At 72.8% G+C, this 112626-nt stretch carries 108 protein-coding genes (2 of these 108 running past the window's edge); 54 read left to right on the top strand and 54 right to left on the bottom strand.

Annotated features, from left to right (window positions below):
• Together N912_RS0105205 and N912_RS49625 are read left to right on the top strand one after the other, a co-directional pair.
• Positions 1-1331, top strand: the 3' portion of a protein-coding gene (locus N912_RS0105205; RefSeq protein WP_028921602.1) for an ABC transporter substrate-binding protein. It extends 256 nt beyond the left edge of the window; the window shows 1331 of its 1587 coding nt (coding positions 257-1587); its start codon lies beyond the left edge, outside the window; it ends in the stop codon at positions 1329-1331.
• A gap of 60 nt (positions 1332-1391) precedes the next feature.
• On the top strand, positions 1392-2126 hold the full coding sequence (locus N912_RS49625) for an IclR family transcriptional regulator (protein WP_051579678.1): 735 nt from the start codon (positions 1392-1394) through the stop codon (positions 2124-2126).
• Between the two features lies 1 nt (position 2127).
• Here N912_RS49625 and N912_RS0105195 read toward each other — a convergent pair whose 3' ends face one another.
• The 4 genes from N912_RS0105195 to pucD all read right to left on the bottom strand — a co-directional run bounded on the left by N912_RS0105195 (position 2128) and on the right by pucD (position 6950).
• Complete coding sequence (locus N912_RS0105195) at positions 2128-2907, bottom strand: GntR family transcriptional regulator (protein WP_156993168.1); 780 nt, start codon at positions 2905-2907, stop codon at positions 2128-2130.
• Positions 2904-4247 (bottom strand): homogentisate 1,2-dioxygenase, encoded by a 1344-nt coding sequence (gene hmgA, locus N912_RS0105190; RefSeq protein ID WP_051579676.1) that lies wholly within the window; start codon positions 4245-4247, stop codon positions 2904-2906. The genes N912_RS0105195 and hmgA overlap by 4 nt, the downstream gene beginning before the upstream one ends.
• An 86-nt stretch (positions 4248-4333) precedes the next feature.
• Entirely contained in the window at positions 4334-4609 is a 276-nt protein-coding gene (locus N912_RS49620; protein ID WP_037063558.1) for an ArsR/SmtB family transcription factor, read from the bottom strand.
• 19 nt (positions 4610-4628) lie between these two features.
• Entirely contained in the window at positions 4629-6950 is a 2322-nt protein-coding gene (gene pucD, locus N912_RS0105180; RefSeq protein ID WP_028921599.1) for a xanthine dehydrogenase subunit D, read from the bottom strand.
• Between the two features lie 102 nt (positions 6951-7052).
• On the opposite strand from pucD, the gene N912_RS0105175 reads away from it, so the two are divergent.
• Together N912_RS0105175 and N912_RS49615 are read left to right on the top strand one after the other, a co-directional pair.
• Positions 7053-8051 (top strand): LacI family DNA-binding transcriptional regulator, encoded by a 999-nt coding sequence (locus tag N912_RS0105175; protein WP_028921598.1) that lies wholly within the window; start codon positions 7053-7055, stop codon positions 8049-8051.
• A 55-nt stretch (positions 8052-8106) separates the two neighbouring features.
• Positions 8107-8865 (top strand): GntR family transcriptional regulator, encoded by a 759-nt coding sequence (locus N912_RS49615; protein WP_051579674.1) that lies wholly within the window; start codon positions 8107-8109, stop codon positions 8863-8865.
• 103 nt (positions 8866-8968) lie between these two features.
• Here N912_RS49615 and N912_RS0105165 read toward each other — a convergent pair whose 3' ends face one another.
• Entirely contained in the window at positions 8969-9961 is a 993-nt protein-coding gene (locus N912_RS0105165; protein ID WP_028921597.1) for an amidohydrolase family protein, read from the bottom strand.
• Between the two features lie 354 nt (positions 9962-10315).
• On the opposite strand from N912_RS0105165, the gene N912_RS0105160 reads away from it, so the two are divergent.
• The 6 genes from N912_RS0105160 (at position 10316) to N912_RS0105135 (ending at position 17450) form a co-directional block, all read left to right on the top strand.
• Positions 10316-11713, top strand: a complete 1398-nt coding sequence (locus N912_RS0105160) for an amidohydrolase family protein (RefSeq protein WP_037062823.1) — start codon at positions 10316-10318, stop codon at positions 11711-11713.
• 20 nt (positions 11714-11733) lie between these two features.
• On the top strand, positions 11734-13080 hold the full coding sequence (locus N912_RS49610) for a nucleobase:cation symporter-2 family protein (protein WP_037062822.1): 1347 nt from the start codon (positions 11734-11736) through the stop codon (positions 13078-13080).
• Between the two features lie 134 nt (positions 13081-13214).
• On the top strand, positions 13215-14552 hold the full coding sequence (locus N912_RS0105150; protein WP_028921595.1) for a nucleobase:cation symporter-2 family protein: 1338 nt from the start codon (positions 13215-13217) through the stop codon (positions 14550-14552).
• The gene (locus N912_RS0105145; protein ID WP_037062819.1) at positions 14549-15115 is read left to right on the top strand and encodes a UbiX family flavin prenyltransferase; all 567 of its coding nucleotides are present in this window, start codon (positions 14549-14551) and stop codon (positions 15113-15115) included. The genes N912_RS0105150 and N912_RS0105145 overlap by 4 nt, the downstream gene beginning before the upstream one ends.
• Positions 15115-16488, top strand: coding sequence for a UbiD family decarboxylase (locus tag N912_RS0105140; protein WP_037062818.1), 1374 nt, complete (start codon positions 15115-15117; stop codon positions 16486-16488). The genes N912_RS0105145 and N912_RS0105140 overlap by 1 nt, the downstream gene beginning before the upstream one ends.
• Positions 16485-17450, top strand: a complete 966-nt coding sequence (locus tag N912_RS0105135; RefSeq protein ID WP_211261130.1) for a CobW family GTP-binding protein — start codon at positions 16485-16487, stop codon at positions 17448-17450. Before N912_RS0105140 ends, N912_RS0105135 begins: the two co-directional genes overlap by 4 nt.
• 100 nt (positions 17451-17550) lie before the next feature.
• On the opposite strand, the gene N912_RS0105130 is transcribed toward N912_RS0105135, so the two are convergent.
• Genes N912_RS0105130 through N912_RS49585 form a run of 12 tightly spaced genes read right to left on the bottom strand, consistent with a single transcriptional unit; the run spans position 17551 to position 31843 of the window.
• A complete protein-coding gene (locus N912_RS0105130) occupies positions 17551-18969 on the bottom strand; it encodes an MFS transporter (protein WP_028921591.1) in 1419 nt (472 codons plus the stop codon).
• On the bottom strand, positions 18966-19934 hold the full coding sequence (locus tag N912_RS49605) for an agmatinase family protein (protein ID WP_084210595.1): 969 nt from the start codon (positions 19932-19934) through the stop codon (positions 18966-18968). The genes N912_RS0105130 and N912_RS49605 overlap by 4 nt, the downstream gene beginning before the upstream one ends.
• Positions 19931-21211: a purine-cytosine permease family protein gene (locus N912_RS0105120; protein WP_281176230.1), complete on the bottom strand. Its 1281-nt coding sequence runs from the start codon at positions 21209-21211 to the stop codon at positions 19931-19933. The genes N912_RS49605 and N912_RS0105120 overlap by 4 nt, the downstream gene beginning before the upstream one ends.
• A gap of 38 nt (positions 21212-21249) precedes the next feature.
• Positions 21250-21783 carry a YybH family protein gene (locus N912_RS49600; protein WP_051579669.1) on the bottom strand — a complete coding sequence of 178 codons (534 nt, stop codon included), beginning with the start codon at positions 21781-21783 and terminating at the stop codon, positions 21250-21252.
• On the bottom strand, positions 21773-22615 hold the full coding sequence (locus tag N912_RS0105110) for a DUF1028 domain-containing protein (protein WP_028921589.1): 843 nt from the start codon (positions 22613-22615) through the stop codon (positions 21773-21775). The genes N912_RS49600 and N912_RS0105110 overlap by 11 nt, the downstream gene beginning before the upstream one ends.
• 2 nt (positions 22616-22617) lie before the next feature.
• A complete protein-coding gene (locus tag N912_RS0105105) occupies positions 22618-22911 on the bottom strand; it encodes a DUF6506 family protein (protein ID WP_028921588.1) in 294 nt (97 codons plus the stop codon).
• A gap of 22 nt (positions 22912-22933) precedes the next feature.
• Positions 22934-24649 carry a gamma-glutamyltransferase family protein gene (locus tag N912_RS0105100; protein WP_051579668.1) on the bottom strand — a complete coding sequence of 572 codons (1716 nt, stop codon included), beginning with the start codon at positions 24647-24649 and terminating at the stop codon, positions 22934-22936.
• The gene (locus tag N912_RS0105095) at positions 24646-25878 is read right to left on the bottom strand and encodes an amidohydrolase family protein (protein WP_028921586.1); all 1233 of its coding nucleotides are present in this window, start codon (positions 25876-25878) and stop codon (positions 24646-24648) included. The genes N912_RS0105100 and N912_RS0105095 overlap by 4 nt, the downstream gene beginning before the upstream one ends.
• A complete protein-coding gene (locus tag N912_RS49595) occupies positions 25871-26884 on the bottom strand; it encodes an LLM class flavin-dependent oxidoreductase (RefSeq protein WP_051579667.1) in 1014 nt (337 codons plus the stop codon). Before N912_RS49595 ends, N912_RS0105095 begins: the two co-directional genes overlap by 8 nt.
• Positions 26881-28983: a hydantoinase/oxoprolinase family protein gene (locus N912_RS0105085; protein ID WP_028921585.1), complete on the bottom strand. Its 2103-nt coding sequence runs from the start codon at positions 28981-28983 to the stop codon at positions 26881-26883. The genes N912_RS49595 and N912_RS0105085 overlap by 4 nt, the downstream gene beginning before the upstream one ends.
• Positions 28980-31157 (bottom strand): hydantoinase B/oxoprolinase family protein, encoded by a 2178-nt coding sequence (locus tag N912_RS49590; RefSeq protein ID WP_051579665.1) that lies wholly within the window; start codon positions 31155-31157, stop codon positions 28980-28982. The genes N912_RS0105085 and N912_RS49590 overlap by 4 nt, the downstream gene beginning before the upstream one ends.
• Positions 31154-31843: a cysteine hydrolase family protein gene (locus tag N912_RS49585; protein WP_051579663.1), complete on the bottom strand. Its 690-nt coding sequence runs from the start codon at positions 31841-31843 to the stop codon at positions 31154-31156. Before N912_RS49585 ends, N912_RS49590 begins: the two co-directional genes overlap by 4 nt.
• A 187-nt stretch (positions 31844-32030) precedes the next feature.
• Here N912_RS49585 and N912_RS0105070 point away from each other — a divergent pair, with 187 nt between their 5' ends.
• From N912_RS0105070 to N912_RS0105055, 4 genes are all read left to right on the top strand, one after another.
• Positions 32031-32774: a FadR/GntR family transcriptional regulator gene (locus N912_RS0105070; RefSeq protein WP_028921584.1), complete on the top strand. Its 744-nt coding sequence runs from the start codon at positions 32031-32033 to the stop codon at positions 32772-32774.
• 305 nt (positions 32775-33079) lie between these two features.
• Positions 33080-33310, top strand: coding sequence for a hypothetical protein (locus N912_RS49580; RefSeq protein ID WP_051579661.1), 231 nt, complete (start codon positions 33080-33082; stop codon positions 33308-33310).
• Positions 33307-34827, top strand: coding sequence for a sodium:solute symporter family protein (locus N912_RS49575; protein ID WP_051579659.1), 1521 nt, complete (start codon positions 33307-33309; stop codon positions 34825-34827). Before N912_RS49580 ends, N912_RS49575 begins: the two co-directional genes overlap by 4 nt.
• A gap of 3 nt (positions 34828-34830) precedes the next feature.
• Complete coding sequence (locus N912_RS0105055; protein WP_028921583.1) at positions 34831-35556, top strand: sulfite exporter TauE/SafE family protein; 726 nt, start codon at positions 34831-34833, stop codon at positions 35554-35556.
• Here N912_RS0105055 and N912_RS49570 read toward each other — a convergent pair.
• Genes N912_RS49570 through N912_RS0105035 form a run of 5 tightly spaced genes read right to left on the bottom strand, consistent with a single transcriptional unit; the run spans position 35527 to position 38954 of the window.
• On the bottom strand, positions 35527-36555 hold the full coding sequence (locus N912_RS49570) for an Ldh family oxidoreductase (RefSeq protein WP_037062816.1): 1029 nt from the start codon (positions 36553-36555) through the stop codon (positions 35527-35529). The two genes, N912_RS0105055 and N912_RS49570, sit on opposite strands and share 30 nt — an antisense overlap.
• Complete coding sequence (locus N912_RS66400; protein WP_281176229.1) at positions 36552-36674, bottom strand: hypothetical protein; 123 nt, start codon at positions 36672-36674, stop codon at positions 36552-36554. The genes N912_RS49570 and N912_RS66400 overlap by 4 nt, the downstream gene beginning before the upstream one ends.
• Complete coding sequence (locus tag N912_RS49565) at positions 36671-37504, bottom strand: NAD(P)-dependent oxidoreductase (RefSeq protein ID WP_211261129.1); 834 nt, start codon at positions 37502-37504, stop codon at positions 36671-36673. The genes N912_RS66400 and N912_RS49565 overlap by 4 nt, the downstream gene beginning before the upstream one ends.
• A complete protein-coding gene (locus tag N912_RS0105040) occupies positions 37504-38667 on the bottom strand; it encodes a UxaA family hydrolase (protein WP_028921582.1) in 1164 nt (387 codons plus the stop codon). The genes N912_RS49565 and N912_RS0105040 overlap by 1 nt, the downstream gene beginning before the upstream one ends.
• The gene (locus N912_RS0105035) at positions 38646-38954 is read right to left on the bottom strand and encodes a UxaA family hydrolase (protein ID WP_028921581.1); all 309 of its coding nucleotides are present in this window, start codon (positions 38952-38954) and stop codon (positions 38646-38648) included. Before N912_RS0105035 ends, N912_RS0105040 begins: the two co-directional genes overlap by 22 nt.
• Positions 38955-39082: 128 nt before the next feature.
• Here N912_RS0105035 and N912_RS0105030 point away from each other — a divergent pair, with 128 nt between their 5' ends.
• Positions 39083-39814 (top strand): FadR/GntR family transcriptional regulator, encoded by a 732-nt coding sequence (locus N912_RS0105030; RefSeq protein WP_028921580.1) that lies wholly within the window; start codon positions 39083-39085, stop codon positions 39812-39814.
• Here N912_RS0105030 and N912_RS0105025 read toward each other — a convergent pair whose 3' ends face one another.
• On the bottom strand, positions 39815-43120 hold the full coding sequence (locus N912_RS0105025; protein WP_028921579.1) for a molybdopterin-dependent oxidoreductase: 3306 nt from the start codon (positions 43118-43120) through the stop codon (positions 39815-39817).
• 83 nt (positions 43121-43203) lie between these two features.
• Here N912_RS0105025 and N912_RS0105020 point away from each other — a divergent pair, with 83 nt between their 5' ends.
• Positions 43204-44151 carry a cyclase family protein gene (locus N912_RS0105020; protein ID WP_028921578.1) on the top strand — a complete coding sequence of 316 codons (948 nt, stop codon included), beginning with the start codon at positions 43204-43206 and terminating at the stop codon, positions 44149-44151.
• 8 nt (positions 44152-44159) lie between these two features.
• On the opposite strand, the gene N912_RS0105015 is transcribed toward N912_RS0105020, so the two are convergent.
• Positions 44160-44924, bottom strand: coding sequence for an SDR family NAD(P)-dependent oxidoreductase (locus tag N912_RS0105015; RefSeq protein ID WP_037063537.1), 765 nt, complete (start codon positions 44922-44924; stop codon positions 44160-44162).
• Between the two features lie 342 nt (positions 44925-45266).
• Here N912_RS0105015 and N912_RS0105010 point away from each other — a divergent pair, with 342 nt between their 5' ends.
• Complete coding sequence (locus tag N912_RS0105010) at positions 45267-45566, top strand: hypothetical protein (RefSeq protein ID WP_156993166.1); 300 nt, start codon at positions 45267-45269, stop codon at positions 45564-45566.
• Between the two features lie 5 nt (positions 45567-45571).
• On the opposite strand, the gene N912_RS49560 is transcribed toward N912_RS0105010, so the two are convergent.
• The 6 genes from N912_RS49560 to N912_RS0104980 are packed head-to-tail and all read right to left on the bottom strand — an operon-like array spanning position 45572 to position 51940.
• On the bottom strand, positions 45572-46819 hold the full coding sequence (locus N912_RS49560) for an MFS transporter (protein WP_211261128.1): 1248 nt from the start codon (positions 46817-46819) through the stop codon (positions 45572-45574).
• A 60-nt stretch (positions 46820-46879) separates the two neighbouring features.
• Entirely contained in the window at positions 46880-48301 is a 1422-nt protein-coding gene (locus N912_RS49555; RefSeq protein WP_051579654.1) for an MmgE/PrpD family protein, read from the bottom strand.
• Positions 48298-49086 (bottom strand): cyclase family protein, encoded by a 789-nt coding sequence (locus tag N912_RS0104995; RefSeq protein WP_245645182.1) that lies wholly within the window; start codon positions 49084-49086, stop codon positions 48298-48300. Before N912_RS0104995 ends, N912_RS49555 begins: the two co-directional genes overlap by 4 nt.
• 20 nt (positions 49087-49106) lie before the next feature.
• Complete coding sequence (locus N912_RS0104990) at positions 49107-49949, bottom strand: HpcH/HpaI aldolase/citrate lyase family protein (RefSeq protein ID WP_028921574.1); 843 nt, start codon at positions 49947-49949, stop codon at positions 49107-49109.
• A complete protein-coding gene (locus N912_RS0104985; RefSeq protein WP_028921573.1) occupies positions 49946-51142 on the bottom strand; it encodes a CaiB/BaiF CoA transferase family protein in 1197 nt (398 codons plus the stop codon). Before N912_RS0104985 ends, N912_RS0104990 begins: the two co-directional genes overlap by 4 nt.
• Positions 51143-51169: 27 nt before the next feature.
• The gene (locus N912_RS0104980; RefSeq protein ID WP_028921572.1) at positions 51170-51940 is read right to left on the bottom strand and encodes an IclR family transcriptional regulator; all 771 of its coding nucleotides are present in this window, start codon (positions 51938-51940) and stop codon (positions 51170-51172) included.
• Between the two features lie 161 nt (positions 51941-52101).
• Between N912_RS0104980 and N912_RS49550 the strand changes: the two genes are divergently transcribed.
• The 6 genes from N912_RS49550 to N912_RS0104950 are packed head-to-tail and all read left to right on the top strand — an operon-like array spanning position 52102 to position 59018.
• The gene (locus N912_RS49550; protein WP_051579653.1) at positions 52102-53445 is read left to right on the top strand and encodes an MmgE/PrpD family protein; all 1344 of its coding nucleotides are present in this window, start codon (positions 52102-52104) and stop codon (positions 53443-53445) included.
• A complete protein-coding gene (locus N912_RS0104970) occupies positions 53442-54056 on the top strand; it encodes an aspartate/glutamate racemase family protein (protein WP_245645181.1) in 615 nt (204 codons plus the stop codon). Before N912_RS49550 ends, N912_RS0104970 begins: the two co-directional genes overlap by 4 nt.
• On the top strand, positions 54053-55429 hold the full coding sequence (locus N912_RS0104965; protein WP_028921570.1) for an FAD-dependent oxidoreductase: 1377 nt from the start codon (positions 54053-54055) through the stop codon (positions 55427-55429). Before N912_RS0104970 ends, N912_RS0104965 begins: the two co-directional genes overlap by 4 nt.
• A complete protein-coding gene (locus N912_RS0104960) occupies positions 55426-56892 on the top strand; it encodes a dihydroorotase (RefSeq protein ID WP_028921569.1) in 1467 nt (488 codons plus the stop codon). The genes N912_RS0104965 and N912_RS0104960 overlap by 4 nt, the downstream gene beginning before the upstream one ends.
• Positions 56889-57734 carry a nitrilase-related carbon-nitrogen hydrolase gene (locus N912_RS0104955; protein WP_028921568.1) on the top strand — a complete coding sequence of 282 codons (846 nt, stop codon included), beginning with the start codon at positions 56889-56891 and terminating at the stop codon, positions 57732-57734. Before N912_RS0104960 ends, N912_RS0104955 begins: the two co-directional genes overlap by 4 nt.
• Before the next feature lie 15 nt (positions 57735-57749).
• Positions 57750-59018 carry an MFS transporter gene (locus tag N912_RS0104950; RefSeq protein ID WP_028921567.1) on the top strand — a complete coding sequence of 423 codons (1269 nt, stop codon included), beginning with the start codon at positions 57750-57752 and terminating at the stop codon, positions 59016-59018.
• A 16-nt stretch (positions 59019-59034) separates the two neighbouring features.
• Here N912_RS0104950 and N912_RS0104945 read toward each other — a convergent pair whose 3' ends face one another.
• Positions 59035-59991, bottom strand: coding sequence for a cyclase family protein (locus N912_RS0104945; protein WP_245645180.1), 957 nt, complete (start codon positions 59989-59991; stop codon positions 59035-59037).
• A gap of 166 nt (positions 59992-60157) precedes the next feature.
• Here N912_RS0104945 and N912_RS0104940 point away from each other — a divergent pair, with 166 nt between their 5' ends.
• Positions 60158-61612, top strand: coding sequence for a carboxylesterase/lipase family protein (locus N912_RS0104940; protein ID WP_028921565.1), 1455 nt, complete (start codon positions 60158-60160; stop codon positions 61610-61612).
• Here the strand turns inward: N912_RS0104940 and N912_RS49545 are convergent.
• Positions 61559-62275, bottom strand: coding sequence for a class I SAM-dependent methyltransferase (locus N912_RS49545; RefSeq protein WP_084210593.1), 717 nt, complete (start codon positions 62273-62275; stop codon positions 61559-61561). The genes N912_RS0104940 and N912_RS49545 overlap by 54 nt on opposite strands.
• A 38-nt stretch (positions 62276-62313) precedes the next feature.
• Here N912_RS49545 and N912_RS0104930 point away from each other — a divergent pair, with 38 nt between their 5' ends.
• The 6 genes from N912_RS0104930 to N912_RS49540 all read left to right on the top strand — a co-directional run bounded on the left by N912_RS0104930 (position 62314) and on the right by N912_RS49540 (position 70744).
• Entirely contained in the window at positions 62314-62730 is a 417-nt protein-coding gene (locus N912_RS0104930; RefSeq protein WP_037062814.1) for a MerR family transcriptional regulator, read from the top strand.
• 161 nt (positions 62731-62891) lie between these two features.
• Positions 62892-64310 (top strand): ABC transporter substrate-binding protein, encoded by a 1419-nt coding sequence (locus tag N912_RS0104925; protein WP_028921563.1) that lies wholly within the window; start codon positions 62892-62894, stop codon positions 64308-64310.
• Complete coding sequence (locus tag N912_RS0104920) at positions 64307-66304, top strand: ABC transporter permease (RefSeq protein WP_028921562.1); 1998 nt, start codon at positions 64307-64309, stop codon at positions 66302-66304. The genes N912_RS0104925 and N912_RS0104920 overlap by 4 nt, the downstream gene beginning before the upstream one ends.
• A gap of 5 nt (positions 66305-66309) precedes the next feature.
• Positions 66310-67125, top strand: a complete 816-nt coding sequence (locus tag N912_RS0104915; protein ID WP_028921561.1) for an RraA family protein — start codon at positions 66310-66312, stop codon at positions 67123-67125.
• Positions 67122-68393 (top strand): mandelate racemase/muconate lactonizing enzyme family protein, encoded by a 1272-nt coding sequence (locus tag N912_RS0104910; RefSeq protein ID WP_028921560.1) that lies wholly within the window; start codon positions 67122-67124, stop codon positions 68391-68393. The genes N912_RS0104915 and N912_RS0104910 overlap by 4 nt, the downstream gene beginning before the upstream one ends.
• A gap of 2 nt (positions 68394-68395) precedes the next feature.
• Positions 68396-70744, top strand: coding sequence for a penicillin acylase family protein (locus N912_RS49540; RefSeq protein ID WP_051579649.1), 2349 nt, complete (start codon positions 68396-68398; stop codon positions 70742-70744).
• Here N912_RS49540 and N912_RS0104900 read toward each other — a convergent pair.
• The 3 genes from N912_RS0104900 to N912_RS0104890 are packed head-to-tail and all read right to left on the bottom strand — an operon-like array spanning position 70689 to position 74138.
• Positions 70689-72233, bottom strand: coding sequence for an AbgT family transporter (locus tag N912_RS0104900; RefSeq protein WP_028921559.1), 1545 nt, complete (start codon positions 72231-72233; stop codon positions 70689-70691). The two genes, N912_RS49540 and N912_RS0104900, sit on opposite strands and share 56 nt — an antisense overlap.
• An 18-nt stretch (positions 72234-72251) precedes the next feature.
• A complete protein-coding gene (locus N912_RS0104895; RefSeq protein ID WP_028921558.1) occupies positions 72252-73415 on the bottom strand; it encodes an NAD(P)/FAD-dependent oxidoreductase in 1164 nt (387 codons plus the stop codon).
• A 9-nt stretch (positions 73416-73424) separates the two neighbouring features.
• Positions 73425-74138, bottom strand: a complete 714-nt coding sequence (locus N912_RS0104890) for a GntR family transcriptional regulator (RefSeq protein ID WP_037062812.1) — start codon at positions 74136-74138, stop codon at positions 73425-73427.
• Between the two features lie 193 nt (positions 74139-74331).
• Between N912_RS0104890 and N912_RS0104885 the strand changes: the two genes are divergently transcribed.
• A complete protein-coding gene (locus tag N912_RS0104885; RefSeq protein WP_028921556.1) occupies positions 74332-74847 on the top strand; it encodes a hypothetical protein in 516 nt (171 codons plus the stop codon).
• Here N912_RS0104885 and N912_RS49535 read toward each other — a convergent pair.
• Genes N912_RS49535 through N912_RS0104870 form a run of 3 tightly spaced genes read right to left on the bottom strand, consistent with a single transcriptional unit; the run spans position 74844 to position 77813 of the window.
• Positions 74844-75800: a C-terminal binding protein gene (locus N912_RS49535; RefSeq protein ID WP_051579647.1), complete on the bottom strand. Its 957-nt coding sequence runs from the start codon at positions 75798-75800 to the stop codon at positions 74844-74846. The genes N912_RS0104885 and N912_RS49535 overlap by 4 nt on opposite strands.
• A gap of 16 nt (positions 75801-75816) precedes the next feature.
• Positions 75817-76572, bottom strand: a complete 756-nt coding sequence (locus tag N912_RS0104875; protein WP_028921555.1) for an HpcH/HpaI aldolase family protein — start codon at positions 76570-76572, stop codon at positions 75817-75819.
• Positions 76572-77813, bottom strand: coding sequence for an MFS transporter (locus N912_RS0104870; RefSeq protein WP_169747808.1), 1242 nt, complete (start codon positions 77811-77813; stop codon positions 76572-76574). The genes N912_RS0104875 and N912_RS0104870 overlap by 1 nt, the downstream gene beginning before the upstream one ends.
• 44 nt (positions 77814-77857) lie before the next feature.
• Here N912_RS0104870 and N912_RS49530 point away from each other — a divergent pair, with 44 nt between their 5' ends.
• A complete protein-coding gene (locus N912_RS49530; protein ID WP_084210591.1) occupies positions 77858-78535 on the top strand; it encodes a GntR family transcriptional regulator in 678 nt (225 codons plus the stop codon).
• A gap of 94 nt (positions 78536-78629) precedes the next feature.
• On the opposite strand, the gene N912_RS0104860 is transcribed toward N912_RS49530, so the two are convergent.
• A complete protein-coding gene (locus tag N912_RS0104860) occupies positions 78630-79088 on the bottom strand; it encodes a nuclear transport factor 2 family protein (protein ID WP_028921553.1) in 459 nt (152 codons plus the stop codon).
• A gap of 81 nt (positions 79089-79169) precedes the next feature.
• On the opposite strand from N912_RS0104860, the gene N912_RS0104855 reads away from it, so the two are divergent.
• The 3 genes from N912_RS0104855 (at position 79170) to N912_RS49520 (ending at position 82300) form a co-directional block, all read left to right on the top strand.
• Positions 79170-79745: a TetR/AcrR family transcriptional regulator gene (locus tag N912_RS0104855; protein ID WP_028921552.1), complete on the top strand. Its 576-nt coding sequence runs from the start codon at positions 79170-79172 to the stop codon at positions 79743-79745.
• A 202-nt stretch (positions 79746-79947) separates the two neighbouring features.
• Positions 79948-80988, top strand: coding sequence for a carbon-nitrogen hydrolase family protein (locus N912_RS49525; RefSeq protein WP_064745202.1), 1041 nt, complete (start codon positions 79948-79950; stop codon positions 80986-80988).
• A complete protein-coding gene (locus N912_RS49520; protein WP_037062810.1) occupies positions 80981-82300 on the top strand; it encodes an MFS transporter in 1320 nt (439 codons plus the stop codon). The genes N912_RS49525 and N912_RS49520 overlap by 8 nt, the downstream gene beginning before the upstream one ends.
• Positions 82301-82304: 4 nt before the next feature.
• Here N912_RS49520 and N912_RS0104840 read toward each other — a convergent pair whose 3' ends face one another.
• A complete protein-coding gene (locus N912_RS0104840) occupies positions 82305-83486 on the bottom strand; it encodes a mandelate racemase/muconate lactonizing enzyme family protein (protein WP_028921551.1) in 1182 nt (393 codons plus the stop codon).
• A gap of 1 nt (position 83487) precedes the next feature.
• A complete protein-coding gene (locus N912_RS0104835; RefSeq protein ID WP_051579643.1) occupies positions 83488-84651 on the bottom strand; it encodes a M24 family metallopeptidase in 1164 nt (387 codons plus the stop codon).
• A 72-nt stretch (positions 84652-84723) separates the two neighbouring features.
• Here N912_RS0104835 and N912_RS0104830 point away from each other — a divergent pair, with 72 nt between their 5' ends.
• Positions 84724-85629 carry a LysR family transcriptional regulator gene (locus tag N912_RS0104830; RefSeq protein ID WP_028921549.1) on the top strand — a complete coding sequence of 302 codons (906 nt, stop codon included), beginning with the start codon at positions 84724-84726 and terminating at the stop codon, positions 85627-85629.
• A 73-nt stretch (positions 85630-85702) separates the two neighbouring features.
• Complete coding sequence (locus tag N912_RS49515; protein ID WP_156993164.1) at positions 85703-87001, top strand: MFS transporter; 1299 nt, start codon at positions 85703-85705, stop codon at positions 86999-87001.
• Here the strand turns inward: N912_RS49515 and N912_RS0104820 are convergent.
• Positions 86980-87171, bottom strand: a complete 192-nt coding sequence (locus N912_RS0104820; RefSeq protein ID WP_028921548.1) for a ferredoxin — start codon at positions 87169-87171, stop codon at positions 86980-86982. The two genes, N912_RS49515 and N912_RS0104820, sit on opposite strands and share 22 nt — an antisense overlap.
• 52 nt (positions 87172-87223) lie before the next feature.
• Here N912_RS0104820 and N912_RS0104815 point away from each other — a divergent pair, with 52 nt between their 5' ends.
• Genes N912_RS0104815 through N912_RS65550 form a run of 3 tightly spaced genes read left to right on the top strand, consistent with a single transcriptional unit; the run spans position 87224 to position 89422 of the window.
• Positions 87224-88114, top strand: a complete 891-nt coding sequence (locus N912_RS0104815) for an alpha/beta fold hydrolase (protein WP_028921547.1) — start codon at positions 87224-87226, stop codon at positions 88112-88114.
• 34 nt (positions 88115-88148) lie between these two features.
• Positions 88149-88625 carry a nuclear transport factor 2 family protein gene (locus N912_RS0104810; protein ID WP_028921546.1) on the top strand — a complete coding sequence of 159 codons (477 nt, stop codon included), beginning with the start codon at positions 88149-88151 and terminating at the stop codon, positions 88623-88625.
• On the top strand, positions 88622-89422 hold the full coding sequence (locus tag N912_RS65550) for a MerR family transcriptional regulator (protein ID WP_028921545.1): 801 nt from the start codon (positions 88622-88624) through the stop codon (positions 89420-89422). Before N912_RS0104810 ends, N912_RS65550 begins: the two co-directional genes overlap by 4 nt.
• Here N912_RS65550 and N912_RS0104800 read toward each other — a convergent pair.
• Together N912_RS0104800 and N912_RS0104795 are read right to left on the bottom strand one after the other, a co-directional pair.
• Positions 89419-90252, bottom strand: coding sequence for an urea carboxylase-associated family protein (locus tag N912_RS0104800; protein WP_028921544.1), 834 nt, complete (start codon positions 90250-90252; stop codon positions 89419-89421). The two genes, N912_RS65550 and N912_RS0104800, sit on opposite strands and share 4 nt — an antisense overlap.
• A complete protein-coding gene (locus tag N912_RS0104795) occupies positions 90252-90944 on the bottom strand; it encodes a GntR family transcriptional regulator (protein WP_028921543.1) in 693 nt (230 codons plus the stop codon). Before N912_RS0104795 ends, N912_RS0104800 begins: the two co-directional genes overlap by 1 nt.
• Before the next feature lie 121 nt (positions 90945-91065).
• On the opposite strand from N912_RS0104795, the gene N912_RS0104790 reads away from it, so the two are divergent.
• Together N912_RS0104790 and N912_RS0104785 are read left to right on the top strand one after the other, a co-directional pair.
• Positions 91066-92430, top strand: coding sequence for an MFS transporter (locus N912_RS0104790; RefSeq protein ID WP_245645179.1), 1365 nt, complete (start codon positions 91066-91068; stop codon positions 92428-92430).
• A complete protein-coding gene (locus tag N912_RS0104785; RefSeq protein ID WP_028921541.1) occupies positions 92427-93581 on the top strand; it encodes a M24 family metallopeptidase in 1155 nt (384 codons plus the stop codon). The genes N912_RS0104790 and N912_RS0104785 overlap by 4 nt, the downstream gene beginning before the upstream one ends.
• Positions 93582-93591: 10 nt before the next feature.
• Here the strand turns inward: N912_RS0104785 and N912_RS0104780 are convergent, their stop codons facing one another.
• Entirely contained in the window at positions 93592-94329 is a 738-nt protein-coding gene (locus N912_RS0104780) for a DUF4097 family beta strand repeat-containing protein (protein ID WP_064745152.1), read from the bottom strand.
• Between the two features lie 142 nt (positions 94330-94471).
• On the opposite strand from N912_RS0104780, the gene N912_RS59950 reads away from it, so the two are divergent.
• The 3 genes from N912_RS59950 to N912_RS49495 are packed head-to-tail and all read left to right on the top strand — an operon-like array spanning position 94472 to position 98364.
• Positions 94472-95674 carry a sensor histidine kinase gene (locus N912_RS59950; RefSeq protein ID WP_051579637.1) on the top strand — a complete coding sequence of 401 codons (1203 nt, stop codon included), beginning with the start codon at positions 94472-94474 and terminating at the stop codon, positions 95672-95674.
• Positions 95671-96372 (top strand): response regulator, encoded by a 702-nt coding sequence (locus N912_RS49500; RefSeq protein WP_245645178.1) that lies wholly within the window; start codon positions 95671-95673, stop codon positions 96370-96372. The genes N912_RS59950 and N912_RS49500 overlap by 4 nt, the downstream gene beginning before the upstream one ends.
• A gap of 30 nt (positions 96373-96402) precedes the next feature.
• Positions 96403-98364 (top strand): MFS transporter, encoded by a 1962-nt coding sequence (locus N912_RS49495; protein ID WP_084210587.1) that lies wholly within the window; start codon positions 96403-96405, stop codon positions 98362-98364.
• Between the two features lie 2 nt (positions 98365-98366).
• Here N912_RS49495 and N912_RS0104760 read toward each other — a convergent pair whose 3' ends face one another.
• The 4 genes from N912_RS0104760 to N912_RS49490 all read right to left on the bottom strand — a co-directional run bounded on the left by N912_RS0104760 (position 98367) and on the right by N912_RS49490 (position 101300).
• Positions 98367-99107, bottom strand: a complete 741-nt coding sequence (locus tag N912_RS0104760) for an SDR family NAD(P)-dependent oxidoreductase (protein WP_028921539.1) — start codon at positions 99105-99107, stop codon at positions 98367-98369.
• A 2-nt stretch (positions 99108-99109) separates the two neighbouring features.
• Positions 99110-99586 (bottom strand): cupin domain-containing protein, encoded by a 477-nt coding sequence (locus tag N912_RS0104755; RefSeq protein ID WP_028921538.1) that lies wholly within the window; start codon positions 99584-99586, stop codon positions 99110-99112.
• An 84-nt stretch (positions 99587-99670) separates the two neighbouring features.
• Complete coding sequence (locus tag N912_RS0104750; RefSeq protein ID WP_028921537.1) at positions 99671-100594, bottom strand: SDR family NAD(P)-dependent oxidoreductase; 924 nt, start codon at positions 100592-100594, stop codon at positions 99671-99673.
• A gap of 7 nt (positions 100595-100601) precedes the next feature.
• The gene (locus N912_RS49490; protein ID WP_084210585.1) at positions 100602-101300 is read right to left on the bottom strand and encodes a L,D-transpeptidase; all 699 of its coding nucleotides are present in this window, start codon (positions 101298-101300) and stop codon (positions 100602-100604) included.
• Positions 101301-101584: 284 nt separating this feature from the next.
• On the opposite strand from N912_RS49490, the gene N912_RS0104740 reads away from it, so the two are divergent.
• A complete protein-coding gene (locus tag N912_RS0104740) occupies positions 101585-101992 on the top strand; it encodes a VOC family protein (protein WP_028921536.1) in 408 nt (135 codons plus the stop codon).
• Between the two features lie 7 nt (positions 101993-101999).
• Here N912_RS0104740 and N912_RS0104735 read toward each other — a convergent pair whose 3' ends face one another.
• Positions 102000-102587, bottom strand: coding sequence for a TetR/AcrR family transcriptional regulator (locus N912_RS0104735; protein ID WP_028921535.1), 588 nt, complete (start codon positions 102585-102587; stop codon positions 102000-102002).
• 243 nt (positions 102588-102830) lie between these two features.
• Between N912_RS0104735 and N912_RS0104730 the strand changes: the two genes are divergently transcribed.
• From N912_RS0104730 to N912_RS49475, 8 genes are all read left to right on the top strand, one after another.
• Positions 102831-103376 carry a DUF4242 domain-containing protein gene (locus N912_RS0104730; protein ID WP_028921534.1) on the top strand — a complete coding sequence of 182 codons (546 nt, stop codon included), beginning with the start codon at positions 102831-102833 and terminating at the stop codon, positions 103374-103376.
• Between the two features lie 17 nt (positions 103377-103393).
• Positions 103394-104413 (top strand): acyl-CoA dehydrogenase family protein, encoded by a 1020-nt coding sequence (locus N912_RS0104725; RefSeq protein WP_028921533.1) that lies wholly within the window; start codon positions 103394-103396, stop codon positions 104411-104413.
• A complete protein-coding gene (locus N912_RS0104720; protein ID WP_028921532.1) occupies positions 104389-105129 on the top strand; it encodes an ABC transporter ATP-binding protein in 741 nt (246 codons plus the stop codon). The genes N912_RS0104725 and N912_RS0104720 overlap by 25 nt, the downstream gene beginning before the upstream one ends.
• Entirely contained in the window at positions 105129-106292 is a 1164-nt protein-coding gene (locus tag N912_RS0104715; protein ID WP_028921531.1) for an ABC transporter substrate-binding protein, read from the top strand. The genes N912_RS0104720 and N912_RS0104715 overlap by 1 nt, the downstream gene beginning before the upstream one ends.
• Positions 106289-107077, top strand: coding sequence for an ABC transporter permease (locus N912_RS49485; protein WP_037062808.1), 789 nt, complete (start codon positions 106289-106291; stop codon positions 107075-107077). Before N912_RS0104715 ends, N912_RS49485 begins: the two co-directional genes overlap by 4 nt.
• 86 nt (positions 107078-107163) lie before the next feature.
• The gene (locus N912_RS0104705) at positions 107164-107628 is read left to right on the top strand and encodes an SRPBCC domain-containing protein (protein WP_028921530.1); all 465 of its coding nucleotides are present in this window, start codon (positions 107164-107166) and stop codon (positions 107626-107628) included.
• Between the two features lie 8 nt (positions 107629-107636).
• Positions 107637-107999, top strand: a complete 363-nt coding sequence (locus tag N912_RS49480) for an ArsR/SmtB family transcription factor (protein WP_156993162.1) — start codon at positions 107637-107639, stop codon at positions 107997-107999.
• Between the two features lie 129 nt (positions 108000-108128).
• Positions 108129-108470 (top strand): SRPBCC family protein, encoded by a 342-nt coding sequence (locus tag N912_RS49475; RefSeq protein ID WP_084210584.1) that lies wholly within the window; start codon positions 108129-108131, stop codon positions 108468-108470.
• 20 nt (positions 108471-108490) lie between these two features.
• On the opposite strand, the gene N912_RS49470 is transcribed toward N912_RS49475, so the two are convergent.
• The 4 genes in view from N912_RS49470 to N912_RS0104675 are tightly spaced (at most 41 nt apart) and all read right to left on the bottom strand, a layout consistent with a single transcriptional unit that may run on beyond the window.
• Positions 108491-109546: a dihydroorotate dehydrogenase gene (locus tag N912_RS49470; RefSeq protein ID WP_051579628.1), complete on the bottom strand. Its 1056-nt coding sequence runs from the start codon at positions 109544-109546 to the stop codon at positions 108491-108493.
• Positions 109543-110856, bottom strand: coding sequence for an MFS transporter (locus N912_RS49465; protein ID WP_037062806.1), 1314 nt, complete (start codon positions 110854-110856; stop codon positions 109543-109545). Before N912_RS49465 ends, N912_RS49470 begins: the two co-directional genes overlap by 4 nt.
• 10 nt (positions 110857-110866) lie before the next feature.
• The gene (locus tag N912_RS49460) at positions 110867-112204 is read right to left on the bottom strand and encodes an MFS transporter (protein WP_037062804.1); all 1338 of its coding nucleotides are present in this window, start codon (positions 112202-112204) and stop codon (positions 110867-110869) included.
• Positions 112205-112245: 41 nt separating this feature from the next.
• Positions 112246-112626, bottom strand: the 3' portion of a protein-coding gene (locus N912_RS0104675) for an IclR family transcriptional regulator (RefSeq protein ID WP_028921529.1). 381 nt of this gene lie beyond the right edge of the window; only the last 381 of its 762 coding nucleotides appear in the window; its start codon lies off the right edge, out of view — the gene reads right to left on this strand; the stop codon is at positions 112246-112248.

Genomic DNA, 112626 nt, shown 5'->3' with positions numbered 1-112626 from the left:
ACGTCCTGGTCGGCTTCAACCCGGACATGACCGAGTCGGTCCCCGTGCTCGCCGAGGAGTTCACCCCGGACAAGGACCTCAAGGTCTGGACGGCCAGGCTGCGCCGGGGCGTGACCTTCCACAACGGAAAGGACTTCACCGCCGACGACGTGCTCCACACCATCCGGGGCTGGACCGACCGGGCGAACGACGCGTACGCCCAGATCGGCAAGTTCATCGACCTGCCCCGGCTGCGCAAGCGCGACAGCCACACCGTGGAGCTGCCGTTCACCATCCCGTTCGCCGAGCCGCACGGCGCGCTGGCCTCGCCGCCGTGCATGGTCTACCAGGACGGCGAGAAGGACTTCACGAAGCCGGCCGGGACGGGGCCGTTCAAGCTCACCGCGTTCACCCCCGGCCAGAGCAGCACCATGGTCCGCAACGAGAACTACTGGGCGCAGGGCAAGCCGTACGTCGACGAGCTGCGCATCATCTCCTTCTCCGACGCCACCGCCGCGTTCAACGCGCTGCAGGGCGGCCAGACCGACCTGATGCCGGCGATACCGTTCGCGCAGGCCCGCGCGCTCAAGCAGGGCGGCGGGCGGCTCAAGCTAATGGTCACCCCGCAGCCCAGCTCGACGATGTTCAGCATGGCCACGAACCAGCCGCCGTTCGACGACGTCCGGGTGCGCCAGGCCATGCGGCTGATCGTGGACCGCCAGGCCCTGGTCGACACCGTCTTCTTCGGGTTCGGCGAGATCGGCAACGACCTGCCCGGCCCCGGCCTGCCGCACTACGACACCTCGGTACCGCAGCGGACCCGGGACATCGAGCGCGCCAAGGCCCTGCTCAAGGAGGCCGGCAAGGAGAACCTGACCGTCACGCTGCACACCAACCAGGCCTCGCCCGGCCTGGTCGAGGCGGCGCAGCTGTTCGCCGAGCAGGCGAAGGCGGCGGGCGTGACGGTCACCGTCAAGCAGGAGAACCCGAGCGCCTACTACGACCCGTCCCAGCTGTACCTGAAGATGCCCTTCTACCAGGAGAACAACTCGCCGATCTCCTCGCTGGCGAGCATCTGCATGCTGGACATCACCCAGGACGGGCCGTTCAACGGCACGCACTGGAAGAACCCCGCCTCGGACGCCGTACTGTTCGAGGCGATCGGGTCCACCGGCCCCAGGGCGCAGGAGCTGTGGAGCCAGGTCCAGCGCCAGCAGCACGCCGAGGGCGGCTACATCATGTGGGGCCAGGCGAACTTCGTGGACGCGATGGCGAAGAACGTGCACGGCCTGCCTCGGGACAAGTTCGCCAACGCGGGCAACTGGGCGTTCAAGGACGTCTGGCTCGGATAACCCGTTCGATATACGGATACCGTGCACCGTCTCCGGCACCGCCCGGTCTATCATGGGTCGGTGGCCGAGATCTCGAAGACCGCCGACCAGGCGCTGGCCGCGCTGATCATGCTCAGTGACCGCGGTCCGATGAACCCCGCCGAGCTGGCGCGCGCGCTCGAGCTGAACCGCACGGTGGTGCACCGGCTGCTCTCGACGTTGTTGCGGCGCGGTTTCGTCAGCCGCCACGCCGACCGCTACTCGCCCGGCGCGATCCTGGTGCGGATGGCCGAACGCGTGCAGCCGGGGCTGCGGGTCGCCGCGACGCCGGTGATGAAGGACCTGGCGCGGGACATCGGCGAGACAGTCGTGCTGCACGTGGCCGAGGGGGAGGACGCGGTGGTCCTGCACCAGGTGGTGGCCACCGACAACGTCGTGCGGGTCGAGCACCAGATCGGGTCGCGGCACTCGCTGCGGCTGGGGGCCAGCGGCCGCGCGCTGCTCGCCTTCCTCGACGCCCCAGTCGCGACCCGCGTCACGGAGAAGGCCGACGCGCCCGAGGCGTTGCGCCGCCAGCTCGAGTCCGTCCGGGAGCTGGGCTACTCGCTGTCCCACGACGAGCTGCAGGACGGCGTCTACGGCCTGGCCGTCCCGGTCCTCGCCGAGCCGGCCGGCCAGGCCATCGCCAGCATCGCCGCGCTGGCCCCGATGAGCCGGGGCACCGTGCTCACCCAGCACACCGAGGCGCTGCGCGCGGCGGCCGAGCGCATCGCGCGGGCCTGCTCCGAGCTGCGCACGCCGGTCGACGCGGCCTGAGTCAGCCCAGGTCGACGCTCACCGCGAACCGGAACCTGTCGCCCCGGTAGTGGATGTAGGCGGCGTCGACCACCCGCCCCTCGGCGTCGTAGGTCAGGTTCGCCGAGAGCAGGATCGGGCTCCCCGGGTCGACCGACAGCAACGCGGCCAGCCGGGGGGTGGCGCACTGGGCCTCGACGGAGTTCTCGATGCGGCCCAGCGGAACCCGCAGCCGGTCCCGCAGGATCATCGTCACCGGCATCGTGGCCAGGTCCTCGTCCGTGATCAGGTTGCTGTAGCGGACCGGGACGAAGTTCTCCGCGTAGCTGGTGGCTTCCGGCCCGTCGAAGCGCAGCCGGCGCAGCACCGCCAGCTTGGTCTCCTCGGGGAAGTGCTCGCGCAGCGGCACGGGCACCTCCTCCACGCCTCGGCCGAGCAGCCGAACCTCGTCGGCGGCCTGCTGGGCCAGCACGGTGTCCACCGAGCCGAGCACCCGCAGCGCCCGCGAGCCGGGCGAACCGGGCTTGATGAACGTGCCCCGGCGCCGGTGCCGCATGATCAGCCCGTCCGCCTCCAGCGAGGCCAGCGCCTGGCGAACCGTGGCCACGCTCACCCCGTAGTGCCGGGCGAGCATGGCCTCGGTGGGCAGCCGGATCAGCTCGCTGGTGCGCTGGTACGCCACGAACGCGCGCAGGCTCTGGCTGACCTGGTACCACAGCGGCAGCCGCCCGGACACGTCGGACGGCAGCGGGCCGAGCGTGGTCAGCACGCTGGCGGAGTCGGTCCCGGCCGGGTCCGTCATGGCCGGGGGAACTCCCGGCGGACGTCGGCCCAGACCGCGTCGTAGTCCGGCTGGCGGAAGTCGGCGTCCAGCGCCTGCCGGCTCGGGTCGATCGGCCACCGGGCCTCGAACATGAACGCCATCGTGTCGGCGACCTTCTGCGGCGCCAGGTCGACGGTGCTGGCCTTCTGGTACGTGGCGGCGTCCGGCCCGTGCGAGGTGAACCGGTTGTGCAGGCTGGCCCCGCCCGGCACGAACCCCTCGGCCTTGGCGTCGTACACGCCCCGCACCAGGCCCATGAACTCGCTCATGATGTTGCGGTGGTACCACGGCGGGCGGAAGGTGTCCTCGCCGACCAGCCAGCGCGGCGGGAAGATCACGAAGTCCGCGTTGGCCAGGCCGGGTGACTCGGTCGGCGAGGTCAGCACGGTGAAGATGGACGGGTCCGGGTGGTCGAAGCTGATCGTCCCGATCACCATGAACCGGTCCAGGTCGTACTTGTAGGGCACATACGTGCCGTGCCAGCCGACCACGTCCAGCGGCGAGTGGTCGTACCCGGCCGCCCACAGCCGCCCGCCGAACTTCTGCACCAGCTCGACCGGCCGGTCGTCGTCCTCGTAGGCCGCGACCGGGGCCAGGAAGTCGCGCTCGTTGGCCAGCCCGTTCGCGCCGATCGGGCCGCGCTCGGGCAGCGTGAACGGGTTGCCGTAGTTCTCGCAGACGTAGCCGCGAGCCCGCTCGGTGGTCAGCTCGACGCGGAACCGGATGCCCCGGGGGATCACGACGATCTCCCCGGGCGCGACGCCGAGCCGGCCCATCTCGGTGTGCACCAGCAGCGGCCCCTGCTCGGGCACCACCAGCAGCTCGCCGTCGGCGTTGACGAAGTAGCGGTCGGTCATGCTCGCGGTGGCGCGGTAGACGTGCACGCCGATGCCCGCGTGCGTCCGCGCGTCGCCGTTGCAGCCCAGCGTGAACAGCCCGTCGACGAAGTCCGTTGGCCGCTCCGGGAACGGGACCGGGTTCCAGCGCAGCCGGTTCGGGTTGGGCTCGCAGTCGGCGGCCGGGGCGGTGCGCAGCGTCGGGTGCTCGATCGGGCGGAACGGCGGGTGCACCGCGGACGGGCGGATCCGGTAGACCCAGGTGCGCCGGTTCACCGCGTGCGGCTGGGTGAACGCGCTGCCGCTGATCTGCTCGGCGTACAGGCCCAGCGGCGCCCGCTGCGGCGAGTTCCGCCCGTGTGGGACGGCGCCGGGCACGGCCTCGGAGACGTGGTGGTTGCCGAACCCGGGCAGGTAGTCCAGGCCGGATGACAGACCGTTGGTGTGGATGGCCACCTGGTCGGTGGCGGAGGTGGAACTCACGTCAGATCCCCTGCCTGCTGAGCCGTCTGGAAGTCTCGCGGTGAATACTATGATTCATCGAATCATTCGTAGGGTCAACCGCCGGCTCAGAACCCGTCGAGGTAGTCGCGGACCACGTCCAGCCCGTCGGGGCGGACCAGGAACAGGTGGCGGGTGGACTCCCGGTACTCGGTGACCAGGCCGGCCTCGCGCAGCACCTTCAGGTGGTGTGAGACGGCCTGCTGGGTCAGCGGGACCCGGTCGGCGATCTCGCCCACCGCGCGGGCCTGGTCGCGGACCAGCGCCAGGATGCCGCGCCGGCTGCGGTCGGCCAGCGCCCGCAGCACCGTGTCCAGATGGGCGGCCGGCTCGGCGATGTCCATAGCCGAGACCGTAGCCCGATCAGGCGAAGTCGTCGGGCCGAATGGGCGTTCTGGCCAGCTCCAGGCCGGACGCGTCGCGCAGCGCGTTGAGGATCGCCGGGGTGGCGGACAGGGTGGGCGGTTCGCCGACGCCGTTGAGGCCGTAGGGCGAGTCAGGGTGGGGGAACTCGAACAGCTCGATCGGCATCGGGGGCACGTCGAGGATGGTCGGGATCAGGTAGTCGGTGAACGACGGGTTGCGGATCCGCGCGCGGCCGTCGACCACGATCTCCTCCATCAGCGCCAGGCCGAGCCCCTGGGCGTTGCCGCCCTCGATCTGGCCGAGCACGGCGACCGGGTTCATCGCCTTGCCGACGTCCTGGGCGGTGGCCAGTTCGACCACCTTGACCAGGCCCAGCTCGGGGTCCAGGTCCACCACCGCGCGGTGGGCGGCGAACGCGAACGCGATGTGCGCGTCGCCCTGGCCGGTCTCCGGGTCGATGCCCTGGGTGGGGCGGTGGTGGTACTCGTACACGTGCTCGATGACGTCCGCGCCGATCACCTCGGCCACGGTGGCCTGGCGCGCGCCGGTCATGGTGTCGACCACCGCGTCGTCGCGTAGGGCCAGGGTGGCGGCGGGGCGGGACAGGTGGGCGGCGGCGCGGGCCAGGACGTCCCGGGCCACCCGCCGGCAGGCGCCCTGGACCGCGCCGCCGGACATCCAGGTCATCCTGGACGCGGACGCCGAGCCGGCGTCGCCGATGCGGGTGTCCGCCGGGAGCACCACGATCCGGGACACGCCCAGCTCGGTGTGCGCGATCTGGGCCTGCACGGTGGTGATGCCCTGGCCGCACTCGGCCGCGGCGGTGTGTACCGACACGGTGGCCTCGCCGCCGGCTGGCGCCGCGCTCAGCGTGACCCGGGCGGTGGAGATGTCGTCGACCCCGCCGGAGTAGCCGATGGCCTTGACCCCGACCGCGTACCCGACGCCTCGGCGCACGTCCTCGCTCCGGGTCGTGTTGCCCACGCCGCCGGGCAGCTCGCGTGGGTCCCGCCGGCCGTCCGCGTCGCCCGGAGGGAGGGGACGGTCGCGCAGGCTCAGCAGCAGCTCGCGCACCGGTGCCGGGCCGTCCACCGCCTGCCCGGTCGGCAGCACCGTGCCGGTGCTCATCGCGTTGCGCAGCCGCAGCTCCAGCGGGTCCAGGCCCAGCTCGCGGGCGAGCTTGTCCATGTTGGACTCGCAGCCGTAGGTGGACTGCACGGCGCCGAACCCGCGCATCGCGCCGCACGGCGGGTTGTTGGTGAGCACCGCGATGCCGTCGATCTCGGCGTGCGGGACGGCGTAGGCGCCGGCGACGAAGTACGACGCGTTGGCGATGACCACGGGGGAGGTGGAGGTGTAGGCGCCGCCGTCGAGCAGCAGCCGCGCCTTGACGTAGACCAGGGTGCCGTCGCGGCGCGCGCCGTGCTCGAACCGCATCCGCGCCGGGTGCCGGTGCACGTGGCCGAAGAACGACTCGTACCGGTTGTAGACCATCCGCACCGGCCGGCCCAGCCGCAGCGCCAGCATGCAGGCGTGCACGTGCACCGACAGGTCCTCGCGCCCGCCGAAGGCGCCGCCGACCCCGGCGAGGGTCAGCCTGACCTTCTCCGGCGGCAGGTCCAGGCAGGGCGCGATCTGTTCGAGGTCCTTGTGCAGCCACTGCGAGGACACGTACAGCTCGACGCCGCCGTCCTCGGACGGGACGGCCAGCCCGGACTCCGGACCGAGGAACGCCTGGTCCTGCATGCCGACCTGGTAGTCGCCGGTCACCACGACCTCGGCGAGCTCCCGCGCCAGCGCCATGTCGCCGTGGCGGATCTTGACGTGGCGGACCAGGTTGCCGCCCTCGGCGAGCGCGCGGGTGCCGGGGTCCAGCGCCGCTTCGGGGTCGGCCACCGGGTCGAGCTCGCGGTACTCGACGCGTACCAGCGCGGCGGCCCGGCGCGCGGTCTCCACGTCCTCGGCCGCTACCAGCGCGACCGGTTCGCCCTGGTAGCGCACCTCGTCGATGGCCAGCACGGGCTGGTCGGCGACCTTCATGCCGTAGCGGGCCGCGCCGGGCACGTCCTCGTGGGTCAGCACCGCGTGCACGCCGGGGTGGGCGAGGGCCTCCCTGGTGTCGATCGAGACGATGCGCGCGGCGGCGTGCGGGCTGCGCACGGTGGTGCCGAACAGCGCGCCGTCGATCCACAGGTCCGAGGAGTAGGCGAACTGGCCGGTGACCTTGAGCGTGCCGTCCGGGCGGGTGACGTCTTCGCCGACGGCGCCGGCCTGGCGGGTCTCGGCACCGTGCGCGAGGCGGTTCACCGGTGTGGGCATGGCGTCAGCTCCCGAGACGTTGTCAACTCGTGTAGATGAGGACGGATTCAACACGTGTAGCTCCGCCGAGGTCAAGGGTCGGTCACCGGCTACGCTGGGCCGATGCAGCGGGTGACCCGCGACGACGTCGCGCGCCGGGCGGGCACCTCGCCCGCCGTGGTCAGCTATGTGCTCAACAACGGCCCGCGCCCGGTGGCCGCCGCGACCCGGGCCCGGGTCCAGACCGCGATGGCGGAGCTGGGCTACCGGCCGAACCTGGTCGCCCGCGCCCTGCGCTCCGCGCGCAGCCACACCATCGGCCTGGTGGTGCCGGACAGCACCGAGCCGTTCTTCACCGAGCTGGTGCACGCGGTGGAGCGGGCTGCCTATGCCGAGGGAATGCTCCTGCTGCTGGGCAACTCCGGGTTCTCCCGCGCCCAGGAGAACCGGTACGCGACCACGCTGGCCGGCATGCGGGTCGACGGCCTGCTGCTGGTGCGGGCCGAGGTCTCGGGGGCCGAGCCGGAGCCGGCCGGGTTCGACGTGCCGGTGGTGTACCTCAACCACCGGGCTCCGCGCGGCGTCGACGCCACCTCGGTGCTGCTGGCCAACCGGCGGGGCGCGCGGCTGGCCACCGAGCACCTGATCGGCCACGGCCACCGCCGGATCGGCTGCCTGACCGGCGACGCCCGGACCGGCCCGGTCGCCGACCGGGCGCACGGGTGGGCCTCGGCGCTGCGCCGCGCCGGGCTGGACGCCTCGATGGTGCTGCGCACCGGGCTGACCCGGTCCGACACCCGGGACCGGGTCCGCGACTGGCTCGGCTCTCCCGGGCGGCCGGAGGCGATCATGGCGACCGCCGACGGCCTCGCGCTGGACGTGCTGAGCGTGGCGCAGGAGCTGGGGCTGCGGGTGCCGGAGGAGCTCGCGGTGATGGGCTTCGGCGCCACCGCCCCGTCCGCGCATAGCTGGCCGCCGCTGAGCACCGCGGGGCTACCCTTCGACGACATCGGGACCGCGGCCGTGGCCACCCTGAACGCGGTGCGCCGCACCGGGCGGCGACAGCGGGACCGGGTGCTGGATGTCCGCCGGGTGCCACGCCGGAGCTGCGGCTGCCGCTGAGCCCCGCCGACGGCCAGCGGTATCGTCGCGGGGTCCATCGATCGGGGGTGACGCCGTGCGGTTGCCGTATGCCCTCGACCGCGTCGCGCCGGGCGCGCGGCTGGCCGAGCGCACCTACGAGACGATCAAGTCCGCGATCCTGACCAACCGCCTGCCGCCGGGCACCGCGCTGAGCGTGCCGGAGCTGGCCCGCCAGCTCGGGGTGAGCCGCAGCCCGGTCCGCGAGGCCGTGCAGCGGCTGATCTACGACGGCCTCGCCACCCACGCGCCGAACCGGGGCGCCGAGGTCAGCACCGTCGACATCGAGGACCTGCGCCAGCTCTACGTCGTCCGCGAGCAGCTCGAGGGCCTCGCCGCCCAACTGGCCACCGCCCACCTCGACCCGGACAGCCTGGACGAGCTGCGCGCCATCCTGGCCGAGCACGAGCGCGTGCTCGCCGAGGGCGCCGGCGGCGCTGACGGTGCTGACGGTGCGAATGGCGCCGACATCGAGGCCCACATCGACCTGGACCGCCGCTTCCACCGAACCCTGCGCGAGCTGGCCCGCAACCCGCACCTGAACGCCGCCCTGGAGCCGATCGCCGGCCGCTCGCACTTCGCCCTGCACTCGCTGTGGCGCAGCGCCGACGCCCCGAGGCTCGCGCTGGACGAACACCAGCACATCCTGGACGCCATGATCGCCGGCGACCCCGAAGCCGCCGGCGAGGCCGCGCGGCGCCACATCGCGCGGCTGCGGGTCCGGCTGTCACAGGCCAGGCCGCGCAGCCCGGACCCGGCACGGCCCCGCCGCCGCTCCCGCGCGTCCGCCGGCTGACCGAGGCCAGCCGGCGGACCGCATATCTACCTGGGACGCCGCACACCCCGCACCATGCGCGACACCCCAACAAGCCGAGCGACGCGCTCAGCCGTAGCGGCGGTCAGGCGCGGGCGGCGGTGGCCTCCTCGGCCCAGGCGGACGGGGTGTAGTCCGCGTAGTGGTCGGCGTGCGTGTTCGCCGCGGAGGCCTGGACGAGGTCGCCGCGCAGGTAGGCCTCGGCCTCGGCGACGTCCTTGGGCGGCGGGGTGGGCTGCAGGCCGAGCAGCTTGGCCATGTTGTTGCCGAGGTAGCCCTCCAGGTCGTCCTCGGACAGGCTCAGGCCCTGCGGCGGCTCGTGGCAGAGCACCTCCAGCTCGCGGGCCCACATGCCGGGCTCGTTCGGCGGGGAGTCGGTGCCGAACACGAGCTTGCTCTTCTTCATCTCCTTGGCGAACTCGACGATGCGCGACTGCAGCAGCCAGCCGGACTCGCCGATCACGTTCTGCGAGTCCTGGATCATCCAGAACGCCTCGAAGCAGTACACCCCGCCGGTCTGGATCCCGAAGTGTCCCAGGATGAAGGTGACCATGGGGAACTCGCGGATGATCGGGTAGAACTGGGTCGGGATGGAGTACGGGCCGTCGCCGGTGTGGATCAGCACGATCACGCCGAGGTCGGCGCACACCCGCAGCGCCGGCCGCAGCCAGTCCAGCGCGCGGTCCGGCCGGTAGGAATGCATGTTGGCGTGCAGCTTCATCATCTTGTAGCCGTATTCCTTGACGTGGAACGCCAGCTCGGCCGCGCCGTTCTCGGGGCCGAAGCGCGGGTTGTACATGAAGTTGCCGACGAACCGGTCGGGGTAGCGCTGCACCAGCTCGGTGACGTACGCCTGGTAGTCGCGGATGCCCTCGCGGCCCGAGCGGTTGCCGTCGCGCCAGGCCGTGTTGCCTGGTGGGGGCATGATGCAGGAGACGTCCACCCGGCGGGGCTTGCCGTTGATGGGGAACGGCCCGTCCATCATGGCGAGGGTCCGCTCGCCGGTGAAGGGCGTGCCGGTGTGACGCCACGCCTCGTCGACCAGGTTGGTCGGGTGCACGTGCGTATCGATGATCACGAGAGCCTCCTCGAGGATCAGGTCATGGGACTCCCCGGCCGCGAACCATCGCACCTACGGGCCGCCGCATCCTGCGGGCGCCTCGATTCTGGGCACCGCTTGGAGCCGCTGTCAATTAATTGCATGTAATTCTTCGGCCAGACGGCACGCAGAGCCCGACTCGGGCCAACCGCGGACCCTGAGCCGAGGTCTTGACAGGCGCGCGGTGATCTGCGTTACATGTAGTCCTCGCCGGTGACCTCCCTTCCCGGGTTAAACCGTTCGGCGCAACGACGCCCCGCCAGCCGGGGCCGATCGGCTCGACAACCCACGGGATGAGGGCGGCCCCGACCGCCCGGGAAGCTGGGCGCGCGAATGTCCGATGTGAGCTGTACGCAACCCGTCGAACGCTGCGACCTGCTGCTCACCGGCGGCGCGGTGGTCACCGTCGACGACGACCGCGCCGTGCACGAGCGTGGCGCCGTCGCGGTCCGGGGCGACCGGATAGCGGCGGTGGGCACCGAGCGGGAGCTGGCCGGCTGGCGGGCCGACACGGTGCTGGACTGCCGGGGCAAGGCGGTGCTGCCGGGCTTCGTGGACGGCCACTCGCACCTGTTCCAGGCGCTGGCCAGGGGCCTCGGCGAGGGCATGTCCATCGTGCCCTGGCTGTGCGAGTTCATGTGGCCGTACTCGATAGCCCTGACCGGCGAGGAGGCGGTCGCCGGCGCCCGCCTCGGCGTCGTGGAAGCACTCCGCGCCGGCATCACCACCGTGGTGGACAACCACTACGCGCCCAGCGACCTGGCCACCACGCTGGCCGTCGCCGACGTCATCGAGCACGCCGGCCTGCGCGGCGCGGTCGCCAGGGGGATGGCGGGGGAGCGCACCGAGATCGCCGCCCGCCGGGGCCAGCCCGACGGCCTGTTCCGCTACTCGAACGCCGACGAGCTGGTCCTCACCCGCGACGCCATCGGGCACCGCCCGCCGGGGTCGAAAGTCGAGGTCTGGCCGGCGCCGCTGAACCTCACCTACGTCGGCCAGCGCCTGGTGCGGTCCGCCGTCGAGATGGCCCGCGAGCTGGGCACCCGCTGGCACACGCACTGCTGCGAGGGCGCCTCCGACCCGTCCGGCTACCTGGAGGCCTACCGCACCCGGCCGGTGCAATGGCTCGCCGACGAGGGCCTGCTCGATCATCACGCGACGCTGGCGCACGCCGTGTGGCTGGACGACAAGGACATCGAGTCGATCGCCGAGGCGGGCGCCGGCGTCGCGCACAACCCGACGTCCAACGCCTACCTCGCGTCCGGGACCATCCGGCTGGCCGAGCTGCGCGGCCGTGGCGTCCCGGTCGCGCTCGGCACCGACGGCCCCAGCTGCGGGCATCGGCAGGACCCGTTCGAGTGCATGAAGCAGTCGGTGTTCGCGCAGCGGCTCGCCACCCTGGACCCGACGGCGATGCGCGCCGAGGACGCCCTGGAGCTGGCCACCCGCGAGGGCGCCCGCTACGCCGGGGTGGACGCCGGCGTCCTGGCCCCGGGACGGCTGGCGGACATCGTCGTGGTGGACCTGGACCGCCCGCACCTGCGCCCGCTCAACCGCCTGGTCAGCCAGCTCGTCTACGCCGCGCGGGGCGCCGACGTGGACATGACCATCGTCGGCGGCCGGATCGTCTACGCGGACGGCCGCTGCCGCCTGGTCGACCAGGACGAGGCCATGGCCGACGCGCAGCACCACGCCGACCGGCTGCTCGCCCGCACCGGCCTGGGCCGCTGATTCCCTCCTGGAGGAGCACCATGCGAATCCGCGCACGCGACAACCACGACCCCGTCGACGCCATCCCGCGAGTACGACAACTCGTCCCGCTCGGCCTGCAGCACGTGCTCGTCGCCTACTCCGGCATGGTCACCGTCCCGCTGCTGATCGGGCTGGGGGTCGGGCTGTCCAGCGCCCAGATCGCCACCCTGGTCACGGCGAACGTGCTGGTCAGCGGGGTGGCGACGGTGCTGCAGACGCTGGGCATCGGCAACGTCGGGGTCCGGATGCCGATCGTGATGGGCTCGACGTTCACCGGCATCACGCCGGCCATCATCGTCGGCAAGGACGCCGGCCTGCCGGCGGTGTTCGGCGCGACCATCGTGGCCGGCGTGCTCACCTGGCTGGCCGCGCCGTGGTTCAGCCGGCTGCTGCGGTTCTTCCCGCCGATCGTCACCGGCACGATCATCGCCATCATCGGCTTCTCGTTGCTGCCGTCCACCGCCACGTTGATCGCCGGCCCCAACCCGGCGGCGCCCGGGTACGCCGCGCCGGCCAAGCTGGCGTTGGCGCTGGGCACGATCGTGCTGGTGGTGGTGTTGGAGCGGTTCCTGCCGCCGGCGGTCGGGCGGTTCGCGATCCTGATCGCGCTGGTGGTGGGCACGCTGGTGGCCTGGCCGCTGGGGATGACGGACTTCACGGCGGCGGCGTCGGTGCCGCTGTTCGGCATCGTGCAGCCGTTCCAGTTCGGCTGGCCCACGTTCACCGTGGCCGCGATCCTGCCCATGCTGGTGGTGCAGCTGGTGAACATGGTGGAGTCCACGGGCGACACGCTGGCGATCGGGCAGATCGTCGAGCGACCGACCGGGCCCCGCGAGGTGGCCCGCGCGCTGCGCGCCGACGGCGCCGGGACCGCGCTGGCCGGCGTGTTCAACTCGTTCACCATCGTGACCTTCGGCGAGAACGTCGGGCTGGTCAGCATCACGCGGGTGATGAGCCGGTTCGTGGTGGCGGTGGCCGGGCTGATCCTGGTGGTCATGGGCCTGATGCCCAAGCTCGGCGCGGTGGTCGCGGCGTTGCCGGGCCCGGTGCTCGGCGGTATCGGGGTGGTCATGTTCGGCACCGTCGGCGCGGTCGGGGTGCGCATCGCCATGCAGGCGGACCTGAGCCGGGCGCGCAACATGCTGATCGTCGCGGTGTCGTTCGGGTTCGGGCTGATGCCGGTGGGCGCGCCTGGGTTCTATGCGAACCTGCCCGGTGCCGCGCAGACCGTGCTGTCCAGCGGCATCGCCGCCGGCGGCATCGCGGCGTTCCTGCTCAACCTGCTGCTCAACCACCGCGCGGGCGGTGACAGGACGCCGGAATCGGCGGCCACCCTTGACGACTGAACGACATTACATGCAATATCTCCGCACGCTGCGGCTCTGAATCCACCCATCGCCCCGTAGGTGCATCGGTCAACGAACCGAGCGGCCGGGGGCCGCCGGCAACGGCGCACGGCCTTCCGACGAGGTGAGGGAACATGGTTCAGCATCGGGAAACATCCGTCGACCAGCGGCTGCCGCTCGGCGCCACCTTCCTGTTGGGCTTCCAGCACGTGCTGGTCATGTACGCCGGGGTCGTGGTGGTGCCGATCGTGGTCGGGGCCGGGCTCGGGCTGGGCTCCGAGCAGGTCGCCGCCCTGGTCAGCATCGACCTGGTGCTGGCCGGCATCGGCACCCTGCTGCAGGCGCTGGGGCTGTGGAAGTTCGGGATCCGGATGCCGCTGGTGGTCGGGGCGGCGTCCAACGGCATCGTGCCGATGGTCCTGGTCGGCCAGAGCCAGGGGATGGGCACCGTCTACGGCTCGCTGCTGGTCGCGGGCGTGGTGTGGATGCTGGTGGCGCCGCTGTTCAGCCGGCTGCTGCGGCTGTTCCCGGCGGTGGTCACCGGCACGGTGATCACCTTGATCGGGTTGACGCTGATCCCGGTCGGGCTGCGGCTGATCGCCGGGCCGGACCCGGCGGCGCCCGGCTACGGCGACCTGGGCAAGCTCGGTTTGGCCACCTTCACGATCGCGCTGATGGCGCTGTTCTACCGGGTGTTCAGGGGCCTGCTCGGCCAGCTGTCGATCCTGCTGGCGATCGTGCTCGGCGCGATCGCCGGTTGGGTGTTGGGGCTGGGCAGCCTGGCGCAGGTGGGCTCCGGCCCTATCGTGGCGATGATCTCGCCGCTGCACCTGGGCGAGCTTCGGTTCCACGTCCCGTCCATCCTGCTGTTCCTGATCATCGTGTTCGTGCTGATGGTCGAGGGCTCCGGGCAGGGGCTGGCGGTCGGCGAGGTGGTCGGCAAGCCGGCCGGGCCCCGGGACATCGCCGGGTTGCTGCGGGTGGACGGGCTGCTGACCGCCCTGAGCGGGGTGTTCGGCGGGTTCGCCTACACCACGTTCGGGCAGAACATCGGGCTGATCGCGCTGACCGGGGTGCGCAGCCGGTACCCGGTGGCCGTCGGCGGCGGGATCCTGATCGTGCTCGGGGTCGTCCAGCCGGTCGGCCGGGTGGTCGCGGCCATCCCGCAGCCCGTGGTCGGCGCGGCCGCCGTGGCCACCTTCTCCGCGCTCGCCGTGTCCGGCATGCACCTGCTGTCCAAGGTCGACTTCACCCGGCCGGGGAACCTGCTCATCGTCATGCTCTCGCTGGGCGTCGGCCTCATCCCGGCCGTGGCGCCGAACTTCTACGCCCAGATGCCGGCGGTGACGCAGACGTTCTTCAAGAGCGGCGTCGCGACCGGGACGATCGTCGCCGTCGTGCTCAACCTGGTCTTCCACGTGGCGGTGCGGGACCGCCCGGAGAGCCCCGCCGTCGCCGGGAGCCACGGATGAACCGGCTGGTGGTCGGCATCACCGGGGCCAGCGCGCCGCAGCTGGGCATCCACCTGTTGCGCTCGCTGCGCGCGCTGGGCGGCGTCGAGACCCACCTGGTGATCTCGCGGGCGGCGCACCGGACGATCGAGCTGGAGACCGGGCTGACGCCGTCACAGGTCGCCGAGCTCGCCGACGTGCACCACCGGCGCGGCGACATCGCGGCCAGCATCGCGTCCGGGTCGTTCCCGACGATCGGCATGGTCGTGGTGCCGTGCTCGATGAAGACCCTGGCCGGGATCGCGCACGGCTACGGCGACGACCTGTTGAACCGCGCCGCCGACGTCACCCTCAAGGAGCGCCGGCGGCTGGTGCTGGTCACCCGGGAGACGCCGCTGAGCCTGGTGCACCTGCGCAACATGGTGGCCGTGACCGAGGCCGGGGCCACCGTGCTGCCGCCCACGCCCGCGTTCTACCAGCGGCCGACCGAGATCGACGACCTGCTCGGGCACCTGAGCGGGAAGGTGCTCGACCAGTTCGGCATCGCCCACGACCTGTACCGCCGCTGGCGAGGAGCCGCCTGATGTCCGCACGGCAGGACCCGCACGCCTTCCTTCGCGACTACCTCGCCGAACATTCCGACGACGTGCTGGTCGTGGACGGCCCGGTCGCGGCGGACGAGGGCATCACCGGCCTGATCTACGAGCTGGCCGAGCGCGGGCGCCACGACATGCTGTGGTGCCGGAAGGTGGCCGGACTGGACGTCCCGGTGCTGAGCAACGTGTTCGCCTCCCGCGAGCGGGTCGCCCGGCTGTTCGGGGTGGACGCGAGCCGGCTGCACGAGGCCTACCAGCAACGGGCCGAGCGCCCGCTGCCGCCGGCGGTCGTCGACGACGGCCCCGCGTGCGAGGTGGTGGTCTCGGGCGCGGACGTCGACCTGGGCGCGGTGCCGATGTTGCGCCACTTCGCCGGCGACCGCGCGCCGTACATCACCAGCGGCATCATCGTCGCCGAGGACCCGGACAGCGGCGTCGGCAACCTGAGCTACCACCGCGCGATGGCGCACTCCCGCACCGAGCTGGCTACCAGCCTGCACTCGCGCGGCGACCTGTGGCGGATGCTCGGGCGCTACGCCGAGCGCGACCGGCCGATGCCGGTGGCCATGGTCGTCGGCGGGCACCCGCTGTTCATGCTCGCCGCCTCCGCCCGGGTCGGCTACCAGGTCGACGAGCGGGCCATCGCGGGCGGCCTGTTCGGCGAGCCGCTGGAGGTGGTGCGCACCCCCGCGCACGGGATCGCGGTGCCGGCCTGGTCGGACTTCGTGCTGGAAGGCACCATCGACCCGGCCGCGCGCGCCGAGGAGGGGCCGTTCGGGGAGTTCTCCGGCTACTCCTCCGACCGCTCCACCAACAACGTCCTCCGGGTGGAGACGATCATGCGCCGCCGCGAGCCGATGCTCGTCGACGTGGTGGGCGGCAACACCGCCGAGCACCTGAACCTGGCCCGGATCCCCCGGGAGGCGGAGCTGGCGGAGAAGATCAAGGCCCGGTTCCCGGACGTGACGGCGCTGCACTACCCGACGTCCGGGACCCACTTCCACGCGTACGTGGCGCTGCGCCAACAACGCCAGGGGCAGGCCCGCCAGGTGCTGCTGGCGCTGCTCGGCTGGGACCCGTACGTGAAGACGGCGGTCGCGGTGGACCACGACGTGGACCTCACCCGCGACGCGGACGTGCTGTGGGCGCTGGCCACGCACTTCCAGCCGCACCGAGACCTGTTCACCGTGGACGGCCTGCCCGGCTCCCCGCTGGACCCGTCCTCCGGCGGCGACGGCACCACCTCGCGGATGGGCCTGGACGCCACCCGGGGCCCGGACTTCCACGGCACCCGCATCGTCGTCTCCACCGCCGCGCGAGCCGCCGCCCGCGTCCTACTCTCCGAAGGAGAATCAGCGTGACCGCGACCGCCGAAAAGATCCCGGTGACCGTCCTGACCGGCTTCCTGGGCTCGGGCAAGACCACCCTGGTCAACCACATCCTCACCGCCCGGCACGGCCACCGGATCGCCGTCATCGAGAACGAGTTCGGCGACATCCCGATCGACAACGACCTGGTGCTCGGCGGCGACGAGAAGATCATCGAGATGAGCAACGGCTGCTGCCTGTGCTGCACCGCCCGCACCGACCTCATCGAGATCCTGCGGTCCCTGCTGGAACGCCCCGAGCCGGTGGACAGAATCCTCATCGAGACCAGCGGCATGGCCGACCCGAACCCGGTCGCGCAGACGTTCTTCGTCGACGACGAGATCGCCGCCCGCTTCGAGCTGGACGCGATCGTCACCCTGGTGGACGCCAAGCACGTCGACGCCCACCTCGACGAGGTGGACCACAACGGCGTCGGCCGGCAGGTGTTCGACCAGATCGCCTTCGCCGACCGCATAGTGGTCAACAAGGTGGACCTGGTCGGGGCGGGCGAGGCGCGCGCGGTCACCGACCGGATGCGCGGCATCAACGCCACCGCGGAGATGCTGACCTCCAGCTACGCCCGGATCGACCTGTCCCGGATCCTCGGCGTCGGCGCGTTCCAGAACTCCAGCGAACCCGAGTTCGAGCACCCGCACGACCCGACGCTCGCCTCGGTCGCCGTCGAGCTTGACGGCGAGCTGGACAGGTCCGCGTTCGACGCATGGCTGGCCGGATTCGTCCACGCCCGAGGCGACGACCTGTACCGGCTCAAGGGCGTGATCGCCGTAGCCGGCGACGACCGACGCCTCGTCCTCCAGGGCATCCACCACATCGTCGACGTCCACCCAGGCACGGCCTGGAGCTCGACCCCCCGCCGCACCAAGGTGGTGGCCATCGGCCGCGACCTGAACCAGTCCGCCCTACAGGCCGGCCTCCGCACCTGCCTCGCGCGCTAACCCCTCCGCGAGTCGGGGATTCCGTCAGGGTGAGTCGCGGATTTTGGCAGGCCGGGACGTGGTCGTGACTCACCCGATCGGCCCTGTCAGAACTCCCGACTCACCCTGACAAAAGCCCCGACTCGCGGGCGGTGGGGGCGGTGGTCTGGGCGCCCGTGGTGGCCAGGATTAGGGCGGCGGTGAGGGCGGCGGCTAGGGCGCAGGTGGCCCAGATGAGTTGGTATGCGGTTACGGACGGCAGGTGCGGACCGCCGGTGATCAGGACGTTGCTGAGGATCACGGCGAACAGGCCGCCGGCGAAACCGCCGCCGACGGTGCGCAGGGTGTTGTACATGCCGGTGGTGATGCCGACGTGCCCGGCGGGGGAGCGCTCGGCGACGAGGGTGGGCAGGCCGCTGGAGAGCAAGCCGTTGCCGACCCCGTAGACGCCGCTGATCACGGCGAACTGCCAGGGCTGGGTCGGGACCAGGCAGAGCAGGCCGTAGCCGCCGGCCAGGAACAGCGCGCCGCCGCTGACCGTCCAGCGCAGGCCGATCCGCCGGGCGATCCGCGCGGTGCACACGGCGGCGACGATGGCCACGAGCGTGTCCGGCAACAGGGTCAGGCCGACCTGGGCGGGGGTGAGCTTCATGCCGTAGCCGGTCACGCCCGGGTCGCCGGCCAGGAACAGCGCGTGCGCGGTGTGGCCGTTGAACAGGGAGGCGGCGAACAGCATGCCGGCCAGTTGCAGCGGCCACATCGCGCGGCGGCCCAGCATCCGCAGGTCGACCGCCGGCTCCGGGGTGCGCAGCTCCCACCAGCCCCACAGCGGCAGCACCAGCACCACCGCCGCGATGATCGGCGCCAGCACGATCACCGACGCCCAACCGGCCGCCTTGATCTGCGAGAGGCCCAGCTCCAGCAGGAGCAGCGCGGCGGCCAGCCCGGCGAAGCCCAGCCCGTCGATGCGGCGGGCGGCGCGCTCGGTGGTCTCCGGGACGAGCACGAACACCGCGGCCAGGCTGAGCAGCACCAGCAGCGGCAGGACCAGCAGGGTGAGCTGGACGCTGCCGGTCAGGCCCTGGATGTAGCCGGCGAGCACCCGGCCCAGCGCGAGCCCGCCCATCAGGGACCCGGCGAGCAGCCCGATGCCCCGGCGCACGTCCTCGCCGCGCGGCAGGCCCCGGGTGATCGCGATCTCCAGCGGCAGGCAGGCCTGCATCGGGGCCATCAGCACCCTGGCCAGCAGCAGCACACCGAAGCTCGGGGCGAGCGCCATCAACAGCGTGCCGAGCACGTCGACGGCCACGCAGACCCGCAGCAGCCGCCGGTGGCCGTAGATGTCGCCGAGCTTGGTCAGGATCGGTACGAACACCGCGGAGGCGAGCAGCGCGGTGGTGACCACCCAGGCGAGCGGGCCGGGTCCGATCTGGTGCAGCCGGCCGAGGGCAGGCAGCAGCGGCGGCAGGAAGCCCTCGATGACGCCGACGGCCAGCTCGACGAACGCCATCGCCCAGACCCAGGGCGGGAGCCGGTTCACGATCGGTCCTCGCCGGCCAGGCGGCGGGCGCGGGCGGCCAGGATGTCCACGACCAGCCGGGCGCCGACCCGGGCGGTGTTGCCGGTCGGGTCGTAGATCGGCGCCACCTCCACGCACTCGGCGGCGGCCACCGGCCCGGACGCGACGATCTCCAGCGCGCGCACCAGCTCGCGGCCGGTGAGCCCGCCGATCTCGGGGCCGCAGGTGCCCTGGGCGAAGGCGCCGTCGAGCACGTCGATGTCGATGGACAGGTAGATGCCGTCGGTGCCGTCGGCGGCGGCCGCCAGCGCGCGGCGGGCCACCTCGTCGATGCCGAGGCGGTCCACGTCGCGCACGGTGAACACCCGCACGCCGTGCTCGTCGGCGATGTCCTTCTCGTACTTCGGGTTGGCCGCGCCGTGGATGCCGATGAGCACCACGTTGTGGCCGGCCACGCTCGGCAGGTCCAGCACCCGGTGCACCGGCGAGCAGTGCGAGAGCGGCTCACCGTCGATGTCCGGCGCGGTGTCCAGGTGGGTGTCGAACATGACGAAACCCATCCGGCCGTCCAGGTGCCTGGCCAGCGCCCGCGCGCCCGGGATCGTGGTCATGTTGTCGCCGCCGAGCAGCACCGGGAAGCAGCCGGCGGCGTACAGCTCGTCCAGCGCGCGCTCGGTGCGCTCCACCGTCTCCTGGGCTCGCCCGGCGGCCCCGTCCACGTCGCCGCAGTCCACCAGGGTGAGGTGCTCGGGCAGGTGCACGTCGTAGTCGAAGTGGTAGCCGCCGCCGAAGGAGAAGTGCGCGGAGGCGTCCCGCATCGCCCTCGGGCCGTGGCTGGCGCCGGGGCGGGTCACGGTGGTGCTGTCGTAGGGCAGGCCGAGGATCGCGGTGTCCGCGCCGGCACGTCGCAGCGCGTCCCGGTTCGGAGGCACGTGCGGGGCCTGCAGGAAGGTGGAAATGCCGGCGTGCAGGATTGCCATGGTCATCCTCTCAACTGGCGTATGGACAACAGCAGGTAGACGCCGATCCCGATCAGCGGCAGCGAATGCCACAGCGAGTCGTCGAAGTAGACCCCGAGAATGACGTTCAGGATCACCGTGATGACGAACGCGGCGATCGCCCGCCAGTTCACGGCGGGAAGGCCGTCGAGCCCTCCGGGGTAGTGCATCCGCTGCACCACGAAGTAGTCGGCCAGGATAATCGCCGGAATCGCGGGCAGCGCGTATCCGAGGTAGTTGATGAACGACAGGAAACTGTGCAGGATTCCCTGTTCGAGGCCGAGGTAGGCGATGGCGATGCCGAGGACGCCCACGGCGACGTTCGTGACGGTGCGCCGGATGTTCGCGATGTTGCTGACCGTGAGGCTGGCCGCGTAGAGCAGGTTGACCTGCCCGGCGATGCTCTGCGCGAGGAAGGCGAGCACCGCCAGCCAGGCCAGGTTGATGACCGCGAACGCCGCGCCGAGGTCGGTGGTGCCCAGGCCGAGCCCCAGCACCAGGCCGAGCACGTTGAACACGAAGTTGCCGCCCAGGAACTCCGCCAGCGTGGTCACCACCGCGGCCCTGCCGTCCTTGCCGAACCGCAGCAGGTCGGGGGTGATGGCGGCGCCGGCCAGCCACTTCGCCGTGCCTAGGCCGATCATCGCGGCGACGGTCATCTCGCCGGCGTGCTGGGGCCGCGCCGAGGCGATCGCGCCGATGCCGCCGACCTTCACCAGCACCACGATGTTGGCCAGCAGCACCAGAACGATCATCAGGGGAATGCCGATCCGGCCGATCCAGCGCAGCCCCCGGTGCAGCCCCAGCCCCGAGATGACCAGGAAGACCACGCCGAGCCCGATGCCGTAGCCCAGCCGCCCGAGGGAGCCGTCGGAGTGCGGCAGGATCGAGATGATCAGGCCGAGGACGTATCCGTAGAAGCCGGTGAGAATGGCGGCCATTATCAGCGAGGGGAGCTTGCTCCCCAGGGTGCCGAAGGCGAACCGCGAGCTGAGCGCGAACGAGACCCGTTCCCGGACGCCGATGATTCCCATCGGGATCGACACCAGGGAGACGATTGCCGAGTAGACGAACGAGATGACGATGGCGGTGGTGAACGAGAAGTAGGTGCCGAGCGTGTAGCCGAACACGAGATCGGTGATGGAGACCGTGAACCCCATTCGTACCAGGGCGATGTCACGCGTCGGTTTTATCTCGCTCTCGGGCAGAACCCGTAACGAATAGTCGTCCGAGAAGCCCGTTTTTTGGGCAGGGGGTATCGCCATGGTCATCCTCTCCGTTGAAGGACCGAAAGGCGGGGTCGTCAGGTCATGGGTTCGGCCGGGTCGTGTGGGCGTTGGTCGGCGGCGTCGCCGAAGCCGGGGCGGGGCTCGTCGGCCGGGGCGAGCGGCGAGCAGTGGAAGTGCCAGATCTTCCAGCGGCGGTTGCCGGCGCCGTCGTCGCGGCGGAACACCGTGGTCTCCCGGAACCTGACGTGCACCGTGTCGCCGTCGCGGGGGTAGAGCGGGGCGACGGCGTCGAGGGTGGCCGAGCCGGTGCCCTCGCCGGCGGCCACCACCGCGAGCACGCCTTCCGAGGTCAGGTACGCCATGTCGTGGTCGACGCTGACCCGGACGTCCCACAGGCTCGGCGGCTCGGTGGGGGTCAGCCGCCCTTGGTAGTGGCGGAACAGCGCCTCTTTCTCGGCCAGCCCGAAGTACGGGTGGCCGTTGAGGTTCCACATCAGGTAGTCGGGGGCGAAGCAGGCCCGCATCCGGTCCACGTCCAGGCCCCGGTTGGAGGCCCACCACTCGCGGTGCAGGCGGCGGATCTCCTGGATGTCGTCGTCAGTGGGCATCGGTGGCCTCCCGGAGTGAGGCGAGCACCACCGGGTCGATGCGGTCGGTTCCGTGCACGCGTTCCTCCAGGTTCTCGATGCCCGCCCAGGTGGCGAGGTCGGTGTCCAGGTCGCCGGTGCGGTGGCCGGCGCGCGCCAGCCGTTCGGCCAGCTCGGCGCGCAGGACGTCGTCCACCTGGAGCCACTCGGAGTCCGGGGTGGTGCCGAAGTAGAGCCCGTGCAGGCCGTACAGCCGGCGCAGCTCGGCGACCGGGGTCGGGTGGTCGTCCACCCGCAGGTCGACGGCGACGTCCGCGCCGCCGTAGCCGCCGCCACCGCGCGCCACCAGCAGCGCCGCCGCCTGCTGTCCGCGCCGGTCCCCGCCGGCCGCCTGGCCGGCCTCGAGGGCGGCGAGCAGCCGGTCCGCGAGCTGGCCTTCCTCGGCCTCGAATGTGGTGGCCAGCGCGTCCACGGTGGCCTCGGAGACGAGCATGTTGCCCTGCGCGGCGTAGCACGGGCCGACCCTGCCGCCGGCCCAGTCCAGGCAGCCCGCGCCGGTGAAGGTGGCCGCTCGGCCGCGTGCGTCGACCAGGCCGAGCTGGCGCTGCTCGGGGGCCTCGTCGCCGGCCAGCAGCAGGTCGCGGGCGCGCTCGGCGTCCGTGCCCTCGGCGAGGAGGCGCAGCCCGTGCGGGCCGTGCGCGGCCCGGATGAACGACTGGGTGGCCACCGCGCCCACCTCGGCCTGCACCCAGGCGCACAGCGCGCCGACGGCCAGGAACTTCGAGGCGATCGCCACGCCCCATTCCCGCCGGTCCAGGTCGCAGCCGACGATCGAGAAGGTGCTCGCGCGCATCGTCACCCCCCGAAGATCTCGTGGAGCCGGTCGGTGGCCTCCGGGCCGTACGAGACGGCGCCGACCGGGACCGCGTCGTCGATGGCCTCGATGACCCGGGCGGTGTGGACGGGTCCGAACCCGCCGCACAGCTCGACCAGCTGCGCCCCCTCGGTGACCAGTGCGCGCGCCGCCGCCGGGGCGTCCTCGACGGTCGGGACCCCGACCAGCACGGCGACGCGATCGCCGGAGTCCGCGACGGTCCGCGTCGGGTCCGTGCCGGGGGAGAGGTAGACGAACCCCCAACGGTGGAGCATGCGTGCCTCCTGGTTACTCGTGCTACCAACCGACGGCGGCGCCGTCCTTGCGGTGGTCGGCGGCGGCCCGGTACACGCCATGCACCGGGGTGAAGTGGATGGCCTGGTAGCCGCCCATGGCCGCGCCGTTGGCCGGGTGCACGTCGTGGCCCATGGTGGCCAGCTCGCGCCCGACCAGCCGGTACAGCTCGGACTCCAGCTCGACCCGGTTGGTGGCCTGGTCGTGCAGGAACCGGGCGGCGTCGCCGGCGGCCTGCGGGTTCATCCCCAGGTCGATCATGTTGACCAGCTCGGTGACCTGGGCCTGCGGCTGCATGTGCCCGCCCATGTTGCCGAACGCCAGCACCGGGAGCCCGTCGCGGAGCACGAACCCCGGGATGATCGTGGTGAACGGGCGCTTGCCCGGCGCGACCCGGTTGGGGTGGCCGGGCCGCAGGGAGAACAGCATGCCCCGGCTGTGCAGGGCGAACCCGTGGCCGGGCACCGTCAGCCCGGAGCCGAACGTGCCGTTGGCGGCGCTGGCGATGAACGACACCATGGCGCCCCGGCGGTCGGCCGCCGCGAGGTAGACAGTGCCGCCGTCGTGGCTGGTCCGGGTGGCCGGTGAGGCGGCGCGGTCGGGGTCGATGCGGTGGCACAGGCGGGTGGCGTGCTCGTCGGAGAGCAGCTCGGGCACGGGGACGTCGGTGAGGTCGGGGTCGGCGCCGTGGGCATGCAGGTCGGCGAACGCGAGCTTCTTGGTCTCGATGAGCAGGTGCCAGAACCGGGGGTCGCGGGGGCCGAGCGCGGCCAGGTCGAAGCCCCGCTCCCGGGCGCCGGCCCGCAGGATGGCGAGCATCTCCAGCACCGCGAACCCCTGCGTGCTCGGCGGGGCCTGACACACCTGGTAGCCGCGGTAGTCGACGGACAGCGGCTCGGCCCAGCGGGCGCGGTAGCCGCCGAGGTCGTCCAGGGTCAGGGCGCCGCCTGCCGCGCGCACCTTGTCCGCCAGCGCCCGGCCGATCGGGCCGGAGTAGAACGCGTCGGGTCCGTCACCTTGCAGCAGGCGCAGCGCGCGGGCCAGGCCGGGGTTGCGGACCACCGAGTACAGCTCCGGCGCCTGGCCGTCCACCAGGAAGGTCGCCGCCGAGTCCGGGTCGGCGCGCAGGATGTCGGCGCTGGCCTGCCAGTCGCGGTGCACCAGCTCGCTGACGCCGAACCCGTCCAGGGCCAGCTCGATCGCGGGTTCGAGCAGCCGGGCAAAGTCCAGCCGGCCGAACCGCCCGTGCAGCTCGGCCCAGCCCCGCACCGCCCCGGGCACCGTCACCGAGTCCGGCCCGGTCCGGGGCATCTCGGTGTGGTTGGCACGGGCGAAGTACTCCGGTGTCCATGCCGCCGGCGCGGGGCCGGTGGCGTCCAGCGTGACCAGCCCGGCCGCCGGGTCGTGGTAGAGCGCTACCAGGTCGGAGCCGAGGCCGGCGCTCTCCGGTTCGAGCACGCCGAGCGCGGCGCAGGTGGCGATGGCCGCGTCCGCGGCGGTGCCGCCGAGCTGGAGCATGCGCAGGCCGGCCTGCGAGGCGATCGGGTGGCTGCTGGTCACCACGCCGTGCCGGGCGACCAGCTCGGAGCGGGACTGGGCCGGCCACTGCGCGTCGCCCCGGTCGCCGCGCACGGCGGTGATGTGCTCGCCGGGGTTGGGGCAGGTCGGCGTCGGCGCGCCGAACGGGGCCAGCCGGGGCGGTGACACGACGCGCGTCACGGCTCGTCCCCCGGTAGTGGCGCGAGCTGGCGCAGAACCCTGGTGCTGGCCACGACCCGGCCGCGGTGGATCGCGATGCGGTCCTCGGTGCAGGTTGCGATCGCCTCGCGGACCGAACCCGCCGCGATGGCGAGCAGCTCGGCCGGCGCGCCCGGACGCAGCGCCACCGCCTCCAGGCCCATCGCGGCACGGGCCCGGTTGCTGACGTAGTCGTAGGCCGGATCGGGGGCGAGGTGTCCGGCGGCGACCAGCAGCGCCGCCGTTTCCAGCGGGTCGCCCCGGCCGATCGGGTTGAACGGGTCCTGGGTGTTGTCCCCGCCGGCCGCGACCAGCACGCCGGCCCGCTCCAGCACCCGCAGCGCGGTCAGCGCCCGGGGCATCCCCACCGGGTGCTCGCGGCCCTGCAGGTACAGGTTGGTCTGCGGGCAGCAGATCACCGCGACGCCGGCGGCCGCGGTCTCACCGGCCACCTCGCGCTGCACCTGCTCGGGCAGCCCGCCCAGGCTGACGCAGTGGCTGGCCGTCACCGGGTGTGGGAAGCCGTGCGCCAGCCGGGCCAGGATGCGCAGGTCGCAGGTGGTGCGCAGGTGCTCGTCGGTGTGCAGGTCGACGCCTCGGCCGGCGGCGCGGGCCAGTTCCAGGCACGCCTGGGTCTCCGCGTGCGGGTCGTCGCCACCGATGTGCGGGGCGCCGCCGACCAGGTCGACGCCCCGGTCCAGGGCGGCCGCCACCAGCCGGCGGTTGGCGGCGCCCGCCGGGCCGGCCAGCGGGTAGGCCATCGCGCAGAGCTGCAGGTCCAGCGCGTCGGACAGCTCGGCGCGCAGGGCCAGCAGCGCGTCCACCGCGGCCAGCCCGATGTCGGGATGGACGTCCACGTGGCTGCGGATCGCGGTGGCGCCCCTGGCCAGCCCGGCGTGCGCGGCGGCCCTGGCCCGCTCGGCCAGCACGTCCGGGCGCAGGGTGCGCCGGTGCTCCCGCCAGGCGGCCACCGCGCCGGGCAGGTCGCCCGTCGGGTTGGGCACCTCGGCGGCGCTGAACGCCTTGTCCAGGTGGGCGTGCGGCTCGGCGGGCGCGGGCAGCAGCAGCCGGCCGGCGAGATCGGTAACCTCCTCGCCGTCGCGTGGGGCCAGGTGGGCGGCCAGCTCCGCGATCCGGCCGGCGGCGAGGCGCACGTCCACCTTCTCGCCCTGGGCGGAGCGTGCCTCGGTGAGCAGCAGCGACTCAGCCAACGCCGGTCACCTCCATCACGTCCTCACTGAACCGGCGCAGCAGCTCCACCGGGGACCGGCCGGGCACCGGGAACGGCAGCAGCACCAGCTCGCCGATGGCCGGCACCTCCGCGAGCAGCGCGGCCGCCCGCTCGCGGCACTCGGCAGGGGTGCCGGCGATGGCGAACTCCGCGATGGTCTCCGCCGGCAGGTCCGCGCCGGCCGCGCGCACCGCGTCCCGCTCCGTCGACCAGCCGTGCCGGTCCATCGCCCGGACGAACGCCGACGGCGCCGTGATGCCCAGCTCGGGCAGCACCGCGCGGCTGGTGACCAGCGAGGTGGCCACCATCGGCCGCACCGCGTCCCGCGCCGCCGCGCCGTCCGGGTCGACCGCGCAGGCCACCCAGGCGGTGAGCGCCGGCGCCGGCCCGACACATCCGGCCTGGACGTGGGCCAGCGCCCGCCGCCAGCCCGCCGGCGAGGCCAGGTTCCCGATGATCACGCCGTCGGCCAGCTCGCCGGCCGTGCGCAGCATCTTCGGGCCTCGGGCGCCCACGTAGATCGGTACGGACGCCCGCGCCGGGGTGAAGTCCAGCCGGGCGTGACGGGCGCTGACCACGGTGCCGTCGAGCGTCACCTCGTCACCGGCGAGCAGCCCGCGGACCACGGTGATCGCCTCGCGCAGCGCGGTGGCCGGGGCACGGCGCTCGATGCCCAGCGCGCGGTGGTTGGTGCCGCCGGCGCCCAGCCCGAGCACGGCCCGCCCGCCGGACAGCTCGTCCAGGGTGGCGATGGCGGCGGCCAGCAGCGCGGGGTGGCGGCTGTACGGGTTGGTCACGCCGGGGCCGAGGCGGACCGTCGAGGTGGCGCCGGCCATCGCGGCGAGCACCCCGAACAGGTCCTTCTGCAGCCTGTCGTCGTTCACCCAGACGCTGTCGTACCCGAGCCGCTCGGCGGCGGCCGCGGTGGCCACCAGCTCGTCCAGCGGCCCCTCCGGCGCGAGGGCCACACCCAGGCGCGGGCTCATCCGCCGGCCCCCGTGAGGTCGATGCGCAGGTTGAGCAGCCCGTCGACCCACAGCTCGTGACCCGCGCGGACCAGCACGGTGGTGTCCTCCGACTCCACGAGCAGCGGGCCGTCCACCCGGTGTCCGGGACGCAGCAGGTCCGCCGCATAGACCGGCACCGACTCGGGCGTGACGTCACCGAGGTACACCGGCCGCTCGCGCACCCGCGCCGCCGCCGGGTCGCCGCCCTCGTCGTCCAGATGGTCCAGCGCCGGCACCGGCAGCGCCGCCGTCGCCTCCACGCTGAACACCATGGCCTCCACGCCGGCCGCCCGGTACGCGGTGCCGGCGCCGTAGCGCGCCTCGTACAGCTCGGTGAACCGGTCGATCACCGCCTCGCCGCCGTCCGCCCGCGACAGGTCCTCCGGCTCGACCGGCACCCGCACCGCGTGCACCTGCCCCCGGAACTGCAGGTCCACGGCCCGGCGGAGGTGCATCGACGCGACCGGCAGCCCCTCCGAAGCCATCCCGTCCCGCAGCCGGGCCGACAACCTGTCGAAGTGCCCCCGCCAGCGGTCCAGGTCGAACGGGGCCGGCGCCGGGTCCGACACCAGCTCCACCCGCTTGACGTCGCTGGACGCGATCCCCAACGCCGAGAACACCGCCGCCGCGCGCGGGATGACGACCTCCCGGCAGCCCAGCCGGCTGGCGTAGGCGTCCGCGTGCAGCCCGGCCGCCCCGCCGTAGGCGAACACCGCGAACCCGGACGGATCCAGGCCCCTGGCCACCGTGACCCGCCGGACCAGGTCGGCCATCTGCGCGTCCACGATGTCAATCATGGCCGCCGCCGCCTGCTCGACGGCCATGCCGAGCGGCTTGGCCAGCGCCTCGGCCACCGCCGCGTGCGCCCGCGCCGCGTCCAGCGGCATCCGCCCGCCGAGGAACCGCTCGGGGTCGATCCGCCCGAGCACCACGTTCGCGTCGGTGACCGTCGGCTCGGTGCCGCCCGCGCCGTAGCAGGCCGGCCCGGGGCGAGCCCCCGCGCTGCGCGGCCCCACCCGCAGCACCCCGGTGTCCGGCTCCACCCAGCCGATCGAGCCGCCGCCCGCGCCGACCGACGGGACGTCGATGGTGGGCAGCGTGACCGGGTACTTGTCGTACACCGGCGTCTCGGCGTACGACGGCTCGCCGCCGATCACCAGCCCGACGTCGAAGCTGGTGCCGCCGACGTCGGTGGCCAGCACCGGGTCCAGCCCGAGCCGGCGCGCCAGCATCCGGGTGGCCAGCATCCCGCCGGCCGGCCCGGACGACAGCAGCGACACCCCGCGCCGCCCGGCCTCGTCCACGGAGGACACCCCGCCCGCCGAGTGCATCACGGTGACCGCGCCGCGATGCCCGGCCGCGCGCAGCCCGTCGCGCATCCGGCCCAGGTAGCGGCTCACCGCCGGGGTGAGGTACGCGTTGAGCACCGTGGTCGACGTCCGCTCGTACTCCCGCAGCACGGGGGCCAGCTCGCTGGACAGCGTGACGAACGGCCCGTCCTCGGCTTCGAGCAGCGAGCGGACCAGCCGTTCGTGCGCCGGGTTGAGGAACGACCAGAGCAGGCTGACCGCCACCGACTCGACACCCTCGGCGCGCAGCCGCTCGGCCAGCCCGTCCAGCCGCTCCGGGCGCAGCGGCACCACGACCTCGCCGGCCCGGTCCACCCGCTCGGCCAGTCCGAGGATGCGGCGGCGGGGGACCAGCGGGTCGGCCTTGCTCAGCCGGGCCACGTCGATGATCTCGTCCTCGCTCAGCCCGGCCACCTTCTGCACGGTCCGGCCGATGATGATCGCGTCCTCGTGGCCCTTGGTGGTGAGCAGCGCCGTCTTCGCCCCGGTGCGGGTGATCAGCACGTTGGTGGCCACCGTGGTGCCGTGCGCGAACACCTCAGTGGAAGCGAGCAGCTCCTCCCGGGCCAGCCCCAACTTCGCGGCGACCTCGGCGACCGCGTCCAGCACGCCACGCTCGAAGTCCGGCGGCGTCGACGGGGCCTTGGCCCTGGTCAGCACGCCGGTGTCGCTCAGCGCCACGCAGTCGCTGAACGTCCCGCCGCTGTCCACCGCGACCGTGTAGCTCATCGGGTCCCCTCCAGGATGCGGGCGGCGCCGTCCAACAGCGGGTCGCCGACCCGGGCGATCTCCACGTCCAGCAGCGCGAAGGTGCCCGGGCAGTACAGCTCGCGCAGCTCGAACCGCTCCCCGTTGACCCGGTGCGGGTTCACCTCGGGCCCGATCCGTTGCACCGGGAACCGGCCGATCGCGGCCAGCCGGTGCCACGGCCGGTCGGCCGGCCCCAGGATGTAGCCGGCGGCCGTGCGGTACACCGGGCCGTCGTAGAACAGCGTTTCGGACAGCCGCAGCCCGTCGCGGGCCCCGTCCCAGGCCCCACCGTCGCGGCCGTGCCCCGGATCCATCGGGCCGGCGGCGGCCGCCGCGCGTTCGGCGCGGATCTCCGCCCGGCGGGCGGCGGTGGCCTCGGCGTCCACCCGGCCATCGCGCACCACCACGCCGTACACCCGCGCCGCCCACTCGACGCTGACCAGCATCCGGTCGATGTCGTCGAGCACCCGCTCCGGGTCGCGCCCGATCGGGTCGCCGTACCCGCCGCCGCCCATGGACACCGCCCGGTACACGTCCCTGTCGCTCATCGAGGTGGCCGCGTAGGCGCCGTGCACCTCCAGCGCACCGCCGACCTCGTCCAGCTCGCCGGGCAGCTCGCCGGCGGCGAACCGCTCCCGCAGGTCGGTGTCGCGGCGCAGCGCGAACTGGTTGGTGGTCGACGGGTAGCCGCCGCACAGCCCCGGCGACTCGGGCTGCTCCACGCCGAACGTGTGCAGGATCTTGGTGTCGATGCGGCGCGCGCCGTGCGCGGTGTACATCAGGCTGACCCCGGCGCCGCCCCGGAACGTGCCGGGCCCGCCCGAGTCCACCGTCTGGCGCCGGTACAGGTACAGGATCGGGTAGCGGAACTCGTAGCTCTCGACGTTGGCGATGGTGGCCCGCAGCGAGCTGGTGTGCCCGCCGGTGTCGATGCCGTCCCGGTCCGGCAGCGCGCCCCCGCCGCCGGCCATGCCGTCCAGCAGCGGGCCGCCGAACGCCCGCCCGGCGTCGTCGGTGCCGAACAGCTCCTCCAGCGCCTTGACGCCCTGCCAGCCGGCCATCGCCCGGCCCCGGTGCCGCTCGCTGCCGGCCAGCATCTTGGCGATCGCCGCGCTGGCCAGGTTGCGCACCTCCCAGATGCCGGTGGTGGTCGCCTTGGACACCCCGGCCGGCCACCGGGCGTGCACCACGGTGCCCGGCCTGGACCTGATCTCGACGACCCGCCGCACCGCGCCCGGCGACCACGGGATGTCCCAGCACAGCGACACCAGCACGCTGGCCAGCACCCCACCGGCCAGCCCGTGCTCGGTGCAGTTGATCACTGCGGGCGCCTGCTCGGACGTGTCCCCGAAGTCGAAGACCAGCCGCTCGCCGCGCTTGGCCAGCTCCACCTGGCACCGGTAGACCTCGTCACCGAACTCGATGTAGCCGCGATGCCGCCACACCCCGTCCGGCAGTTCCCGCAGTCGGGAACGCAGCCGCCGCTCGGAGTGGTCGATCATGTCGGCCATCGCGTCCAGCACCGTGCGCGCGCCGAACTCCGCGAACGTCTCGGCCAGCCGCCGCCGGATCACCTCCACCGCCGCCACCTTGGCGCGCAGGTCCAGCGCGAGCAGGTCGGGCAGCCGGGAGTTCTTCAGGTACGTCCGCTCCACGTCGTGTCGGAACCGCCCGCCATCCACCACCTTCACCGGCCCGAACAGCGGCTGTTCGCCGTGGATGTCCGCCGCGTCCAGCTGAACCTGCCCGGCGGTCGGCCCGCCGGTGTCGATGGCGTGCAGCGAGGCGCCGGTCCAGGCCACCAGCTCGCCGTCGTAAAAGATCGGCGCCGCGACCTGCACGCACGTCTGGTGGCAGACCGAGACGTACGGGTCGTTGCACAGGAACACGTCGCCCGGAGCGAACCCGGGGTTGTCCGCGTACTCCGCGCGCAGGTGGGCGACCAGCGAGGCCAGCGTGGTGGCCTGCGCGCAGATGAAGTTGTCGATGTAGACCAGCTCGCCCTCGGCGGTCATCAGCCCGGTGTTCATGTCGAACACCTCGGTGGCCACCGGCGAGCCGGACACCCGGCTGATGGTCAGCGCGCCCTCGTCGTTGATGTACCACAGCCGGTGGCGCAGGATCTCGAACGTGCGCGGGTCGACCCTGGTCATGCCGGCTGGGCCTCGGCCAGCACGTCGTCCAGCACCGGCGCCTCGGCCGCGCCGCTCACCCCCGGAACGATCAGCTTCGGCAGCTCGGCCACGGTGGTGACCACCCCGAAGAAGGTCTCCACCTTGGCCATGGTGTCCGCGTGGAAGGCCGGGCGGGGGTCGGCGATGGCGTCCTCGACGGCGATCACGTCGAAGTCCCGGTAGTAGGCGTCGCGGATCGTGGTCTCCACGCAGAACGCCGTGGTGGTGCCGCTGACCAGCACCTGTTCGATGCCGAGCATGCGCAGCTCGGCGTCCAGGGTGGTCTCGAAGAACATCGAGGCGCGGTGCTTGGTCACCACGAAGTCCTGGTCGTGGATGTGCGGGCGCACCTCGTCGATGAAGTCCACCTCCCAGCTGCCGCGCAGGCACGGCGTCCAGCGCTGCTTGGACTGGTGGGAGGGGATCCGGCGGCGCCGGCGGGTGACGTCGCTGGGCAGGTGCACCTGCTGGGACCAGAGCACGGGGATGCGCCGTTCGTGCGCCAGGGCGACCAGCTCCAGCACCCTGGGGACGATGGCCCGCTGGTGGATGACCCCGACGCCGGAGCGCTCCATCCGGCTGTCCGGATGACAGAAACCGTTCTGCATGTCGATCACCAGCAGGGCGGTGACCCGAGGGTCGATGAAGGGCTCGGCGTCGGACATCGACGCTCCTTCCGTCGGCGTAACTGGCAACTGGTTCAACCAGTTGAGGCGAGAAGATTCGTACAGTCCGCGCGGTGGAGCTGTCAATAGTCGCTGGTGAATTGCCTTGCGGCCGGCCGAGTCGGACGGATAGGCTCCCGCACTGGTCGAACCAGTAGCGGGGGAGAGGCAGCTGAACACGAACGACGTGCCGATCGAGCCGGTGCGGCGCCAGCCGCTCAAGGAGCAGACCAAGCGCCGGCTGCTGGAGCTGATCGAGAAGGGGGACCTGCGCCCGGGCGACCCGCTGCCCTCCGAACGCGTGCTCAGCGAGCGGCTCGGCGTCAGCCGGGGCACCGTGCGCTCGGCCGTGCAGTTCCTCCAGGCCCTCGGCGTGCTGGAGGTGCGCCACGGGGCCAGCACCGTGATCGCGCGCCGGCACGACGACCGGGACGCCCTGCAGGCCGAGTGGCGGAACTGGACGGCACGCAACGTGGGCCGGGTCCGCGAGCTGCTCGAGGTGCGGCGCGGCCTGGACGCGTTCGCCGCCGAGTTGGCCAGCCAGCGCCGGCTGCCCGCCGCCATGCAGGAGATGGCCGCCGCCGTGCGCCAGATGCACGCCGCGATGCGGGACAACGACGCCACCGCCGCGGTGCACGCCGACGTGCTGTTCCACCGGACGATCGGCGAGGCCACCGGCAACCTCGCGCTGGTCGAGCTGATCGACCTGATCGGCAACGAGGTCATGCGGGAGCGCGCCGCCCTGTGGACCACCCCCGACCGCCCGAAGCTGTCCCTCGACGAGCACACCGCCATCTACCAGGCGATCGCCGACGGGGACGCGCGGCGCGCCCGCGCGGCGGCGCTGGCCCACCTGGAGAGCGTGGAACGCGACATCGCCACCATGACCGAGGAGCAGGCCGCCGGAACCGAGGCCACGCGCGGCTCGTAAACCTCCGTGGCCCGTGAACGGCGTGGCCCGTGCCGTCGCCCTCCCCGCTTGATAGATCGTTCTAGCGGTTGATAGATCGTTCTAGCGGGACGGACGCGCGCCGCACTCAGAGATCGGCCGGTTCGCGGCTGATGAACTCCGCGACTCACCCTGACAGAATCCCCGACTCGCGGGCGCGGGGTACGGGCGCGAGCGGGTGACCGGGGGATCGCGCCGGCCTTGACCCGAACGTTTCGGAGCCGATAGCGTCCCGGTGACAAGAGGTCTGACCTCCGTCCACCTGACGTCACAGACTGGGGTAACCGATGGCTCACCGGAGAGTCCTGCTGGCCTGGCTGGCGCTCGTCGTCGCCATGATCGTCCTGTACACGTGCGTGCCGCCGGTGTTCTTCAACGACGGGGCCGGACGGATCGCCGGGATGCCCGAGATGCTGTTCTGGTTCACCCTGATGCCGTTCCTGGCGCCGGCGCTGATCGGGGTCGTCTACCTCTACGACAAGTGGGTCCTGTTGCGGACGACCGAGGACGACGCATGAGCGCGCTGGTGGTGCTGCTGGTCGGGCTCGGGCTGACCTTCGTGATCCTGGTGCTCGGCGGGCTGGCCGGGCGGACCAAGAACGACAGCCTGGAGGGCTGGCTGGTCCATCACCGGGGGATGGGGTCGGTGCTGCTGTGGTTCCTGCTCGGCAGCGAGATCTACACGGCGTTCACCTTCCAGGGGCTGGCCGGCTACTCCTACACGAAGGGCGCGGCCGGCTTCTACAACGTGGCCCAGAACGACGTCGCCTACGCCGTCGGTTTCCTGGTGCTGCCGTGCATCTGGGTGCTGGGCAAGAAGTACGGCCACGTCACGCAGGCGGACTTCGTGGCGCACCGCTACGACAGCAGGTGGCTGGGCATCTTCGTGGCGGCGAGCACCGCGCTGATCATGATCGCGTACATCGACCTCAACATCGTGGGGCTGTCCGCGATCTTCAAGGTGATCGGCGGCGACGCGATCTCGCCGGTGATGGGCAATATCCTGGGGTTCGTGGTGCTGGCGGCGGCGGTGTTCATCGGCGGGATCCGGGGCAACGCGATCCAGTCGGTGGTCAAGGACCTGCTGATGTTCGCGGCGGTGGCGGCGGTGTTCGTCACGGTGCCGCTGCACTACTTCGGCGGGTTCGGTGAGATGTATGCGGCGTTCACCGCGAAGATCCCGCACTACTTCGAGCTGCCCTCGCAGACCGCGCGCGACATGGGGCCGACCTGGATGATCACCACGGTGGTCATGACCGGGCTGGGGCAGTGGATGTGGCCGCAGTGGTTCGGCACCGCGTTCACCGCGACCAGCCCGCGAGCGCTCAAGCGCCAGGCCGTGTTCATGCCGTTCTACCAGTTGGTGAAGGTGGCGGTGCTGGTCGTCGGGTTCGCCGCGGTGATCGCGCTGGGCACCGGGCTGGCCGGCAACGACGTGGTCATGCACATCATGAAGTCGATCTTCCCGGACTGGGCGCTGGTGCTGTTCGTGGTGGCCGGCATGCTCTCGGCTATCGTGCCGGCCGGGCCGATCGTGATGACCTCGGCCAGCCTGCTGTCCCGCAACGTGGTGCAGGCGATCCGCCCGGCCACCACCGACCGGACGGTGTTCTGGCTGACCAGGGCGCTGGTGTTTCCGCTGACCGGGGTCGCGCTGGCGCTCACGCTGGCCGCGCCCGCGTTGATCGTGAGCGTGCTGCTGGTGGCGTACGCGTTCATCGCCCAACTGTTCCCCGGGATCGTGGTCGGCGGGCTGTTCTGGACCCGGGCCACCAAGCAGGGCATGCTCGCCGGGCTGCTCACCGGCTGGGTGGTGTGCGGCGCGCTGATGCTGACCGGGCACGACCCGGTGGGCGGGGTGAACGCCGGGCTGATCGCGCTGGGCCTCAACGCGGTGGTGTTCGTGGTGGTCAGCTTGGTGACGGCGCCCTCGGGCACGACGCAGCCGTTGTCGCGGACGGTGGCCGAGATCGCGGCGGAGACGGCGCGGGCCGAGCGGCGGCCGGCCGAGGCCTCGATGGCCCGGGCCTCGTAGGGAGTGGTCCTCGGCCTTGCCGTCGCCGCCGTCGGGTTCGCCGCGATCCTCGGTGGCGCCACCGGGTTCGGCGCGGCGCTGCTGACCACCCCGCTGCTGTTGCTGGTGGGCCTGCCGGTGCCCGAGGTCGTGGTGGTCAACCTGGCCGCGACGCTGGTCACCAGGACGGGCGTGCTCTGCCGGTCTCACCGGCACGTGGACGTCCGCCGGGTGGCGCTGCTGGTGGCGGGCAGCGTGCCCGGGGCCTGGCTCGGCGCCGTCACCGTGGGCATGATCCCGCCGCACGTGCTCAAGCCCGCTGCCGGCGTGCTGGTCGCGCTGGCCGGGATCCGGCTGGCGTTCATCGACGGTGGCCGGCCGAAGCGGCCCGGGCCCGCGCTGATCGCGGTGACCGGGCTGACCGGCGGCTACCTGTCCACCACCACCTCGCTCAACGGGCCGCCGGCCGCCGTGCTGCTGGCGCGCGCCCGCGTCCCGCCGGCCACGTTCATCGCGGACCTGGCCGGCTACTTCGTGGTGACCTGCGCGCTGTCGCTGGCGATCCTGGGGGTGCGTGGGCAGATCCCGCTCGGGGTGCTCTGGCCGGCGCTGCCGATGTTCCTGGTGGCGGCGGTGGCGGGGAACCTGGTCGGCGGTCAGATCGCGCGGCGGCTGTCCGGGCGGGCGTTCCGGCTCACTGTCGTGGTGCTCGTGGTCGTATCAGGCCTCGCCACCGCGCTGGGTTCCTGACGCGACACCCAGGCGCCGTGACCAGTCTGCCAGCTCGCGCAGTGTTCCTTCATCGACGGGCAGCGCCGCCGATTCGTCCACCTCGGACGGCAGCGGGCGACGGGCTCCGGGCAGCCGGCCGCCGCTGTCGGTGACCGAGCGCGCGAGCCTGTCCAGGCGGTCCCGAGCGTCGAGCCGGCCGGCGTCGAGCGCGACCAGCAGGTGCCCGATCCGCTGCGGGCGCCGTTCGTCCGACTCGGCGAACATGTCCGCCACGTCCGCCGACAGGTGCGGCCCGGCCAGCCCACCGGCGAGCGCCTCCACCAGCAGGGCCAGCGCGAACCCCTTGGCGCCGCCCAGCGGGGCCAGCAGCCCGCGCAGGGCCTCCTGCGGATCCACCGTGGGACGGCCGTCGCGGTCCAGCGCCCAGCCCGGCGGCAGCTCCGTCCCGTTCTTCGCGTGTGCCGCGATCTTGCCCCGGGCCACCGTGCTGGTGGCCATGTCCACGATGGCCGGGCGCGGCCGGGCCGGGATCCCGGCGGCCAGCGGCGAGGTGGACAGCAGCGGGCCGGCCGCGCCCCAGGCCGGCATCACGGCAGGGCCGTTGGAGAACGCCAGCGTGAGCTGACCGGCCTCGATGCCGGGAACCGTGTACAGGCCCAGCGCGCCGCAGTGACCCGAGTTGGCCACGCTCACCGCCGCGACCCCGTACCGCTCGCACCGCGCCGAGGCCAGCTCGGCGGCCCGCCACAGCTGCCAGTGCCCGAGCCCGCCGCCGCCGTCCAGCGCGACCAGCGGCCCGGTGTCGTCGACGGTGGTCAGGTCGGCGTCCGGCGGGTAGCCGCCGGCCAGGGTGCGCCGCAGGTAGTACGGCAGCCGCAGCAGGCCGTGCGAGGCGATGCCCCACACGTCGGCCATCACGATGCAGCGGGCGCTGCTGGCGGCGCGGTCGGCCGGCATGCCGGCGGCGGCGAGCAGCTCGGCGGCGAGGGTTCGCGCCCGCGAGACGGTGAGCTTCACGTGACGGCGCTCGCGGGCGGGCGGCCGTCCAGCACGGCGTCGATGTCGTCGGCGAGCACCCGCAGGATGCGCCGCTGGCTCTCCTCCGTGATGCCCGCGACATGCGGGGTGAGGATCACGTTCGGGAGCCCTTCCAGCCGCCGGGGCGGGGTGGTTCGTCGACACGCACGTCCAGCGCCGCGCCGGCCAGCGCGCCCGACTCCAGGGCATCGGCGAGCGCGTCCTCGTCGACCACCTCGCCGCGGCCGACGTTGATCAGCAGCGCGGACGGGCGCATCCGCGCCAACAGCAGGGCGTCGACCATGCCCGCGGTCTGCTCGGTCGCGGGCAGGTGGCAGGACAGCACGTCCGCCCGCGCCGCCACCTCCACCAGCGGTGCCAGCTCGATGCCGGCCGCCACCAGGTCCGGGTGCGCCGGGTCGAGGTACGGGTCGTACGCCAGCACGGACATGCCGAGCGCCCCGCCCAGCCGCCCGCAGGCACGCGCGGTCGCGCCCGCCCCGAGCAGCCCCCAGGTGCGGCCGGCCAGCTCGGTGCCCGGCTCGCGGTCCCACCGTCCGGAACGACACCCCGCGTCCAGCGCGAGCGTCTTACGGGCCAGCGCCAGCGCCAGGCCCACCGTGTGCTCGGCGACGCTGACCGCGTTCGCGCCCAGCGGGGCGGTCACCACCACCCGGCGCGCGGCCGCCTCGGCGAGGTCGATGTTGTCCAGCCCGACCCCGGCCCGAGCCACGATGCGCAGCTCGGGCGCGGCGGCCAGCAGCTCGCGGTCCACCCGGGTGCGGTTGCGCACCACCAAAGCGCGAGCACGGGAGACGAGCGCGGCGAGGTCGTCGCGGGAGGACCAGGCGGCCGGCCGGCGCAGCACCGACCGCCTGGTGGCCAGCTCCTCGAACGGCTCGCCCCACACCTCCTCGGTGACGATCACGTCCACCGGGTCGAGCCGCATCAGGCGCTCTGGTAAAGCCGGGTGAGCACGAACTCCCGGTGTCCCAGCACCTCGGCGCAGGTCAGCCGGCCGTTGACGGTCCTGTCGATGACGTCCATCAGCAGGTCACCCGCGGCGGTCAGGTCGTAGTCGCGGCGCAGCAGCCCCGAGCAGTCCAGGTCCATGTGCTCGGACATGGTCTCGGCGGTCATCGGGTTGGCGGTCAGCTTCACCACCGGCTCGATGGGGTTGCCGATGACGTTGCCCTGGCCGGTCGGGAACAGGTGGATCGCGGCGCCGGCGGCGGCCATCAGCGTGACGCACTCGGCGGCGGCCGACGAGGTGTCCATGAAGTACAGGCCCGGACCCGAGCTGGGCGCCTCGGCGGCCTCCAGCGCGGCGATCACCGGCTTGGTGCCGGTCTTGGCGATGTTGCCCATCGCCTTCTCCTCGATGGTGGTCAGCCCGCCCCGGATGTTGCCCTGCGTGGGCTGCGAGCCGAGCAGGTTCGCGCCGGTGCGCTCGATCATCTCGATGTAGTCGTCGTACATCCGCTGGAAGCGCTGCCGGACGGTGTCGTTGACGCACCGCTGCGCGATCAGGTGCTCGCCGCCGGTCAGCTCGCTGGTCTCGCCGAACAGCACCGTCCCGCCGGCATCCACCCAGCGGTCCACCGCCTCGGCGGTCGTGGGGCAGGAGCCGAGCCCGCTGGTGGTGTCCGACTCGCCGCACTTGATCGAGAGCATCACCTCGTGGCGCTCCACCGGCTCGCGCTGGCGCTCCGAGTCGTCCTGCAGGTGACGCGCCGCGACCCGGGCCGCCCGCTCGATCGTCCTCAGGTCGCCGTTGCGCTCGATGGAGAAGCCGGCGACCTTCTTGCCGGACTTGGCGATGCCCTCCACGACCCGGTCGGTCCAGTTCGGCTCGATGCCGATCACGACCACGGACGCCACGTTCGGGTTCGCGCCGGTGCCGATCAGGGTGCGGAAGGTCAGGTCCAGGTCCGGGCCGAACTGCAGCCGGCCGTAGGCGTGCGGCAGCGCCAGCGTGCCCGGCACCACCTTCGCGACGGCCTCGGCGGCGGCGTTGGACAGGTCGTCCACCGGCAGGATCACCGTGTGGTTGCGGATGCCGACGGTGCCGTTCTCCCGGCGGTACCCGGTCAGGCGACGCTGTTCTGCCACCGTGCGCTCCTTACGTTGTGGACGTGGACGTAGCCGCCGCGCGGGATGTCCTTGAGCGCGACGCCCACCCGCTGGCCGTACTCGACGACGTCCTGGCCTTCGGCGATGTCGACCAGCGCGAGCTTGTGGCCCAGCGGGACCTCGTCACGCAGCTCGACGGTCACCGACAGCGGCCCGCGCAGGTAGCCGCCGTGCACGGTGCCGGGGGTCAGATCCCGGACCGCCACCGCGACCAGGTCGCCGTCGTGGTGGGCGAGAAATCCGGGCTGGTCGGGCGACTCCGCCATCCGATCCCTCCTTGGATAGAGGTCTTACCAATTCAACGGCCCGACAGTAACCCCGATCGGGCGGCGAGACAAGGGTCGATCGGCGCCAGAGGTAAACTGCTCTGACCAATACCGGTACGGAGGTCACGGTGAGCTCGGACCCGCAACTCTGGGCGCCGCTACGGCAGGGCAGCGTCTCCGACCTCATCGCGCGCCGCATCCTCGAGGTCATCGCCAGCGACCGGCTGCGCCCCGGCGACCGGCTGCCGCCCGAGCGGGAGCTGGCCGCCATGCTGGGCACCAGCCGCCCGTCGCTGCGTGAGGCGCTGCGCTCGCTGAAGGCGCAGGGGCACGTCGAGATCCGGCACGGCTCCGGGGTGTTCGTGGCCGACCCGGCCACCACCCGCACCCTGCGCCAGGCGCTGCTGGCCGAGGAGATGAGCCTGACCGAGCTGTTCGACATGCGCGAGGTGCTGGAGCTGCCGGCCGCGGCGTGGGCCGCCTCGCACCAGGACGCCGACCGGCTGGCCCGGGTGCGCGAGGCCTACGACACCCTGATGGCCGCCAGCGCCGAGGACGACGTGGACTGGAGGCGGCTGCAGGAGCTGGACGCCGCGTTCCACATGCGGATCGTGGAGGCCGCCGGCAACCGGTTCCTCACCCGCACGCTCGGGGTGCTGCAGGAGATCCTGGCCAGGGGCATGGAGACGACGCTGCAGATCCCCGGCCGGCTCCAGCACTCCCGCAGGGAGCACGAGCGGATCCTCGACGCGCTCGTCTCCGGCGACCCGGCCGCGGCAAGGCGGGCCGCGAGCGCGCACATCCAGGGCGCCCGCAAGGCCGCCCTCAAGCGGGTCCAGGACTCCAGCGGCGGCGCGTGATCAGGCCTCCAGCACCAGGTCGGTGAGCGGGATGGCCTGGCAGGTCAGGCAGCTGCCGGGCTCGTTCTCCACGGTCGAGAGGTGCGCGACCTCGCCGGCGCGCACCCGCACAACGCAGGACTCGCACACCCCGGTGCGGCAACCGCTGCCCAGCGGGACGCCTGCCGCGTCGGCGGCGTCGAGCAGGGTGCCGGCCTTCGGCGTCCAGGTCAGCTCGCGGCCGGTGCGGGCGAACCGGACGGTGGCCGGGTGCAGCGTCTCCGGGATCTCGATGTCGCTGAAGAACTCCTCGGTGAAGACGTCGAACCTGTCGATGCCCAGGCCGACGAGCTGGTCGGTCAGCTCGGTCATCATCGCGGCGGGCCCGCACAGGTAGACCAGCGGCCGGCTGGCGAGGAACCCCTCCGGCAGGTCCGAGGCGCTGAACCGGCCCTCGGCGCCGCCCGTGAGGTGCTCGTGCAGCTCCACGCCCGGGATCTTCCCGGCCAGCTCGGCCAGCCTGGTGGCGATGGGCGCGGGCTCGTCCGTGGCCCTGCGGGTGTAGACCAGCCGCACCCTCGGTGGCGCCGGCAGGCCGGCGGCGAGCGTCTCCAGATACCCCAGGAACGGCGTCACGCCGATGCCGCCGCCGATGCACAGCACCGTGCGGGCGCCGCCGACCGGGGGAGTGAACGTGCCCGTCGGCGCCTTCACCTCCACGGTGTCCGCCACCCTGCCGTCGACGGTGCCGTGCAGGTGACCGGACATCCGCCCGCCGATGTCCTTCACCGCGATCCGCAGCGCGCCGGCGGTCGCGCCGTCGTTGGTCAGTGAGTAGGCCCGCTGGGTCTCGATCTCCGGCGAGCGGACCTGCACGTGCTGCCCGGGCCGGAACCTCGGCAGCGGGCCGCCGTCCTCCGGGCGCAGGGTGAGCGCGAGCGCCCCGGTCTCGACCGGCTCCCGGGACGCCACCCGGAACGTGCGCCAGCCCGCCCAGTTCCCGGCCGAGGTCTCGTCGTCGCGGCGCACGTCGCAGGCCACCCCGCGCAGCGGCACCGAACCGCTGATCGGGTCGCGGCGCCGGTCGGACAGCGCGGCGTTGATGTTGCTGGTGCGCCGGCCGAGCGCGGTCATGCCCGGGGTGGCCGGCGGCGGCGAGTCGTCCCACCAGCCGTGCTCGGCGATCACCACCCGGTCGTGCAGCTCGTCGTTGAGCCGCACCCGCAGCGTGGCCTGCCCGTCCGGGGTGCGCACCGTGGCCCAGTCGCCCTCGGCCAGCCCGCGCGCGGCCGCCAGCGCCGGGCTGACCTCCACCGAGGGGTCGGGGGAGCGGCGGCGCAGCGAGGCCAGCGAGCGCAGCGACGAGTGCGTGTAGTGGCCGTTCTTCGCGGTGGTCATGACGTAGGGGAACTCGGCGTTATCGGGCGTGACCGGGTCCGGCAGGGTGAACGTCGGCAGCGCGGGCTGGCCGTGCTCGCGCATCAGCTCGGAGTAGAGCTCCACCCGGCGGGTGCCGGTGGCGAAGCCCGCGACGGTGCCGTCCGCACCCTCCGCGGCGTACTTGCGGTCGCGCTGCGCGATCGGCACCCGGATGCCGCCGGGGTTGGCGCGCAGGTCCGCCACGGTGAGGCCGAGCGGCGCGAGCTGATGGTTCCAGGCCGCCTCCAGGTCACCGCCGAAGAACGCCTCCGACATGCCCAGCCGCTGGGCCAGCGCGAACACGATGTCGTAGTCGGACCGGGAGTCCCCGGCCGGCGGGATCATCCGCTCCCGCAGCTGCACCAGCTCCTCGCCCTCGGCGCCGACGTCGAAACCGATCATCAGCCCGGGCCGCTCCGGCGGGGCGCAGACCGGCAGCAGGATGTCGGCGGTGTTCGCCGTCGGGTTCTCGAACATGTCGCACTGCACCTGGAACTCCAGCGCGCGCAGCGCCTTGCGGTTCTCGTCGGACGCGCCCTGCGAGACCACCATGTTCGCGCCGAAACCGACCATCGCCCGCACCCGGTACGGCTCGCCGTCCAGCACCGCCCGGCGGAAGTCGCGGGCCGTCACGTGGCCCTGCACCGGCGGCCCGAGCGGCATCTCCCGGAAGCCGAGCGCCTTCTCCCGCTCCGCCCTGGGCAGGATGGAGAACGCGCCGAGCGGGTTCGCCGGCTGCTTGTTCACCCAGCGCAGCCCGCCGGGCTGGTCGTAGCTCCCGAGCAGGGCGTAGAGGACGCCGAGCGCCCGCTCGGTCTGGGTCGCGTTGGTGTGCTGGCCGACCCCGGTCCAGGAGTAGTACGAGACCCGCCGGTGCTTGGTGAGCAGCGCGTAGAAGTCGGCCAGCTCGGCGGGGTCGATCCAGGTGGTCTCGGCGACCCGCTCCGGCGTCCACTCCGCGACGTGCTCGGCGAGCAGGTCGAACACCGGCCGCACGGTCCGCCCGTCGGCCAGGGTGAACTCGCCGCGCAGCGCCACGTCGTGCGGGCGGGCGAGCGGACGGCGGGTGTCGTACGGCCTGGGCTCCGAGGCCCACACGAGGTAGTGCTCGCCGGCGCGGGCCAGCTCGCCGGTGGCGGTGTCCACCAGCAGCGGGGCGTTCGTCCAAGCCCGGACGAACTCCTCGTCGTAGCGGCCGCTGGAGATCATGTGGTGGATCGCGCCGAGGGCGAGCGCACCGTCCGTGCCCGGCCTGATCCGCACCCACAGGTCGGCCTGCTGGCCGCTGCCGCCGCGCTTCGGGTCGACGACCACCACCTTCGCGCCGTCGCGGCGGGCCTCGGCCACGGCGGTCGCCGAGGTCAGCCAGGTGCGCGCCGGGTTGTGGCCCCACAGGATGATCAGCTCGGCGGCCCGGTAGTCGGGGGTGCCGATGCCCTTGCCGTAGGTGAACGCGTGCGCGAAGTTCTTGTGCCAGCCGCAGATCTCGGTGGCGTAGACGATGTTCGGGCTGCCGAAGTGGCGGACGAAGTGGTTGACCAGGTCGGTGCCGTCGACCATCGGCGTGCCGCTGGAGGTGGTGACCGAGAAGGCGACCGCCTCGGGCCCGCTCTCGGCGCGGATGGCGACCAGCCGCGCGGCGATCTCGTCGAGCGCCTCGTCCCAGCCGATCGGCACCCAGCCGGGGTCGTCGGCGTCCTTCGGGTTCGTCCGCCTCATCGGCGTCGTCAGGCGCCGGGGGCTGTGGGTCAGCTCCGGCATGGCCCGGCCCTTGGCGCACAGCGCGCCGCCGGTGGGGTGCCCCGGCAACGGCTCGACCGCGACCAGCCGGTCGCCGTCCAGCACCGAGACGGACCCACAGTGGGACTTGCAGAGCGTGCAGTACCCGGTCACCCGACGTTGGCCCATCCGTCCATGATGCCCCGGCCCGGGCGATTCGACAGGTCGAGCTCGCTGCTAGAAAAGGCGGACGCCTATCCCGGAGGTTGACCGTGACACGTCCGAAGTACGACCAGCTCCCGGCCGCCGACGGGGGAGCCCGCTCGGCATGGGGGCAGTTCGGCGACGACGACTGCGTCGGGACGATCAATCTGCAGACCCCCGAGCGGATCGCCGCCGCCGCCCAGCTGGTCCGGCGAGGGGCCGTGTTCTCGCTCAACGCCCCGCTCAACCTGATCGAGCCGCCGATGTACGACAGGGGCGTCGACCGGCGCACGACCCTGGAAACCCGCCCCGGCCGCACCTTCGACGACGTGCACGACAACTTCTACCCGCAGGCCACCAGCCAGTGGGACTCGCTCGGGCACATCGCGTTCGACAGCGGGCGGTTCTACAACGGCGCGAGCACCGAGGACGTCAGGGCCGGCCGGCGCAACACGATCGAGCACTGGGCCGCGCGCGGCATCGCCGGCCGGGGCGTGCTCCTGGACATCGCCCGCACGGCACCGGCCGGCTACCGGCCGGGCACCAGCCACGCCATCACCGTCGCCGAGCTGGAGCGGGCGCGCGAGGCCGCCGGCGTCGAGTACCGCACCGGCGACATCCTGCTGCTGCACACCGGCTTCCTGGCCTGGTACGTCGAGCAGGACGCGCCGGCCCGCAAGCGCCTCGCCGCGAGGGAGACGCTGACCGCGGCGGGCATCGAGCACAGCGAGGAGATGGCCGCCTACCTCTGGGACAGCGGCCTGAGCGCGGTCGCGGCGGACAACCCGGCGCTGGAGGTCTGGCCGCCGGACCTACAGCCGGAGGCGTGGCCGTTCGGCTTCCTGCACCAGATCATGATCGGCCAGCTCGGGCTCGCGATCGGCGAGCTGTGGTGGCTGGCCGACCTCGCCCAGGACTGCGCGGACACCGGCGTGCACGAGTTCCTGGTCACCGCCGCTCCGCTGCACGCCCGGGGCGGCATCGGCTCGCCCGCCAACGCGCTCGCGCTGAAGTAGGGCCGGAGCTAGCCGATGCGCAGGCCGCCCTGGACGGGCACCAGGGCGCCGGTGACGAAGCCGGTGTAGTCGCTGGCCATCAGGAGCACGGCGCCCGCTACGTCGTCGGGTGTGGCGTTGCGGCGAAGCGCGGTGGCCCGGGCGTTGGCCGCCTTCTCCGCGTCCGGGATGAACTCGCTCAGCTCGGTCAGCACCATGCCGGGTGCGACGATGTTGACGCGCACCCCGGACGGCCCGAGCTCGAGGGCGAGGGTGCGCATGGCGGCGGCGACCGCCGACTTGGCGACGCTCACCGCACCCATCCCGCCGACCGGCGTGCGGGCCACCTCGGAGCCGATCGCGATGATCGAACCGAACCGGCGCTCGACCATACCCGGCGCGACGGCCCGCACCGGACACAGGCACATCCGTAGCTGGTCGGTGGTCTTGTCCAGGGTCAGCGACGGGTCCTGGGCCACCAGGGGCGTGGGGACGAACGCCGAGCCGGACACGGCGTTGAGGACCAGCGTGTCCACCGGACCTGCCCGCCGGGAGAGCTCGTCGCACGCGTCCGCGACCTGCCGCTCGTCGCGGGCGTCGGCGCGCAGCGCGAACGCGGTACCGCCCGCGTCCCGGATGGCCGAGACGACCCGCCCGGCGGGCTCCTCACCCCGGTAGTAGTTGACGCCCACCGCGGCGCCGTGGCGTGCCAGCAGCCGGGCCGTGGCCGCGCCGATGCCCCGGCTCGCGCCGGTCACGAAGGCCACCCTGCCGGACATCAACCGGTCAGTCATCACCAGCTCCTCCGTCAACCAACCACTTGGTTGACAACGGTACGGCTACCGGGAGCGCCGCGCAACCGACTTCGACGTCTCATGATCGACACAGTTGGCCGCGTGCCGGAAACCGGCGACGGAATGCACACCGTTGCCTCACCGTGATAGGAACGGTGATCACACCGTTATCCGTGATAGTCGTTTACTCACCGGCAATCCGAATGCGGTTCTACTACTCACAGGTAGCTTCCGCGATTCTATATATTCCTTGCCACGCACACCGATCGGGTGACTAAGGTGCGGCTGGCAAGTTGAAAAGAGTGTGCACCATAGCGTGCATTCTTGACCCTAGGAGGAAATGTGCATCGCATCATGCGCGTCGCCGCCGTGGCCGCCACGGCCGGGGCGGCGGCGTTGGTCATCGGGGTAGGCACCGCGAGCGCCGCCGCCCCCGCACCGGTGGCCCCGGCGGCCGCCTCGGCATCGGTCGCCGCCCCGACGGCGGCCTCCCCGGCCGTGGCGAACGTCAAGGCCCAGGGCGGCGCCGGAGGAGCCCAGGGCGGCGGTGGCGCGGCCGGCGGAGCGCAGGACACCGTGAACGGCGCGCTGTCGACGGTGAAGAACCTCGTCACCGGCCTGCTCGGCCTGCTCTTCGGCTGATCCGGTCACGACGCGCCCCTGTCTCCGGTCATGGGGACGGGGGCGTGCCTTTCTCCGTGGCCGGGTTCCCTGGTGAACAGCAGCATGGCCAGCGCCCCGATCACCGCGAGCGCGCTCATCAGCGCGAACCCGCTGCCGAAGGTGCCGGTGTTGTGGACGATGAACCCCATCACGACCGGCGCCAGGATGCCCGACGAGGCGAACGCGGCGTCGGCGAACCCGGCCGCCGCGCCGGGATGGGTCGGGGCCGCGTCGATGGCCGCCACCCACCAGATGCCGCCGGTGACGAAGCCCAGTCCCACCCCGAGCGAGATCGAGACCAGCGCGGTGGTCAGCGACGGCGAGACCATGATCGGGATCAGCGACGCCCCGGAGAGCAGCAGCGCCGTTCCCATGATCAGGAATCTGGTACGGACCCGCTGGTAGCGGGCGTAGAGCCGGTCCACGAGCAGGCCGCCGAGCAGCGCCCCGACCACGCCGGCGGCCCACGGCGCCACCGAGAACGCGCCGACCTGCCGGATGCTGAGCTGGTAGGACTTGGCCAGGAACTCCGGCAGCCAGTACATGAACCCCCAGAACATGAAGCCCCAGGCGAAGTAGCCGATCCCGGTGATCCACAGGTTGCGGTTGGTCAGGATCGCGCGCCAGTCCACCCGCGCCTCGCGGGCGGTGCCCTCGGACTCGGCCTGCCCGGCCGCGATGTGTGCCCGTTCCTCCGGCGAACAGCGCGGGTGCTCGGCCGGGGTGTTGCGCAGCAGCGCGAAGGCGACGCCCGCCCACGCCAGCCCGAGGACGGCCAGGATCCAGAACATGCCGCGCCAGCCGGCCACGTGGATGAGCTGGGTGATGATCGGCCCGCTGATGAGCAGGCTTCCGGACACCGCGACGCCGCCGATCAGCGCGAGCGCCTTGCCGCGCTCGGTGGCCGGCAGCCAGCGGCTGGCCACCCGGGTGGCCGCCGGGAAGCCCGGTGCCTCGCCGGCGCCGAGCAGGATCCGCACCAGCAGCAGCCCGGCGAAGCCGCCGGCCAGCGGGGTCAGCGCGGTGGCCACCGACCAGATCAGGATGGAACCGAGCAGCACGTTGCGGGGGCCGAAACGGTCCACCAACGGCCCGGACAGGAACGCGAAGACCATGTATCCGATGGAGAAGACGCCGCCGATGACCCCGTAGGCGGCCGCGTTGAGCCCGAATGCCTCGGAAAGCGGCCGGACCGCGAACGACACCGCGCTCCGGTCAATGTAGTTGATCACGATGAGGGCGACGATCAGGGCTATCGTTGTCCATCGGAAATTGGTCCGCATGTTACTTACTCACCTCGTGTTTCCGGGCGGCGGATCGGGATGGAGCTCCGCCGTCACATCCGCGACGGTGCGGTCGGTGCGCAGCCCCCAGGCCGCGTCGGCAACGCGGGCGGCGTGCGTTTTCGACAGCGCGCGCTCCGCGTTGAGGGTGAACTTGGTGGTCAGCTCCCGCTCGGACAGCGGGTGCGCGGGGCCGCCCCGGTTGTGCGTGACCCGCTCGGTGAGGGTGCGGCCGTCGCGCAGGCGCGCGGTGAGCACGGCGGGGAACTGGCGGGGGAACTCCCGGGTGCACCGCTCGTCGGCGACGCAGCTGACCTTGTCGGCCAGCGCGAGCCTGGCCGGGTCCGCCACGGCGGCGTCGGTGAAGTCCTGGTGGAACACGCCGAGCCCGCCGCCGCCGAGCAGCGCCGCCGCGACCGTGTAGGGGCCGCTGAACGCGCCGTGGTAGCCGGAGCGCGGGCGGCGCTTCTCGGGCAGCGGCTCGCCGATGGTGTGCAGCACCGGTGCCGGGGCGCCGAGGGTCAGCTCGACGATGTCGTCGGGGTTCACGCCGGCGGCGCGCAGCCGCAGCGCGGCGTCGATGCCGGCGTGGGTGAAGTGGTTGCACGGGTACGGCTTGAAGAAGATGCCCGGGGTCTCCCAGTGCTCGCCGAGGCGGTCGGTGACCCTGCCGACGTCGTGGTTCTCGCCGCAGAACGCGCGCAGGAACCCGAACCTGCCCTCCAGCACGGTCGGGGGGCCGGTCAGGCCGGCGTGCGCCAGGTCGGCGGCGACCACGCCGGCGTGCGCGGCCCAGCCGCAGTGCACCCGCTTGACGGTGCCGCCGGTCCGGTTGGCCTCGATCACGCCCGAGCCCATGCTGCACGCGATGCCGATCGCGGAGGTGATGCCGTCCGCGTCCAGGCCGCGCAGCATCCCGGCGGCGACGGCGGCGCCCACGGTGCCGCAGATGGCCGTCGCGTGCTGGCCCCTGTCGAAGAACACGGAGTTGGCGCCGCGCTCGTCGTAGCCGGCCATGCCCAGCCGGCAGGTGACCTCGATGCCGACGGTGGCGGCGTCCAGGAACTCCGGCCCGGACGCCCCGACCGCCTCCGCGACCGCCAGCGCCGCCGGGATGACCGCCGCCGACGGGTGCAGCACCGAGGGGAGGTGGGTGTCGTCGAAGTCCAGCGCGTGCGCCAGCGTGCCGTTGACCAGCGCGGCCGACGGCGCGGGCAGCCGGTCCGGCGACCCGATCGCGGTGGCCGCGCCGTGACCGCCCCAGGACCGGGTCACCTCGGCGACCGCGGTGGCGGGCTTCTCACCGAGCGCGGCCAGGCAGTTGCCGAGCAGGTCGACCACCCGGGCGGCCAGGTCGTCGCGCAGTTCGCCGGGCAGGCCCTCGGCCGCGACCTCGGCGGCCAGCGCCCCGATCCGCTGTGCCGGGGTCATGCGCCGAGCACCGCGATCGGGCGCACCGGCGACCCGGTGCCGCCCACGATCCGCAGCGGCAGCAGCACGAACAGGAACTCGGTGAGGCCCTGGCCGGCGGCGGCCTCCAGGTCGAGGTGCTCGACGATGTAGATGCCGCGCTCCACCAGCAGCAGCCGGTGCACGGGCAGCACCCGGTGGCCCTGCCCGGCCGGGATCTGCTCGTAGGCGGTGGTGTCCGCGCCGGTCGCGACCACGCCCCGGTCGGCCAGCCAGCGCGCGGCCGGCTCGGTCACGCCCGGGACGCCGGAGTCGTGCCCGAGGTAGCGTGCGGCGTCGGAGAAGTGTTGTGCCCAGCCCGTGCGGACCAGCGCAACGTCACCGGCCGCCGGCTCCACCCCGGCCCGCTCCGAGGCGGCGGCCAGGTCCGCCTCGGTGACGCCGTAGCCGGGGTCGAGCACGTCCACGCCGCGCGCGGCGGCCACGTCCAGCAGCACGCCCCGGGTGACGATCGGCGGGATCCGCTCCGCGCCGTGCTCGCTGAACCTCCCGCCGCGCTGCGCCTGCGCCGCGTCGAGCCCGCCGTGCAGCAGCCCGTCGTGGCTGACGTGCGCGAGCGCGTCGATGTGCGTTCCCACGTGCCCGCCGGTGATCAGGACCTCGCTGGCCGCCGAGCCGCCGTCGGGCCGGACCGCGTCGCCGTGCCGGCGTGACAGGGACATCCGGAACCCGGGATGGTTGGGCGAGCAGGGCATCCCGGTGAACAGCGGCTGCCCCAGCTCGACGGTGGTGACACCCTCGGCCACGGCCGCAAGCAGACTACGGGTCAACGTGAGGTCCCTTCCTCGATTGCACTGGCACGGTCGACCAGCCACTGGGCGCTCGCGACGATCGCCGGGTCGACGAACCGGCCGCGTTCGTCCACCCAGGCGGCCACGCCGTTCGCGGTGTTCTCGCGCATGGACTCCAGCAGCGCGCGGGCGGCGGCCAGCTCGTCGGCGTCCGGGGTGAACACCCGGTGCACCGGCTCGACCTGGCGCGGGTGCACCACCGAGCGGCCGAACAGGCCGTGGTCGCGGGCGCGTTCGGTGTCCGCGACCAGGCCGTCGAGGTCGCCGAGGTCGGTCCACACCGCGTGCGGCGGGCTCGGCAACCCCGCGGCGCGGTTGGCGACCACCACCCGCTGGCGCGCCCAGTCCAGCGCGGTGTGCGCGCGCACCCTCAGGTCGGCGCGCAGGTCGGCCTCGCCGAGCGACACGCAGGCCACCAGCGGGTGGCAGCGGGCCAGCGCGAACGCGTGCTCCACCCCGGCGGCGGACTCGACGAGCAGGTGCAGCGGCGCGCCGAGCCGATCGGCCAGCCGTGCCACCGCCGCCGGGTCGGCGCACTTCGGCACCCGCAGTCCGGGCACCTCGACACCGGCCAGCGCGTCGACGTCGGCATGTCCGTACGGGGTGTCGGGCGGGTTGATCCGGACCCAGAGCGGCTTCGGCAGCGGGCGGCTGCTCAACGCGTCCAGCGCGTTGCGGCGCGCGGCGTCCTTGGCGTCGGCGGGGACCGCGTCCTCCAGGTCGTAGACCACCGCGTCGGCCGGCCCGGCCATCGCCTTGGCCAGCAGCCCGGGGCGGCTCGCCGGCACGTACAGCCAGCTCCGGGCGCGGCCGATCACACCACACCGTCCGCGCGCAGCGCGTCGAGCCGTGCCTCGTCCACCCCGTAGCCGGCGAGCACCTCGGCGGTGTGCCGACCCAGGGCGGGACCGGCGCTGCGCACCCGTCCGGGGGTGTCGCTGAGCCGGAACGGGACGTTCTGCATCCGGACCGGCCCCAGCTCCTCGTCCTCGATGCTGACGATGCTGCCCAGCGCCTCGAACTGCGGGTCGGACATCACGTCGGCGGCGGTGTAGATCGGCGCCACCGCCGCGTTGGCCCGCTCGAACTCGGCCATCACCTCGTCGCGCTCGCGCTCCGCGATCCAGCCGCCCACCGCCGCGTCCAGCTCGTCGGCGTGCTCGCCGCGCCCGCTGCCGCTGTTGAACCACGGCTGGTCGATGTAGTCCGGCCGGCCGACCAGCCGCATGACCCGCTCCGCGATGGACTGCGCGCTGGTGGACACCGCCACCCAGGAGCCGTCCGCGCACCGGTAGGTGTTGCGCGGCGCGTTGTTGGCCGATCGGTTCCCGGTGCGGGCCTGCAGCTCGCCGAGCTGGTCGTACACCGTGACCTGCCCCCCGAGCACGGTCAGGATCGGCTCGATGATCGCCATGTCCAGGACCTGGCCCCGGCCGGTGCGATCCCGGGAACGCAGCGCGGTCATGATGCCGAACGCGGTGGTCAGCGCCGCGATGCCGTCGGCGAGCCCGAACGGCGGCAGGGTGGGCGGGCCGTCCGGCTCGCCGGTGATCGCGGCGAACCCGCTCATCGCCTCGGCCAGCGTGCCGAAGCCGGGCCGGCGGGCGTACGGGCCGGTCTGGCCGAAGCCGGTCACCCGTGCCAGCACCAGCCGGGGGTTGATCTCGGAGAGCACGTCGTAGCCCAGGCCCCAGCGCTCCAGCGTGCCCGGCCGGAAGTTCTCGATCACCACGTCGGCGTCGGCGACCATCGTCCGGAACAGCTCCTGGCCGGCCGGCGAGCCCAGGTAGAGCGTGATCGCCCGCTTGTTGCGGGCCAGCATCTTCCACCACAGGCCGACGCCGTCGCGGCTGGCGCCGTGGGTGCGCGCCGGGTCGCCGCGCGGGTGCTCGATCTTGATCACGTCCGCGCCGTGGTCGGCGAGCATGGTCGCGGCCAGCGGCCCGGCGAACAGCGTCGCGACGTCGAGCACCCGCAGGCCGTCGAGCGCGCCGGGCTGGGTGTCTGGCATGTATCGGCCTCCTGAGTGTGTCGGTGTCTACTGACCCGTCCAGCCCATCCGGCGTGAGACCCGCTCGGCGGCGGCCATCACCCGGGGCGCGATCTCGTGCACGAACTCGGGCGTCACCCGGTAGCGCGGGCCGCACACCGAGATCGCGCCGATGACCTCGCCGGTCGCCCCGAACACGGCGGCGGCCACCGAGCCGGCGTCGTGCTGGCGCTCCCCGCCGGAGTGGGCGTAGCCGCTGTCGCGGATCACCTTCAGCTCGGCCCGCAGCGCCTCGGCGTCGGTCACCGTGTTCGGCGTGAGCGCGGCCAGCGGCTCGGACAGCGCGGCCTCGCGGGCGTCCTCGCCGAGGAAGGCGAGCATGCACTTGCCGGAGCTGCCGGCGTGCAGGGGAAACCGCCGGCCCAGCTCGACCGTCATCTTGATCTCGTGCGTGCCGGTGACCTGCTCCAGGTAGACCCGCCCGCCCGGGACCAGCGCGGTGAGGGTGGCCGTCTCGTGGGTGTCGTTGCGCAGCTCGCGCATCACCTCCAGCGCGGCCGAGCGCAGGTCGGAGTCCCGCAGCGCCCGGGCGCCCAGCGCGCTGGCGGCCGGACCCAGCCGGTACTCCCGGCGCTCCGGGTCGAACGCCACCATCCCCCGGGCGACCAGCGTCTGCAGGATCCGGTGCACCACCGCCTTGCTCAGCGCGAGCTCGCGGGCGATCCGGGTGACGCCCAGCGTCGAGGGCGCGTCGGTGAACAGCAACAGGACGTCGACAACCCGGGCCGCCGCCTCGGTGCCACCACCGGTGTCCGCCATCGAACCCTCCGCACGCTCGTACCGCCAAGCGGAACAGAGCATCGCCCGCGTTGCCGCGACCTGTCAAGCAGGTCCGTGAACATTGACGAACGACAGCGGAAAATGCCAGCATTCGACTAGTTGCCAACCTGTTCCGTTCAGCGGTACAGAAAGGGGAGCCGATGTCCGACCAACGCGGGGCGACCGGGGCGGCCGTGGACGGGTTGGCGGGCTGGGCGAGCGCGCTGGCCTGGGAGGACGTCCCCTCGGAGGTGGCCGAGCGGCTCCGGACGGTGCTGTTCGACGCGCTGGGGGCCACCGCGCTCGGCGCCGGCACCGAGGACCAGCGGGCATTGCGGGCGGCCTGGCCCGCCGCGCCCGGCGACGCCCCGCTGGTGGCCGGCAAGCGCCGCGTGGACGCGCCCACGGCGGCGTTCCTGAACGCCCAGGCGATGGTGTGCCTGGAGCTGGACGAGGGGAACAAGCACGCCGGAGGCCATCCGTCCGCGCACGGCTTCCCGGCGGTGCTCGCGCTCGCGGCGGAGCTGGACGTCCCGGGCCCGCGCGTGCTGGCGGCGCTGCTGGTGGCCTACGAGGTGTCGGCCCGGTTCGGGCGGACCACCGCGCTCAACGCCGGCGTGCACCCGCACGGCAACTGGGGGGTGCCCGGCGCGGCGGCCGGGTGCGCGGTGCTGCTCGGGCTGGACGCCGCCCGCGTGGCCGCCGCGATCGACGCCGGCTCGGGCATGCCGGTGGCCGGCCATTTCGACTCCGCGCTGGACGGCAACCCGGTCCGCGACGCCTGGATGGGGATGGCGAACCACTCGGGCATCGCGGCCGCCCGGATGGCCGAGGCCGGGGTGGCCCGCAACACCGGCACGGCGGCGCTCTCGCTCGGCGGGCTGCTGGGGGAGTTCGATCCGGGGAGGCTGACGGAGTTGCTCGGTGAGCGGTACGACGTGCTGGGCAACTACTTCAAGCGGCACGCGTCCTGCTCCTTCACCCACCCGGCCGCCGACCTGGCGCTGCGGGCAAGGTCGGAGCTGTTCGACGGCGTCGCAGCCGCCGAGATCGCGCGGCGGGTCGCGGCCGTGCGGGTGGACACCCACGCGCTGGGCGCGGGACTGAACCGCACCGGGTGGCACAACCGGCTCTCGGCGATGTTCTCCGTCCCGTTCGTGGTGGCGGCGGCGCTGTTGGACGGCAAGGTCGGCCCCGAACAGGCGGTGGACGATCCGAAGCTGGCCGAGCTGGCCCGCCGCGTCGAGGTCACCGAGGATCCCGAGCTGACCCGTCGGCTGCCCGACCAGCGCGCGGCTCGGATGACCGTGCTCACCGAGGACGGGCGCCGGTGGGTCGAGGAGGTGCCCAACCCGGTCGGTGACAGCGACTTCCACCCGCTGGGCCGCGACCAGCTGGCCGAGCTGTTCGGCGATCCGGACACGCTGTGGGACGTGGTCGACCGGTTGCCTCGGGCCCAGGGCGCCAGGGAGCTGCTCGGCCGGCTGGCGGAGGTCCGGTCGTGATCCGCGTCTACTCGGTGACGCCCATCCGGGTCGGTGCGGACGAGCTGGCCCGGCGGGCGGCCCGATACGCCGAGATCGCCCCGCCCGGGGTCGAGGTCCACCTGGCCGACGTCGGCGCCGGCGCGCCCGACCGGCTGGAGCGCGCCGAGGACCTGGACGCCTCGGAACGGGCGGTGGCGGCCGCCCTCTCGCGGATAGACGGCTACGACTACGTGCTGCCCGACTGCGTCCTCGACCCCGCCGCCGACGCGCCGGGAAGACGGGGCATGCTGCGGCTGACGCTGGAGCACCTCGCCGCCGCCGGGCACCGGATCGCGGCGGTCACCCGCAACGCGGTGATCGGCGACGAGCTGGGCCGCAAGGCGCGCGCATACGGGTTCGGCGACGCCCTGGTGGCGGTCACGCTGCTGGACCTCGGCTTCGACGCGGTGTCCGACGCCGGGCGGTGGAACGCCGCGCTGCGCCGGGCCATCGACGACCTGGCCGCGCGCGGTGCCACGGCGGTGATCAACGGCTGCTCCGCGGTGGAGGTGGACCGGTCGGCCGGCGCCGAGGTGCTGGTGGTGGACCCGGCCGCGACCGCCCTGCGACGGCTGGCGGTACGGCCGTGACCGATGTCGACCTGCTCGTGGCCGGGGCCGGTGGTGGCCTGGCCGGGGCATTGCGCGCGGCCGAGCTGGGGCAGCGCGTGCTGGTGGTGGACGCCGACCGGCACCACCTGCGCGGCAACAACACAGCGATGTCCACCGCGATGATCCCCGGCGCCGGCTCGCGCTACCAGCGGGCGGCGGGCATCGACGACTCGCCGGCGTGCTTCCTGGCCGACATCGAGCGCAAGACGCGGGGGACCGCCGAGCCGGCCGTTGCCCGCGCCCTGGCCGAGGTGAGCGCCGAGCTGGTCGAATGGCTGGCCGACCACGTCGGGCTCCCGCTGGAGCTGGCCACCGACGTGCACTACCCGGGCCACGCCGTGCCCAGGGTGCACACCGTCCCCGGCCGGCACGGGTCGCGGCTCTTGGCCGTGCTGTCCGAGGCGGCCCGACGCCACGACCTGGTCGACCTGCTGGTGCCGTGCCGGCTGACGGACCTGCACCCGGACGGCGACGCGATCCGCGCGGTGCTCCGGCACCCGGGCGGCGACACCGAAGAGGTCACCGCCGGCGCCGCGCTGCTCGCCACCAACGGCTACGGCGCGAACGCCGAGCTGGTCCGCCACCACCTGCCCGAGATCGCCGCCGCCACCTACCACGGCGGCGAGCACTCCACCGGCGACGCGCTGCGGATCGGGTCCGCGCTCGGCGCGCGCACCGCATGCCTGGACGCCTACCAGGGTCACGCCGGCCTGTCCGCCACCGCCCGCACCCTCGTCACCTGGACCACGATCATGCACGGCGGGTTCCTGGTGAACCGCGACGGCCGCCGCTTCGGCGACGAGACCAGCGGCTACTCCGAGTACGCCTCGGTGCTGGCCGCCCAGCCCGGCGCCACCGGCTGGATCGTGTTCGACCTGCGCATCCACGAGCTGAGCACCGCGTTCGTCGACTACAAAGATGCCGTCGAGGCCGGCGCCGTACACACAGCCGACACCGCCGAGGACCTCGCGGCGGCGATCTCGGTGCCGGCCGGCGCGCTGCGCGCGGAGCTGGCCGAGGCGGCGGCCGTCGCGGGCGGCGAGCGGGACCGCGACAGGTTCGGTCGCACCGGGTTCGAGGCCGCGCTGGCCCCGCCGCTGCGGGCGGTCCGGGTGCTGCCCGCGCTGTTCCACACCCAGGGCGGCCTGGTGGTGGACGACCACGCCCGTGTCCTCTCCCAGGACGGCGAGCCGATCACCGGCGTCTACGCCTCGGGCGGCGCCGCGGTCGGCATCTCCGGGCGGGGCACGTCGGGCTACCTCGGCGGCAACGGCCTGCTGCCCGCGCTCGGGCTGGCCTACCTGGCCGCGGCACACGCGGCCGGACTCTCGGACGGAGGAGAACACCGATGACGGCCTACGACCTGCTCATCAAGGACGTCCGCGTGGTCCGCCCCGGCACCGACGAGGTGCCCGGCGCGGACATCGCGATCACCGGCGAGAAGATCGTCGCCGTGGCCCCCGACATCGGCGCCGACCAGGCCAGGGAGGTCGTCGACGGCGCCGGCCACCTGGCCTTCCCCGGCGTGGTGGACGCGCACCAGCACTGGGGCATCTACAACCCGCTGGCCGAGGACACCGCCACCGAGAGCCGGGCCTGCGCGCAGGGCGGGGTCACCACCTCGCTGACCTACATCCGCACCGGCCAGTACTACCTCAATCGGGGCGGCAGCTACGCCGAGGTGTTCCCCGAGGTGCTCGCCGGCGCGGCCGGAAAGTCCTATGTGGACTACGCCTTCCACCTGGCGCCGATGCAGTCCTCGCACATCGACGAGATCCCCGACCTGATCAGCGAACACGGCGTGACCTCGTTCAAGATCTTCATGTTCTACGGCGGCCACGGCCTGCACGGCCGCTCGAACCGGCAGAACGAGTTCCTGATGATCCCGGAGGGGGAGCGCTACGACCTCGCGCACTTCGAGTTCGTCATGCGCGGCATCCAGCGCGCCCGCGAGCGGTTCCCCGAGCTGTCCGACGCGATCTCGCTGTCCCTGCACTGCGAGACCGCCGAGATCATGACCGCCTACACCGAGCTGGTCGAGCGGGACGGGAAGCTGTCCGGGCTGGAGGCCTACAGCGCGTCCCGCCCGCCGCACTCCGAGGGCCTTGCCGTCACGATCGCCTCCTACCTCGCGCACGAGACCGGGCTGCCCACCATCAACCTGCTGCACCTGTCCTCGGCCAAGGCGATGGAGGCGGCCGTGCTGATGGCGCGCGCGTTCCCGCACGTGGACTTCCGCCGCGAGGTCACCATCGGCCACCTGCTCGCGGACGTGAGCACCGCCGACGGGATCGGCGGCAAGGTGAACCCGCCGCTGCGGCCCCGCGAGGACGTCGAGGCGCTGTGGCGGCACCTGCTGGACGGGCAGGTGGACTGGGTGGTGTCCGACCACGCCTGCTGCAAGGAGGCCACCAAGTTCGGCGCCGACCGAGAAGACGTCTTCGAGGCCAAGTCCGGCTTCGGCGGCACCGAGTACCTGCTGCCCGGCCTGGTCGGCGAGGGCCGCGCCCGAGGGCTGTCGATGCGCCGGGTCGCCGAGCTCACCGCGTGGAACCCGGCGCGCCGGTTCGGCCTGCCCACCAAGGGCGACATCGCGCCCGGCTACGACGCGGACATCGCGCTCATCGACCCCGACAGGTCGTGGGTGGTGGACCCGGCCGACTCCGAGTCCACCCAGGAGTACTCCCCGTTCCGGGGCCTGGAGATCGGCTCCACGGTCACCGCGACCTTCCTGCGCGGCCAGCCCGTCTACCGGGACGGGAAGGTGCACGGCCTGCCCACCGGCCGCTACCTGCACCGGCCCACCGCCCGATGAGCGCCCGCTACCGGGTCGCCTGCCTGCAGATGGAGTGTGCGGTCGGCGAGCCCTCGCGGAACATCGCGACTGCCGTGCGGCTGGCCCGGTCGGCGGCGCGGGCGGGGGCGCGGCTGCTGGTGCTGCCGGAGCTGTGCAACTCCGGCTACGTGCTCGCCTCCCGCGCCGAGGCCCACGCGCTGGCCGAGCCGGTGCCCGACGGCCCGGCGTCCTCGGCGTTCCTCGAGGTGTGCCGGGAGACCGGCGCCTACTTGGTCGCCGGGCTGGCCGAGCGGGACGGGGCCGACCTGTACAGCTCGGCGGTGCTCTACGGCCCGGACGGGCACCTCGGCACCTACCGCAAGCTGCACCTCTGGAACACCGAGAACCTCTACTTCGAGCCGGGCGACCTCGGCGTCCGCGTCGTCCACACCGAGATCGGCCGCATCGGCCTGGCGGTGTGCTACGACGCCTGGTTCCCGGAGACCTTCCGCGCGCTGGCCGCGCAACGCGCCGACCTGGTCGCGATGCCGGTCAACTGGGTGCGCGGGCCGGGCGACGCCGAGGGCTCCCACCCGGCCGGCGTCACGCTGGCGATCGCGGCGGCCACCTGCAACGGGATGTCCATCGCGGTCGCCGACCGGGTGGGGGAGGAGCGCGGCCAGCGTTTCCTCGGCGCCAGCACCCTGGTCGGGCCGCGCGGCCAACTGCTCGCCCCGCTCGCCGGCGACACCGACGAGCAGGTCGTGGCCGCCGAGATCGACCTGGAGGCGATCCGCTCGGCGCGCACCTGGAGCCCGTACAACCACCTCATGCACGACCGCAGGACCGACGTCTACGGCCCGCTCCCGACCGGCCGCTGACGAGGCGAGGTGACCATGCGTTTCCCGCACCGTTGGACGATCGTCCTGCTGATCGTCTCGCTGGTCGCGATCAACTACATCGACCGGAGCGCGCTGTCCTACGCGCTCGGACCGCTGGGCACCGAGCTGGGCATCGACAACGCCGGCTACGGGGTCATCAACAGCGCCTTCAACATCGGCTACCTGGTGTTCGCGTTCCTGGTCGGCCCGCTCACCGACAGGTACGGCTGCCGGAAGATCCTGCTGGCCAGCATGGCGGTCTGGACGGTGGCCACCGCGCTGGTGCCGATGTCGGGCGGGTTCGCCGGGCTGCCGGTGATCCGGATCCTGCTCGGCGCCGGCGAGGGCCCCAGCTTCCCGGCCGCGACCCGCCTGTTCAGCCGCTGGCTGCCGCAACGCGAGCGGGGCGTGGCGCTGGCCATGATCGGCGGCGTGGCGGTGTCCGGCAGCCTGCTGGTGGGCGGCCCGCTGAGCGCCTGGCTGATCGGCACCGCGGGCTGGCGCTCGACGTTCTACATCCTGGCCCTGCTCGGCGTGGCCTGGCTGGTGGTCGCCGGCGTGCTGCTGCGGGACACCCCGAGGCAGTCCCGCCGGGTGAGCGCGGCCGAGCGGGCACACATCACCGCCGGCCTGCTCGCCGAGGAACGCAGCGCCCACGAGCCGGCGATCGACTGGGCGGCGATCCTGCGCAACCGCAACCTGTGGATCGTCGGCGTCGGCTACTTCGGCTGGGGGTTCATCTTCTGGTGCTTCATGTACTGGCTGCCCGCCTACCTGGAGAACCAGTACCACCTCGGCCTGACCACCGTCGGCCTGCTGGCCACCGTGCCCTGGGCCGCCGGCATCGTCGGCGCGGTGCTCGGCGGCGTCCTCGTCGACACCGCCTACGCCCGCACCCAACGGATCCGCGGCCGGTTCGTCATCATCGGCATCGCGCTGCTGCTCTCCGGCGCGGCCCTGATCCCGATCGTCGCCGCGCCCTCGCTGACGGTGTCCATCGTGTTCATCTCCCTCGGCGTGGGCTGCGGCTTCATCACCGGTGGCATCTGGTGGGTCGCGGCCATCGACGCGGCCCCGACCCAGCCCGGGGCGGCCGCCGGGTTCGCCGATGCGGCGTTCTCCCTGTCCGGCATCGTGGCCCCGGCCGTGATGGGCCTGCTGGTCCAGCGGACCGGCGCGTACTCCATCGGGTTCGTGGTCATGGCCGTCCTGGCGCTGGCCTCCTCGGCGCTGCTCCTGTTCTGCACCACCGAACCGAGGCGCGCCGCCCCCGCCGGCCGTTGAAGGCTCGTGACCGCCGTCAGAACGTGGCGATCGGGTTGACCGGGCTGCCGGACGTACCGGCGAAGCGGACCGGCGCGACGGCGAGGTGGAAGTCCCACTGGCCGAGCTCGGCGGCCGTCGCGGCGCACGCCTCCAGGTCGCAGTTGTCGAGCATCCACAGGCCCATCGCGACCAGGCTCACGGCGTGCACCGGCATCAGCACGTCCTCGTACCCCGACGGCTGAACGTCCTGGGGGGTGTCGGCGCCGATCAGCGCGACCTGGCGTTCGTGCAGCCACGGCAGGCAGGACGCGTGCCAGCCGGCCTGCGTGATGCCGCCGGCCTCACCGCCCTCGTGCCGGAGCCGGCCACCGCCGGTCCGCAGGAGCACCGCGTCGCCGGGTCGCACCCGCACACCCTGGCGGCGCTCGGCCTCGTCGAGGTCGTCGGGAAACACGCCCTGCCCCGGTTCCAACCACGGCACATCGCGGACCCTCGCGACGTCGAGCAGGACCCCACGCGTGACGATGCCGTTCGCCGCCGCCGTGACCGCCGCCCACGCCGACCCCGTCGCGGCGTCGACCAACGAGTGCGACCGCCCGTTGTACATCGTGCCGTCCCAGAACAGGTGGCACGGCGAGTCGACGTGGGTGATGGTGTTGCCGTGGAACATCATGCCGAGCCGCTCGTGCGCAAAGCCCCAGCGCCGGTCGTTGCGGAACCCGGGCACCGGCATGTCCTCGGCGCCCGGCATGTCGGCGGCGCACGGGCACGCCGTCGTCGAGCGCTCCATCTCCTCCGGCACGGCAATGTCCCACGCGCACGACACGCCCCTGCCGTGACGCACGGCCCGCGCCGCCGCCAGCCGGACCTCGTCGGTGATGTGGTTCAGGGTGCCGAGCTCGTCGTCGTCGCCCCACCGCCCCCAGTTCGACAGCGTGTCGAAGTACCCGAGCACATCATCCTGTGTGGGCATCGCCCGCCCTGCCGTCATCCCAGCACCAACTCCTCCGCCTCACGCCGTCCGAGGCACCGGGGGCGGGGCGTCCCACCCTCGCCAGTGCCCGCTCGGCCGGCATGACACTAGATCAGCGGGCCAGCGCAAACCTCGACCAGATAACTCCGTTGAGCCGGGTGGTGCGCGATGTGAGGGTGGGGTCATGATCGTCGAGACGCGCACCGACGCGGGAATGGTCCGGGGGCGTTGGGAGGACGGGGTGGCCGTGTTCCGCGGCGTCCCCTTCGCCGCGCCACCGGTCGGGCCGAACCGGTTCACCGCGCCACGGCCGGCCGTTCCGTGGGACGGGGTTCGCGACGCCACCCGGTTCGGCCCGCCGCCACCGCAGCCGGGCCGGGCGACGGACGGGCAGGAGTGGCTGAACCTCGTCGTCTGGACGCCCGATCCCGGTCGGTCCGGGCTTCCGGTGGTGGTGTGGATCAGCGGCGGCACCTACCTGAACTGCGACTCGGCCAACCCCCACCTCTGCGGCGCCGCCCTGGCCTCGGCGGGCGCGGTCGTGGTGAGCGCGCACTACCGCACCGGGGCGGAGGGGTTCGCCCGCCTCGACGGCGCGCCGGACAACCGAGGGCTGCTCGATCAGGTCGCCGCGCTCGGCTGGGTGCGCGAGAACGTCACCGCCTTCGGCGGCGACCCGGCCAACGTCACGGTCCTCGGCCAGTCCGCGGGCGCGGGCTCGATCGCCGCGCTGCTGGTGATGCCGGCCGCCGCCGGGCTGTTCCGGCGCGCGATCCTGCAGAGCCTGCCCGGGACCTACTTCACCCCGGCCCTCGCCTCGGACATCGCCGCAGAGGTCGGCGCCGAGCTCGGCCGCCCGCCCCGGGCCGAGGATCTCACCGGCGTCGCACCCGATGACCTCGTCGCGGCGGCGCGGTCGGTCACCGCGCGTCTTCCGGAGCGCGCGGGCCGGTGGGGCTCCGTGGCGTACACGCCGACGCCGTTCTCCCCGGTGGTGGACGGCGAGATCCTGCCGGCGTCGCCGTGGGCCGCGCTCGGCGAGGGCGCGGCCCGTGACGTCGAGCTGCTGGTCGGGCACACCCGCGACGAGTACAGCCTGCTCGCCGCCCGGCTCGGCGACACGCTCGACGACGCAGGGGCGGACGCGCTGCTCGACGGGCTGACACCGACGCCGGGCGCGCGCCGCTACCGCGCGGCCTACCCGTCCGCCTCCCCGAACGAGCTGCGCGACACCGCCATGTCGGACTGGCTGTGGCGGATGCCGGCCCTGCACCTCGCCGAGGCCGCCCACGCCGGCGGCGCGCGGGTGTGGTTCTACGAGCTCGGCTGGGGGTTCAACGCCGCGGGCGCCTCGCACGGGCTGGACACCCTGCTCGTGTTCGGCACCGCCGAGATCGACACCGGGCTCACCGAAGCGGGCCCGGACGCCGTCGCCCAGGCCCGGGGCCTGTCCGAGCTGATGCGGGCCGAGCACCACTCGTTCGCCGCCACCGGCGACCCCGGATGGCCCCGCTACACCCCCCACGAGCGCCGCACCCGCGTGTACGACACCGACTGCACGATCACCCGCTACCCCGAGCAGCGCTCACGCGTGATCTGGCGTGGTCGACGGTTCGGCGCCCTGGACCTCATCGGATGACCGGCCACTCAGCGGGCTCACGTGCCCGACGACGCACGCCACCGGCGGGTCGAGGGCGAGCATCTCGGTTCGGAGGTCGGCGAACCCGGCCTCGGTGAGCTGCGCCGCCAGTTCGCCGGCGGCCGCCTCCGACGTGGCCGCGGTGGCGCCCGGGCAGCGGGGCTGGGACACCACGGCGATGCGCCCGCCCGGCCGCAACAGCCGACCGATCTCGCGTAGCCGGGCGGTGGGGTCGGGCCACATGCCGACGGTGTTGACGGCGAGCGCGGCGTCGAACGGGCCGTCGCCGAGCGACAGGCTCTCGACCGGCGTGTGCACCAGCCGTACCCGTCCGGCCCGGATGGCGGCCCGGTTGCGGCGGCCGGCCTGGCGGATCATGACCGGCGAGTGGTCGACGCCGACCACCAGCCCGTCGGTCGCCCGGCCGGCGAGGGCGGCGACGGCCACGCCCGGGCCGCAGCCGAGCTCGATGACGCGGTCGGTCGGCTGGACGTCCAGGACCCGCACCGCCCACCGGTTGCGCGCCACGTTCGACGAGCGCCGGCCCATGATCCAGCCGGCGATGTGCCCGACGGCCCCGGTCGGCCGGTGGAACTGTGCCACCCCGCCGCGAGGACCCCACCATTGCAGGATGCCGAGCAGCACCCTCTCCTTGATCGTCATGACGACGAGCCAAGCACTTCGAGTACGCTTGAAGTCAAATGTTGCTGTCGATCGGTGAGCTGTCCGAACGCACCGGCGTGCCCACGACCACGCTGCGGTACTACGACGAGCTGGGGCTGGTGCGCCCGACGGCCCGGGCGGCGGGGCGGCGGCGCTATGCCGAGTCGGCGGTCAGGCAGGTCACGGTGATCGTCTTCTTCCGCGAGATCGGGTTCTCGCTGGCGGAGATCGGACGTTTCCTGGCCGGCGAGCGGCAGTCCCAACAGGCCATGATCGATCACAAGCTCGCCGAGCTGGCCGAGCAGCAGCACCGCATCGAGGTGGCCCGCACCGCGCTCGAGCACGGTCGCCAGTGCCCGGCCAGCCAACCCACGAGGTGCCCCCGGTTCTGGTCGATCATCGAAGGCCGGCTACGGGGCCTTTCGGTGGAGGAAAGCCACGCGCGAGCGCACTGACCGCCCCGGTTGACAGCCGGACTGCGGCGCTCTTACGTTGTCCGGGTCGCGGTAAGTGGTATGACCTTTCACCACGCGGAAATCCGTGGTCGTCCGGCAACGGGGCTGGAGCCGAGTGACCCTGCGCGCCATCCCGCTGCCCGAGTCCGGGAAAGGTGGACATGGAGTGGACACGGCGGCGGTTTCTCGGTACGGGCGCGAGCGCACTGGGCGTGCTGGGGCTCAGCGCCTGCGGGGGTAGCGGTTCGAGCACGCCGAGGGTTCAGGTCGAGGTGCCGCCCGACGTCGTCTCGGCCGCCGGCCCGTACAAGGGCTCGTCGCTGGGCATGCTCTCCCAGAAGCTCTACTCCGACCGCGCCAACGCCGCCCTGGACCGCTCGCTGCAGGCGTTCGCCAAGGCCACCGGCACGACGGTGGAGAACAGCCTGGTCAGCTCCGACACCGGCGACCTGGTGGCGAAGACGGACGCGGCGGTCAAGGCGGGCAACCCCCGGGACATCGCGTTCTTCAACGACAACCGGTTCGTGGCCCAGTTCCACAACCTCGGCGACCTGGTCGACGTCACCGACGTGGTCACCGAGCTGAGCGCCCGGTACGGCGAGCCCGCCGCCGAGTCGCGGAACTTCTGCTCGTTCGGCGGCAGGTGGTTCGCGATCCCGTACCAGTTCGTCGGCTCCGGGGCGTTCGCCCGCAAGGACTGGCTCCAGGAGAAGGGCATCGCGCTCAAGGAGTCCTACACCTGGGCCGAGATGCGCGACATCTGCCTGGAGATCTCCGACCCGTCCAAGCGGCGGTTCGGCTGGGGCCTGACCGTCAACCGCTCCGGTGACGGCAACGGCTTCCTGGAGTACCTGATCTACGGCTACGGGGGCTCGATCACCGCGAACGACGGCCGCAAGGTCACGTTCAACTCCCCGGAGACGATCGACGCCGTCGAGTTCGTCCGCGACCTGTACACCAACCCGAAGTACAAGCCGATGCTGCCGCCGGGCATCGAGAGCTGGACGGACTCCAGCAACAACGAGAACTGGCTGGCCGGCATCCTCGGCTTCACCCGCAACCAGTACAGCCTCTACGCCGACTCCAAGGCGACAAAGAACCCGGTCTACGCCAACACGCACCCGTTCATCGACTGCACCGGCCCGGCCAGCCGGCGCCCGCTAGCCTGGTGCCAGTCGCAGGCGTTCGTCATCTTCAAGGGCGCGAAGAACCCCGAGCTGGCCAAGGTGATGGCGCAGTACCTGGTCAGTGGCACCCCGCTGCTGGGCGTGTCGAAGGACGCCACCGGGCTTGCGATGCCGGCCTGGGAGAAGGTGTGGGCCTCCGACGAGTTCTACCTGCGCGGCGACCCGGCGTTCCCGATGCTGCACAAGCTGGCCACCCAGCCGCTGCCGATCACGACCACCACCGGCAACGCGTTCCCGCAGGCGCCGAGCCCGGGGGAGCAGGCCACCCTGCAGGCCTACGTGCTCACCGACATGATGCAGGAGGTGCTGCGCGGGACACCGGGCAAGGACGCGGTGGCCACCGCCCACCAGCGGATCGTGCGGATCTTCGAACAGCAGGGCATCGCGCAGTGACCCAGGTTCGGGACCGGCCGGTGCCGCGCCGGTCGGTCGGTTCTCCGCGCGCCGGTCCGCGTCCGCGCCGGGTGCTCGGCCGCGACTGGAAGCTGGCGGCGGCGTTCCTGAGCCCCACGGCGGTGCTGGTGGCGTCGCTGATCCTGCTGCCGATCGCGGACTCGGTGCTGCTCAGCACCACCGAGCGGCACGGCCCGGAGACCGTGTTCGTCGGCGCGGACAACTACACCGCGCTGGTCGGCGACCCGCTGTTCCACGCCGGCGTGGTCAACTCGTTCGTCTTCACCGGGTACGCGGAGATCTTCAAGGTCGTCCTGGGCCTGGTCGCGGCGCTGCTGCTGCACCACCTGCCGCGCGGGCGGGCGGTGCTGGCCGGCGTGCTGTTGCTGCCCTGGGTGGTGCCCACGGTGGTCACCGCCTTCACCTGGCGCTCGATGCTCGACCCGATCTTCGGCAGCGTGAACACGCTGCTCACCGACACCGGCGTCGGCCCGCTGCTGGCCGGGCTCGGTTTCGTGAACGCCTGGCCGGCGGGCTGGCTGTCCGACCCGGAGCTGGCCATGCCGTCGGTGATCCTGGTGAACGTGTGGAAGGGCGTGCCGTTCTTCGCGGTGAACTTCCTGGCCGGGCTGAAGGCGATCGACGGTGGGCTGTACGAGGCGGCGATGGTGGACGGCGCGTCGCCGTGGCAGCGGTTCCGGCACGTCACGCTGCCCGGGCTGCGCCACGTCATGATCGTCACCACCCTGCTGTCGTCGATCTGGACGTTCAACAACTTCGACCTGGTCTGGCTGATGACCCAGGGCGGGCCGGGCAACGCCACCGCGCCGTACGTGCTGGTGGCGTACGCGAAGGCGATCCAGCAGCTGCAGTTCGGCGCGGGCGCGGCGGTGACGTTGGTGATGCTGCCGGTCGTCGGGGTGCTCGTGGTGTTCCTGGTGCGGTTGATGCGGCGCGGCGAGGGCGACGGCGATCGCGCTGGACAGGCGCGGACCGGGCGGCGGCGTGGGCTCGGGTGGGCCGCGCTGGTCGGCGGCCTGGCGCTGCTGGCGGTGGCCTCGCCGCACATCTTCTGGAAGGCCGCCGTGCTGCTCGGCGGGTTCGTGCTGGTCGCGGTGCTGGTCGGGCGGGCGGCGTCGGCGCTGGCCGCGCGCGGGCGGGCGCGGCCGGCCAGGCTAGTCAACGCCGGCGGGTCCGGGGTCGCGCTGCTCGCGCTGCTGCTGTTCGTGCTCGGCCCGCTGTACTACGTGCTGGTCACCGCGTTCAAGCCGGACGAGCAGATCGTCATGCACACCAGCGACCTGTGGCCGACGCCGTGGAGTGTGGAGCAGTTCGAGTCCCTGTTCGACGGCCAGCGGTTCGGCACCTGGTACCTGAACACGGTGTTCGTGTCCCTGGCCGCGACGGTGGTGGCGCTGTGCTGCGCGGCGCTGGCCGGCTACGCACTGGCCCGGCTGCGTTTCCGGTTCGCCGACGGGTTCACCGTGACCGTGCTGCTCACCTACGTCATGCCCGGCGCGCTGTTGTTCATCCCGCTCTACCAGTTGCTCAGCGGGCTGAACCTGATCGACTCGCCGTGGTCGCTGGTGGTGACCTACCCGACGTTCACGCTGCCGTTCGCGACCTGGCTGCTGATGGGCTACTTCAAGACCATCCCGGCGGACCTGGAGGAGGTGGCGATGGCCGACGGCTGCTCCCGGTTCCAGGCCTTCCGCCGGATCACCCTGCCGCTGGCGAGGCCCGGCCTGCTGGCGGTCGCGCTGTTCACGCTGACCAACGCGTGGAACGAGTTCCTGTTCGCGTTCGTGTTCATCACCAAGGAGGAGTACAAGACGCTGCCCGTCGGCATCCAGTCGATGATCTTCGGTGACGTGGTGCCGCAGGGCCAGCTGGCCGCCGCGTCGCTGCTGATCAGCGTCCCGGTGGTGCTGATGTACGCGTTCGGGCAGCGTTTTCTCACCGAGGGCCTCACCGCGGGGGCCGTGAAGGGATGAGATCTGTGCGCATCGAGCCCACCAAGGACGCCCTGTGTGAGCTGACGGAGGCCTGGCGGGGTGAGCGGTTCGGCTCGGGACGGCCCCGGGTGCCCGACGAGGTGCTCGACGGCCTGCGCCTGGCCACCACCGAGGAGGCGTGGTCCGCGCTGCACGAGGCCGGCTACCCGCGGCAGTTCGCCGGTGGCTGGTGCCGGACCCACCCGGAGAACGTGCTGGTCGGCCGCGCGGTGACCGCCCAGTTCGTGCCGCACCGGCCGGACCTGGACGCCGTGGTGGTCGCCGCCGGCGCCCGCGAGGGCCACCACGAGGGCGACCGGCAGAACTCCTGGGTGATCGAGCTGCTCGAACCCGGCGACGTGCTGGTGGTGGACATCTTCGGCAAGGTCGTGGAGGGGACGGTCGTCGGCGACAACCTGGGCACCGCGGTGGCCTCGCGCATCGGGGTGGGCGCGGTGATCGACGGCGGCGTCCGCGACCTGCAGGGGCTGCGCCGGCTCGGCGGCGGGGTCAACTTCTTCTACCGGGCGGCCGACCCGACCCCGATCCGGGGCGTCACGCTGGCCGGGGTGAACCTGCCGATCCGGATCGGAGACGCGACGGTGCTGCCCGGCGACGTGGTGCTCGGCACCGAAACCGGCGTGTCGGTCATCCCGGCCCAGCTCGCCGCCGACGTGGCCGCCGCCAGCGAGGACACCCGGGTCCGGGACGCGTTCGGCAAGCAGCGGCTGGCCGAGCGCCGCTACACCAGCGCCCAGATCGACGTCGCGACCTGGAGCGAGGAGATCGAGGCGGACTTCCAGCAATGGCGTCAGTCGTGACCGGCACGGTGAGCGAGGAGTACGTCGACACCGCGTCCCGGCCGAGCGCGCTGCGCATCACCGACCTGCGGGTGGCGAACCTGCACGGCGTCCCGTTCCGCTCCTCGATCATCCGCATCGACACCAACCAGGGCCTGGTCGGCTACGGCGAGGTCCGCGACCAGGCCAGCGCCAGCTACGCGCTGACGCTCAAGAGCCGCCTGCTCGGGGAGAACCCGTGCAACGTGGACAAGCTGTTCCGCAAGATCAAGCAGTTCGGCTTCCACGGCCGGCAGGGCGGCGGCGTCTCCGGGGTGGAGATGGCGCTCACCGACCTGGCCGGCAAGGCGTACGGGGTGCCGGCGTACGCGCTGCTCGGCGGCCGGTTCCGGGACACCGTCAGGTGCTACGCGGACACCCCGTCGGTGCCCGACCCGCGCGAGATGGGCGCCCGGCTGCTGGAGCGCAAGGCTCGCGGGTTCACCATGCTCAAGATGGACGTCGGGATCGACCTGCTCTGGGACGTCCCCGGGGCGGTCATCGCGCCGCCGGGGGCGCGGGAGGACACCACGACCATGCACCCGTTCGCCGGCATCCAGGTCACCGCGGCGGGGGTGGCGCGGCTGGCCGAGTACGTCGACACCGTGCGCTCGGTGGTCGGCTACGACGTGGCGCTGGCCGCCGACCACTTCGGCCACATCGCGCTGGACTCCTGCATCCGGATCGGCCGGGCGCTGGAGCCGTTCACGCTGGCCTGGATCGAGGACCTGATCCCGTGGCAGTTCACCGACCAGTGGCGCCAGCTCACCGAGGCGGTGGCCGTGCCCACCTGCACCGGCGAGGACATCTACCTGCTCGACGGGTTCCGGCCGCTGCTGGACGCCGGCGCGATCCGGGTGGTGCACCCCGACCCGGCGACCTCGGGCGGCATCGCGGAGACCAAGCGGATCGGCGACTACGCCCAGGAGCGCGGCATCGCGATGGCGCTGCACCTCGCCGCGTCCCCGGTCGCCACCATGGCCTGCGTGCACCTGGCCGCCGCGACCGAGAACTTCCTGGCGCTGGAGCACCACGCCGCCGACGTGCCGTTCTGGAACGAGCTGGTCACCGGGCTGCCCGACCCGCTCATCCGGGACGGGCACATCGCCGTCCCGGGCGCGCCGGGGCTCGGCTTCGGCGACATCGACGAGGAGCTGTTCCGCCGCCAGCTCGACCCTCGGGACCCGGTGTTCTTCGCCGAGACCAGCCACTGGGACCACGAGACCAGCCACGACCGGCTCTGGAGTTAGACATGACCGAGTACGTCCTGCCCGGGCTGACCGGACCCGCCGAGATCGTGGTGGACCGGTGGGGGATCCCGCACATCTACGCGGGCAGCACCTACGACGCGTTCCGGGCGCAGGGCTTCAACGCCGCGCGCGACCGGCTGTGGCAGATCGACTTCTGGCGCCGGCGCGGGCTGGGGCGGCTGGCCGAGGTGTTCGGCGCCGAGCACGTGGAGCGCGACCGCGCCGCCCGGCTGTTCCTCTTCCGGGGCGACATGCACGCCGAGTGGCTGGCCTACGGCTCGGACACCAAGCGGGTTGCGACCGCGTTCGTCGAGGGCGTCAACGCCTACGTGCGGCTGACCCGCGACGACCCGTCGCTGCTGCCCGTCGAGTTCCGCGAGCTGGGCTACCTGCCTGCGCTCTGGGAACCCGCCGACGTGGCCCGGATCCGTAGCCACGGCCTGTTCTACAACCTGCGCGAGGAGGTCGCCAGGGCGCTGGTCCTGCGCGACTTCCCACCCGAGGTGGAGGCGCTGCGGCGGCGGCGCGAGCCCGAGCGGCCGCTGTGCGTCCCGGACGGGCTGGACCTGAGCCTGATCCCGGACGACGTGCTGCGGGTCTACGACCTGGCCACCGTCCCACCCGAGTTCGGCCCGACGGCTGGCGTGCCCGCGGGTGTGCCGCCGGAGGGCAGCAACAACTGGGTGCTCGCCGGCGCCCGCACCGCCACCGGCCGCCCGCTGCTGGCCAACGACCCGCACCGGACTGCCGAGGCGCTGCCCGGCCTGCGCTACCTCGCGCACCTGTCCGCGCCCGGGTTCGACGTCATCGGCGCCGGCGAGCCCGCGCTGCCGGGCATCTCGATCGGGCACAACGGAAGGATCGCGTTCGGGCTGACGATCTTCCCGGTCGACCAGGAGGACCTGTACGTCTACCGGACCAACCCGGACAACCCGCGCGAGTACCGCTACCGCGACCGGTGGGAGCCGATGCGGGTGGAGCACGAGACGATCCCGGTCCGAGGCGGCGACCCGGTCGAGGTGGAGCTGCTGTTCACCCGGCACGGGCCGGTGATCTACACCGACGAGGCGCGGCGGACCGCGTTCGCGGTGCGGGCGGCCTGGCTGGAGCCGGGCATGGCCCCGTACCTGGGCAGCATGGACTACATGCGGGCCCGGGACTGGGACGAGTTCCTGGCCGCGATGAACCGCTGGGGCGCCCCGCCGGAGAACCAGGTCTACGCCGACCCGGCCGGCAACATCGGCTGGAAGGCCGGCGGGCTGACCCCGATCCGGCCGAACTGGGACGGCGGGCTGCCGGTGCCCGGGGACGGCCGCTACGAGTGGGCCGGGTTCTACGACATGGACGAGCTGCCGGGGGAGAGCAACCCGGAGCGCGGGTTCATCGCCACCGCGAACGAGATGAACCTCCCGAAGGGCTTCCCGCCGGAGCGGCACATCACCTACGACTGGTACGCCCCGTACCGCCGCCAGCGCATCGACGAGGTGCTGTCCGGGTGCAGCGAGGCCACGGCGGCGGACATGGTGGCGCTGCAGAGCGACTTCGTGAGCGTGCCGGCCCGGCGGATCGTCGCGGCGGTGTCCGCCCTGGAGCTGCCGCCGGGCCTGGACGGGCTGGACCTGCTGCGCGGCTGGAACGCCGACCTGCGCGCGGACTCCGCCGCCGCGGCCCTGTTCGAGGTCTGGTACCGCCGCCACCTGCGGCCGGCGCTGGTCGGGCGGGCGCTCGAACCGCTGGTCGGCCCGGACCGGGTGGCCGAGACGCTGGCCCGGATCGTGATCGCCGAGGACCAGCTCGCGGACGCCAGGGTGGACCTGGGCCTGGTCGAGAACGCGGGGCCGGCGCTGGCGGAGATCGTGTCGACCACGCTGCCGGCGGCCGTGGCCGAGCTGGAAGGCCTGCTCGGGACCGACCGGGCGGCCTGGCAGTGGGGGAGGCTGCACGTCGCCCGCCCGACCCACCCGCTGCGGCCGCTGCTGACCTCGGTGCCGCCGGAGCTGACCGCCGCCGGGCCGGTACCCCGGGGCGGCAGCGGGGACACGGTCGGCGCCACCTCCTACGGCCCGAAGTTCGTCCAGGCCTCCGGCGCGACGTTCCGCATCGCCGTCGACGTCGGCGACTGGGACTCCTCGCTGGTGATGAACGCGCCGGGCCAGTCCGGCCGGCTCGACGACCCGCACTACACCGACCTGGTCGGGCCCTGGTCGCGGGGCGAGGCGTTCCCGCTGGTCTACAGCAGGGAGCGGGTCGACGAGGTGGCCGAGCGGGTGATCTCACTGCACCCGCCGAGCACCGTCACCTCAGGTGCACGCCCGGCCCCAGGGGGATCCCCAGGCCGTACCAGACCATGAAGTAGGCGGACCACGCGACGAGGATGACGGCGGCGACGGGCACCGTGAAGGACATCAGCGTGCCGATGCCCGCATTCTTCCGATACTGCTGCACGTACCCGAGCGCAAGCACGAAATAGGCGTTCATCGGGGTGACCGGGTTGGTGACCGAGTCGCCGATCTGGAACGCGACCATGGCGGCCTCGGGCGCCATGTTGATGTACATCATCATGGGAACGAGAATGGGAGCGAGGATCGACCACATCGCCGAACCGCTGGTGATCAGCATATTGAGGACGCTGATGGCGAGAACGATGGTCAGCAGGATGACGGCATGAGGCGCGCTCAATGAGCGCAGGAGGTCGGCGCCCCCGACGGTCAGGACGGAACCGACGCCCGTCCACTTGAAGTAGGCGAGGAACTGCGAGACGGCAAAGAAGAGAACGATCACGGGCGCGACCCGGCTCACGCCCTCCGCCATGATCTTCGGGATCGCCGACAACGACAGAATGGAACCCACCGTTCGGCCGTACACGATTCCGAGCACCGTGAGCAGCAACGCAATGAACACGCCGATGTTCAACACGACCACCGACTGGACGATGCTGCCGTTCTTGCCCCGCAGCGGCGAACCCGGCATGAGCAGCATCGCCGAGACGGCGGCGACGAAGAGCAGGAAGGTGATGCCCGAGAGTCTCAGAGCACGCCGTTCGACGGGCGTGAGATGGACGTTCAGGGCCTCCCGCTCGGCCTCGTCGCCCACGGGGTCCTCGACGAAGTCGCTGCGTTTCGCCAGGACGAACTCCACGACCAGCGTGATCATCGCCGCCAGGAACAGCGACGATGTCGCGGAGAAGAAGTACAACGCGACCGGTGTGACGACGTAGTTCGGGTCGACGGTCTGGGCGGCCGCGGTCGTCAGGGCCGTCCGGACGGCGTCGCCGGGAGTGACCAGGGGGCTGGCATTGAAACCCGCCGACGTCGACACATAGGCGACCATCACGCCGAGCACCGGGCTGCGTCCCGCCGCGCGGAATGCCAGCGCGCCGAGCGGAATCATCACGAGATACGCCGAGTCGCTCATGATGTGGGCGATCATTGCGGAGAACGCGATCGCGAACGTCACCCAGCGCGTGGGGAGGCGGACCACCGTCACCCGTAGCAGGGCCGCGAGCAGGCCGCTCTGCTCCGCCACGCTGACCCCGAGGAGGACCACGACGATAACAACCATCGGCGGAAACGCCGCGAAGTTGTCCAGCGCGGACTCGGCGGCAAAGGCGATGCCGGTGAATGACAGCAGGTTCTTCACCGCAACGACCTGGCCGGAGTCCGGGAGAATGACCGAGACGCCGAGCAGTGACAGCACAAGGCTGACGACCCCGAGAACTCCGGCCAGGATCCAGAACAGCCAGAACGGATGGGGCAACCTGTTCCCTACTCGCTCGATCACGCCGAGCATTCGGAACAGGCGGTTCAACTCGCCGTGATCGACAGTGCTGCTTCTTTGCATCGCTGTTGTCCGATCCGTTTATTGTTCGCCGAGCCTCGTGGCGCGCGTGATGTTGAGCTCCGACCGCCGCACACCGGCGAACCGGGTGGGGCGGAAGGCCTGGAGCAGGTCCTGGGTGTGATCGTTGACGATCTCTGCCGCGGCCAGGCGTCCCAGCAGCGGCGCAAGGGTGATTCCGCTGTGCGTGACCAGGCAGTAGACCCGCGACCTCTCGGAGGCGTAGCCGGCAATGGTCTGGCCGTCGGCCGGCATCGACCGGATCGCGACCCGCGGCTCGATCTCCGGCGATGGGTTTCGCTCGGTCATGAGGCGAGAGAACCGCTGGACGATGGCGCGCGCGATCTCGCAGTCCGCCGACAATGGCGCTTTCGGGTCGACGCCGGAATTCAGGTTGAGGGCCTGCACGACGGTTCGCCCGTGTGCCGCCGGGCGGAGGTTGAGGGACGGGGTATGGACGACACACCGCAGGTCGACCCTTGGTGACGTCACGTATCCGAGAAGCCCGACAATCGGAGAACCCCGCCGGATGTCGGTCATCATGGGAATATCGAGCCCGGACCGTGTTGCAAGATCGTCCGTCCACCGTCCGGTGGCGAGGACGACTCGATCCGCGGTGCGGGTCTCCCCACCGGCCAGTACGACCCTCGAACCACCGGGATCGTCGTGAACCGCGACGACCTCGCCGACAGAGATCTCGGCTCCGTGCCGACGGGCGTCGGCGAGCAGGTTCGACAGCAGCCGCTCGGGAAGCACATACCCTTCGTTGGGGAAATGCGCCATTGCAGTGATCGAATCAGGAATCCGTATGTCTCCGGCAATCCGGACGGCGTCTTCACGCTCGACCCAGTGGGCCGGATAGTCGAGCGACCGCAGCCGCTCGACGCTGCTCACCAGCCACGACTCGTTCCGGGAGTCCGCGCAGTGCACGCTCCCGGTGGGGAAGTAGGCCTGGGGGCCGCCCAGCTCGTGGGCAAGCTTCGCGTGCTCCTCCATCCCCGCAACGTTCAGCCTGAAATAGTCCGGATCAAGCTTTCTGTTCGCGTTGACCCAGGCGAAGGTTGTCGCCGTCGTGCCGGTTCCCGGTCCCCACTGGTCGAGCAGGTGGACCCGTTCACCGGCCATCGCGAGTGACCGCGCAACGCTTGCGCCGAGTATCCCGGCGCCAACAACAATGACCTTCATGTCGACCTTTCAGATGGCGGAGAAGGGCAGCTCCACGAAGAACTGGGCTGCTCCCGGGCGAACGACGGTGGCGACCACTTCGACGGCCGTGCCGTCGCTGTTTCGGGCCTCTCTGCGTCTCATCAGGGAGGCCGCACCGGTCGGACTGTCCAGCAGGTCGGCGTCGTCGTCGTTGAGGCTCACCGGGTCGAGGTAGATCCGGAGCGTATCGATCGCGACACCCCTGTCGCGGAAGTAGCGCATGCTGACGAAATGCTCGAGGTCCTCGTCCAGCACATCGGGGGCGACCGAGAAGAGGATGACGTGGCGCTCGACGGAGCGGGGCCGCTCGTACACATCGAACTTGAGGCGAACCAGCTCGACCACCGCCGTGTCGGCCGAGGCGCCGGGCAGGGCCAGCACCGCATCGGCGGCCCTGACGACCTTTGCCGAGATGACCTGGTGCCTGCCGGGGACACCCTTCTCGGCCATCTCGGGCACGGCGAAGTTGAGCAGGTTGACCTGCGGCCTGTCGTCGGCCACGAACGTCCCGTGTCGCCGCCGCCGGACGACCAGACCCGCGTTCGCTAGGTCGTTGAGGACACGCTGGGCCGTGGCGCGGCTGACCCCGTACAGACCGCGCAGCTCGCTCTCGGTCGGCACCCGAGCGCCTGGAGCGAGCGATCCCGAACGGATCTTCTCCTCCAGCTCCCGCCTGATTCGCTCGTACAGCGGCAGGTCCATGATTTGACCGTACAATTAGCGTCTTCGACCGGTCAATAGGTCGGGTGGTGTTCGCTGACAGGAGGTGTCAGCGGAGCGCGGTTGGCGTCCGCGCACGCCGTACGTCGAGACCGCCTAGACGGCTTTGCGCCCAACCGATCTCGCGGCGCGCGGGTCGGTATGGGTGTATCCACCCGACCACCGAGGAGCTGGGATGACCAACGAACCGCCCGCCGGCCCGGCCGCCGAGTTCCTCGCCAGGGTGCGCGCCGCGGCCGAGGGCACGCCGTACGCCGTCACACCCACTCCGAACGGCTTCGACGTCGGCATCGACCTGACGCACTTCAGGTGGGTCGGCGGCTTCCGTAACCGCAGGCGGGTATGTATCCACCGGGTCAGGCTGGACGAGCGGGCACAGCGGTTCTCGATACGAGATGATCTCTACCGGCTCAGCTGGCCGGACGGAATGCCGAAACTCACCTTGGGGACGTTCGAGTCCGGGCGGGTTCGCCGCAAGTACTGGCAGTACACGTTCGGTCAAGACGGCGTCCAGGGCACGGAGACGTACGACACCGAGGAGGGGCGGCGGCTGATCACCGACGCGGCGAAGGAGCTGGGTTGGCAGGGGAGCCGATCCGGCGCTGAGCGGTTCGCCCTGGCCATGGGGGTCATCGGCGGCGCTGTCGGGCTGGTCGTCTGCCTCGGACTGCTGATCGCGTTTCTGGGCTAGTTCACCGCGTGCCTCGGCCGCTCGCCCGACAGCACCGACGACACGTCCAGGAACGCCGTGCGCCTGGTCTCGGCGTAGGAGTCGGCGGAGTAGTGCGCGGTGTGCGGGGTGAGGATGACGCGGTCCAGGCCGCGCAGCGGGCTGTCGGGGTCGAGCGGCTCGCCGTCGAACACGTCGAGGCCCGCGCCGGCGAGGTGCCCGGAGGCGATCGCGGCGGCCAGCGCGGCCTCGTCGACCAGCCCGCCCCGGGAGACGTTGACCAGCACCGCCCCGGGCGGCATCCGGCGCAGCGCCGCCTCGTCGACCAGCCCCCGGGTGTGCTCGTCCAGCGGCACGTGCAGCGACAGGATGTCCGAGGTCTCGATGACCTCGTCCAGGGTGACCGGCTCGACGCCGCGGGCGCGGATCGCGGCGTCGTCGAGATGCCTGTCGTACGCCGTGACCCGGAACCCGATCGCCGCCGCGGCCTCGGCCACCCGGACGCCGATCCTGCCGAGCCCGACGAGCCCGAACGTCTGCCGGGAGGGACGGCGAATGCCGGCGCCCGGCCCCTCGAAGTCCCACCGGCCGGCGCGGACCGAGGCGTCGTACAGCGGCAGCCGTCGCGCCAGCGCCAGCGCCATCGCCAGCGCGTGGGTGGCCACCTCGGTCACGTTGGCGGCGGGCACGTGGGTGACGCGGACGCCGCGCGCGGTGGCCGCCGCGACGTCGATGGAGTCCAGCCCGACCCCGAACCGGCCGATCACCCGGCACCGGGTCAGCTCGCCGAGGACCCGGGCGGTGATCGGCTCGCGCAGCACCAGCAGCCCGTCGGCGTCGCGGCAGTTGTCGATCAGTTCGTCCTCGGTCAGGTAGCTGCCCTCGCGGAAGCCGATGCCGCGCTCGGTGAGCAGCGCGATGTCCTCGGGCGAGCTGGCGAGCACCCCGTCGGTCTTGACGACGAGCTTGTCCAAAGCTGTCCTTCCTCGGTCAGGTGGTCCGGTCCAGCCGGGCGCGGGCGTCCCGGGCCGCCGACGCGGCGCCCTGGGCAAGGAACACGACATCGGCGGCGAGCAGGAAGAACCGCACGCCCCGCGCGGCGTGCTCCGCCACCGCCGCCGGATCCGCGGCGAAGATCCCGGTGGTCGCACCGGCCCGGTCGGCGGCGCCGAGGATCTCGTCGATCGCGGCGCGGTGTGCGTCCGATCCGGGCGCCGCCCCCAGCGAGACGGACAGGTCGCCGGGGCCGACGAACACCACGTCCACGCCCGGGGTCGCCGCGATGTCGAACGCGTTGCGCACCCCGGTCGCCGTCTCCACCTGGACGACCAGCAGCACCTCGTCGTTGGCGCGCGCCAGGTAGTCGGCGATCGCGCCGCCGTAGCGGGTGGCGCGCCCCGGGCCGGCGCCGCGCGCCCCGACCGGCGGGTAGCGCACCCTGCGGACCGCCTCGGCGGCCTGCTCGGCGGTCTCCACCCTCGGCACCACGACACCCCGCGCGCCGGCGTCGAGCACCCGCCCGATGGCCGGCCCGAGCTCGGGCACCCGCACCAGCGCCGGGGTCGCGGTGGCATCGGCGGCGCGGACCAGGTTCTCGATGTCCGCGATGCCCAGCGCGCCGTGCTCGGCGTCCAGGCAGACCGCGTCGAACCCCGCCCAGCCCAGCGTCTCCACCGCCGAGGCCGCGTTCACGCCCGCGAACGTCCCGAGCACCGGTCCCGCCGCCAGCCGGGCACGCAACGACATCAACGCCGACCTCCCTTCGCGAGCGCCGCCACGGGCCGGGCCATTCGGATGGTGACGAACGTGAGCAGCCCGCCCAGCAGGACCGGGAGGCCGAACAGCGCGAGCCCGAGCTCGAAGCTCCCAGTGGCGTCCCGGATCCAGCCGTTGAGGTACGGGCCGACGAAGCCGCCGAGGTTCCCGAACGAGTTCGCCATCGCGGTCGCGGTGGCCGCCGCCGCGCCGCTGACGAACGTGCGCGGCAGCGACCAGAACCCGACGGGCGCGCAGTAGATGGCCGCCGCGCCGACCGAGAGCAGCACCAGCGCCGCCGCCGGCTGCCTGGTGAACGCGCCGGCCACGAACGCGGCGGCGGCGACCAGGCAGGGGAGCACGGCGTGCCACAGCGTCTCACCGCTGCGGGCCGAGCTGCGCCCCCAGGCCAGCAGCCCCACGGTGGCCACCGCGAACGGAACAGCGGTGAGCCAGCCGGTCAGCCCGATGCCGACGTCGAACGAGCGGATGATCTGCGGCAGCCACAGCACCAGCGCGTAGCTGCTGGTCATGATCAGCAGGTACTGCAGGCACATCAGCACGGACTGCGGATCTCGCAGCGCGGTGCGCCAGGAGACCGGCCGTGCCGGCCCGGCGCCGAGGCCCTCGCGCAGCGCGCGCCGATCGGTCGCGCTCAGCCAACGGGCGTCCTCGATGCTGTCCGGCAGCGCCCGGAGCAGCACGAACGCCAGCAGCACCGCCGGGATGCCCTCGATCACGTACACCCAGCGCCAGCCCCAGGCCTGCATGATCGAGGTGGCCAGCGGGGCGCCGACCGCGTTCGCCAGCGGCCCGAACGCGGAGAACAGCGCGAGCACCCGCGCGATGTTCCGCCCGTCGAACCACTGGTACAGGTAATAGACCACGCCGGGAAAGAACCCGGCCTCGGCCGCGCCCAGCAGGAACCGCGCCAGGTAGAACGTGACGTCGTTCTGGATGAACGCCATCCCGACCGAGATGACGCCCCAGGTCACCATGATCCTGGCCAGCCATCGCCGGGCCCCGAACCGCTCCAGCGCGAGGTTGCTGGGCAGCTCGAACAGGAAGTACGCGACGAAGAAGATCCCCGCCCCGAACCCGTAGGCCGCGGCCGAGAGGCCCAGCTCGGCGTTCATGGTCAGCGCGGCGACGCTGACGTTCGTGCGGTCGATGATGCTGACGAAGAAGCAGACGCCCAGCAGGGGCACCAGCCTGCGAACGGCCCTGGTCACCGCGGCGGAGTACATCAGGCACCCACCGGACTACCCTCGGTGCGGTGCCCCGCTCCGTGTCGACAGTCGCCACCTTCGCCCCGGTGCGCGCCGGCCTGCTGGTCAGCGACATCCACGCGCGGATACGGGAGGCCATCCTCACCGGCCGGGTCGCCCCCGGCCAGGCGCTGCGCGACTCCACGGTCGCCGAGCAGATGCGGGTCAGCCGCTCGCCGGTCCGCGAGGCGCTGCGGATGCTGGAGCAGTCCGGGCTGGTCACGAAGGAGCCGAACAAGCCCTATGTCGTGGTCGAGTTCGACGCCAACGACGTGCGCGAGCTGGCGGGCATGCGCACCGCGTTGGAGACGCTCGCGGTCCGCCTGATCGTCCACCGGGGCGAGCCGACCTCCGGGTTCGGCGACGAGCTCGACGCCCTGCGCCGCGCCGTCGACGGCGGCGAGGCCTCGACGATCGTGCGCGCCGACCGCCGGTTCCACCGCGCGGTGGTGGACGCGGCCGGAAACAGCCGGCTGACCAGCAGTTACGACGGGCTGCGGGACCAGATCGTGCTGGCCATGCTGAGCACGGACGCCCCGGCGCGCGGCCATGTCGGGCTGGTGGAACGGCACGTCGAGCTGGCGGCGCTGCTCGCCGAGGCGATCACCTCCCGGGACGCGACCGAGGTGGTCGCCCGGTTCGAGCGGCACATCCTGGACGGCATGGACTGCGCTGGGCTGTTCTGACGGTTCCAATCCCGGCTCCGTTCGCGTGGTCGGGCGCGCGGTGGGGTCAGGATGACAGATTCGACCGTCAAGTGTCGACAGTCGCCACTAGCTTTTACTGGATCGGCAGCAGCAGGCCGTGCTCCTCGGCGGGACGGGGGCCGTGGATGCGCCGGTCGGCGGCCTCGATGCGGACGTCGTTGATGCTCGCCTCGCGCCGGCTCATCAGCCCCTCGGGGGTGAACTCCCAGAGCTCGTTGCCGTAGCTGCGCCAGTACCGGCCGTCCCGGTCGTGGCACTCGTACTGGAAGCGCACGGCGATGCGGTTGTTCCGGAACCCCCACAGCTCCTTGCGCAGCGCGTAGTCCAGCTCGCGGTCCCACTTCTGGCGCAGGAACTCCACGATCTGTGCCCGGCCCTCGACGAACCGGTCGCGGTTGCGCCACACGGAGTCCTCGGTGTAGGCCAGCGCGACCTTCTCCGGGTCGCGGGTGTTCCAGGCGTCCTCGGCGGCCTGCACCTTCTGCCGGGCGGTCTGCTCGTCGAACGGGGGGAACGGCGGTCGCGGGCTCATCGCGTCAACTCCCTACTCTAGAGAACGGTCGTTCTCGTATCCTAGAGAACGCCCGTTCTCCGACGCCAGAGGGAGACTGCCGTGGATCACGCCGAGGCCACCTCGCGGCTGCTCGACGCCGCCGACGCGCTGTTCTACGACCGGGGCATCCAGGCGGTCGGGATGGACGAGATCCGCGCCGCGTCCGGCGTCTCGCTCAAACGCCTGTACCGGTGCTTTCCGTCCAAGGAACGGCTCGTCGTCGCCTACCTGCGGCGCCGTGACCTGCGGTGGCGGGAGGACCTGGCCGGCTTCGTCGAGCAATGCGGGCGGCCGGACGAACGGGTGCTGGCGGTGTTCGACTGGCTGTACGAGTGGTTCTCCCGGCCGGGGTTCCGGGGGTGCGCGTTCCTCAACTCGTTCGGCGAGCTCGGGGCCACCGCGCCGGCCGTCGCCGAGGCCGCCCGCGACCACAAGCACCTGCTCCAGCGGTACCTGACCGGGCTCGCCCGCGACACCGGCACCCCCGACCCCGCCGCACTGGCCGCCCAACTGCTCGTCCTCATCGACGGCGCCATCTCCGTAGCCGCCGTGACCGCCGACCCCACCGCCGCCCACCACGCCCGCACCGCCGCAAAAGCCCTGCTCAGCGGCCGTGAGTGGTTAGCGGGGCTATAGCACCGCTAACCACTCACGGGTCGTGAGCAGGGGTTTCAGGGCCGGTCGGTGTCGAGAAGGGTCGACATTGGGCGTCGGTGTCGGGCCATTGACGTCGTGCTGTTCGGTCTTTACCCTCCGCGCACCCTACGGGCGATCGGGACATTGTTGTCGGGATCCGTCGACAACTTGTCACGACGCTCACGGACCCGACGGAGGCGTGATGTCAACGATCGAACTGCCCACGGTGTCAGTCGCGGCGGTGCAGGCGGCGCCCGTCTTCCTGGACCTCGCCGCCACGCTGGACAAGCTGGAGGCGCTCGTCGCCGAGGCCGCCGGCCAGGGCGCCGAGCTGGTCGTCTTCGGCGAGAGCTTCCTGCCGGGGTTCCCGATCTGGAACGGCGTGCTCGCGCCGGTGGACCAGCACGACTTTCACGAGCGGCTGGTCAGGGAGTCGATCACGGTGCCCGGCCCGGAGACCGAGCGGCTGGGGCGGCTCGCGGCGCGGTTCGGGGTCACGCTGTCCGTCGGGGTCAACGAGCGCAACGAGGCCAGCCTGGGCCAGCTCTGGAACTCCAACCTGGTCTTCGACCCCACCGGCCGGCTGGTCAACCACCGCCGCAAGCTGGTGGCCACCTGGTACGAGCGGCTGACCTGGTCGCACGGCGACGCCCACGACCTGGCGCCGGTGCCGCTCGGCGGCTGGCACCTCGGCGCGCTGATCTGCGGCGAGAACACGAACACCCTCGCCAGGTTCACGCTGCTCGCGCAGGGCGAGCGGCTGCACATCGCCACCTACCCGCCGTCCTGGCCGTTCGACGGCAGGACCGAGGGCGGCGACTACGACCTGCCGGAGACCATCCGGCTGCGCGCCGCCGCGCACTCCTTCGAGGGCAAGGTCTTCACCGTGGTCGCGGCCACCGCGCTGGACGACCGGGCGGTCGCCGAGGTGGCCGCCGGCGACGCGCGGATCGAGAAGATGCTCCGCGCGCACCCGACCGCCTCGATGGTGATCGGGCCGGACGGGCGCGCGGTCGCCGGGCCACTGCACGGGGACGAGGGGATCCTGCACGCGCGGGTGAACCTCGCCGACGAGATCACCGCGAAGCAGGCGCACGACATCGTGGGCACCTACAACCGCGCCGACATCTTCCAGCTCACGGTGGACACCCGCCGGCACACCCCGCTGGCGCGGCACACCGGCCCTTCCGGCTCATTGCGGCTCACCGACGCCGACCCGGAAGGCGGCTCCGGCGATGAGTGAGACAACGGCCGTCGCGTCCGCCGGCCCGGCCGAGCGGCAGGCCCGCCGGCGGGCGCTGCGGGCGGCGATGTTCGGCTTCTTCGTGGACATGTACGACGTCTACCTGCCGGTCATCGCGCTCGCGCCGGCGATCACCTACTTCACCGCCAGCGGGGCCAGCGCCGTCCAGATGACCACCATGAGCGCGGCGATCTTCGCGGCCTCGCTGGTGGGCCGGCCGCTGGGCTCGGTGATCTTCGGCGCGATGGGCGACCGGCTCGGGCGGCGGCGGACCACCATCGTGGTCGCGGCCGGGTTCAGCGTGTGTACCGGGCTGATCGCGCTGCTGCCCGGCTACGCCACGATCGGCGTGATGGCGCCGGTGCTGCTGGTGGCGTTGCGGCTGCTGGACGGCGTCTTCCTCGGCGGCGAGTACACCGCGGCCAACCCGCTGGCCATGGAGTACGCGCCCCGGGAGAAGCGCGGGGTGTACGGCTCGCTGCTCAACGTCGGCTACCCGGCCGCGCTCGGCGTGATCACGGTGCTGACCATGATCCTGCTCCAGGTGATGCCCTCGGACGGGCCGCAGTCGGCGTACGCGGTCTGGGGATGGCGGATCCCGTTCGCGATCGGCTTCGTGCTCTCGGCCGCGATCTTCGTGTACTACCTGCGGTCGGTCCCGGAGTCGGAGCTCTGGACGAAGATCCCCAAGCCGGAGCGCCCGCTGCGGACGCTGTTCTCCGGCCGGCACCTGCGCTCGCTCGGGCTGGCGTTCGTGGTGGGCACCGGCGCCTGGCTGACCCTGGACGCCACGGTCGGGGTGTTCGCCAGCCACTTCAAGGGCCTCGGCGGCAGCCCGGCGGTGATCAACTCCGCGATCCTGGCCGCCGCGATCATCGGGGTGGTGCTGTTCCCGCTGATCGGGGCGGCGGGGCAGCGGCACGGACGCCGGCGGGTGTTCCTGGTGATCGGCGTGCTCAACCTGGTCGTCGCCCCACTCTTGCTGGCCGCTGCGATCGCCCGGCCGCGCGGCACCGTGACGCTGCTGGTGTGCGGTGGGCTCGCGCTGGTCGCGACGCTGGCGGTGTGGTCGATGATCTCCGCGTACATCATGGAGATGTTCCCGACCCAGGTGCGCTCGTCCGGCTACGGCATCGCCTACAGCCTGCCCAGCGTGATCCCGGCGTTCTACCCGTACTACATGCTCGGGCTCTCGGCCTTCATGCCGTACGGCTACACCCCGGTGGTGCTGCTCGCGCTCGGCGGGCTGTTCCTGATCGTCGGATCGTGGCTGAGCAGCGACCTGCGGCACGTCGAGCTGGACGACGCGTAAACGCTCATGCCTTGGGCAACGCCGGGGCCGTCGCGCTGTCCCGGTCGGTGAAGGCGAACCGGTCGGCCCCGCAACGGTAGAGCTCGGCGTACCGCGCGACCTTGTCGGGATCGAGCTCGACGCCGAGGCCGGGGCCGGTCGGGACGTCCAGGCACCCGTCGCGGTAGGCGGCCGCCGGTCCGCCGAAGCCGGCGGTGACGTCGTCGGAGAGCAGCGCGCCGTAGGCCTGGTTGGCGTACCGGAAGGTCGGGGTGGCGGCGATGACGTGGGTGGCGGCGGCCAGCGCGACCCCGAGCTCGCCCAGGCTGTGCTTGACCACGGGCAGGCCGGCCGCCTCGCACAGGCCGGCGGAGCGCTTGAGGTTGAGCAGCCCGCCGTCGGCCTGGTTGTCGACCGAGATCGCGTCGGCGGCCCCGGCGCGGATCACCGCGAGCTGGTCGTGCCTGGTCCAGCTCGCCTCGTTGGCCAGCAGCGGGGTGTCCACCCGGCCGCGGACGTAGGCCATCTCGGCGAGGTTGCGGCCGGACACCGGCTGCTCGACCAGCTCCAGGCCGTACGGCTGCATCGCGCGGACGGTGCGGACGGCGGTGCCGGGCGACCAGGCCTCGTTGGCGTCGACCCGGATGCGCGCGTGCGGGCCGGCGCCGTCGCGCAGCGCGGCGACCCGCTCGACGTCGGCGGCCGGGTCGTCGTGCACGGCCTTGAGGTAGCAGGTGCCGAACCCGGCCTCGGTGGCCCGGCGTCCCTCGGCCGCCACCTCCGCCGGCGACACGCGGGCGACGTAGTAGAAGTACTCCACCCGGTCCCGGAACCGGCCGCCGAGCAGGTTCACCAGCGGCTGCCCGCACACCTTGCCGAGCACGTCCCAGCAGGCCATCTCGACGGCCGCGATGGCCGGGCTGCTGGCCCGCACGTGGTGCCAGGTGCCGACCAGGTCGATGCGGTGGATCATCCGCTCGATCGCCAGCGGGTCCTCGCCGACCACCAGCGGCTCCAGGGTGCGGAAGACCGCGTTCACGACGTCGGCGCTGGGGTAGGCGGCGGCCTCCCCGAGCCCCACCACGCCCTCGTCGGTTTGCATCTCCAGCAGCACGCTGACCTGCCCGGACCGCCGGCCGAACGCCCACGCCTCGTCGACGCGGTAGGGCACCGCGACGGTGGTGGTGCGCAGCTTGCTGATCCGCATCTCAGCCGACCACCGTGAGTCCCCGGGGCACCGTGGTGAGCAGCTCGGCTCCGGCCGGCGTGACCAGCGCGGTGTCCGAGACGACGTGCCCGACCGGCCGGGTCACCCACGACATCAGGTGGAACGTCATGCCCGCCGCGACCGCCACCTCACCACCCGGGCGGATGCCCAGCACCTGCCCGCCGCCGACCCAGCTGGGCGGGAACCCGATCCCCACCAGGTACCCGCAGTGGTGGCGCAGCGGCCAGGCCGGCGACGGATGCCCGGCCACCGCGCGCTCCCAGGCCGCGTACACCTCACCGGTACGAACACCGGGGCGCAGCGCGTCGCGGGCGGCGACCAGGCCGGCGAGCGCCGCGGCGGCGGCCTGGTCGGCGCCGTCCGGGGCGTGCCCGACGTACACCGTGCGGCTCAGCGGCGCGTGGTAGCGGCGCACGCTGGCGGACAGCTCGAAGAACCACCCCTGACCGGGCCGGACCGGGCCGTCGGACCACGACACGTGCTCCTGGTCGAGCATCGAGGTGGGCCGGATCAGCGGGGCGAACCCGGGCGGCTGGCCACCGTCCGCGATCATCGTCCGGTACACCCCGGCGGCCACCCGCCGCTGCGGCACGCCGGGCCGCAACGCCGCGAGACCGGCCGCCATGGCCCGGTCCGACAGCCTCGCCGCCCGCCGGACGTGGTCGATCTCGCCGCCGGACTTCACCGCGCGCTGCCCGGCGAGCAGGCCCGATCCGTTCGTCCACCGCAGCCCGGGCAGCAGCGCGACGAGTCGGGCGGCCGTCGAGGGCGGGAAGAACATCGAGTCCTCGTCCAGCGCGACGGTGGCGCCGGCCTCGACCACCTCGGCGAGCACGGAGGCGGCGGCCGGCGCGGCGGGCTCGTCCTCGCCGAACACCACGTGCCGGCACCAGGGCACCTGCGCGCGCACGGTCGGGCGCTCCATCGCGCGGGTGACCAGCGTCGGCGCACCCTCGCGCGGCACCACGAGCAGGGTGAACGCGAAGTAGCCCAGATGGTCCAGGCCGGTCAGGTAGTAGACGTTCTCCGGGCTGGCCACCGCCACCGCCGCGAGCCCCAGCCGACGCATGCTCGCCCGAAGCGCCCGGATCCGCTCGGTGTGCTCCGCCGCGGTGTCGTCGAGGTTCAGCGCGCCGACCGTCACCCGCCCAGGGTCGCGTCGAGATGACAGTTAGCACAACCAAATGTTTCTGACGAGTACCGTTAGCCTGGCTGAATGCTGGACGTGCACCGCCTCCGCCTGCTGCGCGAGCTCGCCGCCCGAGGCACCATCGCGGCCACCGCCCGGGCCTGCGCGCTGACCCCGTCCGCGGTGTCCCAGCAGCTCACCCTGCTGCGGCGGGAGGTGGGCGCCCCGCTGTTCACCCGGGACGGCCGGGCGCTGGTGCTGACCGAGGCGGCCCGGGTGCTGGTCGAGCACACCGAGCGGATCCTGGCCGAGCTGGAGGCCGCGCGGGCCGGCGTCGCCAGGATCGCCGGCGGCATCGGGGGAGTGCTCCGGCTGGGTGCGTTCCCCACCGCCGCCAGCTCGATCGTGCCCGGAGCGATCGCGGCCTGCCGCGCCGCGCACCCCGACCTCGACGTGCGGCTGGAGGAGTGGGAGACCGCCGACGGCCTCCCGGCGCTGCGGTCCGGCCGGCTGGACATGCTGCTGGTCTACGAGTTCGACCTGCTGGCCAGGATCGCCGACCCCGGCGTCACGCTGACCCGGCTGGTGACCGAGTCGCTGCTGGTGGCGGCGCCCGAGGCGCTGGAGCTGCCGCGCGGCCCGCTCTCGCTGGCGACGCTGCGCGACCAGCCGTGGATCGTCCCGCGCAGCGACGGCGCGCTGCGCGCCACCGTGGAGCGGGCCTTCGGCATGAGCGGGTTCGCGCCGAGGCTGGACTACGTCAGCGACGACTACACGGTGATCCTCGCGCTGGTCCGCGCCGGCCTGGGCGTCTCGCTGGTCCCGCGGCTGGCCACCGAGGGGCTCACCACCGGCGTGCGGATGCACCGGCTGGACGAACCCCGGCTGACCCGGATCGTGTCGGTCGCCGCCCGGGCCGGTACCGAGCAGGCACCGAACGTCGCGACCCTGACCGCCGCGCTCCAGGAAGCGGTCGCCCGGCTGAACCATTGACATTCGTCCGATGAATTGGACAGGGTGACGCCCTCGACTCATCCAGCCCAGCGTCGCGTTGGAGGAGAAAGACATGCCCGACCCCGTCGACTCGCGCACCCGGTCGTCCTGGATACCGCGAGGTCATCCGATCTCCTGGTGGACGTTGCTGATCACCACCGGCGCGATCCTGATGACCTCGATCGACGGCGGCATCCTGCCCGCCGTGCTCCCGGCCATCTCCGAGGAGTTCGGCCTGAACGCCGCGCAGGGCGGGTTGATCAACTCGGTGTTCTTCGCCGGGCTGATCGTCGGCGGGATCGCGGCCGGCTGGATCTCGGACCGGATCGGCACCGGCTACCGGCGGACCTGGACCTGGAACGTGGCGATGCTGATCGGCATCATCGGCGGCGCGCTGACCTTCGGGTTCAGCGGCGGCTTCCTGGCGTTCCTGCTGCTGCGGATCCCGATGGGCCTGAGCCGGGGCGGCTCGGAGCCGATCAACGTGGCGCTGGTGGGGGAGTGGTGGCCCAAGGAGTACCGGGGCTTCGCCGTCGGGGTGCACCACACCGGCTTCCCGCTCGGCCAGTTCGCCACCGGCGCCCTGATCGCCGCCGTGCTCGGCGTGGCGGGCTGGCGGGAGGCGTTCCTGCTCATCCCGCTGCTCGGCATCCCGATCATCATCGGGCAGGCCTTTGTCGGTACCCGGCGCAACCAGGAGCGGGTCTACCGCTGGATCGACGACCGGGGGCTGACCCGGCCGCTGCCCGAGCTGTCCACCCGCCCGCCCAGCGGGTTCTGGGCGCCGGTCCGGGAGGCGATGCGCAGCCCGAACGTCAGGTGGTCGGTGCTGTTGATCTTCCTGTTCCTGTGGGGCGAGGCGGGTGCCGTGACGTTCCTGACCACCCAGTTCGTCCAGCACGGCATGTCGGCCGGGCAGGCCGCGCTGCTGGCCGGCGCGTCCGGGCTGACCGGGTGGGTCGGCCAGGTGGTCTGGGGCACGCTGTCCGACCACACCGGGCGGAAGTTCGCGCTGCGCTTCCTGATCGTCGGCTGGGCGGTCTCGCTGCTTGCCATGATCGTCATCACCGACCCGACCAGCGCCTGGATCGTGCTGCTGTTCTGGGGGCTGTTCCGCAACGCGCCGTTCCCGGTGGTCTACGCGCTGTTGATCGACTCGGTGCCGAGGACGGCCGGCACCGCGATGGGCATCATGATCGGCGTCGCGCTCGGCGTCTCCGGGCTGTTCGCCTCGGCGGTGGCGGGGTGGATCATCGACGGCTGGGGCTTCACCGCCCACTACGTCGTGCTCGCCGCCGTCTGCCTGCTCGGGTTCGTGCCGCTGGCCAGGATCACCGAGACGGTGACCCGTCACTCCAGCCGCAGCGCCTGAACGGGGCAGACGTCCACGCCCTGTTCGGCGGCGACCTCCTTGCCCGGCGGCACCTCCTTGCCGACGCCGATGTCGCTGTACCCGTCGTCGTCGAGGGTGAATAAATCCGGATCGACCGTGTTGCACTGACCGTGCGCTTCACACACCTGGTTGTCGACGCTGACTCGCATGTCCTCACCGGCTCTCGTGTGTCGGACCGCGCCTGACAGGAAGGAACTCTACGTGTTCGAGGGGTTCGACGAGTTCGACATCGAGACGGCCGGAACCACGATCCACGGCCTGCGCGGCGGCGCCGGACCGCCCGTCCTGCTGCTGCACGGCATCCCGCAGACCCACCTCATGTGGCACCGGGTGGCGGCCCGGCTCGCCCAGCGGCACACCGTGGTGGCCACCGACCTGCGGGGTTTCGGCGCGAGCGGCAAGCCGGCGAGCACCCCGGACCACGCGCCGTACAGCATGCGCGAGCTGGCCCGCGACCAGGTCGAGGTGATGGCCGCGCTCGGGTACGACAGGTTCGCCGTGGTCGGGCACGACAGGGGCGCGCGCTGCGGCTACCGGATGGCGCTGGACCACCCGGGCGCCGTCGACCGGCTCGCGGTGCTCGACATCGTCCCGACCGGCGACGCGTTCGGCCGCGCGGACAAGGACTTCAGCCTCGGCTTCTGGGTCTGGTCGTTCCTGGCCGCGCCGGAGCCGGTGCCGGAGCGGCTGATCGCGGGCGCGGCGGACGTGCTGGTCGACCACATGCTCGACACCTGGTCGGAGGTTCCGGACGTGTTCCCGGCCCAGGTCCGCGCGGAGTACATCGCGCGGTTCTCCCACCCGGACACCGTCCACGCCATCTGCGAGCAGTACCGCGCGGCGGCCACCCTCGACTGCGCGCACGACGAGGCGGACCGGGGGCGGCGCCGCATCGCCTGCCCGGTCCTGGCCCTGTGGGCACGCGACGGTGCCGTGGCGAGCTGGTACGAGCCGCTGGAGGTGTGGAAGGGCTGGGCCGACGAGGTGCGCGGCGGGCCGGTCGCGGCCGGGCACTTCATCCCGGAGGAGGCGCCCGAGGAGACCACCCGGCGGCTGCTCGACTTCCTGGCCCAGCCCGGCCGCAGGCCTTGACCCTCAACCGACTCGAGGCCTCACGATCGCTGCCATGACCACCACCCCACCCACGGTTGCCCATCGCTTCGCGACGGCCTTCAACACCCGCGACGTCGAGCGGCTCGTCAAGGTCTTCACCCCTGACATCGCGTACCACGACCTGTTCTACGGGGTCTTCGAAGGCCACGCCGGCCTGCGGGAGCTGTTCACGCGCATGTACGCCGAAGGCACCCACCACGAATGGACCATGACCAGGGTTGCCACCGGCGAGCACAGCACGATCGGTGAGTGGCGCTTCGAGTTCACCCTCAGCGACGCCGTCCCGCATGGCGCCGGCCGCACCCTGCGCTTCCCCGGAGTCTCGGTGTTCGAGACCCGAGGGGACCGCTGTCACACCTACCGCGAGTACTTCGATCGCACCGCCGCCCTGCTCGCGGTCGGCATCGCCCCGGGCTCCGTGGCCGGCATCGTGCGCCGCCGGCCCACCATCGAGGTGGCGATGCCCGAGTCGGGGACCCTGGTGCGGTGACCGACGACGAGTGGCTGCTGATCGCGGAGTTCGCCCGGCGCTGTCGGCTGCCGGTCTCGACCCTGCGCTACTACGACCGCGTCGGGCTGCTGCGACCGGCCGCCGTGGACCCCGACAGCGGCTACCGCCGTTACCACCGCAACCAACTGCCCACGGCGGTGACCATCGCCCGATTCCGCGCGATCGGCACCGCGCCCGACGACATCGCCCGCATCCTGCGCGGGGGCGAGTCGGCCACCTCCGCGCTCGCCGCCGAGCGCCGTCGCCTCACCGACGAAATCACCGAGCGCGCCCACGCCCTCGCCCAGCTGTACCTCGCCGAGCCGTGCGGCACCGACGCTCCACGGCATCTGGACCTGCCGGCGCGAACGGTTCCGGCCCTGGGATTCACCGCGCCCGCCCGAGGGCTCGCGTCGGCCATCACCCGCGGCATCGCCATCCTGCGATCCCGGCTGCGGCACCACCAGGTCCTGCCCCCGAGACCGACCTGGGGCGCCCTTCTTCCTCTCGATCTCGACGACGAAGTCGCCGGCTACGTGTTCGCGCGCACCAGCACGATCGTGCCGGACCCCAGGCTCACCTCGGTTTCGCTGCCTGCCGGCCCAGCGGTCGAAACGACCCACCACGGCGCACACGACCAACTCGCGTTCGCCTATGACCGCGCCCTCACCGCGGCCCACCACAGTGGACAGCGGCCCGCCGAGCCCGTCATCGAGGACTACCTCCCCGCCCGGTACGGCGCTCGGCCCGCTACCCGCATCAGCGTGCCGATCAAGCACCTACCTGGTCCGGCCTAGTCCGGCATCCGCATCCCGTGCACGTTGCGGTACGGCGCCGGCTCCGGTGGCGTCCAGCCGGCGAGCAGCGCCTCGTCCACCCGGTGGACCTCGACGCCGAGCGGGCGGCACACCTCGCTGGGGTCGCCGGCGTCCGGCCCCCAGAGGGGGATGCTCAGGTCGCCGCCCGGACAGGTGGACAGCGCGCACAGCAGGTCGATCTCGGCGAAGAACTCCAGGAAGTCGCCGCGCTTCGCGGGGCAGGCCTTCATGAAGTAGCGGTCCTCGTCGTTGAGGCCGGTGCACTGGAAGACGTTGAGCACGTCGTGCACGTCCAGCTCGGTGAGCCCGTACGGGAGCACGGCGCGGGTCAGGTTCGAGTGGCAGTGGAAGTCGAAGTCCTCGCCGGTCAGCAGCCGGTTGACATAGGGGTCGCAGCGGGTGCCGAGCAGGTCGTGCACCCGGCCGCCGTGCTCGTCGGGACCGTAGCCGGCCAGGGTGTCCTCGGTGATGGTCAGCAGCGGGCGCAGGTAGGGCAGCGTTGACCAGATGCGGTCGTGGGTGGACACGTGCGCGCGCTGCAGCTGGCGGGTGCGCGAGGCCCACATCCGCTCGCGCGGGTTGTGCCGGTTCCACACGTTCAGGTCGCCGACCTGCGGGCCGTCCACGGTGACGATCCGGCAGACCGAGCCGGCCGGCACCTCCCAGGCCCGCCCGGAGCGGGGCGGGATGACGAACGACTCGACCTGCCGGCGCCGGTCCTGGGCGCTGGCGATCCGCCGGTAGAACGATCTGTCAACCGTGAGCGCGCCGCCGGCGCCGGGCTGGTAGGCGGCGGGGTAGGAGCCCATCACGCGCCCCGCACGATCGGGGTGGCTCCGGCGCCGGCGCCCTCGGCGACCAGCCCGTGCACCATCCGCTCCGAGGCGTCGAGGTAGTCGCGCAGCGCCCGGCCGGCCGCCGCCCGGTAGCCGGCGTGGATGAGGTCGCAGATCTCCCTGTCCAGCGCCACCCACCGCTGCTGGACCCGCCGCTCGTCGGCCACCACCGCGAACGCCAGCCGCTGCTGGGCGGTCACGCCACGGAAGAACGCGTCCAGCATGGGGCTGCCCAGGGTGGCCACCACCGCGCAGTGGAAGCGCAGGCTCGCGGTGCCCACCTCGCGCCAGTCCCCGGCGGCGGCCGCCCGCTCGGTCGCGCCGACCGCTGCCTCGATGGCCGCGAGCGCGGCGGCCGACGCGGCGCCGCTCTCCTCCACGGCCCGCAGCTCGATCGTCCGCCGCACCGCGTAGATGTCCCGGATCCGCTCGGACGACATGGTGTTGACCACCGCGCCCTTGTGCAGTCGCTGGCTGACCAGGCCCTCGGTGGCGAGCAGGCGCAGCGCCTCCCGCAGCGTGTTGCGCGACACTCCGAGCTCGGCGGCCAGGGTGACCTCGCGCAGCGGGGTCCCGGGTGGGAGTGCCCCGGTCACGATGCCGTCGCGGAGCTCATCGGCGGCGCGTTCGGCGGTCGCCACCGCCACGTCCAGAGAACCGGTCATGCCGGCATCCTAGGAGCTTTGTTCAACAAACACCAAGCATCGACCACTTGAACGAATCTCTTGACAGTAGTTGTTGAACAAATTTACTGTGCCCTGCATCACCTGGTGAGAGGGCGGCGTCATGCGGCAGCGGGCGGACAGCACCGGCACCGGCACCGGCACCGGCATGGACGAGGCGCCGCTGACCTGGTTCCATCGCCGCCTGACGTTCTACTCGGCGGGCGGCCCGTTCCTGGACGGGTACGTGCTGGGGATCATCGGCCTGGCGTTGACCCAGGTCGTGCCGCTGTGGCAGCTCAGCGCGGTCTGGCAGGGGATGCTCGCGGCCTCGGCGCTGGTCGGGATGTTCGTGGGCGGGCTGGTCTTCGGCTACCTCACCGACCTGATCGGCCGGCAGGCCATGTACACGATCGACCTGGGCCTGATCGCCGTCGGCTCGGTGGCGCAGTTCTTCGTCGAGGGACCGGTCTGGCTGCTGGTACTGCGGTTCCTGGTCGGGCTGGCGATCGGCGCGGACTACCCGATCGCCACCTCGCTGCTCGCCGAGTTCACCCCGCGCCGCCACCGGGGGAGCATGCTGGGCTGGCTGACCACCATGTGGGCGGCCGGCAACACGGTCGCCTACCTGGTCGGTGACGCGCTCGCGTCGCTCGGCCCGGACGCGTGGCGCTGGATGCTGCTGTCCCCGGCGGTGCCGGCGGCCGCGCTCATGCTGGCCAGGATCGGCACCCCGGAGTCCCCGCGCTGGCTGCTGTCCAAGGGCCGCACCGAGGACGCGCGCGCCGCCCTGCGCAAGGCGCTGGGGCCGGCCGCCGAGCTGGGCGACCTGCCCGTCGAGCCCGGGCACACCAGCCTGCGCGGCCTGGTGGCCAAGGGCTACCTGTCGCGGACGATCTTCGTCGCGGTGTTCTGGGCGTGCTCGCTGTGGCCGGTCTACGCCATCTACGCGTTCGGCCCCGCCCTGCTGCGCGCGCTCGACCTGGACGACGACGCCCAGGCGAACATCGGCTCCGCCGCGATCGGCATGTTCTTCCTGGGCGGCTGCGTGCTGGCCACCCTGGTCGCCAACCGGGTGCGGCGGCGCTCGCTGCTGGTCTGGCCGTTCGCGGTGGCCACCGCGGCGCTGCTGGTGCTCGGCGTGGCCCCGACCGCGCCGGTAGGGGTGCTCGCGGTGCTCTTCGCCGTCTACGCGGTCGCCATCGGCGGTCCGACGATCATGCAGTGGATCTACCCCAACGAGCTGTTCCCGACCGCGATCAGGGCCACGGCGGTCGGGCTGGGCACCACCGTGAGCCGGATCGGCGCCGGGCTGGGCACCTTCGTCACGCCGATCCTGCTGGAGCGCGCCGGCGCCGGGGCGACCATGCTCATCGCCGGCCTGGTCTGCGCGGTCGGCCTGGTGGTGTCGGCACTGATGGCCCCGGAGACCCGCGACCGCGACCTGCACCAGGCCAGCGCGGTCGGGCCGCACGGGCTGCCGAGGTGACCGTCCGGGGGTTTCCGGCCGCCGAGTTCGAGGACCGGGTGGCCCGCGCCCAGCGCTACCTGCGCCGGGACGGGCTGGACGCGCTGCTGGTGACCTCGCCGCAGCAGGTGCGCTACTTCACCGGCTTCGACACCCAGTTCTGGGAGAGCCCGACCCGGCCCTGGTACGTGGTGGTGCCCGGCGGCGGTGCGCCGGTCGCGGTGATCCCGGAGATCGGCGAGCCCGGCATGCGGGCCACCTGGGTCACCGACGTGCGGACCTGGCCGGCGCCCAACCCGAGCGACGACGGGGTCAGCCTGCTGGCCGCCACCCTGCGCGAGCTGGCCGGGCCGGGCGGCACGGTGGGCGCCGAGCTGGGCCGCGAGCTGCAGCTGCGGATGCCGGTGGTGGAGCTGCGGGAGGTGGCGTCGCGGGCGCGCGTGACGGTGGTGGACGGCTCGGCGGCGATCCGGAGCTGCCGGCACGTGAAGTCCGAGCTGGAGATCGACAAGATCCGGCACGCCTGCCGGCTGACCTCGGACGCCTACGCCCGTGTCCCCGGCCTGCTGCGCGCCGGGGACACCGAGCGCGACCTGGTGCAGCGGCTGCGCGCCGAGCTGGTCACCGGCGGCGCGGACGCCAGCCCGTACCTCATCGGCGTGGCCGGGCAGGGCGGCTACGACAACATCATCATGGGCCCGACGGACCGCCCGCTGGGCACCGGCGACGTGCTGATCATCGACACCGGCACGGTGTTCGACGGCTACTTCTGCGACTTCAACCGCAACTGGGCCATCGGGCGCGCCGACGACGCGGTGCGCCGGGCCTACGACGCGGTGTGGCGGGCCACCGAGGTCGGCATCAACGCCGCCCGGCCGGGGGTGCGGGCCTGCGAGGTGTGGCACGCGATGGCCACCGAACTGACCGGCGCCGGCTCCTCGGGCAACAACGTGGGCCGGTTGGGCCACGGCCTGGGCCTGCAGCTCACCGAGCCGCCGAGCAACCACCCCGACGACCGGACGGTGCTGCAGGCGGGCACCGTGCTGACCGTCGAGCCGGGCATGGAGTTCGCCCCCGGGCTGATGATGGTGCACGAGGAGGACATCGTGGTGCGCGACGGCGGCGCCGAGCTGCTCACCACCAGGGCCGAGCCGCACCTGCCGATCATCTGACGCGCCCGGCTCAGCGGAACCGGGCGGTCACGTCGCCGGACCCGGTGCGCAGCTCCAGCAGCTGGGCCGCGGCGGGGTCGTTGGCCATGTCGGTCTTCACCCTGCCGCTGTCGCTGGTCGCGTTGACCCGGTACTGACCCCTCGGCACCACCAGGTCGATGTCGCCGCTGTCCGCGGTCACGTGGACGTCCCTCGGCTGGATGACGTCGAGCCGCACGTCACCGGAGCCGGACCGGACGGCCACCTTCCCGCCCAGCCCGGTGCCCCGCAGGTCGCCGGAGTCGACCTTGACGTCCACCGGACCCGCTACGTCGCGCGCGGTGACGTTCCCGGACCCGACCGACACCGTGACCGAGGAGACCCCGGCGAACTCGGCGTCCCCGGAGTCGACGCCACCGGTCACGGCCGTGCCGGCCGGGACGACGAGCACGTAGTCGACCGAGCACAACCGCCCGCAGTCGCCGATCCGCAGCGAGTCGCCGTCGACCCGGTAGCTCGGCCCGGGCTGGTCGCCTCGGTAGGTGACGGTGCGGTGGACCGCGACATCGCGCGCGGCGGCCTCGACGCGGACGGTGACGTTCCCCGAGCCGTTGTCCAGGGTGACCGACCGCACCGACGCCACGGTCGCGTCGTCGACGAGCGTCTTGCTGCTGGGCCAGCTCAGGCCGCATCCGCTCAGCAACGTGAGGCAGACGGCGCCGGTGACCAATGTTCCGGCGGTGCGACTCCCCGGTCGCGGCTTGCGCATTCATCCTCCTCGTCGTGATCCACAACAGACGCTAGGCCGGCGACCCGGCCGGCACATCACCCTCCGGTCGCGGTCGCGAACAACTTTCGGTGCGCCCGTAGTCTGGCCGCGTCAGGCGGTTCACGGCTGCGGCGAAAGACAGATGACGGCATCGAGCTTCCGAGCGACCCGGGTCACCCGAGGCCTGCCCGCCATCCCCGCCAGGGCGATCGACGTGGTGATCGCCGTCGCGCTGCCGCTGCCGCGCCTGGCCGATCCCCTCCCCGCCCCGACCCTCGCGGCGATCGCCGTGCTGGTGGTGCCGCTGCTGGAGTCGGCGCCGCTGTTCTGGCGGCGGTCCCGGCCGTGGACGGTGCTGCTCGCGGTCGCGGCCGCCTACCTGCCGGCCGAGCTGAACGACCCGGAGCTGCACGTGCGGGGCCTGGCGCTGGGGTTCGCCTGCTACGCGGTGGCGCGGTACTCGCCGGCGCCCGCCAGCCTGGGAGCGGTCGGCGTCGCCACCGGCGTGCTGTTCGTCCCGGACGCGGTCGCATTGGCGTTCGGCCTGCCGTACCGGGGGATCGGGCTGGAGCCCACCGCGGTGCTCGGGGTCGGCGCGATGGCCTGCTGCGTGTGGCTGCTCGGCGCGTCGCTGGGGCGGATGAGCCGGGACCGGGACCGGCTGCGTGAGCTGGCCGAGCGGCTGGCGGCGGAGCGGGAGATCAACGCCAGGCACGCGGTGGCGGCCGAACGCACCCGCCTCGCGCACGAGCTGCACGACCTGGTCGCGCACCACGTCAGCGCGATCGCCCTGCACGCCAGGGCCACCTCGCAGGTGTACGCCGACGACCCGGAGACCGTCCGTACCAACATCGGCGACATCGAACGCACCGCCGACACCGCCCTGACCGAGATGCGCCGGGTGCTGCGGCTGCTCACCGACGAGCGGCCGGCCACCGCCGAGCCCGCCCCGGAGCCGTCACTGGAGCACCTCGACCGGCTCCTGGGCCGCGTCGAGGCGGCCGGCTGCCGGCTGGAGGTCACCGCCGAGGGCCTCGCCACGCCGGTGCCGCCGGGGGTGAGCCTGTGCGCGTACCGGATCGTCCAGGAAGCCCTGACCAACGTGGTGCACCACGCCGGCGCCACCGAGGTCCGCATCGAGCTGCGGCGAACCGGGGGAGAGCTGGCGATCACGGTCGAGAACGGGCCTCCGGTGGCCGGGCACGGCCCGCGTCCCGGCTCCGGGCTCGGGCTGGTCGGCATGCGGCAGCGGGCCGAGCTGTTCGACGCCGCCCTGCACGCCGGGCCCACCCCGGACGGAGGCTGGCGGGTTGCCACCCGGCTGCGTTTCGCGGAGCCGACGTGACAGCTCCGGTGCGGGTGGTGATCGCCGACGACCAGCGGATGGTGCGGGAGGCGCTGCACGCGACGCTGAGCCGGCGAGCCGACGTGGGGGTCATCGGCGAGGCCGGCGACGGCGAGCAGGCCGTCAGGTCGGCCGTGGAGCTGCGCCCCGACGTGGTGCTGATGGACGTGCGCATGCCGGTCATGACCGGGGTCGAGGCGACCGCCCGCATCCTCGGCGAGTGGCCGCACCCGTCACCGGCACCGCACATACTCATGCTGACCACGTTCGACCTCGACGAGTACGTGCATGCCGCACTCCGTGCCGGGGCCACCGGGTTCATCCTGAAGAACGCGTCGACCGAGCAGCTCGCCGGCGCCATCCACGATCTCGCCGCCGGCCACGCCGCGCTGTCGCCCTCGGTGACCCGCCGGCTGGTGGCCACGGTGGCCACGCTCCCGCCGCCACCGCCGCCGGCGCGCGCCGACGACGATCCGTCCATCGAGGCGCTCACGCCCCGCGAGCGCGAGGTGCTCCTGCTGGTCGCGACCGGCCTGTCCAACAGGCAGATCGCCCGGCGCCTCGGCGTGTCCGAGTCCAGCGTCAAGAGCAGCATCAACCGCGCGATGGGCCGGCTGAACGTGAGCAACCGGGTGCAGGCCGCGCTGCTGGTACGCGGGACGCCGACGCTTGCGGTGGACGGCGACGCAAGAGTGTAATCGTTCGCCTGGGCGAGGGCAGGGGACGGCATGAATGCACCTGGGCTGGTTTCTGGAGGCCGCGGCCTGTCCTGGCTGGTGCCGGCGGCGGGGATGGGGGCGTGCCCGGCGCATCCGGACACCCCGGCCGCGCCGAGGCCGCCCGGCGAGACCGTCGAGGGCGCGCGGCGCTGCCAGCGGTGGACGCTGACGGTGGTGTGCCTGGCCTCGTCGCTGCTGCTGTTCAACGTGACGGCGCCGAACGTGGCGCTGCCGGCGATCGCCGACGACCTGGCGGCCGGGTTCACCGCGCAGCAGTGGGTGCTGTCCGCGTACGCGCTGGTGCTGGCCTCGTTCCTGCTCACCGGCGGCGCGCTCGGTGACCGGTACGGCCGGCGGCGGCTGTTCCTGGTGGGCCTGGCAGTGTTCGGCGCGGCGTCGCTGCTGTGTGCGCTGGCCCCGACGGCCGGGCTGCTGGTGGCGGGGCGGGTGCTGCAGGGGTTGGGCGCCGCGATCCTGTTCCCGAGCGGCCTGGCGCTGATCGCCGCCGAGTTCGCCGGGCCGGCGCGGGCGCGGGCGATCGGCGTGTGGGGCGCGAGCGTGTCGGCGGCGATCGCGCTCGGCCCGCTGCTGGGCGGCGTCCTGGTGCAGACCGCCGGCTGGCGCTCCGAGTTCGGCCTTGCCGTCGTCCTGGTGATCCCCACCGCCGCGGTCGGGCTGCGTCACCTGCGGGAGAGCCGCGACGCGTCGGCCGAGGGCCTGGACTGGCTGGGCGCCGGGCTGCTGACGGTGTCGCTGGTGCTGCTCATCGTGCTCATCCAGCTGGGCAACTCGGCCGGCTGGCTCAGCGTGTTCACGCTGGTCATGGCCGGTGGGTCGGCGCTGTTCTTCGGCGCGTTCCTGCTCGCGGAGTTCCGGGTCGCCAACCCGCTGATCTCGCCGGCGCTGATGCGCAACCCGACCTTCATCGGCGCCACCCTGGTGGCCGTCGTGTTCGCGGCGGCCGGGTTCGCGCCGCTGGTCTACCTCACGCTGTTCCTGCTGCGGGTGGCCGGTTCGAGCCCGGTGCTGGCGGGGTTGCAGATCGCCCCGTTCGCGGTGGCCTCGCTGGTGGTCTCGCTGCTCGCGGCGCGGATCACCGCGGTGGTCGGGGTGCGCGCGTCGCTGGTGCTGGGCCTGCTGCTGTGCGGGGCGGGGCTCGCCCTGATGCTCGGGCTCACCCCCGGTTCGGGGAGCCTGCGGCTGCTGCCGGGGCTGGTGCTGTTCGGCATCGGCGGCGGCATGGTGAACCCGACCATGACGGTGGCCGCGTTGAGCACGGTGGACGCCGCGCACAGCGGCATGGCCTCCGGGGTCAACAACACCGCCCGCCAGATCGGCATCGCGGCGGGCATCGCCGGGCTCGGGTCGGTGCTCGAGGCGCGGCTGTCCAGCGGGGTGACGTCCACGCTGGTCGGCGGGGGAGTCCCGGCGCCGGCCGCGGACGCCGCCGGGCACCTGGTCGCGTCCGGCGACACCGCCGCGGCGGCCAGGGCGCTCGGTGCCGCCGGCGGCACGCTGGCGTCCGCCTACAACGACTCGTTCGGCCACGCGCTGACCGACGTCTTCCTGATCGGCATCGGGATCATCGTGCTCGGTGGCATCGTGGTGCTCGCGCTGATCCGGTCCTCGCCGGCCGCGGCCGCACCCCCCGCCGCCGAGGACCGTGGCGCCGGGGCCTACGTGGTGACGGGCGACGCCAGCTGCGGGCACCTCGACCAGATCGGCGACCCGCCGCCGGGCACCCCCGACGGCTGCGAGGAGTGCCTGCGCGACGGCACCCAGTGGGTCCACCTGCGCAAATGCCTGTCCTGCGGCCACGTCGGCTGCTGTGACGACTCGCCGGGCCGCCACGCCACCGCCCACTGGCACGCCAGCACGCACCCGGTGGTCGCGTCGTTCCAGCCCGGCGAGGACTGGGCATGGTGCTTCCCGGACGAGCTGCTGCTCACCCCGGCCGCCCGCAAGCCGTAGACCTAACCGGGGATCGCCGCCGAGGTGCCGCCGTCGACGGGGAGCGTGGCCCCGGTGATGTAGTCCGAGGCCGGGCTGAGCAGGAAACGGATGACCGCCACGATGTCCGCCGGCGTGGACACCCGCCCCAGCGGCGACGGCCCGGACGGCCGGTAGGCCGACGGCTCGCCCCGCTGCACCCGGCGGATCATGGGGGTGTCCACGGTGGCCGGGGCGACCGCGTTGACCCGCAGGTGCCGGGGCGCGAGCTCCACGCCCATGACCCTGACCAGCTGCGCGAGCGACGCCTTCGACGCCGAGTACGCGCCGCCGCCGGCCTTGGGGCGTACCGCCGAGATCGAGCCGACCATCACGATCCGCCCCGGCGGCGTGCTCTCCGTCCGGTCTCGGGTCAGCAGGGGCAGCGCCGCCCTGGCGCACAGCCACGGCCCGCGCGTGTTGACCTGGAAGACGGTGTCGAAGTCCGCCGTCGGCATCTCCATCAGGGCGCCCGTGCGCAACACCCCGGCCGAACAGACCAGGGCATCGAGCCGATCGCCGACCAGGGAGAACGCATCGGCGACGCTGTCCTCGCTGGTGACGTCGCACTCGACCGGGTGCACGCCCCGCTGTGCGGCCAGCTCGTCGGTGCGCACGTCCAGGCCGTGAACCGTCCACCCCGCCTCGACCAGCTGGCGGCCACATTCGAGCCCGATGCCGGAGTTCGCGCCGGTGATGACGGCCGTCGGGGCGGCGTCCGCCACGGTCAGGCGCCCTCGATCTGTCCGGCCGGGAGGAAGTCCACGCCGCACCGGGCCGACCGGCGAACTACCTCCTCCGGGTCCTCGAGGTCGTGCAACTGGTCGAACAGTTCGGCCAGGCGCCCGGCCGGGCTCACCCAGAACAAGGCACGGCTGTTGTTCTGCGTGCGGTTGTAGTAGGCGTGCGGAAGACCCATCGGCATTCGCACGGTGTCGCCGGGGCCCGCCTTCTCCCAGGCGCCGTCGAGATAGAGCGTAAAAACGCCTTCCAGCACGTAGATGTGCTCGTCCTGATGCGGGTGGACGTGCGGTGGAACGCCGGTGCCCGGGGGGTCGAACGTCTCGAACGCAAAGCTCGTGTCGCTCGAGGCCTTCATGTAGTAGGTGTGGCCGAGAATGTTCCACACCTTCTTCTCTATTCCTTCTCCGGCCAACGTGATGCCCTTGGGAAGTGGGCCGAGAATGATTTCGTCACCGGTCATTTAAACGCTCCTGGGCTCGATCACGTCGGTGCTGGCAAGATATGGCCTCGCCGTGACACCCGTCAAGAAAACGCCTGACGGCCCTCAGCCGGCGAGCAGCTCCTCCGAGACCGCCCACAGCCGCTCGGCGTTGGCCGGGTCGAGCGCGTAGCGGGCCACGCCGCCCAGGGTGCCGGTGCGGCGGTCGACGGTCTCGGCCTCGTTGCAGTCCGCGAAGTAGCGCCCGCCCACGCCCTCCAGCAGCGGCGAGGCGGCGACCAGCACCGACGTCGCCGCGCCCTGCTGGACCGACTTGAACTGGTCCGCCGGGGTGCGCCCGGTGCCCACGCCGCCGGTGTGCCGCTGCAGGTTGGTGTAGATGGCGCCGGGCATCACGGCGTTGGCGGTGATGCCGTCGCCGGCCCAGCGCCGGGTCGCCTCCACCGCGAACAGCACGTTCGCCGTCTTGGACTGCCCGTAGGCCAGCCACGGATCGTAGGGACGGAACACGAAATGGAGGTCGTCGAAGATCACCGGCGACACCTGGTGCCCGCTGGAGCTGACCGACACGACCCGCGCGCCGCCCGCCGAGGCGAGCGCGGCGTGCAGGCCGGTGGCCAGCGCGAAGTGGCCGAGGTGGTTGGTGGCGAACTGGAGCTCCCAGCCCGCCGGCGTCCGCGACTCGGGGCAGGCCATCACCCCGGCGTTGTTGACCAGCACATGCAACGGCCCGGCCCACGACGCCACGAACGCCGCCACCGACGCCGGGTCGGACAGGTCCAGCGCCGCGACCCGGATCGCGTCGTTGCCGGTGCTGGCGGCGATGTCCTCGGCGGTGCGTTCGCCGGCGGCGGCATCCCGCACGGCGAGGGTCACCTCGGCGCCCGCGCCGGCGAGCGCGCGCGCCGTCTCCACGCCGATGCCGGAGGCGGCACCGGTGACCACCGCCCGGCGCCCGCCCAGATCGACGCCGTCGGCGACCTCGGCGGCGGTGCTGGTGAAGCCGAACGGCGTGCGGACCAGGGTCATACGCGGTCTAGTCGTCGCGGCTGCGGTCGTCGTCGCCGTCGTCGTTCTTGTGCTTGCCCCGGCCGTGGTCGCGGCTGTTGCCGTTGTCGTCGCCGTTGTTGTTGTCGGCGTTGCCGTTGTTGGGGCCGGGGGTGCCCGCGGCGGCCTTGCGCGCCGCCATCTCGACGCTGCCCTTGACCACCTGGACCTGGTCACCGATCTGCAGGTGGTTGAACCAGACCGGGGCGTCGGGCGCGGCCAGGTGGATGCAGCCGGCGGAGGACCGGCGGGGGTCGCCGCCGTGGAAGGCGATCCCGCCGTCCTCGAAGAACACCGCCCAGGGCATCGGCGCGGGCTGCCCGTTCGGCATCAGCGACTCGGTGCTCTTGAAGTCCTTGTCCTTGCGGTACACCCGCAGCGAGTGACCGATCGGAGTCTCCTTGCCGTTGCCGCCCGACGAGATCTTGACCGGGCCACGGACGATCTTGCCGTCGTTGAACAACCAGGCCTTCTGCGACTCCAGGTCGACGCAGGACCTGGCGCTGATGGTGCACGGCGTGCCCGGCACCAGGGGGGTGCGGTGCGCTTCGGCCGCCACGTCGGACTGCTCACTGTCCGCCGCGAAGGCAGAACCGGTGAAGTAAACGCCGCCCAGTGTGGTGAGGGCCAGGGTGGCCGCCGCCACTACCGCGAGTCGACGCTTGCCGACCTGCCGATTGCTGGTCATCCGTTGCCTTTCCGCCCCATCAGCGCGTGCTCGCCGCCGGACTCTACGGGGTATCGATCCGACATCTACACGGTTTGACGCGCGACAGGCCCGGAGGTTGCGGTCCGGGCCGGATTTTGTGTCACAGGTCGCCGACGATGGTGGTTGCTGCGTCGCATGTGACAGATGGTTCATCGTTGTCGCTGGATATGGGTACGGAGTGAGGTGCATCACGCCCACGGCGTCGACACCCGACCGGGCGATTCAGGACAGAACGTGACACCCGCGCCGGACACCGTCGGGACATGACCGAGACGAACCAGGTTCACCTGCACGCCTACATCGGCTACCAAGACGCTCCCGCCGCCATCGGGTGGCTCGAGCACGCGTTCGGGTTCCGCGCGACGTCGTCGTTCCCGGACGAGCGCGGCGGCATCGCCCACGCCGAGCTGCGCGTCGGCGATGCGGCGATCGTCGTGTTCAGCGACCACGACGGCTACCGGCGACCGCCGCTCAGGGGCGAGACCACGGGGCACGGCTACTACCTGAACGTCGCGGACCCGACCCAGGTGGACGCGGCGTACCCGAGGGCACTCGACTCCGGCGGTACCGGCGTCTGGGAGCCGGGATCGAACCAGTGGGGCAACTACCGCTGCCGGGTCATCGACCCCGAGGGGATCGAGTGGACGCTGGGAACCTACCGACCGGGCTGAGCCCGGATCACCGAACCGCGGCCACCGCGGCCCCGATGAGCTCGTCGACCAGCTCGGCGGCCTCCCTGATCGGCCGCACCGAGTGGGCGGCCTTCGACCCGACCAGGGCGCCGTCGTAGAGCAGCTGGATCCGGCCGGCCAGCCGGGTCGGGTCCGGCGCTCCGGCCTGGGCGAGCGCGGTGGTCAGCTCGGCGGCCAGCCAGGCCCGGTGCTCGCTGACCACCGCGCGCACCGGGTGCCTGGCCGCCGGGAACTCGGTGACCGCGTTGATGTAGAGGCAGCCGCGGAACCCGCGCCGGCGGGCGGCGGCCTCGGCCAGCGCGAACACCGCCCGGATCCGGTCCAGCGGGCGGTCGGCCATGGCCCGGACCGCGTGCGCGTAGCCGGCCCGGTCACGGCGGTCGGCGCGGCGCAGGTAGGCCAGCACCAGCTCGTCCTTGGACTCGAAGTGCTGGTAGAGGCTGGCCTTGGCGACCCCGGCCCTGGCGAGCAGCCGGTCGATGCCGACGGCGCGGATGCCCTCGGCGTCGAACAACGCGGACGCGGCCTCCAGGAGGCGGTCGGCCGGGTTCGGTTGGCGGGTGGTCACGGGCATGACGACCAGCATAGATGGAATCTCTTCCAGACAGATGGGTCTGTCCGGTACGGTGGGTCGCGTGAGCCCCCGACCGTTGGTGCAGCGTCGCCACATCGACCTGCTGCGCGTCATCGCGGCGGCGTGTCCCGGCTCACCGTTCCGGGCGCGCTGAGCCCCGCAACCCCCTCTCTCGGATTCCCTCCCCGCACCCCGGGCCGTGTCGCCCGGCGGGTGCGATCTGACCTGTCTTGGAGGCAGACCGTGTCGCTGTACCTGTACGAGTTCGTCCCCGCCCGCACCGACCGGGACGGCGTGGCCGCGCTGCTCGTGGAGATCGACAAGGCGGCGGCCGGCACCGGCGGCGAGCTGATCGAGTCGCAGGTGACCGGGGCGCACGACCGGGTCTACGCCGTGCTCTCGGCGGACCGCGCGGAGTCGCTCGCCGAGCTGACCGCCGCCCGCCTCGCCGAGGCCGCCTCGGTCACCGGGCCGGACCCGGTGCGGCTGGTCGGCGCCGAGCTGGAGCAGCTGCGGGCGGCCCGGCCGCGCGCCGGCTACCTGGTGGAGTGGGACCTGCCCGCCGAGCTGGACATGGACACCTACCTGGCGCGCAAGAAGGCCAAGGCGCCGCGCTACGCGGACGTGCCCGAGGTGAGCTTCCTGCGCACCTACGTGCGCGAGGACATGGTGAAGTGCCTGTGCTTCTACGACGCCCCCGACGAGGACACCGTGCGCCGGGGCAGGGCCGCCGTGGACACCCCGATCGACCGGCTGCACGCCCTCGACCCCTCGGTCACCGACCGGTGAGCGTGCAGGCGCCCCCGGTGCCCTTCGAGGAGGTCGCGTCCTGGTTCTCCGACCGGGCGGGGCCGCTGGACAGGGGCGAGTGCGACGTGCGGGACGGGATCCGCTGGCTGGGCGAGCGGGACCTCATCGCCCCGCCCGGCGGCGGCCTGGGCTACCGGGTCCGGCTGGTCGAGCGGATCGCGGGCGAGTGCCTGAGCTCGGCGTTCTCGCTGTGGGCACACCTGATGGTGATCGAGTACCTGAACGACGGCGACGGGCCGCGCGACGAGCTGCGGGCCGGGCGCGTGGTGGGGGCGACCGCGATGGCGCCCGCGCTGCGCGATGTGGCCGGGCTGGAGCCGGTCCCGGTGCTGGCCACCCGCACCCCCACCGGGCTGCGGCTGTCCGGGCCGATCAGGTGGGCGTCCAACCTCTTTCCCGACGCGGTCGTGGTGCTGCCGGTGCGGCTCGACACCGGCGGGCGGGCGGTGGTCCGGATACGCGCGTCCGACCCGGGGACGACGGTGGCGCGCCGCCCCGAGCTGCTGGCGCTGAACGGCACCGCGTCGTCCTCGGTGCGCCTGGAGGACGTGTCGGTCCCGGCCGATGCGGTGCTGTCCGAGGACCTGCCCGGCTTCGTCGGCCGGGTGCGGCCGGCGTTCCTGCTGATCCAGAGCGCGTTCTGCGTGGGCCTGGCGCTGCGCTCGGTACGGGAGGCGGCCGAGCACGCCACCGGGCCGAACGCCGGGCCGAACGCCGAGCTGGCCGAGGACGTCCGGGCGGCGGCGCGGCGGGCCGACGAGGTGTGCCGGCGGCTGCACGACGCCGCCGAGGCGCCGGTCTCGCTGGGCTCGCTGGGCACAGCCGATCTGCTGCGGCTGCGGCTGGACGCCGCGAGCGTGGCCACCACCGCGACCCGGCTGGAGGCCACCGTGCGCGGCGGCGCCGGCTACCTGGCCCGCAGCGAGGTGGGCCGGCGGCTGCGCGAGGGCGCGTTCCTGCCCATCCAGGCCCCGACGGAAGGACAGCTTCGGTGGGAACTGTCGCGTTGCGCCTGACCAACGCCGTGAAGCGGTACGGGCACCACACCGTGCTGCGCGGCCTCGACCTCGACGTGGAGCTGGGCGCCCGGCTGGTGGTGCTCGGCCCCAGCGGCGGCGGCAAGTCGACCCTGCTGCGGGTGCTGGCCGGGCTGGAGCCGCTGGACGGCGGCGAGCTGACCCGCCCCGGTGGGGCCTCGACCACCGCCATGGTGTTCCAGCAGCCGCTGCTGCTGCCCTGGCTGAGCGTCCGGGACAACGTGGCGCTGGGCGGGCGGTACCGGGCCAACCGGACCCGGTACGCGACCGACCGGGCGGCGGAGCTGTTGGACAGGTTCGGGCTGGCCGAGCTGGCCGACGCCAGGCCGCCGCAACTGTCCGGCGGGCAGGCGCAGCGGGTGGCCATCGCGCGGGCGATGGCGGTGCGGCCGAAGGTGCTGCTGCTGGACGAGCCGTTCAGCGCGCTGGACCCGGCCACCCGCCGTGACCTGCGCGGCTGGTTGCGCGACACGGCGACCCGGCTGGGGCTCACGCTGGTGCTGGTCACCCACGACGTGGACGAGGCGCTCTACCTGGGCCAGACGATCACCGCGCTGGACGGCGAGGGCGGGCTGGGCGGCACCTGGTCCAACCCGGAACCGGTAGAGCACGACGAACTGGCCGACCACCCGCTGCGCGCGCCGCTGCTGGCCAGCTACCGGACGCCTCGGGCCGATGCGGTCAGGGCTGGTTGATGCCCGGGGTGGGCAGGCGCGCGCTGCTGCGCGCCGGGGTGGGCGCCGCGGCGGTCGCCGCCGCCGGCGGGGGACTGGCGAGCATCGGGCGTCCCCCGGCCGCGGCGGCCGGAGGGCTGCGGGTCGGCTACCTGCCGATCACCGACGCGTCGCCGCTGCTGGTGGCGCACGCGCACGGCGGGTTCGCCTCGGCGGGGGTGCCGGCCGGGCGGCCGGTGCTGTTCCGGGGCTGGGAGTCGCTCGCCCAGGCCTTCCTGGCCGGCGAGCTGGACGTCGCGCACCTGCTCATGCCGTTCGCCGTGCAGCTGCGCTACGCGCTGGGCGCCCCGCTGCGGATCGTGGCCTGGAACCACACCAACGGCTCCGCGCTCACCGTCGGGCCGTGGGTGCGCGGGCTCGGCGACCTGGCCGGGCACAGCGTGGCCATCCCGTTCTGGTGGTCGATCCACAACGTGGTGCTGCAGCGGATGCTGCGCGCGGCCGGGCTGACCGCGGTGGTCCGGCAGGAACCGTCCGCCGAGGCCGGCACGGTTCGGCTGGTGGTGATGAGCCCGGCCGACATGCTGCCCGCGCTGGACACCGGCACCATCGCCGGCTACATCGTCGCCGACCCGTTCAACGCGGCGGCCGAGCTGCGTTCGGTGGGGCGGATCGCGCGGTTCGTCGGCGACGCCTGGCGCGACCACGCCTGCTGCGTCGTCGTGGTGCGCCAGGACCTCATCGACTCCGCGCCGCACGCGGTGCAGGCGGTCACCGACGCGGTCGCCGGCGCCCAGCTCTGGATCGGCGCCCACCGCCGCGACACCGCCGGCCTGCTCACCTCCGGCCGCTACCTGCCGCAGCCGCTGCCCGCCGTGACCAGGGCGCTGAGCCGGGCGGCCACCGACCCCGCCCTGGAGGTGGGCAACCCCGGCTGGCACGGCGAGCGGATCGGCTTCGGCCCGTACCCGTTCCCCGGTTACACCGAGGCGCTTGTGCACGCCATGCGCGACACCGTGGTGGACGGCGACCGCCGGTTCCTGGACGGGCTTTCGCCGGCGGGCGTGCACCGCGAGCTGGTGGACGACAGGTTCGTGCTGCGCAGCCTGGGCGCGCTCGGCGGCCCCGGCGCGTTCGGCCTGCCGGCCTCGCTGACCCGGACCGAGGAGGTTCAACGACCATGACCGTCCAGGCCACCGAGCGGGTCACCCGCCAGGCCGCGACGCGGCGGCGCGGCGTGCTGGTCCCCGCCGCCGGGGTGCTGGTGGCGGTGGCGCTGTGGTGGTTCGTCACCACCGCGCTGACCGCACCCAGGTCGCTGCTCGCCGCGTTCGCGCCGCAGCGCGCGGTGCCCGCGATCGGCCACCTGTTCGCCCGAGGGGTGCTGTTCGACGACATCCTGACCAGCCTGTGGCGGCTGCTGGTCGGCCTGCTCATCGCCGCCGTGCTGGGCCTGGCGGTCGGGCTGGCCGTCGGCTCGGTCCCGGTGCTGGAGCGGGCCAGCGGGCCGGTGTTCCAGTTCCTGCGGATGGTCTCGCCGCTGTCCTGGGCGCCGGTGGCGATCGGGCTGTTCGGCATCGGCCACCGGCCGGTGTTCTTCCTGGTCGCGGCCGCAGCGATCTGGCCGGTGGTGCTGAACACGGCGGCCGGGGTGCGGGCGGTGGACCCGGGTTTCCGGCTGGTGGCCCGGTCGCTGGGGGCGACCAGGCGGGAGGTGCTGACCAGCATCGTGCTGCCGGCGGTGCGGCCGCACCTGCTCACCGGCCTGCGGCTGGCGCTGGGCATCGGCTGGGTGGTGCTGGTGCCGGCGGAGATGCTCGGCGTCACCTCCGGGCTCGGCTACGAGATCCTCAACGCCCGCGACCAGCTCGCCTACGACCAGGTGATGGCCGTCATCCTGGTGATCGGGCTGCTCGGCTACCTGCTGGACGCACTCGCCCGCTGGGCGCTGTCCGCCCGCACCTCCTGACCTCGCGCAACAAAAGGTTGCGTTGGCGAGGCGCGCTCGATACGGTGAAACGCAACCGTTGGCTGCATTGAAGCCGGGAGGGGCACATGGAGTACGGACGAATCGAGCGGGAGCTGCGCATCGACGCCACCCCCGAGGTGGTCTACGAGGTGATCAGCTCTCCGGAGCACGTGCGCGAGTGGTGGCCCGACGAGGCCGAGTTCGAGCCGGTCCCCGGCGCCACCGGCACGATCAGCTTCGGCGACCCGGCCGCGCCGGAGGCGAAGGTCGAGCGGTTCACCGTCGTGGAGGCCGACCCGCCGCGCCGGTTCGCGTTCCGCTGGGTGTACGACAAGGGCGAGTCGGCCGCCCCGGGCAACTCCCTGCTGGTCACCTTCGACCTCGTTGCGTCCGGCGAGGGCACGCTGCTGCGCTTCGAGGAGACCGGCTTCCGGGAGCACGGGTGGGAGGCCGCCGTGCTGGAGGAGACCTACCTCGCCCACGTCGACGGCTGGAACCTCTTCCTCCCGCGCCTGGTCACGTACGCCAACAGGCTGGTCACCCGGCCATGAGCACGGCCATGAGCACCGCGATCGACGACGACCTCTGGTCCGCGGTCGGCGACCCGACCCGCCGGCGGATGCTCGACTGGCTCCTCGCCGACGGGGGCGGTACGGCGACCACGCTCAGCGAGCGGCTGCCCGTGACCCGGCAGGCGGTCGCGAAGCACCTCGGTGTGCTGGACCGCGTCGGCCTGGTGCATGTGAAGCCGGCGGGGCGGGCGCGCCGCTACGAGGTGGACGAGGCCCAGCTCGCGCGTGCGGTCGCCCAGCTGTCCTCGGTCGGCGCGGCCTGGGACGCCCGGCTGCGGCGGATCAAGCGGATCGCCGAGCGGATCCAGAGCGGCAAGCCGGGCGACACCGAGGAGGTGGAAACGACATGAGCACGGCGCGCACCGGGCGTGGCTACTCGACGTCGTACACGGTCGAGCGGTCACCGGAGGAGGTCTTCGCCGCCATCCTGGACGTCCGCGCATGGTGGGACAGGTGAGATCGAGGGCAGCGCAGCCGAGGTGGACGCCGAGTTCACCTACCGGCACCCGCCCCGGCGCGAGCGCCACGCCCAGCACTACAGCCTCCAGCGCGTGGTGGAGCTCGAGCCGCGCCGGCGCGTGGCCTGGCGGGTCACCGACAGCCACTCGCCCGGCGTCTCGGAGCCGGAGGAGTGGACCGGCAGCGAGATCGTGTTCGACATCGTTCCCGCGCCCGGCGGCACCGAACCGCGGTTCACCCACGTCGGCCTGGTGCCGGGCGTCGAATGCTTCGACGCGTGCTCCACGGCCTGGCTGCACTACATCAACGGCAGCCTGCGAAGCCTGATCACCACGGGGGAGGGCCTGCCCGATCCGTGGTGACCGGCGGCCGTGGCGGGCGGTCACCCCCTGGGCGGCACCCGCCACGGCTGCGCCGGCCGCTCGCGCTCGGGGATGTCGGCGTACCGGGCGGCCTTGGCGAGGGCCACCCCGATGGCGTCGGCGGCCCGCCGGTGGCCGGCGTCGGCGAGCACGGCGGCCAGCTCGCGGACGCACTCGCCGAGCACGGCCGGGCCGCGCAACATCACGGCGGTGGCCAGCTCGACCGCGCGGGCGCCGCTGAGCAGGAACCGCGCCACGTCCGTGCCGGAGCGCGCCCCGTTGGTGCCGACCACCGACAGGTCCGGGTCGGCGGCGACGGTCTTGGACACCCAGTACAGGCTGGTCGGAAGCATGGCACCGCTGCCGACCGCGCCCCACGAGCCGAGCAGCGGGGCGCCGGTGCGCACGTCCGGCCAGAACCCGTTGAACCGCCCGATCATGGCCACCGCGTCGGCCCCGGCCCGGCGCGCGGCGTGGGCCAGCTCGGCCGGGCTGTCCGCCTGCGCCGGCAGCTTGACGATCAGCGGGACGTCCAGCCCGGCGCGGACCACCCGGGTGTACTCGGCGACCATGTCCGGGCCGGTGAGTTGGCGCACGGCGGCCGCCTCCCGGCCATGCGGGGCGCCGACGTTCAGCTCGACGGCGGACACCACCTCGGCCATCCGGCGCGCGATCTGAGCGGCCGGGCCGGGCTCGGCCACGGTGATGCTGCCGATCACGTGCGCGTCCAGCCCGCGCGCGTGCCGGCCGGCCCGCTCCAGCATCGCCAGCCAGTCGTCCAGCGAGGACTGGGCCAGCCCGGAGCGGCACAGCAGCGTCTCGTCGCCCACCCGGTCCGGCCAGTCCACCTGGTCGCCGGCGCCGTCCAGCAGCACGTACTCGGCGATGTTGAGCTGGCGGGCGGCCGCCTCCGACTCGTTCACCGACTTGGCGACCACCGCGCCCGCGCCGGCGTCCAGGCAGGCCACGATGTCCCGCTCGGTCATGGTGGCCTCGCAGGACGCGGCCATGACCGGGTTCTTCAGCCGCAGCGGCCCGACCTCGGTGGCCAGGTCGACCGGGTCCACGGACGTCATGCCCGCTGCTCGGCGGTCTCGGGGTCCGCGAGGTGGTCGGCGTCCGCCCCGGAGCGGACCCGCCGCGCGATGGCCACCAGGCACGCGGCGCTGAGCAGGCCGGTCGCGGCCAGGTATGCGGCCACCGGAAGGTACCCGCCGCCCTTGCCGACCAGCGCGACCGCGACCAGCGGCGCGATCCCGCCGCCGAGGATGCCGGCCAGCTGGTAGCACAGCGAGATGCCGGTGAACCGCACGTTCGCCGGGAACATCGCCGACACCAGCGCCGGCAGCGGCCCGTACACCAGCGAGCGGCCGATGTTGAAGAGGATCATGCCGAGCCAGAGCAGACCGACCACGCCGGAGTCCGCCAGCCAGAACAACGGGAACGCCATCACCGCGCTGACCAGCGTGCCCACCGTGACCACCGGCAGGCGCCCGCGCCGGTCGGCCAGGATCGCGGCGATCGGCAGCGCCACGATCTGCACCACGGCGACCAGCATGGTGCCGGTCAGCAACTGGCCCGCGTTGAACCCGAGGTGCGTGGTTCCGTAGCTGGTCAGGAACGTGGTGGAGATGTAGAAGCCGGTCAGCGTGACGATCATGGCGCCGGTGCCCAGCAGCACCGCCAGCCAGTGCTCGCCCAGCACCGTGCCCAGCGGCAGCCGCGCCGGCTTCCGCCGGTCGCTGACGACGGGGCTCTCCTCCACCCGGGACCGGATCACCTGGCCGATGACGATCAGCACCACGGAGATCAGGAACGGGATCCGCCAGCCCCAGCCGTGCAGCGCCTCCTTGGGCAGCGCCTCCACCGCGGCGAACACCCCGGACGCCAGCAGCAGCCCGAGCGGCGAGCCGACCTGGGCGAACGAGCCGTAGAACGCCTTGCGGTTGCGCGGCGCCCGCTCCACCCCGAGCAGCACCGCGCCGCCCCACTCGCCGCCGACCGCGATGCCCTGCACGAACCGCAGGAACACCAGCAGGATCGGCGCCGCGATCCCGATCTGCGCGTAGTTCGGCAGCAGCCCGACCGCGAACGTGGACCCGCCCATCAACAGCAGGGTCAGCACCAGCACGTACTTGCGGCCGACCCGGTCACCGAGGTGCCCGAAGATCACCCCGCCGATCGGCCGGGCCAGGAACCCCACCGCGAACGTGGCGAACGCGGACAGCGTCTGCGCCGTGGAGTCCAGCCCGGGGAAGAACTGCTTGCCCAGCACCAGCGCGGCGGCCACGCCGTAGATGTAGAAGTCGTACCACTCGACCATCGTCCCGACCAGCGAGGCCGCGGCGACGCGGCGTAACTGGGTGGGGGTGGCGGGTTCGGACATTCGTATCCCTTCACACACGCTCGGGGAGCGCCGGGCTCACGCCCATCTCGTTGTCCTTGGTCTCCGGCCCGATGACGGCGCCGACCAGGACGAACAGCCCGGCGAGCACGACCAGCGCCACCGGGCCGAAGTACGACGGCATGACGGCGCCGAGGCCGTTGAGGTAGAAGGCGTAGAACGCGGGCACGATCAGCGCCAGGCTGTAGCCCACCCCGTACCCGCTGGCGCGGATCTCGACGGGGAAGCGCTCGGTCAGGTACGCCGCGATCGGCCCGAACGTCCCGATGCCCAGCACCTCGACGACGACCGCCAGTGGCAGCGCTGCGCCCAGGGAGGGGCCCAGCGAGGTGCCGACGGTGACCAGCGCGGCGTAGGCCGCCGAGCAGCCGACCGCCATGGCCAGGCCGATGCCCAGGTAGAACCGGCGCCGGCCGACGACCTGGGACAGGTGCCCGAACAGCGGGTAGCTCAGCGCCGAGGCCGCCGTGGCCACCACCATGGTCACCGTGACCTGGCTGCTGGTGAGCCCGAGGTGGCTCTTGAGCAGGCCGGGCATGACCGCGTTCGCCATGTTGTTGGCCAGCCAGACGCCGGTCATGAGCACGAACACCTGGGCGAGGTCGCGGCGGTGCGCCCCGGTGAACAGCGCCACCAGCGGGCTGGTCGTCTCACCACCACCACCGCCGGGGCGGGACTCCTCGACGGTGCGCCAGTACGAGACGAACAGCAGCGCCGCGAGCACCGACCCGATGACGAACGGGATCCGCCAGCCCCACTGCGCGTACGCCGAGTCCACCCCGGCCGAGGGCAGCACCGCCAGCAGCCCGAGCGTGATCAGCGCGATCACCGAGTAGGCGCCGGGGGAGGTGGCGGTGATCAGCCCGCTGTTCAGCCCGCGCCGGCGCTTCGAGCTCCACTCCATGGCCAGCGGCACCGCGGTGGTGTACTCGCCGCCGAGGAAGAACCCGTCCACGAAACGCAACGCGATCAGCAGCCCCACCGACCACATGCCGATGCTCTGGTAGCCGGGCAGCAGCGCGATCAGCAGCGTGGTCACGCCGAACCCGGCGACCGCCACCAGCGTGGTGTTCTTGCGCCCGGTGCGGTCGGCGAAGTGCCCGAACACCGCGGCGCCGATCGGGCGGGCGATCAGCGTGGAGACGAACACCAGCGCGTCCAGGATGGCGGTGGTGGCGGGATCCAGGTCGCGGGACTGGAAGTAGGCGGTGGCCGGGGCGAGCGTGACGATCGGCAGGTAGATGTCGAACTGGTCGACGAAGTACGCCAGCGCCCCGGCCCGCACCGCCGCGCGCGCCTTGCGGTCGTCGGTGTTCTGTTCAGCACCCATCGGGTCTCCGTAAGGAATCGTCGTTGGTTCCCGAGGCGGGCTCAGTCGTCGTCCGGCCGGTACTGGCCGCCCATCTCCTTGGTCAGCCCCCGTGCCGTGGACAGCAGCATCGCCTTCTCCGGACCGTCGTTGTGCGCGGACAGCGTGTTGTCGGTGCCGATCAGGGCCAACGTCGCGCAGATGCCGTACTCGTCGAACACCGGAGCCCCGATCGCGACCACCCCGTCCGTCGTCACCGCGACCGAGGAGCCCGTCTCGCGCACCCGGTCGGCCCCGGCGACGATCCGCTCGCGCTCGTCGCGGGGCAGCCCGGAGAGCAGCCGCGAGACCATCAGCTGGTCGCCGTGGAAGGCCAGGAACGCGGCGGCCTGGGCGCTGTCCAGCGGCAGGTGGGTGCCCACCCGCACGGTGACCAGCACCGT

It is taken from the genome of Actinospineispora acaciae DSM 45401 (assembly GCF_000620785.1).
Classification (GTDB): Bacteria; Actinomycetota; Actinomycetes; order Mycobacteriales; family Pseudonocardiaceae; genus Pseudonocardia; species Pseudonocardia acaciae.
This window is presented reverse-complemented; position numbering and strand designations above follow the sequence as displayed.

What these genes read in the sequence shown, in the direction of transcription:
- N912_RS0105195 (WP_156993168.1), bottom strand. Translation starts at nt 2,907, where the DNA reads ATGACGGACCCGGCCGGGACCGACTCCGCCAGCGTGCTGACCACGCTC.
- N912_RS49620 (WP_037063558.1), bottom strand. Translation starts at nt 4,609, where the DNA reads ATGGACATCGCCGAGCCGGCCGCCCATCTGGACACGGTGCTGCGGGCG.
- pucD (WP_028921599.1), bottom strand. Translation starts at nt 6,950, where the DNA reads ATGCCCACACCGGTGAACCGCCTCGCGCACGGTGCCGAGACCCGCCAG.
- N912_RS0105175 (WP_028921598.1), top strand. Translation starts at nt 7,053, where the DNA reads ATGCAGCGGGTGACCCGCGACGACGTCGCGCGCCGGGCGGGCACCTCG.
- N912_RS0105160 (WP_037062823.1), top strand. Translation starts at nt 10,316, where the DNA reads ATGTCCGATGTGAGCTGTACGCAACCCGTCGAACGCTGCGACCTGCTG.
- N912_RS49610 (WP_037062822.1), top strand. Translation starts at nt 11,734, where the DNA reads ATGCGAATCCGCGCACGCGACAACCACGACCCCGTCGACGCCATCCCG.
- N912_RS0105150 (WP_028921595.1), top strand. Translation starts at nt 13,215, where the DNA reads ATGGTTCAGCATCGGGAAACATCCGTCGACCAGCGGCTGCCGCTCGGC.
- N912_RS0105145 (WP_037062819.1), top strand. Translation starts at nt 14,549, where the DNA reads ATGAACCGGCTGGTGGTCGGCATCACCGGGGCCAGCGCGCCGCAGCTG.
- N912_RS0105140 (WP_037062818.1), top strand. Translation starts at nt 15,115, where the DNA reads ATGTCCGCACGGCAGGACCCGCACGCCTTCCTTCGCGACTACCTCGCC.
- N912_RS49605 (WP_084210595.1), bottom strand. Translation starts at nt 19,934, where the DNA reads ATGACCATGGCAATCCTGCACGCCGGCATTTCCACCTTCCTGCAGGCC.
- N912_RS0105120 (WP_281176230.1), bottom strand. Translation starts at nt 21,211, where the DNA reads ATGGCGATACCCCCTGCCCAAAAAACGGGCTTCTCGGACGACTATTCG.
- N912_RS49600 (WP_051579669.1), bottom strand. Translation starts at nt 21,783, where the DNA reads ATGCCCACTGACGACGACATCCAGGAGATCCGCCGCCTGCACCGCGAG.
- N912_RS0105110 (WP_028921589.1), bottom strand. Translation starts at nt 22,615, where the DNA reads ATGCGCGCGAGCACCTTCTCGATCGTCGGCTGCGACCTGGACCGGCGG.
- N912_RS0105105 (WP_028921588.1), bottom strand. Translation starts at nt 22,911, where the DNA reads ATGCTCCACCGTTGGGGGTTCGTCTACCTCTCCCCCGGCACGGACCCG.
- N912_RS49595 (WP_051579667.1), bottom strand. Translation starts at nt 26,884, where the DNA reads ATGAGCCCGCGCCTGGGTGTGGCCCTCGCGCCGGAGGGGCCGCTGGAC.
- N912_RS0105085 (WP_028921585.1), bottom strand. Translation starts at nt 28,983, where the DNA reads ATGAGCTACACGGTCGCGGTGGACAGCGGCGGGACGTTCAGCGACTGC.
- N912_RS49590 (WP_051579665.1), bottom strand. Translation starts at nt 31,157, where the DNA reads ATGACCAGGGTCGACCCGCGCACGTTCGAGATCCTGCGCCACCGGCTG.
- N912_RS49585 (WP_051579663.1), bottom strand. Translation starts at nt 31,843, where the DNA reads ATGTCCGACGCCGAGCCCTTCATCGACCCTCGGGTCACCGCCCTGCTG.
- N912_RS49580 (WP_051579661.1), top strand. Translation starts at nt 33,080, where the DNA reads ATGGCTCACCGGAGAGTCCTGCTGGCCTGGCTGGCGCTCGTCGTCGCC.
- N912_RS49575 (WP_051579659.1), top strand. Translation starts at nt 33,307, where the DNA reads ATGAGCGCGCTGGTGGTGCTGCTGGTCGGGCTCGGGCTGACCTTCGTG.
- N912_RS49565 (WP_211261129.1), bottom strand. Translation starts at nt 37,504, where the DNA reads ATGCGGCTCGACCCGGTGGACGTGATCGTCACCGAGGAGGTGTGGGGC.
- N912_RS0105035 (WP_028921581.1), bottom strand. Translation starts at nt 38,954, where the DNA reads ATGGCGGAGTCGCCCGACCAGCCCGGATTTCTCGCCCACCACGACGGC.
- N912_RS0105025 (WP_028921579.1), bottom strand. Translation starts at nt 43,120, where the DNA reads ATGGGCCAACGTCGGGTGACCGGGTACTGCACGCTCTGCAAGTCCCAC.
- N912_RS0105015 (WP_037063537.1), bottom strand. Translation starts at nt 44,924, where the DNA reads ATGACTGACCGGTTGATGTCCGGCAGGGTGGCCTTCGTGACCGGCGCG.
- N912_RS49555 (WP_051579654.1), bottom strand. Translation starts at nt 48,301, where the DNA reads ATGACCCCGGCACAGCGGATCGGGGCGCTGGCCGCCGAGGTCGCGGCC.
- N912_RS0104985 (WP_028921573.1), bottom strand. Translation starts at nt 51,142, where the DNA reads ATGCCAGACACCCAGCCCGGCGCGCTCGACGGCCTGCGGGTGCTCGAC.
- N912_RS0104980 (WP_028921572.1), bottom strand. Translation starts at nt 51,940, where the DNA reads ATGGCGGACACCGGTGGTGGCACCGAGGCGGCGGCCCGGGTTGTCGAC.
- N912_RS49550 (WP_051579653.1), top strand. Translation starts at nt 52,102, where the DNA reads ATGTCCGACCAACGCGGGGCGACCGGGGCGGCCGTGGACGGGTTGGCG.
- N912_RS0104960 (WP_028921569.1), top strand. Translation starts at nt 55,426, where the DNA reads ATGACGGCCTACGACCTGCTCATCAAGGACGTCCGCGTGGTCCGCCCC.
- N912_RS0104955 (WP_028921568.1), top strand. Translation starts at nt 56,889, where the DNA reads ATGAGCGCCCGCTACCGGGTCGCCTGCCTGCAGATGGAGTGTGCGGTC.
- N912_RS0104950 (WP_028921567.1), top strand. Translation starts at nt 57,750, where the DNA reads ATGCGTTTCCCGCACCGTTGGACGATCGTCCTGCTGATCGTCTCGCTG.
- N912_RS0104945 (WP_245645180.1), bottom strand. Translation starts at nt 59,991, where the DNA reads ATGACGGCAGGGCGGGCGATGCCCACACAGGATGATGTGCTCGGGTAC.
- N912_RS0104940 (WP_028921565.1), top strand. Translation starts at nt 60,158, where the DNA reads ATGATCGTCGAGACGCGCACCGACGCGGGAATGGTCCGGGGGCGTTGG.
- N912_RS49545 (WP_084210593.1), bottom strand. Translation starts at nt 62,275, where the DNA reads ATGACGATCAAGGAGAGGGTGCTGCTCGGCATCCTGCAATGGTGGGGT.
- N912_RS0104930 (WP_037062814.1), top strand. Translation starts at nt 62,314, where the DNA reads ATGTTGCTGTCGATCGGTGAGCTGTCCGAACGCACCGGCGTGCCCACG.
- N912_RS0104925 (WP_028921563.1), top strand. Translation starts at nt 62,892, where the DNA reads ATGGAGTGGACACGGCGGCGGTTTCTCGGTACGGGCGCGAGCGCACTG.
- N912_RS49540 (WP_051579649.1), top strand. Translation starts at nt 68,396, where the DNA reads ATGACCGAGTACGTCCTGCCCGGGCTGACCGGACCCGCCGAGATCGTG.
- N912_RS0104900 (WP_028921559.1), bottom strand. Translation starts at nt 72,233, where the DNA reads ATGCAAAGAAGCAGCACTGTCGATCACGGCGAGTTGAACCGCCTGTTC.
- N912_RS0104895 (WP_028921558.1), bottom strand. Translation starts at nt 73,415, where the DNA reads ATGAAGGTCATTGTTGTTGGCGCCGGGATACTCGGCGCAAGCGTTGCG.
- N912_RS0104890 (WP_037062812.1), bottom strand. Translation starts at nt 74,138, where the DNA reads ATGGACCTGCCGCTGTACGAGCGAATCAGGCGGGAGCTGGAGGAGAAG.
- N912_RS0104885 (WP_028921556.1), top strand. Translation starts at nt 74,332, where the DNA reads ATGACCAACGAACCGCCCGCCGGCCCGGCCGCCGAGTTCCTCGCCAGG.
- N912_RS0104875 (WP_028921555.1), bottom strand. Translation starts at nt 76,572, where the DNA reads ATGTCGTTGCGTGCCCGGCTGGCGGCGGGACCGGTGCTCGGGACGTTC.
- N912_RS0104860 (WP_028921553.1), bottom strand. Translation starts at nt 79,088, where the DNA reads ATGAGCCCGCGACCGCCGTTCCCCCCGTTCGACGAGCAGACCGCCCGG.
- N912_RS49525 (WP_064745202.1), top strand. Translation starts at nt 79,948, where the DNA reads ATGTCAACGATCGAACTGCCCACGGTGTCAGTCGCGGCGGTGCAGGCG.
- N912_RS49520 (WP_037062810.1), top strand. Translation starts at nt 80,981, where the DNA reads ATGAGTGAGACAACGGCCGTCGCGTCCGCCGGCCCGGCCGAGCGGCAG.
- N912_RS0104840 (WP_028921551.1), bottom strand. Translation starts at nt 83,486, where the DNA reads ATGCGGATCAGCAAGCTGCGCACCACCACCGTCGCGGTGCCCTACCGC.
- N912_RS0104830 (WP_028921549.1), top strand. Translation starts at nt 84,724, where the DNA reads ATGCTGGACGTGCACCGCCTCCGCCTGCTGCGCGAGCTCGCCGCCCGA.
- N912_RS49515 (WP_156993164.1), top strand. Translation starts at nt 85,703, where the DNA reads ATGCCCGACCCCGTCGACTCGCGCACCCGGTCGTCCTGGATACCGCGA.
- N912_RS0104820 (WP_028921548.1), bottom strand. Translation starts at nt 87,171, where the DNA reads ATGCGAGTCAGCGTCGACAACCAGGTGTGTGAAGCGCACGGTCAGTGC.
- N912_RS0104810 (WP_028921546.1), top strand. Translation starts at nt 88,149, where the DNA reads ATGACCACCACCCCACCCACGGTTGCCCATCGCTTCGCGACGGCCTTC.
- N912_RS0104800 (WP_028921544.1), bottom strand. Translation starts at nt 90,252, where the DNA reads ATGGGCTCCTACCCCGCCGCCTACCAGCCCGGCGCCGGCGGCGCGCTC.
- N912_RS0104795 (WP_028921543.1), bottom strand. Translation starts at nt 90,944, where the DNA reads ATGACCGGTTCTCTGGACGTGGCGGTGGCGACCGCCGAACGCGCCGCC.
- N912_RS0104790 (WP_245645179.1), top strand. Translation starts at nt 91,066, where the DNA reads ATGCGGCAGCGGGCGGACAGCACCGGCACCGGCACCGGCACCGGCATG.
- N912_RS0104780 (WP_064745152.1), bottom strand. Translation starts at nt 94,329, where the DNA reads ATGCGCAAGCCGCGACCGGGGAGTCGCACCGCCGGAACATTGGTCACC.
- N912_RS59950 (WP_051579637.1), top strand. Translation starts at nt 94,472, where the DNA reads ATGACGGCATCGAGCTTCCGAGCGACCCGGGTCACCCGAGGCCTGCCC.
- N912_RS49495 (WP_084210587.1), top strand. Translation starts at nt 96,403, where the DNA reads ATGAATGCACCTGGGCTGGTTTCTGGAGGCCGCGGCCTGTCCTGGCTG.
- N912_RS0104755 (WP_028921538.1), bottom strand. Translation starts at nt 99,586, where the DNA reads ATGACCGGTGACGAAATCATTCTCGGCCCACTTCCCAAGGGCATCACG.
- N912_RS0104750 (WP_028921537.1), bottom strand. Translation starts at nt 100,594, where the DNA reads ATGACCCTGGTCCGCACGCCGTTCGGCTTCACCAGCACCGCCGCCGAG.
- N912_RS49490 (WP_084210585.1), bottom strand. Translation starts at nt 101,300, where the DNA reads ATGACCAGCAATCGGCAGGTCGGCAAGCGTCGACTCGCGGTAGTGGCG.
- N912_RS0104740 (WP_028921536.1), top strand. Translation starts at nt 101,585, where the DNA reads ATGACCGAGACGAACCAGGTTCACCTGCACGCCTACATCGGCTACCAA.
- N912_RS0104735 (WP_028921535.1), bottom strand. Translation starts at nt 102,587, where the DNA reads ATGCCCGTGACCACCCGCCAACCGAACCCGGCCGACCGCCTCCTGGAG.
- N912_RS0104715 (WP_028921531.1), top strand. Translation starts at nt 105,129, where the DNA reads ATGCCCGGGGTGGGCAGGCGCGCGCTGCTGCGCGCCGGGGTGGGCGCC.
- N912_RS49485 (WP_037062808.1), top strand. Translation starts at nt 106,289, where the DNA reads ATGACCGTCCAGGCCACCGAGCGGGTCACCCGCCAGGCCGCGACGCGG.
- N912_RS0104705 (WP_028921530.1), top strand. Translation starts at nt 107,164, where the DNA reads ATGGAGTACGGACGAATCGAGCGGGAGCTGCGCATCGACGCCACCCCC.
- N912_RS49480 (WP_156993162.1), top strand. Translation starts at nt 107,637, where the DNA reads ATGAGCACCGCGATCGACGACGACCTCTGGTCCGCGGTCGGCGACCCG.
- N912_RS49470 (WP_051579628.1), bottom strand. Translation starts at nt 109,546, where the DNA reads ATGACGTCCGTGGACCCGGTCGACCTGGCCACCGAGGTCGGGCCGCTG.
- N912_RS49465 (WP_037062806.1), bottom strand. Translation starts at nt 110,856, where the DNA reads ATGTCCGAACCCGCCACCCCCACCCAGTTACGCCGCGTCGCCGCGGCC.
- N912_RS49460 (WP_037062804.1), bottom strand. Translation starts at nt 112,204, where the DNA reads ATGGGTGCTGAACAGAACACCGACGACCGCAAGGCGCGCGCGGCGGTG.